Genomic DNA, 111,752 nt, shown 5'->3' with positions numbered 1-111,752 from the left:
TCAACATGTTCGACGCCCAGGCCTGGTGGGTGCGCGACGCGATCATGGGCCGGATCGCGATCCCGTCCGACAAGGCGGTGCTGATGAAGGACGTCGTCGACCGCGTGGCGGGCGAGGATGCCGGCAAGGATGCGCATGACGCGATCCATTATCAGGGCGACTACGTCAAGGAACTGATCTCCGAGACCGACTACCCGAGCTTCGACGTCGACGGCGCCTGCGAGGCCTTCTTCGAGTGGAAGGACCACAAGAAGAAGGACATCATGGGCTTCCGCAACAACGCCTATCGCTCGGTCATCACCGGCACGATGGCGCCCCTGCACCACACGCCGTGGAAGGATGCGCTCGACGACTCGCTCGAATCCTACCTGCAGACCGGGACCGCCCGGGCGGCGGCGGAATAGGTTCGCCTCCTACTTCCCGGGAGCCCGAACCTGCGCGGCGGCCACTCCCCGTGGCCGCCGCGTTCACGTCCGGACCGGACCGAGCCCGAGCCGTGTCGGGATCGAGATCCGGACCGACAGACCGCCGAGAGCAGCGGAATCGCCGAGCGTGATCGTGCCGCCATAGGCCTGCACGAGATCGGTCGCGATGGCGAGGCCGAGGCCGGTTCCCGGCGCGGAGGTGTCGAGCCGCCCGCCGGAGCGCAGCGCCTCGCGGCGCGCATGGTCGGGAATGCCGGGGCCGTCGTCCTCGACCGCAATCCAGGTCTCGGAACCGGAATTGCCGCAGGCGAGCCGCACCGTCCTGCGCGACCACTGGAAGGCGTTTTCGAGGACGTTGCCGAGAACCTCCTCGAGATCCTGCATGTCCATCCGGATGCGGAGATCGGGATCCGCCTCGGTCCGGAAATCCTTCGAGCGGGTGGCGGGCATCGAGCGGAAGAGCCGCGCCATGCGGTCCACCGAACCGGAGAGGTTCGCAAGCGCCTGCGTCGTGGCACCGCTGTTCGCCGCACGGATCCGGGCGAGGGAGCGCAGGAGCTGGGCATCGACCCGGTCGAGCGCCTCCTTGGCGGGCGCGATGTCGGTGCCATCCCGCTCCAGCGAATCGAGCGCGTTGCGCAGGATCGCCGACGGTGTCTTCAGAGCATGGGCGAGGTCGGCCGCCTGGCGCCTGCCGCGCTCGACGATGTCGCGGTTGCGTTCGAGCAGCGTGTTGATGTCGGCGACCAGCGGGGCGACCTCGCTCGGGTAGTCGCCGGGATCGAGCGCCTCCTCGCGGTCCCAGCGGTGCGCGACATCCTCGCGCAGCTTGGTCAGCGGACGCACGATCGCCGAGGTCTGCAGGATCGCGCCGGCGATCCCGAGCACGCCGATCAGGGCCAGCGTCGACAGCAGGCCCTGGCGGAACCGCTGGCGTTCGAGTTCGAGCGCGGCAAGGGATTCCGCGACCATCACGGTCCAGGACGTGCCGTCATCCAGTTCGACGAGGCTGTAGGCGCCGCGCACCGTGCCCTCCGGGCCGGCGCCGGTCCAGAACTTTGGCTCGGGCGCGGGGTCGCGCGGCTCCGGCAGGAGGGAATCGAACAGCGAGCGCGACGCGACCGTGTCGGTCTCGGCGCCGGAAATCTGCCAGTAGCGGCCCGAATAGGGCCGCAGATAGGCCGGGTCGGTCAGGAAGTCCTCGACCAGGTCGACGTCGCCCTCAGTGTTGCCGAGCGCCGAGACGAGCTGCAGTTGCCGGTCGAGGAGGGTGTCGTCGAACCGCCGCTGGGTTGCGACATCGAAGATGTAGTAGAGCGCGACCCCGCCCACCGCGAGGGCAATGGCGGCCCAGATCAGGCCGCCGACGATCGCGCGGTGCCTGAGGGACCGCATCAGCCGTTGTCGATCATGTAGCCGCTGCCGCGGACCGTCTGGATGAAGTCGGGGCCGAGTTTCTTCCTCAGGCGCGTGATGAAGACCGCGATCGTGTTGGAATCGCGGTCATTGTCATATTCGTAGATATGCTCCGCCAACTCGCTGCGCGACACGAGCCGCCCGGCATTGTGCGCGAGATAGGACAGGACCGCGGCCTCCTGCGACGTCAGCTCGACCGGAAAACCGCCCAGGGTCACGCGGTTGTTGCGGGTGTCGAACTCGACATTGCCCTTGCGGAAGACCGGGTTGACCGTGCCCGACCGCCGCCGCAGCATCGCGCGGACCCGGGCCGAGAGCTCGGGCATGTGGAACGGCTTCGACATGTAGTCGTCGGCGCCCGCGTCGAGGCCGTCGACGCGGTCGGTCCAGCCGTCCCGCGCCGTCAGGATCAGCACCGGTGTCGCCACGCCCTGGCCGCGCCATTCCTTCAGGACCGAGATCCCGTCCCTCTTCGGCAGGCCGATATCGAGGATGATCAGGTCGTAGGGCTCGGTGCCGCCCATGAAGGCCGCTTCCTCGCCGTCATGAACGACATCGACGGCCCGGCCCTCGGCAATCAACGCGCGCTTGATCTGCTCGCACAGAACGGTTTCGTCCTCGGCAATCAGTATCCGCATGTCTGGTCACGGTCCCGGCTGGTGAGTGCTTCGCGGATGATAGACTATTTCGGTCCGTTGCCGCCACCGTTGCCGCCGCCGTTTCCACCACCGTTGCCGCCGCCGCCACCGCCGCCCTTGCTCTTGCCGGACTTGCTCTTGCTGCTGCCCTTGGCCTTGCCGGGTTTCTGCGCCGAGGCGGTCATGCCGTTGTTCGTCTTGCGGGCGGCTTCGCGCACCGCCTTCGCGCGCGCCGAGAACCGCGACAGGACAGCCCCGGTCGAGGCGTCGACGACCACCGAGGCGAGCTTTCCGTTCGGCTGCATCACGAGGACGTTGTAGCAGATGCCGTCCGCGTCAAAGGCGCGCACATCGACGGGATCGCCGGATACGCTGCGCGAGATCGAGGAGTATATCTTCTGGAGGCTGAGGCTGCGGCCGGCGTTGACGCTCTGGCGCAATTCCTTCTGGCTCAGTTCGCGCACGCTGGCCGCCTGCGCCGGGACGGGCGCCAGGGCATGAGCAACAAGACATGCGAGAACAACGCGCCTGATCATCAGAAATTCTTAGCAAAACCAAGATTAACCGAAGATGAATGCCGCGTTGTCATTCGGTTCAAGCAGTCTGTGGTTGTTTCGGGGTGACGATCAATCCGTCGCTGATTCCCGGGCAATGGCCGCGCGGTCGGTGAGCGGACCCAACAACCAGAATTTGCCGGAGCGCCAGATGCCCTCGCCTGCCAACACCTTCCTGAAAGTCGCCTGCTTCGCCATTGCTTCGCTCGGGGCGGCGGCCTTCGTCGCGACGGTCGCTGCACCCGATGTCGCCTATGCCAAGAACGGCAACGGCAAGGGCGGCGAAGGCGGCAAGGGCGGCGGCAAGGGTGGCTCGAAAGGTGCAGGCAAGAGCAAGGGCGGCAATGGCGCCAAGGGTGCGACCAAGAGCGCCCAGAAGACCTTCACAAGCGAGGAGTTCGTGGGCAAGCCCAAGGTCAAGCCCATGCCCTTCGGCAAGGCCAAGATCGCCGCTGCCGAATACGATTACGAGGGCGAATACGAGGGTGCCGCGCGGCTGCATCCGAGGCTGAAGGGCAAGTGGAACGCCTCGAATGCCAGCCAGTCGGCGCTCGACGCCCATATCCGCAACCAGAACTTCAACGGCACGATCGGCGCGCTGTCGCAGTACCAGCTCGCGGCCAAGGCGGCCGCTGGCGAGGAACTGACGGAAACCGAGCAAGCGGCGCTCGACACCTTCGTGGATTTCGACGCGATCGAGGTCTCCGACCAGGATCTGGCCGATTTCCTCAATGACGGCGCACTCGTCAGCGACCCGGTCTATTCGGTCGAGGACGGCATCGTGAGCTGTGCCGCGAACTGCGATGGCGTCGACCTTGCGGCAGCCCAGACGGCCGCCGACACAGAAGCAATGAACATCCAGGAGGCAGAGGAGCAGATGGCCCTCGACGGTTTCCTGTCCGATTCCGAAGCCCGTATCGTCAATGAGTCGAACAAGCCGCTGACGCCGGAAGGTACCGAGGATCTGCTCGACGAGCTGGCCTCGGACCTCGGCGTCAGCCGCGCGATGCCGGTGGCGGAGTTCGAAGAAGTCGAGGAGATGCCGGTCGAGGAGCCGGAGATCATCGTGGAAGAGCCGGCGCCTCTCGTCCAGTGAGGCGGCCGGGTACCGGCGTTTTGTGACAACAATAACAAGAAAACCAAAGAGGTAGAGCAGCTAAGGAGGAATAATACAACGAGACGGATGGTGAGACATGACCCTTTATAGGATTATCGATCGCTTCGCTCTTGTTCTGGCTTTGTTGTCGTTCTGCTTGTTTTTTGTGATGCAGGAACTCGAGACCGCGATTTCCATGTTGGCGCTCTGGCCATTGACCCGGGCTGCCGTGCTTGTAGTCGACGTTTTCTTCACGTTCTTTACAGAGCGACCGCTCATCAAGGTGGTCGGGGACTCCGAAAATCGTTTGAGGGACTGACCGCGCAGGGATGACCGCGGAGGTTTGAAGCGGACCCGCCGCCGGATAGGCCGGCCGATGAGGTCGCGTGAGATGTACAACGCCCGCGGATCCCGTCAGGCACGGCTCCGGCCCGCTAACCGAAGCGGTTCGCGTCCCGCCGGAGTGGCTCAGGGGTCCGCCTGCGGTTCTGAACAATCCGAAATATACGCTGCGGTGACCGCCTTTGCATCACGTGCGGCCCGATCGAGCGGCACGCCGTTCGCGAGGGCGGCGGCGAGGGCCGACGCGAAGGTGCAGCCGGTTCCCCGGCGCGTCCGGCCCTGGCGCGGGGCGTGGAAGGCACTTATGCCGGCCGCCGAGAACAGCCAGTCGCAGGCGTCCTCTCCGTCATCGTGCCCCCCCTTCAGGAGAACCGCACCGGCGCCGAGCGCGAGCAGCGCCTTGGCCTGCCGTGTGCGCTCCTTGTCGTCGCGCGCGGGTGGGCGTCCGGTCAGCAGCGCTGCTTCGGGCAGGTTCGGGGTGACGACCGTGGCAAGCGGGAGGAGCGATGCGATCAGCGCCTCCCGCCCCGGTTTGTCGAGAAGGGCGGCGCCGGAGGAGGCGGCGAGGACGGGGTCGAGGACGACCGGGATGCCGCGGGGCAGGGCCGCCACGACGGCGGCGACGGTGTCCGCGCCGCCGAGCATGCCGATCTTCACCGCATCGACAGGCCCCGCGTCGAAGGCCGCCGTGATCTGTGCCGAGAGGAGCGCGGGCGCCACGATCTGACAGGCCGTGACTTTCCGGTCGGTCTGCGCGGTCACCGCCGTCAGCGCGACCCGTGCGGTGCAGCCGAGCGTGGACAGCACGGCGAGGTCGCGCGCCGCCCCGGCGCCGCAGCCGGAATCGAATCCGGCGATGACGAGCACGGTCTTCATGCGCTGCGGCCCCCGGTCACCGCGTGGCCTCGATCCAGTGGCGTGTCCGCGCCTCGGGGTCCGGCGCGCGGAGGATGTCGGTCACGACCGCCGCGCTGTCGGCGCCGGCGGCGAAGACGCCGGGCAGGCGTTCGGGCGTGAGGCCGCCGATGGCGACGAGCGGCAGCGCGCCGATCCGGCGCTTCCACTCTCGCACCCGGTCGAGCCCCTGCGGCGCCCAGGGCATCTTCTTGAGGAGCGTCTGGTAGACGGGACCGAGGGCCACATAGGCGGGATCGCAGGACAGCGCGCGCTCAAGCTCGGCCTCGTCATGGGTCGAGATCCCGAGCCGGAGCCCGGCGCGGCGGATCGCGGGGAGGTCGGCGGTGTCGAGATCCTCCTGCCCGAGATGGACGAAGCCGGCGCCGAGGTCGATCGCCTCCGGCCAGTGATCGTTGATCACCAGTTCCGTGCCGTGGCTTTGGCAGAGGGCGATGGCCCGCGCGATCTGGGCAGCGCGGTCGGGTATGTCCTTGAGGCGTAGTTGCACCAGCCGGACGCCGAGCGGGACGAGCCGCGTCAGCGTCTCGGCGTCCGGAACGATCAGGTAGAAGCGGTCCATCACGCGAGCTCCGCCATGCCGAAGACCGGGGTCGAGGGCCGCGCCATGTCGCGCGGCGGCATCAGGCCCGCGAGATGCGCGGCGCGGCCCGCCTCGACGGCGAGCGCGAAGGCGCGGGCCATCGCGACCGGATCGGCGGCCTTGGCGACGGCGGTGTTGAGGAGCACCGCGTCATAGCCCATCTCCATCGCCTCGGCCGCCTGGCTCGGCGCGCCGAGCCCGGCGTCGATCACCAGCGGCACGCCCGGAAACGCCGCCCGCATCGCCCGGAGCCCCTCGCGGTTGCGCAGGCCCTGGCCGGAGCCGATCGGCGCGCCCCAGGGCATCAGCACCTCGCAGCCCGCCGCGAGCAGGCGTTCGCCGGCGATCAAGTCCTCGGTCGTGTAGGGAAAGACCGCGAAACCGTCGGCGGCGAGGATCCGCGCCGCCTCGACGAGGCCGAAGACATCGGGTTGCAAGGTGTCGGCATGGCCGATCACCTCGAGCTTGATCCAGTTGGTGCCGAAAAGCTCGCGCGCCATGTGGGCGGTGGTCACCGCCTCCTTCACGCTGTGGCAGCCGGCGGTGTTGGGCAGGATCCGGCAGCCCGAGGCGCGGATCAGGTCACGGAAGGCGCCGCCGCCCGGTCCCTCGCGGCGGAGCGAGACGGTGATGACCTCGGCCCCGGCGGCGGATATGGCCTCGGCGAGGACCGCGGGCGAGGGGTATTGCGCCGTGCCGAGCATCAGGCGCGAGGAAAGCGCGGTGCCGTAGACCATCTCAGCCTCCCTGCATCGGCGACAACACTTCGACCTTCACACCGTCGGTGAGCGTGGTCGCGGCGCGGCAGGGGACCGGCACGAAGACGCCGTCGAGCGCGGTGGCGACGGCGCGAGGCGGGTAGCCCTGCTCCTCGACGAGCTCGGCCAGCGTCGTCGCGCGGACCTCGACGGGCTCGCCGTTCAGTTCAAGACGCATGGCGGGTCTCCTGGTAAAGCGTGGCGGCCAGGTCCTCGGCCAGCGCGGGGGCGAGGAGGAAGCCGTGGCGGTAAAGGCCGTTGAGGTGGATCCGGCCGTTGCGCTCGACGATCCGGGGGATGTTGTCGGGATAGGCCGGGCGCAGGCCGGCGCCGGTCTCGATCACGCGGGCCTCGGCGAAGGCGGGATGGAGCGCGTAGGCGGCCGACAAGAGCTCCATCGTGGCGCGCGCGGAGATCGGGCCGGGATCGTCGCTCTCGACCATCGTGGCGCCGATGAGGAAGCGGCCGCCCGCGCGCGGGACGACGTAGCAGGGAAAGCGCGGATGGAGGAGCCGGACGGTGCGGGTGAGCGTCACCTCGGGCGCCTCCACGAGAAGCATCTCGCCCCGGACCGCGCGCAGTTCGGGCAGGGCGTCGCGCGCCGCGAGGCCGCGGCAGTCGATCACCTGACCCCGCGGTTCCGCATCAGTGCCGAGGCGCAGCGCGACGCCCATCGCGGCGAGCCGCGCCCTGAGCGCGGCCAGAGCCGCGCGCGGGTCCATATGCGCCTCGTCGGCATAGTGGAACCCTTCGGCGAAACGCCCGGCGAGGTCGGGCTCGAGGCTGCCGGGATCGGCGGGCGCGTGGCCCCTTGTGGCGCGGGCGAAGCGGTGGAGTTCGGCCCGGTCGCGCGGCGGGGCGACGACGAGCGTGCCGCGCCGGACGACGCCCGGCACGCGCGCCGCCCACCAATCGACCGCGCGGCGACCGTTTTCGACGACGCAAAGGGGCGCGCTCTCGCCCTCGCAGAAGGGCGCGAGCATGCCGCCGGCATACCAGGAGGCGCCCTGCGGATCGGGCGCGGGGTCGATCACCTCGACCCGCGCGCCGCGTTCGGCCAGCATCGTCGCGGCGCAAAGCCCCGCGACGCCGGCCCCGAGGACCGAGAACATCATTCCGCGACGTCCAGGTACAGTTCGCCGCCCTCGCGGAACTTCTCGGCCATCCGCGCCATGCCGGCGGCCTTCTCGGCCTCGGCGCGGATGTCGTGGCTGATCCGCATCGAGCAGAACTTCGGCCCGCACATGGAGCAGAAATGCGCGACCTTGTGGGCCTCCTTCGGCATCGTCTCGTCATGGAAGGCGCGGGCGGTGTCGGGGTCGAGCGAGAGGTTGAACTGGTCCTCCCAGCGGAACTCGAACCGGGCGCGGGAAAGCGCGTCGTCGCGCGCCTGCGCGCCGGGATGGCCCTTGGCGAGGTCGGCGGCATGGGCGGCGAGCTTGTAGGTGATCACCCCGGTCTTGACGTCGTCGCGGTCGGGCAGGCCGAGATGCTCCTTCGGAGTGACGTAGCACAGCATCGCGGTGCCGAACCAGCCGATCATCGCGGCGCCGATGGCGCTGGTGATGTGGTCGTAGCCCGGCGCGATGTCGGTCGTGAGCGGCCCGAGCGTGTAGAACGGCGCCTCGTGGCAATGGTGAAGCTGCTTGTCCATGTTGGCCTTGATCTTGTGCATTGGCACGTGGCCCGGCCCCTCGATCATCACCTGGCAGTCATTGGCCCAGGCGATCTTCGTCAGCTCCCCGAGCGTTTCCAGTTCGGCGAACTGTGCCGCGTCGTTGGCATCCGCGATCGAGCCGGGGCGCAGGCCGTCGCCAAGGCTGAAGCTGACGTCATAGGCCCGCGCGATGTCGCAGATCTCGTCGAAATGCTCGTAAAGGAAGCTCTCGCGATGATGGTGCAGGCACCACTTGGCCATGATCGAGCCGCCGCGGCTGACGATGCCGGTCACCCGGCTCGCGGTCATCGGGATCATGTGGAGCCGCACCCCGGCATGGATCGTGAAATAGTCGACGCCCTGCTCGGCCTGTTCGATCAGCGTGTCGCGGAACACCTCCCAGTTCAGGTCCTCGGCGATGCCGCCGACCTTCTCCAGCGCCTGGTAGAGCGGCACCGTGCCGATCGGCACCGGCGCGTTGCGCAGGATCCAGTCGCGGATGTTGTGGATGTTGCGGCCCGTCGAGAGGTCCATGACCGTGTCGGCGCCCCAGCGGATCGCCCAGACCATCTTGTCGACCTCCTCCTCCATCGAGGAGGTGACGGCGGAGTTGCCGATATTGGCGTTGATCTTCACGAGGAAGTTGCGGCCGATGATCATCGGCTCGAGCTCGGGGTGGTTGACGTTCGCGGGGATGATCGCGCGGCCGGCGGCGATCTCGCGGCGGACGAAGTCGGGGGTCACGAGGTCGGGGATCGACGCGCCGAAATCCATCCCGTCGCGGGCGGCGTGCCAGGCCTCCATGCGGCCGAGGTTCTCGCGGATTGCGACGAACTCCATCTCGGGGGTGATCACGCCGGCGCGGGCGCTCGCCATCTGCGTGACCGCGCGGCCGTCCTTGCCGCGCAGCGGCTGGCGGCGGGAGGGGAAGGCCGGCACCAGCCGCGCGCCCTCGGCAAAGCCGTTGTCGACGGCGGTGACTTCGCGGCCCGCGTAGGCTTCGAGGTCGTCGCGGGGTGCGAGCCAGTTGCGGACGACGGGCAGGCCCGTCGCGATGTCGGTCGCGGTGGCGGGATCGGTGTAGGGGCCGGAGCTGTCGTAGACCGTCAGCGACGCCTCGCCGCCGCCGACCGCGATCCGCCGCATCGGCACGCGGATGTCATGGATCTGGCCGGGGACATGGATCTTGCAGGAAGCGGGCAGGGCGCCGGTGGTGATCCGGGGCGGAGTGGTGGGCGTGGTCATGGCGTCTCCTCAAGTGCACTCGATGAGACCCAAGCAACACATGAGGCAGAAAGGGACCGCTTCGGCCCGGTTGGCGGGCCACACGGCCCAAAGAGGCCGGATGGCACCCTTCGGTCTTCCTACGCCAGCATCAACTGGGTCAGGTTCAAAGGGTCGCGTCACCGCATGGTCGCCCATGCTGTCAGCCTCTCAGTCCCCTAGGCGGGACTCCCCTGACGTATCGGCACGTTATGCGCGTCGCCGAGCGGGCGTCAAGCGCCGTCGTGCGGGCTCGCGCGCCCGGTTCCGCTCCGTCGTCGGATGACGATGGTGCGGGGCTTGGCGGCGCGGATCGAGAGGAGCAGGGCAAGGGTCAGTGGCAGGAGGAACATGACCCGCGCGCCGTACCGGTGCGCCGGCTCGGACAGGCCGCCGCAGACCGCGGCGTTCACGACGATGCCGAAGAGAACCAGAACCGTCATCGTGCGAAGTTCCGCCGGCCTGCGGCGGTCGAGGCACATGCCGGCAAGGGCGAGCGCGGACAGTAGGTAGACCGTGCCGTGGAGCCACGCGAGGGGCGCGAGCCATTGGCGATCCGGGCCGGACAGGCGGCCCGCGCCCAGACCCGCGGATGGCCCGCTTGGGTCGGGCATGGCCAGAAGCGCCTCGGTGGGGATGGTCATGTCGATGCGGAAATAGCCGATCTGGGTCGCCACGTTGCGCAGCAGCGCCAAGACGAGGCCTGCGGGGGCGCTCCGCGCGACATCCGCGAGGAACCGCAACTGTTCGTGCGATATCGCCTGCTGCGTCTCGACCGGTAGGCGGCGCAGGGAGCCGAGTTCCCGGCTCTGGGCGAAGATGATGTTCGGGGCATCGAACCGCTTCGGGTCCGCGCCCGCCTGCAGCGCGTCGAAGAGCGCGCAGGTCGCTAGGTCCGGGTCCGGGCAGTGCGCGGCGAGATAGCGGCGTCCGGGGCCGTCGTCGATGAGCCGCGCGGTAACGAAGGGCAGGTAGTGGGCGGTCTTCTTCTCGAACCGCTCGACCGCGTAGCCGAAGACCAGCCGCTCGGCAACGCCGGTCCCGACGAGGAGCCCGATGAGGCCGAGGGCGGTCCACCACCGGCGGCCCGCCGTCGCGGGCGAAAGCAGGAGTCCGACGGGCAGGATCACCGCGGCCATCAGGAGGTGCGACGGATGGACGAGGATGGCCGCGAGCGCGTGCGCGGTCGCGGCCAGTCGGTCGATCCGGTCCATCCGTGGCCAGAAAGCGCAAAGTGCCGCGAGCATCAGGATCAGGACCGGCGCGAAGATGTCCGGCATCAGGAACGCGACATAGAACGGCGCCGATCCGAGGCAGGCCGCGGCGAGCGCGACCGCGGTCAGGTTCGGGGGATGCGGCGCGACAGCGTCCACCGGGCGGAGCTGCCGGACGACGACCCGGACCGCGAGCCAGAGCAGGCCGAGGTTGAGCAGGATCATCCCGCCGGAGCCGGCCGCCCGGATCATGCCCGCGAGCAAGAGGGCGTAGATCGCCGAGCGGCTGGCGTTGACGACGCGGTCCTGTGCGGGGGCCGAGCCGGGCTCCGCTCCGGCGCCTGCCGGTGTGGCCGTTGCCGGGGCGTCCGCGGGCAGGCCGAGCGACGAAAGGATGCTCTCGCCCTGTTCGAGAAAGCCGATGGTGTCGTAGTAGAAAAGCGGCGGCCCGTTGGCGAGCCAGACCGAAAGGCAGAGCGCGGCGGCAAGGAGACTCCAGAGCGCGCGGCGCGTCGTCTCCGACGCCGGAGCGGTCCTGTCCTTGCTCCTTCGGACCATGTGCCTGCGGTTCCCGGCGGTCATCGGTGCGGCCTTGCGGGTTGCCTCGAACGGGTAGCACCGACTGCCGTCAGATGCGTATGCCATTATCGGGGAAAGGTTTTGCGGCGGGCAAGTGGTCTCGGGGGGCGCACAGCGGTTTCCGGACGCGACATGGCAAACGGGAAAGACGCCTGTTCCGGAAACGTGCCCATGCGTGTACCATCGGCGCACAATCCGTCGCGATTCTTAAGGGGTCGCGACCTCCGGCCAGACTGGGACGGGCGCGAATGCAGGATCGGTTGACCACTGCCCCGAAGCGCCCGGCGATCCCGGATCGGATCGCGTGTTTGGGCCATGTCGTGTCAGTTGGTGCGGAGAGGGCGTGTGGTTGCCCCGGCGAAGGAAAGGGGCGGCGATGCGGCTTCTTGTGACCGGCAGCGAGGGTCTCGTGGGGCGCTGGTTTTCGGACGCGCTTCGAGCGGGCGGGCATGATGTCGTCGATTACGACATCCTGCTCGGAGACGACATTCGCGACCTCGGTGCCCTCGACCACGCGATGCGCGGCTGCGAGGGGGTTGTCCATCTGGCGGCGATATCCCGCGTCATGTGGGGCGAAACCCATCCGCGTCTTTGCCACGAAGTCAACGTCGGCGGGACAGCTTCCCTCCTGGCGGCCGTGGCCCGGCAGCGCCAGGCGCCCTGGCTCCTCTTCGCCAGCTCGCGCGAGGTTTACGGCGATCCCTTGTTCTTGCCGGTGATGGAAGGCGCGGCGATCCGCCCGGTCAATCACTACGGCCGCAGCAAGGTCGAGGGCGAGCTTCTCGTCGAGGCCGCCCGAGCCACCGGGCTGCACTGCGCGATCCTCCGGCTCTCCAACGTCTACGGTGGCTTGAACGACCATCCGGACCGTGCCGTGCCATCGTTCCTGTGGCGCGCGCTCGCGGGCGAGGAGCTGCAGGTTTCGGGCTCCGACATGGTGCTCGACTTCGTCCATGTCGAGGATTGCGTGAAGGGGCTGATGACCGCGGCACGGATGCTCTCGGATGGCGCCGCATCGCTGCCGACCGTGCATCTGGCGAGCGGGGTGCCGACGACGCTGCTCGACCTCGCCGAGACCGCGGTCGACACCGCAGGCTCCGCATCGACCGTGAAAGTGGCGGACAGGCGGAGCTACGACGTGCGCGGTTTCGTCGGCGATCCCTCCCGCGCCCTGGAAGTTCTGGGCTGGCGCGCCGGGATCACGCTCGACGCTGGCCTGCGGCGGTTCCGGGACGACATGATCGCGCTCGGCCGGCCGCTCGCGGCGGTGCCGGTGCCGGTCGACGTGCCGCCCGGTGTGGCCGGTGAACGCCGGAATGTTTTGAGTGGTGCATTGGATTGAGGGTCGGCGCGAATTGAGTTCAGGACATTACGGAATGGCGCCGGCAGCGGGTCGCCGCGATCCGCGTGACGCCTGTCGGCCGGATCGGCGCCGATAGGCCGATGGCGACCCGGATCCTCGATATCGGAATTGCCGAGGCGGGCGGGGAATGGACCGGTCTCGACGGCTACGACCGGGCGCTCTTCCTGATCCGGCTCGGTGCCCGGCCGCTTGGCATGGTGACGGTGCCGGTTCGCGACGGGGCGGTCGCGCGCGGCACTGTTCACCGCGCGATCGGCCCGGCGATCCGCCGCGAGCTGGCCGTGGAACTGGCGCGCCGCTCCCATTTTTCGCCGCCACAAGGGTCGGTCCGCTCGGCGACCATCGCGATCTGCACGCGGGATCGGCCGGACGATCTGAGCCGCGCGCTCGCCGCTCTGACGTCATTCGCGGATCTCGGCCAGGAGATCCTCGTCGTCGACAACTGCCCGTCCACGGAGGCGACCCGCCAGCTGGTCGCCGGCTTCCCGTCGGTCCGCTATGTGCTCGAACCGGTCAAGGGCCTCGACAACGCCCGCAACCGGGCACTGACGGAGGCGCGCGGCGAGGTCGTTGCCTTCATCGACGACGATGCCGTGGCCGAGGCGGGCTGGCTCGATGCGCTGCTCAGAGGCTTCGAGGACCCGCGCGTCGCCTGCGTGACCGGCCTGACGATGCCGCTGGAACTGGAGACCGAGGCGCAGGAGGTGTTCGAAGCCCTCGCCGGGTTTTCACGGCGGGGCTTCGCTCGCAGGACGTTCTCCTCGCCGCCGACCCATCCGCTCGCGACCGGAGGCATCGGCGCGGGTGCCAACATGGCGATCCGCCGCGACCTTCTGCACTCGATCGGCCCGTTCGACCCGGCGCTGGATGCTGGAACGCCGACGAAGTCGGGGGGCGACCACGAATACATGACCCGCATCCTGCGCGCCGGCCACCACATCGTCTACGAGCCGGGCGCGGTCAACTGGCACCGCCATCGCCGGAGCTGGGAGGAGCTCGTCGCGACCATGCAGGGCTACGGCGTCGGGGTCTATGCCGGATGGACCCGCGCGTTCCTCGTCGACCACGACTGGGGCGTGTTCCGCCGCGCGCTGGGCTGGTTCCGCCACGAACAGCTGCCGGCACTGGTCCGCGCGACCTTTGCCCCCTCGAAGGACCGGCCGCGCGACCTTCTCTGGGCGGAACTGCGGGGCTGCTGGCAAGGCCCCTTCGCCTATCTCCGGGCGCGGCGGCAGGCAGCGGGCGGAGCGACACTTGACTGAGCCGTGGCCGGAGATCAGCGTCGTCATCCCGACCCATGCGCGCCGCGGCCAGCTTCTGCGCACGCTCGAGGCGCTGGAGCGCCAGAGCCTGGAACCGTCGCGGTTCGAGGTCATCGTCGCGCTCGACGCGGCCGCCGACGGGACCGCCGCCGCGCTCGCGGAGCGCGGCTGGCGGTTCGATCTGCGCCAGGCCGAATCCGCGCGGCGCGCGGCGGGCGCCGCCCGCAATGCCGGCGCGGCGATCGCGCGGGCCGGGCGTCTGGTCTTTCTCGACGACGACATCATCGTCGGCGCCGGTTTCCTCGCGGCGCATCTTCGGGTGGCGGGCGATGACCCGGCCGTTGTCGTGGTCGGGCAGTCGGCCCCGGCCATCGCCGGGGACGGGCTCTTCGCCGAGGCGCTGCGGCGGTGGTGGACCGACCGGTTCCATGCGCTGTCGGCGCCGGATCACCGGTTCGCCTATTCCGACGTCATGAGCGGCAACCTCTCGATTGACCGTGCCCTGTTCGAGCGCCTTGGCGGCTTCGATACGACCCTCGATTGCCGGGAGGACTACGAGCTCGGCTACCGGCTGGTCGCGGCGGGAGCGAGGATTCGATACGCGGCCGACGCGCACGGCCTGCATCACGACACGAGCGATCTGCGGCGGAGTTTCGACCGGGCCCGCGCGGAAGGGCGGGCCGATGTTGCCATCGCGCGCAAGCATCCCGAGCTGTTTCCCTTCCTGCTCGCCGCCGAGATGACGGCGCCGGGCGTCCGGGCATGGCTTTTGCGCCAGTCGGTGTTCCGGCTGGCCGGGCCGGCGCGGCTCGCGGCGGCGGGGCTGGGCGCGCTCCTGCCGGTCTTCGAGGCGGCCGGGCTTCGCCGCACCTGGCACCGGGGCAGCCGCATGGTGCGGACCCATGCCTATCATCGCAGCGTGGCCGAGGCTCTTGGCGGGCAGCGCGAGCTTGATGCGCTCGCCGGGCGCGCGGCCGAGGCGGCGCGGGCGCAGGTGCCGCCGGTCCTCGGGATCGAGCTCTCCGGGGGCATCGAGGCCGTGCGGCGGCAGTTCGTGGAGAGCGGCCCCCTCGCGTTCGAGCTGCGGCTCGGGGGCAAGCCCGTTGCGCGGGTCGGCGCGCAACCCGGCCTCGTGGTGCCGGGTCTGCGGCAGTTCGATGCCGCTCTGGACGCGCGCATCCGCGACTGGGCGCCCGGTGTCATGGCGGCGGAGCGGATGCCGCCCCTGCCGGATGAGCCGCTGGAGGCGCAGGGGGATCCGGCCGAGCGTGACGCGGATGCCGGGACGGCGCTGGCGGAGCTTGACCTCGCCGACTGGCGCTTCACGCCCCGAGGCGGCGGGGCCGGTTATCCCCTGCGCGTGCTGGTGCGCCGCGGTGCCCGGCCCCTCGGCTGGATTTCCCTCGATGAGCCGCCGCCGGCGGGGGCGCTCATGGTCGCGCTGCGGGACGGCGTGGTGCGCGATGCGGCGATCTGCGAGCGGTTTTTGGCGGATGCGGTGACCGCCACGGCGCCGGGGTCCGATCCCGTGCCGCTTACGGTGGTGGTCTGCACGCGCGACCGGACTGAGCGGCTGCAACGGTGCCTCGCCGCGATCGCGGGGCTGGACCATCCGGATTTCGAGGTCATAGTCGTCGACAACGCGCCGGCCACGGAGGCCACGGCGCGGCTCGTCGCGGCGCTGCCCGATGTCCGCTACGTCCGCGAGGGCCGGCCGGGCCTCGACTGGGCGCGCAACCGCGGACTTGCCGAGGCGCGGACCGACATCGTAGCCTTCACCGACGATGATACGGAGGTGGACCGGCATTGGCTTTCGGGCATTTCGGCCGCATACGCCGACCCGGAGGTCGCGGCGGTGACGGGGCTGGTCCTGCCGATGTCGCTCGGGACGGCGGCGGAGCGTTATTTCGAGAATGTCTATGGTGGCATGGGCAAGGGATTTGACCCGGTGACCTGGCGCTGGACGGACCTCAGCCCGCGCGCGATGCTCTGGGCCAACCGCTTTGGCGTCGGCGCCAACATGGCGTTCCGCCGCTCGGCGCTGAACGGGATCGGCGGCTTCGACCCGGCGCTGGATGTCGGCACGGCGACCCGCGGCGGCGGCGATCTCGAGATGTTCCACCGGGTCGTGCGCCGTGGTGGCGCGCTCGCCTACACGCCCTCGGCTGTCGTCTGGCACGAGCACCGGAGCGGCATGGGCGCGCTGCGCGACCAGATGCGCGACAACGGGTCGGGCTTCGCGGCCTATCTTCTCGCCGTGGGCCGGAGCCGCGCGGTCGGCCGGGCGACGCTTCTGGCCTTCGCCGTGCGCGACTGGATCTGGGGCTGGCTCCTCCGCCGTCTGATCTGGCCGCAAGGGAGCTGCCGGCGCCTCACGCTGGCCGAGCTGTCGGGCCTCTTCCGGGCTCCGGGACGATACCGGCGGGCGCGGATCACGGCGCGCCGGCAGGGGGCGACGGACGACCCGGCCGCGCCGCTCGCGGAGGGGCGCGAGGCATGAGGGTTCCGGACCGCAGGTCGATACGGCACATGCTCGACGTGATCGGCGTGCTGGTCGCGCGGGACCAGAAGGCGCGCTACCAGAGCACGGCGATGGGCGTTTTCTGGGCGGTCGTGAGCCCCGCGCTGTTCCTCATGACCTTCTATGTCCTCTTCAAGGTCATGCTGCCCCTGAACATACCCAACTACGCCTCGCACCTCTTCATCGCGCTCATCCTCTGGACCTGGTTCCAGACCACGACGATGGAGGCGGTGGGGACCATCGTCGGCAATCCCGGCCTGGTGAACCAACCGCGCTTTCCCGTCGCCGCGTTGCCGCTGGCCGCCACGGTGTCGAACTTCGTGACGCTGCTTCTCACGCTTCCGCTGCTGGTCGTGATCCTGTGGGTCGAGGGCGCGAACCTCGGGCCGGCGCTCGTCGCGCTGCCGCTCCTGACGCTTTGCCAGTTCGTGTTCGTCCTCAGCATGGCCTATTTCGTCTCGGCGCTGAACGTGGTCTTCCGCGACCTGCAGTACATCGTGCCGATCCTCTTGCAGTTCGGGTATTTCACCACGCCGATCTTCTATTCCTCCGACGCGTTGCCCGAGCGCGCGCGGCAGATCCTCTCGCTCAACCCGATGCTTCAGATCATCGAGGCCCACCGCAGCGTCCTGATCTACGGCGAATGGCCGGACTGGCGCGCGATCGGCATCCTGCTCGTGGCCTCGCTCGTCCTGCTGGCGCTGACCTACCGCTTCTTCCGCGGCGCCAGCCTGCGATTCCTGGAGGAGATCTGACCCCGTGACCGCGCTGCGCGCCGAAGGACTGCAAAAGAGCTTCCGCCATCAGGGTGCGGAAGCGCCGCGTACCTTCCGGCGCTGGGTCGAGGGTGGCTGGCGGACGCGACCGCGCGGCGAGATGATCCGCGCGCTCGACGATGTGAGCCTGGAGGTGGCGCCGGGCGAGATGCTTGGCGTCATCGGCCGCAACGGCGCAGGCAAGTCGACGCTCCTGCGGCTGCTCGGCGGGGTGATGCAGCCGGACCGGGGGCGGGTGATCGCCGCCGCGCCGGTCAATGGCCTCTTGGCGCTCAACACCGGCATGCATCCGGAGCTGACCGGGCGCGAGAATATCGTGATCAACGGCGTGCTCTCGGGCCTTCTCAAGGAGGAGGTCCGCGCGCGGTCCGACAGCATCATCGCTTTCGCGGAGATGCAGGACCATATCGACGACCCCGTCCGCACCTACAGCAGCGGGATGAAGGTGCGGCTCGGCTTCTCGGTCGCGGTGCATGTCGAGCCGAAGATCCTCCTGATCGACGAGGTGCTCGCGGTCGGCGACCTCGAGTTCCAGAAGAAGTGCCTGAGGCGCATCGCCGAATTCAAGGAAAACGGCTGTGCGATCGTTCTCATCAGCCATGACCTTGGACAGGTCCGGCGGGTCTGCGACCGGGTTCTGTGGCTCGACCGCGGGGCGGTCCGGGCGATCGGCGCGCCCGACAGCGTCGTCTCCGCCTATGAGGGCGAAAGCAGTGGCGTGGCCAACATGGACGGCTGGGGCGAGGTTGCGGGCGTCACCTTGCGCGACCCTGCCGGGGTGGGGATCGAGACGCTCGCGCCGGGTGCCGGCCTAACGATCGGGGTCGCGCTGCGTGCGCTGCGGCCGATTTCCCGGCCGCAAGTCGGCATCACGATCGCCGATGCCTCGGGGCATGTTTGCTTCGAGGCCGACAGCCTAACCGATGGCGTCGATATGCCCGATCTCACCGGCAACGCAGACCTGTCGATCGAGATCGCGCGCCTCGATCTCACGCCGGGGCACTACACGGTCAACGTCGGCCTGCGGCCCGGCGGCAGCGACCCGTCGCAATCGAGCCACTGGAGCGCCTGTCCGCTCACCATCGCGGGCGACGCCCGTCCGAACGGCATGCTCAACCCGCCGCGGCGCTGGCAGGTCGCAGGCGGGTGACGCGCGGGCACAGGGTCAGGGCTCGGAGAGGAAGGCGAAGGGCCGCTCGCCGTTCTGGATCAGATCGCGAAGGTCGGTGCGCGGCCCGGCCCTGTCCCGAACCAGCGAGACGATCTTCTGGCGGTGCACCATGCGCAACTCGCGGGAGCGGAACCACAAGGGGTTGAGCAGGTAGGATTCCACCAGCAGCCGGGCGATGGTCCGGTAATCCCGGTTGCGCGCGAAGGCGGTCAGCAGCCATCCGTTCAGGAGCGTGCGGGCGTCGGCGAAGCAGCGACGGGGCGTGTCGGGAAACTCCGCCCGGATATCGTCCATCACCGCGCGGACGGCGTTGAGCTGCCGGCGCGGCTCGCGCTGGGACATGCCCTGCTCGACAAGCCGGTAGCCGACGAGGAAGCGCGGCACGAGAATTGGCGCCTGCCGGGCGGCGAGGCGCAGGACCAGCTTCCAGTCCTCGGCGCCCTGGACGCCGCGCACGCGCAAGGACGGGTCGAAGCTGCCGGCCTCGACAACCGCGGCGCGTCGAAACAGCGAGGCGCTGCCGCAGCCGACCGAGTTCAGCGTCAGGAGCCCCTCGAAGTCGTGGCGCGGCTCGTGGCGCCACGGCGGGGCCGGGATCAGGCGGTTCGCGGTGTCGACGCGAAGCAGGTAGGCATAAGCGAAGGGTGCCTCGGGATGATCGTCCAGCGCCACCTTCAGGCTCGCGAGGAAGTCCGGGTGCCAGAGGTCATCGGCGTCGAGAAAGGCGACGTATCTGCCCTTCGCCTCGTCCAGCCCGCGATTGCGCGCCGCCGCGAGGCCGCGGTTCTCCTGCGTCACCATGCGGAAGCGGGCGTCGGAGGCGAGAATGGGGGCCATGATCGCCTCAAGGTCGTCGGTCGAGCCGTCATTGACAACGATCACCTCGTAGTCGCAGCCGCGCTGGGCGCGGACGGAGCGGATCGTGTCCCGGATGGACCAGCCGGAGTTGTGCGCGGGAATGACAACGCTGATCAAGTCGCCGTTCATGCTCGATCGTCCATCTGGTCCTTGCCGGTGCCTTCGGGAAGGAATCGCGTAAGCTTTTCTAAGCGACTTCCGGCGGCCGATCCAATCCATTTCAGATCGGCCTTCGACCGGGGCGCGGCTGTCCGCTCAGGTCTGCTGCGGCGGCAGGTCGGCGCCCGCGAACCGCAGGTGGCCCTCTTTCACCCAGACCCGGCAGCCCTCGGCCCCGGCGACGGCGGAGAGCCCGGCCCCGATCGGCAGGCGCAGCCACGACCACGGTGTGAAGCCTTCGCCGCCTTCCAGGAATCCACCGTCCAGGCACAGGATCTCCAGGCCGCCGGCGGGTGCCATCTCGACCGCCGCGCCGGGTGCCCATTGCTCGATCCGGACGCATTCGCGGGCGTCTTCGTGCAGAATGGCGCTGCGCACGCCCGGCCTGCCGGGAGGCGCCTGCAGATCCAGCGCGCGCGTGTCGACCGTGACCTTCCGCCGGTCGTCGGGCGCGAACTGCCAGAGCTTGACGAATATGGTGCAGCCCGGCGCGGAGCCGGGCGTGTGGCGCGACGTCGGCGGGTTGCGGACGTAGCTGCCCGCCGGGAAGTCGCCTTGCTCGTCCTGGAATACGCCGTCGAGGACGAGGAATTCCTCGCCGCCGTCATGGGTGTGCGGCGAAAACCGGCTGCCCGGAGCGAAGCGGACAATCGTGGTCGCTCGCGCGACCTCGTCGCCGATCCGGTCGAGCATCTTGCGCTCGACGCCGGGCATCGGCGAGGGGGTCCAGTCCATCCGATTGGCATGGACCGCGACGCGGAGGCCGAAATCTGCGTTGAGTTCCATCGGGCTTCTCCCTGTGTGCCCGCACGGGGCAGGGCGCGCGCGATTGGCCGCCCGTCGCGGTGGCGCCGGCAGCCGCTTCTGTCTGCGCCGCGGTCAGGTGTCGCGCATCACGTTGACCGAGCATTCCGCATGGCGCACGACGCGCGCCGCGGTCGGGCCGATCAGGTAGTCCTTCAGCGAGGGACGGTGCGCGCCGAGCACGATCATCGTCGCGCCGATATCCTTCGCGACCTTGAGGATCTCCTCATAGGCGGTGCCGTGCCGGGCGATGGTGCTGACCTTCATGCCGCTCGGCGTGTGGTCCGCGACGATCTGGTTCAGCCTGTCGAGCGCCTCCTTGACGATCGCCTTGAGGTCGTAGTTCTCCGATCCGCCCATCTCGCCGCGGATCGCGTAGCGAAAGTCGAGCCCCGACAGGATGTCCGGCACGACGGTCATGACCACCAACTCGGCCTTGCGGACCTTGGCCTGGACGACGCCCTCCGCGATCGTCTTGAGGCCGGTCTTCTGGTCCGCCATGTCGATCGGAACAAGGATCTTTTCGCCCATCTTCTGCTCTCCTTCCCTGTTTCACGGGGCTTCGCGGCGCACATAGAGCCAGAAAAGCCATACGAACATCAACACGAGCGCCACGTTCAGCACCGAGACGTCGGCCGAGGGATTCATCGCCGCCGGCGGCGTCGGCAGCGTCGGCGCGAAAGCCGCCGCGAGCGGCAGCACCGGGTCGATCAGCTCGCCCCCGGTGATGCCGGCCGCCAGGGCCTGCACCGTGCTTGTCGGCACCGGCTTCAGCGCGGGGGCGGCCGTCGCACCCGGACCCTGGTCGCCGATCGTAGCGATCGCCGGAACCGGCGCCGGTCCGGCCAGAACCGCCTGGCTCGACAGCGTCTCGACGGCCGTGAACTGTCGGCCGTAGGAACCGCCGGGAATGCGGGTCTGGCGCAGGAACGGGTATTTCACCAGGTTGGCGCCCTGCGTCCAGCCGTCGACGGGCAGGAGCTTCAACTCCGCACTTGAAAACGCAGCCGCGATCATGTCGCTGCCGACGGGCGCGGGGAGCACGGCGACCTTGCCCTTCGCGTCGAGAAGCGTCAGAAGATCGCCCGCACTTGTCGCGTCGGTCACGGTCAGCGCCGCCGTCAGGCCGAGCGCGTCGGTGAGGATCGTGGCGATCCGGTAGGACGCCGAGCCTTCAGGGCCGACGATGAGCTCGGTGGCCTCGGAGAGCGCGCCGACGCCCGCATCTCCGGTCGGGCTGACGAGGTGGACCGCGTTCGCTCCGACCGCCGCGAGGCCCTCGAAGGCCTCGGTCCGCACCGGCGTCGGGCCGGAGAGGTCGAAGAAGCTCTCCGCGCCGACCAGCGCGAGCCGGGCGTTGCCGTTCGCGACCTCCGCCAGCGGATCGTGGCTCGGGTCGATCGTGACCTCGCGGCCGACATAGGCCCGCCGGGCGGAGCGCAGCGCGGTGCTGGCAAGATCGCTTTCGGCGAGGAGCGGCGAGGCGGCGATCATCAGCGGGTCTTCCGCCTCGACCGCGCCCGCCGCGATCAGCCCGAGTCGGGCCAGCGCGTCGCGCGCCACGGCCTCGGGCGAGCGGCCCTCGAGATCGACGCGGCGGTTGAGCGCCTGCATCTCCTCGTTGGTGAACCTGCCGCCGAGCGCATCGAGCGCGCCGCCGAGGGCAGGGTGCCTTGCCAGCGATTCCAGGCGGACGATCGGCGCGAGCTCGTAGACCGGGAAGAACTGGAGATCGTCCTGCAGAAGCGTCAGCCCGTAATCGGCAATCTGGCCGTCGGTCGTGTAGACCTCGATCACGTCGACCTTGCCGTCGAGAAGCTGGTCGTAGAGCGTGCCCCGGTCGGAGAGCGGCACTTCGACGATCTCGCCGAATTCGAAGCCGTAGCGCTGCGTCATCGGGGTGAGGCCGTCGAGCGGCCGCGCGGTGAAGTCGTCCTCGATCCCGATCGTTACCTCGGAACTGCGCCGGACGAGCTGCGACATGTCGGTCAGGCGCATGTCCTCGGCCCGCTCGGGCAGCATCGCGAGCCCGTAGTTGTTTGCCACGCCGATCCGCTCGCGCCAGGAGATGCCGAGCGGCTCGAAGATCTGCTTCACCCGCTCGGTCGCGGCATCGCCGTCGGCCAGCGGGCTCTGGCCGAGCATCACGAGGCCGGTGCCGTTGTATTCGGGATAGGCGTCGATGTCGCCGCGCTTCAGGGCTTCGAGGATCGCCGGGGTGTTCTCGTACTCCACGACCCCTTCGACGGGAATGCCCTGTTCCGCGATCACGGCCGCCATCATGTGGGCGAGGATCTTGCTCTCGCCGAAGTTCTTGGCGCCGATGCGGATCTTGCCGTCTTCCTCGGTGCAGCCGGCGAGGGCGAGCACGGTGGCCAGAATGGCGATGATTGCGCGAATGGACATGGGACCCTCCTTTCCGCGCCCGGTCACGACGCGCTGTCCTGCGCCGCCTCGGCGGCGCCGGCCGGCCCGCGGCCCTCGATCTCGCCGCGCGCCTCGATGACTTCGGGTTCCTCGATCTCCTTGCGGATCTCGCGCAGGAAGCCGACGATCTGCAACAGCACGATGATCGCGAAGGGGATCGCCCCGGTGATGGCCATCGCCTTGGCGACGGTCACGGATTCGGTCACGAGGGTCGAGAAGGTGAGAACCGCGATCAGGATGCCCCAGATCATCTTCTGGATCACCGGCGGGTTGAGATCGCCGTTCGTCGTCATCATCGACAGCACGAAGGTGCCCGAGTCCGCCGAGGTCACGAGGAAGATGAAGAGGAGCGCCGCCGCGAGGCCGGCGAGGATCGTCGCGCCGGGGAAGTAGCCGAGGAAGGCGAAGAGTGCGGCGAAGACGTCCTCGAAGATGATCTCCTTCAGACCGCCGCCGCCATACATCTCGATGTAGAAGCCCGCGCCGCCGAAGGCCGCGAACCAGAGCATCGAGAAGACGGTCGGCACCAGCACGACGCCGAAGATGAATTCGCGGATCGTGCGCCCGCGCGAGATGCGGGCGACGAAGATGCCGATGAACGGCCCCCAGGCCAGCCACCAGATGAGATAGGTGAGCGTCCAGCCCGAGGTCCAGCCAGTCAGCCCCTCGAACGGGTAGAGCGTGAAGGACTTGGTGACGATCGCGCTGAAATAGCGCCCGATCGAGTCGACGAAGGTCTCCATGATGAACTGCGTCGGGCCGGCGAAGATGACCATCAGCATGATCGCCACGGTCAGCACCATGTTGATGTTGGAGAGGATCTTGATCCCCTTGTCGACGCCGGTCGTGGCCGACAGCATGTAGGCGACGAAGAGCGCGACGAGGATGATCATCGACATCGTGTTGTTCTGCTCGGTGCCGAAGGCGTAGTACATGCCCGAGCGCACCGCGAGCGCGCCCATCGCCAGCGAGCCTGCGAGGCCGAACACGACCGAGATCACGCCGAGAATGTCCGCGGCCTTGCCGACCGTCTCGCCAGCCGGTCCCTTGAAGACGTGCTTGATCGGGGTCGAGATCATCGAGGGTTCGTTGCGGCGGAAGGTGAAGTAGGCGATCACCAGCGCGCAGCAGCCGTAGATCGACCAGGCATGCAGGCCCCAGTGAAGGTTGGTGATGACCAGCGCCTCGCGCGCGGCCGCGGGGGTCTCGCCCTCCATCCCCGGCGGGGAGACGAAGTGGTACATCGGTTCCGCCGCGCCCCAGACCAGAAGCCCCGAGCCCATGCCGCCGGCAAACAGCATCGCGATCCAGGAGGCGGTGTCGAATTCCGGCTCCTCGTCGTCCTTGCCGAGCCGGATATGCCCGTAGGGCCCGAACGCCATGTAGCCGCCAAGCAGGAGGAACCCCGAACACATGGCGAGCCACATCCAGCCCGCACCGTTCAGGAGATAGCCTGTGAAGGCCTGCGCCGAGCCGGTCATGCTCGAGGGGCTGATCACGCCCCAGACCCCGATGGCGAGGCAGAGCGTCATGGCGACAATGAATACTGTGTTGAAAGACGCGCCTTTGAACGAGGACATCAAGTCACTCCCCTTGCTGGAGTTCGGTTCCGTGGGGCCGTGTCAATCTTCAAGTGGAAGGCGAAAAAATATTTCGGTCAACCTTGACAATCTGATTGTTTTTATTTGGCGATTCGGTGCCGCGGCGCCCTTTTGCGCCATGAAACCTTGCGAACCCGGTCGCCTCGCGTCTGTCCGGGGCGATCCGCCGTCCCAAGCGGCTCCGTCCGGGCGGCCGTCGTTTCCGGACGGCGGCGACGGTGCATACGGGATCCGGGGGCGGCATCCCCGAGAAATCTGTTGCGCCGGATCGCTCGAGGCGTCTGGATGGCAGGTAGGCACCCTCTGGACGGGCGCCGCAACCGACGCGGATACGGCAGATCCCAGATGGCCTTTACCCTGAGACAGCTTCAGTTCTTTGTCGCCGCGGCCGAGCACGGAAGCGTATCGGGCGCCGCCAAGGCACTCGCGATCTCCCAGTCCTCGGTCACGGAAGCGATCAAGGCGCTGGAGGCGGATCTCGGCATCGTGTTGTTCGAACGCCGGGCGCGCGGCATTGCGATCACCAATGCGGGGCACCAGTTCCTGCGGCACGCGCGCAAGATCCGGGATGACGTCTCGGACGCCCGCCGCGCCTTCCAGATTGAAACTTCAGAAAGAAGCGGCGAACTCAGGCTCGGCGTCACCTCGCTCGTCGCGGGATACGGGCTGGCGGAGACATTGTCGCGGTTCCGGCGGACCTTTCCCTCCGTGCGGATCTCGGCCATCGAGGATTCCGGCGAATATCTCGAACACCTCCTGATCGGCGGCGAAATCGACGTGGCCTTTCTCCTGGTCTCGAACCTGCACAATCGCAGCGCCTTCCAGGTCGAGAGCATCGCCGCCTCAGCCATGCGGCTCTGGTTGCCGCTCGGTCATCCGCTTGCAGCCAAAGAGGCGATCGAACTCGACGAGGTGGCGCGCGAACCGCTGATCATGCTTTCGCTCGAAGAGATCGAGGAAAGCACCAACCGGCTCATGGCCTCGCTCGGAACCCGGCCGGAGGTGGCCTTCCGGACCCGGTCGGTCGAGGCCGTGCGCAGCCTCGTCGCGACCGGAGTCGGGCTCGCGATCCTGCCGGACCTGATCTACCGGCCCTGGTCGCTCGAAGGCGACCGCATCGAGATCCGCGATGTGTCGGGCGACCTGCCCACCGTCCAGGTCGGCATGGCCTGGCGCCGCGGCGCGCCGCTCTCGCCCATAACGCGCGATTTCGTGCGTCTCGCTCAGACCTCGTTCTGACATGCGGCGGAGTTATCGGAAAATCCGATAATAACAATTTGTATTTTGCGTTTGCGAATTTTCGAAAGCGGCGCAGAGTTTTGGCTGTGGAAGAGCTGAAATGCGCCCCTTCGGCGTGGTCAGGGGGAGTTGATCCAGAGCATTGCGTCGCGTTTCGGACCAAGCGTTGCCCTTTCCGGCGGCTTGGGTGCCGGCCATCCGGGTGCCGGCACAGGTCCCCGGGAAGGTCCATCCGAACGCCACCGAACTTCTTCCGCGCCCGACGCGCCTTCGGTCTTCCGCATCGAAGGAGACGAGATCCAGAACCAGGCCGGACACTGCGATGCGCCTGGGTTTTGAAAACAGCTCGGGCCGATGTGAGCCACGGGCAAGCAGGGAGACGGACAATGAAGAAAGTGCTGATTTCGACGACAATCCTCGCATTTGCGGGGGCCGGCCTCGCGCAGGCGCAGATGACCGAGGTCGGACCGGGCGAGGGGCAGCTCGATATCGTCGCCTGGCCCGGCTATATCGAGCGCGGCGAGACCGACGCCGCCTTCGACTGGGTGACCAAGTTCGAGGAGGCCTCCGGCTGCAAGGTCAACGTGAAGACCGCCAACACCTCGGACGAGATGGTGGCGCTGATGAACGAGGGCGGCTTCGACCTCGTCACCGCGTCGGGCGACGCCTCTTTGAGGCTGATCGCCGGCAAGCGGGTGCAGCCGATCAACGTCGACCTCATCCCCTCCTGGTCCACCGTGGACGACCGGCTGAAGGACGCAGCCTGGCACACGGTGAATGGCGAGCATTTCGGCACGCCCTACATGTGGGGTCCGAACGTTCTCATGTACAACACGGAGGCATTCGGGGACAGCCCGCCGACCTCGTGGAACGTGGTGTTCGAAGAGGTGACACTCGCCGACGGGAAGTCGAACAAGGGGCGGGTGCAGGCCTATGACGGGCCGATCCACATTGCCGATGCGGCGAACTACCTGATGTTTCACAAGCCCGAACTCGGCATCACCTCGCCCTACGAGCTGAACCAAGAGCAATACGACGCCGCACTCAACCTGTTACGCGGCCAGCGGGAGCTGGTGAACCGCTACTGGCACGACGCCTTCATCCAGATGGACGACTTCAAGAACGAGGGCGTGGTGGCCTCGGGCTCGTGGCCCTTCCAGGTTAATATCATGCAGGGCGAAGGGCAGCCCATCGCATCCGTGGTTCCCGAAGAGGGGGCGACCGGCTGGGCCGACACAACAATGATGCATGTCGATGCGCCGCACCCCAACTGCGCCTACCTGTGGATGGAGCATTCGTTGGCGTCCAACCTGCAATCCGATCTTTCGGTCTGGTTCGGCGCGAACCCGTCCGTGCCGGCGGCCTGCACCGACGGGCGCGGCATGCAGACGGCGGAGGGATGCACCAAGAACGGCCTCGACGATTTCGAGAAGATCAAGTTCTGGACCACGCCGGTGTCGAGCTGCGCGAGCCAGGGCGAGTGCGTGCCCTACTACCGCTGGGTTTCCGACTACATCGGGGTGATCGGCGGCCGCTGATCCTGCACGTGATCCAACGAAATCCGCCCGGCGGCACTTGAGCCGCCGGGTCAGAGAACCGGTCTGTCCATGTCCTATGCCGTAGAATTCGACGAAGTCTCGCGCAGTTTCGGCGCGGTGCGCGCGGTCGACAACGTGTCCATCGCGATCGAGGAGGGCACCTTCTTCGCCATGCTCGGACCCTCCGGCTCGGGCAAGACGACCTGCCTGCGGCTCATCTCCGGGTTCGAGCGGCCGAATGCGGGACATGTGAGGATCTTCGGAGAGAATTCGGAGAACCTGCCGCCCAATCGCCGCCCGGTGAACACCGTGTTCCAGGACTACGCGCTCTTTCCGCACCTGAACGTCAGGGACAACGTTGCCTACGGGCTGATGGTGCAGGGCGTCGACAAGCGCAGCCGTCACGGCCGGGCGGACGAGATGCTGTCGCTCGTGAAGCTCGGCGATTACGGCGACCGCAAGCCTGCCCAGCTTTCCGGCGGGCAGCGGCAGCGCGTGGCGCTCGCCCGCGCGCTCGTCAACAAGCCCCGCGTCCTTCTGCTCGACGAACCGCTCGGCGCGCTCGATCTGAAGCTCCGCGAGGCGATGCAGGACGAGCTCAAGGCGCTGCAGAAGCAGCTCGGCATCACCTTCGTCTTCGTGACCCACGACCAGGGCGAGGCGCTGTCGATGGCCGATCGCGTCGCGGTCTTCAACGACGGGCGGATCGTGCAGGCCGGCAGCCCGGAAGACATCTACCAGCGCCCGCGCACGCGCTTCGTCGCCGATTTCGTCGGCTCGGCCAACGTGCTGTCGCCCGCACTCAGCCAGTCGGCGGGCAGCGCGAAGGCGTGGCACAGCCTGCGACCGGAGTCGATGGAGCTTGCGAAGGCGGAAAGCGGACGCCTGGCCGGTACGGTCGCGTCGATACGCTACATCGGACCCGTCAAGCGCGTGACCGTGGACCTTGGCGGTGACCAGCTCACGGTGGCGGTTCCGGCGGAGCGGACGGTGCCGGAACCGGGGACGCGGGTCGGGCTCAACTGGAGCGACGCCTCGATCCACCGGATGGAGGACGAGTGATGGTGGCAAGCCATCAGGGCCTCGCCCAGCGGGTCTCGGACGCCTTCTGGCGCCAGCCTCGCCTGCTTCTGCTCGTCCTCTTGCTGCCGCCGCTCCTGTGGCTCGGCATCGTCTACGTGGGATCGCTCGTCGCTCTTCTGGTCCAGAGCTTCTTTTCGATCGACGAGTTCACGGGCCTCATCAATTACGAGGTCACGCTCAAGACCTATGCGGAACTGCTGCAGCCCGCCAATTTCGACATCATCCTGCGCACGACCCTGATGGCTGCCTCGGTGACCGTCGCCGCCGCGATCGTGGCCTTTCCGATCGCGTACTATGCCGCGCGCTACGCCAGGGGCCCGATGAAGGCGCTGTTCTACCTCGGCGTGATGCTGCCGCTCTGGTCGAGTTACCTCGTGAAGGTCTACGCTTGGAAACTGATCCTTGCCAAGGAAGGCATCCTGAACTGGATGGTGGAAGGGATCGGCGCGAGCGCGGTCCTGAACGCGGTGCTGTCGATGCCGGTGATCGGCGGCGGATCTCTGTCGGTCAGCTACATCGGCACGTTTCTCGTCTTTCTCTACGTCTGGCTTCCCTACATGGTCCTGCCGGTGCAGGCGGCACTCGAACGCGTGCCGCAGAACCTGCTGGAGGCGTCTGGCGATCTCGGGGCCAGCCCGGGCCAGACGCTGCGCCATGTGATCCTGCCGCTGGCCTTGCCGGGGATCATCGCCGGCTCGATCTTCACCTTCTCGCTGACGCTCGGCGACTACATCATTCCCCAGATCATCGGTTCCTCGCGGCTCTTCATCGGGCAGGCGGTCTATGCCCATCAGGGCACTGCCGGGAACATCCCCCTCGCGGCCGCCTTCGCCGTGGTGCCGATCGTGATCATGGGCTTCTACCTCTGGATGGCCAAGCGGAAGGGAGCGTTCGATGCACTCTGAGCGTGCCCCGCTGGCACTGAAGATCGCGGCCTTCGCCGGGCTCGCGTTCCTGCACCTGCCGATCATCCTGATCTTCGTCTACGCCTTCACGACCGAGGACCGATCGTACCAGTGGCCGCCCCCGGGGCTGACGCTGAAATGGTTCGGCGTCACCTGGAACCGCCCGGATGTCTGGGCGTCGCTCGGGTTGTCGCTGAAGGTCGCCTCGGTTTCAACGGTGATCGCGATCGTCCTCGGCACGCTTTGCGCGGCGGCCGTCAGCCGGGCGAAGTTCTTCGGGCGCGAGTCGATCTCGCTCCTAGTGATCTTGCCGATCGCCCTGCCAGGCATCATCACCGGCATCTCGCTGCGCTCGGCCTTCAACCTCGGCGACATCCCGTTCTCGACGCTGACGATCGTGCTCGGCCACGCCACGTTCTGCATCGTCGTGGTCTACAACAACGCGGTCGCGCGCTTCCGCCGGCTGTCGGGGTCGCTCGTCGAGGCGTCGGCCGACCTCGGCGCGAACAGCTTCCAGACCTTCCGGCACGTGATCCTGCCCAACATCTCGACCGCGCTTCTCGCCGGCGGAATGCTCGCCTTCGCGCTGTCCTTCGACGAGGTGATCGTGACCACCTTCACCGCCGGCCAGCAGCAGACCCTGCCGATCTGGATGCTCGAAGAGCTCGTCCGGCCGCGCCAGCGCCCGGTGACCAACGTGGTCGCGATGGTCGTGGTGCTGGTGACCTTCCTGCCCATCCTGGGCGCCTATTACCTGACCCGCGGCGGCACCGAGACCGCCGGGGGCGGCAAGTGACTTCCGCATAGCGAGGAAATGACATGGATACCAAGCTCCTGATCAACGGCGCGTTCACCGAGGGAACCGAGACCAAAGAAGCGATTCTCAACCCGCGCACCGGCGAGACGATCCTCGACCTGCCGGAAGCCTCGGCCGAACAGGTCGAGGCAGCCGTCGCTGCCGCTTCAGAGGCCTTCGACGGCTGGGCGCGCAGCTCGCCGTCGGCCCGCGCCGCGGCGCTTCTGCAGATTGCCGACCGGATCGAGGCCGAGGGCGAGGCCTTCGGCCGGCTCGAGGCGCTGAACTGCGGCAAGCCGATCAATGCCGCGATCGGCGACGAGATTCCGGCGATCGTCGACGTCTACCGTTTTTTCGCGGGCGCGGCGCGCAACATGCACGGCCCGGCGGCGGGCGAATACATGGAAGGCTTCACCTCGATGGTCCGCCGCGATCCGGTCGGCGTCATCGCTTCGGTCGCGCCCTGGAACTATCCGCTGATGATGATGGCCTGGAAACTCGCCCCCGCGATCGCCGGCGGCAACACGGTCGTCTTCAAGCCCTCCGAGCAGACGCCCCTGACCGCGCTCAAGCTGGCGCGGATCCTGGCCGAGGAGCTGCCGCCGGGCGTCGTGAACATCGTGACCGGGCGCGGCGAGACGGTGGGGAACGCGCTCGTCTCGCATCCGAAGGTCGACATGATCTCCCTGACCGGCGACGTCGCGACGGGCAAGAAGATGCTTCAGGCGGCGTCGAAATCGGTCAAGCGCACCCATCTGGAGCTTGGCGGCAAGGCGCCGGTCATCGTGTTCGATGATGCCGACCTGACCGAGGTCGTCGAAGGGCTGCGGGCCTTCGGCTACTACAACGCCGGTCAGGACTGCACGGCGGCCTGCCGCATCTACGCCTCAGAGAAGACCTACGAGAAGCTCGTCGCCGATCTGACAACGGCGGTGCAAGGGATCGCCTTCGCCCAAAGTGACGACACGGTGAACGAGATCGGGCCCCTGATCTCCGCCCGCCAGCGCGACCGCGTCGCGAGTTTCGTCGAACGCGCGCGCGAATTGCCGCATGTGGAGATCACGACCGGCGGAAAGGCTCATGGCGACAATGGCTTCTACTACACGCCCACCGTCGTCGCCGGGGCGCGCCAGGAGGACGAGATCGTCCAGCGCGAGGTTTTCGGCCCGGTGGTGTCGGTCACGCCGTTCAAGGATGTCGAGCAGGCGGTCGGCTGGGCCAACGACAGCGACTACGGCCTCGCCTCCTCGGTCTGGACCAAGGATATCGGGCGGGCGATGTCCACGGCGGCGCGGCTCCGCTACGGCTGCACCTGGATCAACACGCATTTCATGCTGGTCAACGAGATGCCGCACGGCGGCTTGAAGAGCTCCGGTTACGGCAAGGACATGTCGATGTACGCGCTCGAGGATTATACGGCCGTGCGGCATGTGATGATCAAGCACTAGCGGAACTTGCTGGTATCGCCCGGTCGTCGCCAACGGCCGGGCCGTCCGGAGCGCGCGTAGAAAACAGGCATTGGCGGCCGGGGCGCACAGGAAATCATCGCGCAGGCGCGAACCGGCCGGCCGGAGCGACGGGGGTATTTCCCACCCGCCGGGAACGTCGCTACATCGGCCCATGAGCGAGCGGCTTAAGATCGTCGTGGTGGAGAGGGATCCTGACCGGGCCCGGATGATCGTCGACGGTCTTCTCGACCTCGGCGATCACCGCATCCACATCATTGCCGAAGAGACCGCGCTGGCGCGCAAGGTCGCCGAGCAGCGACCCGATATCGTCCTGATCGACCTCGCCGACCCGTCCCGCGATGCGCTCGAGGAGCTGGCGCTGGCGACCGGGCCGCTGGAGCGGCCGGTGGCGATGTTCGTCGACCGCAGCGACCATCAGCTCACCCGCGCCGCGATCGAGGCGGGCATGTCGGCCTATGTCGTTGGCGGGTTGCAGAAGGACAGGCTGCGGCCGATCCTCGATGCCGCCGTCGCGCGGTTCCACATGGTTCAGCGCATGCGCACCGAACTGGCTGCGACCCGCCGCGCGCTGGAGGAGCGCAAGACGATCGACCGCGCCAAGGGCATCGTGATGAAGGCGCGCGGGATCGACGAGGCAGCGGCCTACGCGCTCCTGCGCAAGGCGGCGATGGACCAGGGCCGCAAGCTCGCCGAGGTCGCGGCCGCCATCGTCACCGCGTCGGAGCTCCTGTCATGAGCGGCGCGGCGCGGCTGCGGGCGGGGTTCCTGCCCTTGGTCGATGCGGCGCCGCTGATCGTCGCGGCGGAACTCGGCTTTGCCGACGAGGAGGGCGTCGCGCTCGACCTGCGCAGGGCGCCGTCCTGGTCGGTGGCGCGCGACTGGCTGACGATGGGAGAGATCGAGGCCGCGCATCTTCTGGCGCCGGTCCCGGTCGCGGCGACGCTCGGGCTTGGCGGCCAGACCTGCGCGCTGGCGGCCGTGATGGTGATGTCGGTGAACGGCACCGTGACCGGCGTGTCGCGGTCTTTGGCCGGTCGGTTGCGCGCTGCCGGCCATGACTTCGGCTTCACCGATGCCGCGGCGGCGGGGCGGGCGCTGATCGGCTGCGCTGGGGCGGGGCTGCGGATCGGCGTGCCGTTCCCGTTCTCGATGCATGCCGAACTGGTGGGCCGCTGGCTCGGCGCGCTCGACTCGCAAGCCCTGTCGCGGATCGCCATCCAGACGGTGCCGCCGCCGCTCATGTCCGAGGCGCTCGCCGCCGGGGACATCGACGCCTTCTGTGTCGGCGAGCCCTGGGGGTCGATCGCGGTGGAGAGCGGCGCGGGCGAACTGCTGCTGCCCGGCGCGGCGATCTGGGCCTTCGCGCCGGAGAAGGTGCTGGCGGTGCGCGAGACATGGGGCGAAGAGGTGCCCGACATGCTCGATGGCTTGATCCGCGCGGTCTGGCGCGCCGGGCGCTGGCTCGCAGAGCCCGACAACCACACCGCGGCGAGCGAACTCCTGGCGCGCGCCCGGTATCTCGATGTCGCGCCCGAGATCATCGACCGCGCGCTCGGCGGCAGGTTCGTTGTGTCTGCTCGCGGCGAGACGCGCCACTGCCCCGGCTTCGTCGAGTTCCATCGGGGCGGCGCCAGTTTCCCCTGGCGGTCGCAGGCGGCCTGGATCGGGCAATGGCTGGCGCGGCGGATAGGCATGCCCGAAGCCGCGGCGATGGCGGCGGCGCGGGCGGTGTTCCGCAGCGACCTATACCGCCGGGCGATGGCCGGAACCGGCGCCGCGCTGCCGACTGCCTCGGCCAAGGTCGAGGGCGCGATCGCGGTCGATCTCGCGGTGGCGTCCGAAGCCGGGCGGCTGATTCTGCGGCCCGACCGGTTCTTCGACGGCTCGGTTTTTGATCCCGGCGACTGCGAGTGATGAATTTTCGGGCAGTTCGCTCTCGAATTGCCGCGCCGCAGCAAATCTTGATGCATCTGCAGCATCATTCCTTGCAAAGCCCCGCGCCCACCGCCTTACTGGTGCCATAGCCGGGCAATGGCGTCCGGCGCCGGACCTCTCCCAAAGACCGGGTGATTGAGCAAAGCCGCTCGACCCTCTGCCGCAGGCAGAGTGAGTCAGCGGCTTTTTTGGTGTCCTGCTTCCGCCGTCCCGCGGAGTCGAACGAAGGAAGATGAGATGAAGGCTTTCCCCGCGATCCTGATGGCGACGACGATGCTCGTCGCGCCGGCATTCGCCGAACCGCTAGCGCTCGAAAAGGACGAGCTGACCCTCGGCTTCATCAAGCTCACCGACATGGCGCCGCTCGCGGTCGCCTACGAGCAGGGCTATTTCCTCGACGAGGGCCTCTTCGTCACGCTCGAGGCCCAGGCCAACTGGAAGGTGCTCCTGGACGGCGTGATCGACGGCACGCTCGACGGGGCGCACATGCTCGCTGGCCAGCCGCTCGCGGCGACGATCGGCTACGGCACCGAGGCGCATATCGTCACGCCCTTCTCGATGGACCTGAACGGCAACGGGATCACGGTCTCGAACGCGGTCTGGGAAGCGATGCGGCCGCATGTCCCTTCCGGCGTCGACGGCAAGCCGCAGCACCCGATCTCGGCCGAGGCGCTGGCGCCGGTCGTCGACGCATTCACATCGGAGGGCAAGCCCTTCAACATGGGCATGGTCTTCCCGGTCTCGACCCACAATTACGAGCTGCGCTACTGGCTCGCGGCAGGTGGCCTCAATCCCGGCTACTACGCGCCGGGCGACGTGTCCGGGCAGATCGGCGCCGACGTGTTCCTTTCGGTCACGCCGCCGCCGCAGATGCCCGCGACGCTGGAGGCCGGCACGATCAACGGCTACGCGGTGGGCGAGCCGTGGAACCAGCAGGCCGTGATCAAGGGGATCGGCGTGCCGGTCGTCACGGATTACGAGATCTGGCGGAACAACCCCGAGAAGGTCTTCGGCCTGACCGAAAAGTTCGTCGAGGCGAACCCCAACACCACGCTCGCCCTCACCAAGGCGCTGATCCGCGCGGCGATCTGGCTCGATGAGAACGACAACGCCAACCGCGCGGCGGCTGTCGAGATCCTGTCGAAGCCGGAATATGTCGGCGCCGATGCCGACGTCATCGACAACTCGATGACCGGAACCTTCGAATACGAGCCCGGCGATGTCCGCGAGGTGCCCGATTTCAACGTTTTCTTCCGCTACAACGCGACCTATCCCTTCTACTCTGACGCGGTCTGGTACCTGACCCAGATGCGCCGCTGGGGCCAGATCGCCGAGGCCAGGCCCGACAGCTGGTACGACGAGGTCGCGCGCTCGGTCTACAAGCCCGAGATCTACCTCAAGGCCGCTCGGATGCTGGTCGAGGAGGGGCTCGCCGACGCGGCCGATTTCCCCTGGGACAGCGACGGCTACCGCCCCGCCACCCCCGCCAGCGACGTGATCGACGGCTTCGGCTTCGACGGCCGCAAGCCCAACGCCTACATCGACAGCCTGCCGATCGGGCTGAAGGGCGGACAGACGGTCGTGGGCACCGAGATCCAGGGCTGACCCGACATCCTTTCCGGGGGCGCCATGCCTCTGGGATTCGAGACAACGAGGACCGAGACATGACCATCGCCGATCCCGATTTCGCCAGAAACGCCAACCGAGAGGCACGCCGCGCCCGGCTCTTCACCCGGATCAACAAGGCGGACGCCTGGTTCCGTGTGCTGGGGCTCGCCTGGATCACCCCGATCCTCAGGGCCGCGGCCGGCGACAATCCCCACGCCCAAGTCAGGGAGGTCTGGAAACTGCTCGGCGTGCCCGTGCTCGCCATCGCCGGTTTCCTGGCGCTCTGGGCGGTGCTCGCGCCCAAGGTCGAGACCTCGCTCGGCGCGATCCCGGGACCGGCCGAGGTCTGGTCGGAGGCAGTGAACCTCCACGCCGATGCCGTGGACAAGGCCGCCAAGGAGGCCAAGTTCACCGAACTGCTTGCAGAGCGCAACGCGAAGCTCGTCGCGGCGGGCCGCGCGGAGGAGGTCAAGCAGATGGCCTATACCGGCGCGCCCTCCTACTACGACCAGATCGGCACCTCGATCCGGACCGTGTTCTTCGGCTTCCTCCTCGCCTCGCTCGTGGCGATCCCCCTGGGCATCCTCGCGGGCCTCTCGCCCGCCGCGAACGCCGCGATCAACCCGATCGTGCAGATCTTCAAGCCGGTCTCGCCGCTCGCCTGGCTGCCGATCGTGACCATGGTCATCTCGGCGCTCATGGCGACGAATGACGGGTTCTTCGCCAAGTCGTTCCTCGTCTCGGCGATCACGGTCACGCTCTGCTCGCTCTGGCCGACGCTGATCAACACCGCGCTCGGTGTGGCCTCGATCGACAAGGACCTCGTCAATGTCTCGAAGGTGCTGAAGATGGGCACCTGGGCCAAGATCACCAAGCTCGTGCTGCCCTCGGCGCTGCCGTTGATCTTCACCGGGCTCCGGCTCTCGCTCGGCGTCGGCTGGATGGTGCTGATCGCGGCCGAGATGCTGGCGCAGAACCCCGGGCTGGGCAAGTTCGTCTGGGACGAGTTTCAGAACGGCTCCTCCGCCTCGCTCGCCCGGATCATGGTCGCGGTCTTCACCATCGGCATCATCGGCTTCCTGCTCGACCGGGTGATGTTCGCGGTCCAGTCGCTCTTTACCTTCTCGGCCAACCGGTGACCGCCATGAGCATCCTCAGTTTCCAGAACGTGTCGAAGGGTTTCGGCGAGGGTACCGGCCGCCGGGAGGTCCTGAAGGGCATCACGCTCGATGTCGCGGAGGGCGAGTTCATCGCGATCCTCGGCTTCTCGGGCAGCGGCAAGTCGACGCTGATGAACCTGGTGGCCGGGCTCGAACGCCCCGATGCCGGCAGCGTCCGCTTCCGCGGCAAGCCCGTCACCGGGCCGGGGCCGGAGCGCGGCCTCGTCTTCCAGAGCTACAGCCTGATGCCATGGCTTACGGTGCGCGGCAATGTCCTGCTCGCGGTCGACGCGGTCTTTCCCGGCCTGACGCGCGCCGAGCGCCTCGCCCGCGCTGACCGCTACATCGCGATGGTCGGGCTCGGCCATGCCGCGGCGCGCCGCCCGGCGGAGCTGTCGGGCGGCATGCGCCAGCGCGTCGCGGTGGCCCGCGCACTCGCGATGGACCCCGAGGTTCTGCTGCTCGACGAGCCGCTCTCGGCGCTCGACGCGCTGACGCGGGCGAATCTCGCCGACGAGATCCTCGGCATCTGGGAGGCGGACCGCAAGACCTGCCTGCTCATCACCAACGATGTCGACGAGGCGATCCTGCTCGCCGACCGGATCGTGCCGCTCAACCCGGACGGCACGCTCGGGACCCCCTTCGCGGTGACGCTGCCGCGCCCGCGTGACCGCGCCGCGATGAACCACGACGATGCCTTCAAGGCGCTCCGCGCGCAGGTGACCGGCCACCTGATGGAGGCGGGCATCGAGGCGAAGGTCGAGGGAAGCCGCATCCTTCCCGAGGTGGTTCCGCTCCACGCCTTTCCGGCGGCGGTGCGGGCGGTGCAGGGCAAGCCCGCCGACGAGCGCTATCTCGAGTTCAGCGCGCTGCACAAGGTCTACCCGACGCCGAAGGGGCCGCTTACCGTCGTCGAGGATTTCAACCTCAAGGTCGAGAAGGGCGAGTTCATCAGCCTGATCGGCCATTCCGGCTGCGGGAAGTCGACGGTGCTGACGATGGCCGCCGGTCTCAACGCGGTGTCGAAGGGCGGCATCATCCTCGACGGCACCGAGGTGATCGGCGCCGACCCCGAGCGCGCCGTGGTGTTCCAGTCGCCGAACCTGTTTCCCTGGCTCACCGCGCGCGAGAACGTCGCGATCGGTGTCGACAAGGTCTATCCGAAAGCCACGCAGGCCGAGCGGCAGGAGGTCGTCGAATACTACCTCGAACGCGTCGGCCTCGCGGATGCGATGGACCGGCCGGCGCAGTCGATGTCGAACGGCATGCGCCAGCGGGTCGGTATCGCCCGTGCCTTCGCGCTCTCGCCGAAGCTTCTTTTGCTCGACGAGCCATTCGGGATGCTCGACAGCCTCACCCGCTGGGAGTTGCAGGAAGTGCTGATGGAGGTCTGGGACCGCACCAAGGTCACGGCGATCTGCGTCACGCATGACGTCGACGAGGCGATCCTCCTGGCCGACCGCGTGGTGATGATGACGAACGGCCCGCAGGCGACGATCGGCCGGATCACCGAGGTCAAGCTGCCGCGCCCGCGCAGCCGCAAGGCGCTCATCGAACATCCCGATTACTACGCCTACCGGCAGGACGTGCTGGATTTTCTTCAGGAATACGAGCATGGCGCGCGGCCCGCGCCCAAGCGCCCGGCGGCAAGCGCCATCGCAGCGGAGTGAGCGAATGACCCAGAAACTCGTCGTCATCGGCGCCGGAATGGCCTCGGGCCGCATGCTGGAACATCTTTTCGAGGCGGGCGCGGACCATGAGGTCACGCTCTTCAACGCCGAGCCGCGCGGCAACTACAACCGCATCATGCTCTCGCCGGTCCTGTCGGGCGACAAGGACTATGCCGGGATCGTCACCCATGACGACGGCTGGTACGCCGCCCGGGGCATCACCTGCCGCTTCGGCGAGCATGTCGTGAAGATCGACCGGCGGCGAAAGGTCGTCACCGGCGAGAAGGGCGAGGCCGCCTATGACAAGCTGGTGATCGCGACCGGCTCGGCGCCGTTCATCATCCCGGTCGCGGGCAGGGACCTGCCCGGCGTCGTCAGCTACCGCGACCTCGACGACACCAACGCGATGATCGGCGCGGCGGCGAAGGGTGGCCATGCGGTGGTGATCGGCGGCGGGCTTCTGGGGCTCGAGGCCGCGGCCGGGCTGCAGAGCCGCGGCATGGAGGTGACGGTGATCCACCTCATGGGTCACCTGATGGAGCGCCAGCTCGACCCCGCCGCCGGTTATCTTCTGCAGCGCGAACTGGAGCGGCGCGGGATCACGGTGCATTGCAAGGGCGCCACCAAGGCGATCCTCGGCCACGACCGGGCCGAGGCGGTGTTGCTGGAGGACGGCACGGTCTATCCCGCCGATCTGGTGGTGATGGCGGTGGGCATCCGGCCCGAAACCCGGCTTGCCGTCGATGCCGGGCTGGAGGTCGCGCGCGGCATCGTGGTCGACGACCGGATGGTGACCTCGGACCCCGACATCCTCGCCGTGGGCGAATGCGTCGAGCATGACGGCCAGCTCTTCGGCCTCGTTGCCCCGCTTTACGATCAGGCGAAGGTCGCGGCGCTGAGCCTTCGGGACGAACCCGCCGCCTTCCGCCCGGTCCAGACCGCGACGAAGCTCAAGGTCACCGGCTGCGACCTCTTCAGCGCCGGCGACTTCGCCGAGGGCGAGGGCCGTGAGGACATCGTCTTCCGCGACCCGGCACGCGGGCTCTACAAGCGGCTGGTGATCGAGGACGACCGGCTTGTCGGCGCGGTGATGTACGGCGACACTGCCGACGGCAACTGGTTCTTCGGGCTGATCAAGGACGGCACCGGCATCGAGGCGATGCGCGAGACGCTGATCTTCGGCCCGGCCTATCAGGGAGGGGCCGCGGCGGACCCTATGGCGGCCGTTGCAGCCTTACCGGCTGACGCAGAGATCTGCGGCTGCAACGGCGTCTGCAAGGGCCAGATCGTCGAGGCGATCGCGGGGGGTGCCACGACGCTCGACGCGGTGCGCGCGGAAACCAAGGCCTCGGGCTCCTGCGGCACCTGCACCGGGCTCGTCGAGCAGGTGCTTGCGGTGACGCTTGGCGAGGAGTTCGTGATGCCCACGGCGAAGCCGGTCTGCGGCTGCACCGAACTCACGCACGAGGACGTCCGCCGCATGATCAAGGCGCGCGAGCTGAAATCCATGCCCGCGGTGATGCAGGAGCTGGGCTGGAAGACCTCCTGCGGCTGCCATGTCTGCCGCCCGGCGCTCAACTTCTACCTGCTCGCAGACTGGCCGCGGGAGTACCGGGACGATCCCCAAAGCCGCTTCGTCAACGAGCGCAAGCACGCCAATATCCAGAAGGACGGCACCTTCTCGGTCGTGCCGCGCATGTGGGGCGGGCTGACCAGTCCGCGCGAGCTGCGCGCCATCGCCGATGCGGCCGAGAAGTACAACGTGCCGACGGTGAAGGTCACCGGCGGCCAGCGCATCGACCTTCTGGGCGTGAAGGGCGAGGACCTGCCGGCGATCTGGGCCGACCTGAACCGGGCGGGCCTCGTCTCGGGCCACGCCTATTCTAAGGGGCTGAGGACGGTGAAGACCTGCGTCGGCTCCGACCACTGCCGCTTTGGCACACAGGATTCGACCGGTCTCGGGGTGAAGCTCGAACAGGCGCTCTGGGGCTCGTGGACGCCGCACAAGGTCAAGCTCGCGGTCTCGGGCTGCCCGCGCAACTGCGCCGAGGCGACCTGCAAGGATATCGGCATCGTTTGCGTCGACTCGGGCTATCAGGTCGGCGTTGGGGGTGCGGCGGGGATGGACGTGAAGGAGACCGAGCGGCTCGCCGACGTGAGGACCGAGGAGGAGGCGATCGCGCTCACAATCGCCTTCGTCCAGCTCTATCGCGAGAACGCCAAGTATCTCGACCGGCCCTACAAGTGGATCGCCAAGGTCGGGCTCGACTGGGTGAAGGCACGCGTCGTCGACGATCCCGAGAGCCGCGCCGCCCTGATCGAGCGGTTCCGGATCAGCCAGTCCGTCTACCAGAAGGACCCCTGGGCGGACCATGTCCAATCCGAACAGGCGCGCTACGCGCCGCTTGCCAATCTCACGCTGGAGGCCGCGGAATGAACACCTGGATCGACATCGGCGCGCTTGACGACATTCCCGCGCGCGGCGCCCGCGTGGTCAAGACTGCGATGGGCTGCGTCGCGGTCTTCCGCACCGCCGCCGACGAGGTCTTCGCGCTCTCGGACCGCTGCCCGCACAGGGGCGGGCCGCTCTCCGAGGGAATCGTGCATGGCAAGAGCGTCACCTGCCCGCTGCACAGCTGGGTCTTCAGCCTCGAGACCGGGCAGGCGCAGGGCGCCGATGCGGGCGAGGTTCCGACCTACCCGGCCCGAGTCGAGGGCGGGCGGATCCTCCTCGATGCGACCCGGCTCGCGCGACGGAGCGCGGCATGACCGACGCGCCCGGCATCCGCACCACCTGCGCCTATTGCGGCGTCGGCTGCGGCGTGATCGTCGCGCCCGACGGCGCGGGCGGTTTCGCGGTGCGGGGCGATCCCGACCATCCGGCCAACCGCGGCCGGCTCTGCTCCAAGGGCGCGGCGCTGGCCGAGACGCTCGGGCTTGAGGGGCGGCTTCTGGCGCCGCGGATCGGCGGTCGCGATGCGGTATGGGACGCGGCGCTCGATCTCGTGGCAGGCCGGTTCGGGGAGACGATCGCCGAGCACGGGCCGGACGCCGTCGCCTTCTACGTCTCGGGCCAGCTGCTGACCGAGGATTACTACGTCGCCAACAAGCTGATGAAGGGCTTCATCGGCTCTGCCAATATCGACTCGAATTCGCGGCTCTGCATGGCCTCGACCGTCGCCGGCCACCGCCGCGCCTTCGGTACAGACACGGTGCCCGGCACCTACGAGGATCTTGAGGAGGCCGATCTCGTCGTCCTTGTCGGATCGAACCTCGCCTGGTGCCACCCGGTCCTCTACCAGCGCCTCGTGGCGGCAAAGGCGGCGCGGCCGGCGCTGCGCGTCGTCACCATCGATCCGCGCCGCACCGCGACCTGCGAGCTGGCCGACCTGCACCTCGCCATCGCGCCGGGTGCGGATGTGGCGCTCTTCAACCGGCTACTGGCCGCCATCGCCGACCGCGGCGCGGTCGACGAAGCCTATGCCGTGCATCTGGAGGGGATGGACGGTGCCATCGCCGCCGCCCGCGCCGAGACCGGGGGCACGGGGCTTCCCGAGCGTGACATCGCGGCGTTCCTCGACCTCTGGATCGGCACCGAGAAGGTCGTGACCGTGTTTAGCCAGGGCGTGAACCAGTCCTCGAACGGCACCGACAAGGTCAGCGCGATCCTCAACTGCCACCTCGCAACCGGCCGCATCGGCCGGCCCGGCATGGGGCCGTTCAGCGTGACGGGCCAGCCCAACGCGATGGGCGGACGCGAGGTCGGCGGGCTTTCCAACATGCTCGCCTGCCATCTGGAGATCGAGAACCCCGACCACCGCCACCTCCTCCGCACCTTCTGGCAAGCGCCCGCGATGCCGGAAAAGCCGGGGCTGAAGGCGGTCGAGATGTTCCGGGCGGTGGCCCACGGCCGGATCAAGGCGCTCTGGATCATCGGCACCAACCCGGCGGCGACCCTGCCCGATGCCGATGCCGTGCGCGACGCCATCGCCGGATGCGACTTCGTTGTCGTCAGCGACCTTTTCGCGACCACCGACACCGCCCGGCTTGCCGATGTGCTGCTGCCGGCCGCGGGCTGGGGCGAGAAGGACGGCACCGTGACGAATTCCGACCGCACGATCAGTCGCCAGCGCCGCTTCCTGCCCGCGCCCGGTCTGGCCCGACCCGATTGGGCGATCCTTTCCGAGGTCGGCCGCCGCATGGGCTGGCCGGATGCCTTCGACTTTGCCTCGCCGGTCGAGATCCTCCGCGAGCATGCCGCTTTGTCCGGCCACGCGGCGGCACGAGGACGCGACTTCGACATCTCGGATCTCGCCGCGCTCGACGAGGCCGCATATGATGCGCTGGCGCCCCTGCGCTGGCCGGTGAGCGCCAGGAGGACAGGCGGTCGCTTCTTCGCCGACGGGGGGTTCTTCACGCCGAACGGCAAGGCGTGGATGGTGCCCGTCGTGTCGCGCGGCCCTGCGACCGCCACTGACGACCGCTATCCATTCCGGCTCAATACCGGGCGGATTCGCGACCAGTGGCACACGATGACCCGATCCGGCCGTGCCCCCCGGCTGGGCCGCCACCTCGGCGAGCCTTTCCTCGAGATCCATCCCCTGGACGCCGTCCGGCTCGGGATCCGGCCCGCGCATCTCGTCGAGGTCGAGAGCCGCGAGGGCAGGGCGATCCTGCGCGCGCTCGTGACCGACCGCGTTCGCCCCGGCGAGGTCTTCGCGCCGATGCACTGGACTGCCGAGCACGCCCCTGCAGGCCGCGTCGGCGCGCTTGTCGCGCCCGTCACCGATCCGATCTCGGGACAGCCGGAGAGCAAGGCCGGCGCCGTCGTCCTGCGCCCCTACCGCGTCGCATGGTACGGTTTCGCGGTCGCGGCGACCGATGCGCTGCCCGCTACGGACTATGCCGCGCGGGCACGGGTCGCGGGCGGCTGGCGCATGGAGCTTGCCGGCGCCGAGTTGCCCGAGGACTGGGAGGCTTTCAGCCGCGCCGCCTTCCGTCTGCCGTCAGCCGAGGCCATGACCGTCGTTGACCGCGCCCGCGGTATCGCGCGGGTGGCCCTGATTGCGGAGGGAAGGGTACGCGCCGCGCTGTTCGCGGGACCGGAACCCGTGGCGGTCTCGCGCGAGCATCTGGCGAGCCAGCTTGGAGATACCGGTCGCGAGATCCTTGCCGGTCAGGCAGCCGCCGACCGGCCCGACCCCGGCGCGACGCTCTGTTCCTGCCTGGACATCGGCGTGAACACGATCGTAGCGGCCGTCCTCACCCAGGATCTCCTGACGGTCGAGGCCGTGGGGGCGGCCATCGGCGCAGGAACCAATTGCGGATCCTGCCGGCCCGAGATCGCATCGCTCCTGAGACGCTGCGCAACCAGGGTGGCAGCGGAATGACCGGCCACCCGCATTCACGCCTGCCTTGGCGGCTCGTGTGCGACGGGTTGGCTGGTGCCGTCAGTGATCGTCGTGGGCGTGGTCGCGGTCGATGACGTATTTCTTGTCGCAATAGCCGCACTCTACGAAACCGGCCTCATGCGGGATCGACAGCCAGACGCGCGGATGGCCGAGCGCGCCCTCGCCGCCGTCGCAGGCCACTTTCCAGGAGGACACGACCTCGGTCTCAGGGGCGGGGATGGGCATTATCTGGGCTCCGTCACGAAAGTTTGCGGCATGATAGCGATTGTGGGGGGATGGACAAGCGCGCGCCGTCTGTCAATCCACCCGCTTCAGCATCGACCCGAGCACCCGGCCGCCGAGGATATGCATGTGGTAGTGCGGCACTTCCTGCACGCCATGCGTTCCGGCATTCGAGATCGTCCGGTAGCCCTGCCCACCCTCGCCGGGGCGGATGCCGAGCGTTTCGCAGACCGCGGCGGCGGTGCGCATGAAGTCGGCGATCTCCTCGGCCGAGGCCTCGGCGGCGAAGTGGTCGAAGGTGACGTATCTGCCCTTCGGGATCACCAGCACATGGACCGGCGCCTGCGGGCCGATGTCGTGGAACGCGAGCGTATGCTCTGTCTCAAGCACGGTCTTGTTGGGGATCTCGCCACGCAGGATGCGGGCGAAAACATTGGTGTCGTCGTAAACGTAGGCCATGGCTTCCTCAATCGGCGAACATGTGCTCGGTTGCCGCGATCTCGCGCGCGGCACCTTCCGAAATATCGAGAAACGCCGCCAAAGGCACGGTGTTTTCCTCGACCGACCGGCCCTCGAGTATCCGGTGGAACCGGGAAAATCCGGCATCGCGGATGCGGTCGCTCTCGTAGCGCAGGTCGTGGCGGATCGTCGGCAGGAGCCGGCTGAGCGCCTCCGAGCCGGTGTGCTCGCCCGCAAGGCCGACCCGGCGGGCGTGGCCGACGAGATAGTCATCCGAATAGCGGCAGTCGACTTCGAGGATCCGCACGGTGGCCCGGTCGGAGCAGAAATCCTGCATCAGCTCGAAGCTCGACGGATCGAGGCAGATGATGAGCCGGTCGGTCCGGTGGTACCCGTAAAGCATCCGCATCAGCGCCCGGTGGTGGCGGGCGCGCTTTTCCAGCGTTGTCTCGATGCCGCCGAGATCGGGCAGCGACGTCCCTTCCTCGTTGAACAGGTATTCGATCACCGGCACCTGTGCGACCTGCCCGGCGCGCCGGGCGAGCCGCTTGGCGACATGCCATTTCTTGCACACCACGATCATCAGTTCGCGCTCGCTGCCGATGCTCGCCTCGGTTTCCCAGAACCTCCGGGCGAAACGCCGCCCCGAGCGGCCACGCCCTGCGAGGAAGGCGTAGAGCCGCTCCCCTTCGTTCGAGATCCGGAACTGCACGCCCCGCGCGGCATAGAGGTCGCCGAGCCGCACCTTAAGTTCATGCGCATCGGGGCTGATCTTGCGGGCGAAGAGGAAGTCCTGACCGAGGAGAAGGTCGTAGTGGTCGTTGTAGAGCGTCACCGGCATCCCGTAGTCGGTGAACAGCTTGAAGGTGAGCGTGCGCGAGCGGATCTCGCGCTCTGGCACGAGGTGGCGCACCAGCGTCTGGAAGAAGGTCTCGTCGGGGATCCAGGTCGTGCGGAAGAACCGCATCACGTCGCGCCGTTGTTGCACGAAGTCGAACACCGCCTCGATGGTGTTGCGCCTGAGGCACCACCACTGGCTGCCAATCATCATCTGCAGGTCAGCGGGAGGCGCCCGCCTGAGACCGAGCCGCCGTTGCAGGTTCAGCGAGGCATAGAACAGCCGCTTGTGGCTGCGTTCGTTGAACGGGTGGCGATAGACGAGACGTTCTTCCCTGATCCCGGTCTTGATCCAGTCGGAGCCGAAGAAATCGAAGCTCTCGACATAGTCGACATCCTCCGCATCGAGGAAGGCATGTACATATTCGGCCGACTTGATCGCTATGCAGTCGCCCGACAGGAGGAGAAAATGCGTTGCGTCGGGAAACGCGTCGAGCGCCGCGCGGGTCGCGTTCAGCGTGCCCTGCACGAGGCTCCAGGCGCCCCAGCCGCACCGGACCCTGCGCCGCGCGAATGTGACATTGGGATTGCCGGCCAGTTCGGCGCGGATCCGCGCGTAGTCGGCCGGATTGGCGCGCGCGTCGAAGTGGATCGCCATGCAGTCGCCGGTCGCGGTAAGCCGCCGGGCCTGCGCGATGATCCCCTCGGGGTCCTTATGGCACAGCAGGATGAAGGCGATTCTTGCCATTGGTGAAACCTGGAAGCCGCTGCTTGGCTGTTTACCGGGCTAATTACCCTCAACGGCCGTTGAAAAGACAGTGTTTCTTTGCTCTTTATGCAGCAATTCGAGCGCGGGTTACGAGGCGGCCCGATTTTGGAGGCGATTTCATGGGTTTTCCCGGCACCTGGATGACTGAGAGCGAGAGCGTGGTCTATCGCGTGGTGCCGAAATGCGCCTGCTCCACGATCGGCCAGATCATGTTCTACTCCGATCACGGGCGTTTCTTCGACGGCGACATCCACGACTCGACCTCGGGCATGCACAAATGGGCGCAGGAGCCGAGCCAGCCCTTGATCGAGGCCAATGTGAAGGCCCATCGCAGCTACACCTTCACCTGCGTGCGCAATCCCTACACGCGGATCCTGTCGTCCTTCTTCGACAAGATCTGCGGCATCCAGAGGAACGGCAAGCGTTACCGCGGCAATCTCGTACCGCTCCTCACCCAGAAGTATGGCATCGAGGTCGGCAGTCCCGACACCGGCTTCGATTTCGACCAGGTCAAGTCGTTCCGCCGCTTCCTCCTGTTCGCGCGCGACACGATCCGCTGGAAGCGGCCGATGGACCCCGACATCCACTGGTCCGCGATGTCGGGCCATGTCGCGACGCTGATCGCCAACGGCGGGCGCTATAATTCGATCATCTTCACCGAGACCTTCAACGACGGCATGCAAAAGGTGCTCGACGCCATCGAGACCCCGGTTCCGGTCGACCTCGCCGCGATCCCGCGCTTCAACGAGAGCGAGGGCCACGGCCCGAAGCGCGCCCATCCGGTCGAAGCCTATTTCGACGACCTCTCGATGCATCTCGTCTACGAGATCTACAAGCGCGACTTCGAGCTCTTCCGCTACGATTTCGAGAACCCGGCGAACAAGATGCCGAAGGGCGAGGTCGACCTCGACGAGGTCCATGCCAAGCTCAGCGAGTAGAATGGCGGGCTATTCCGGCACGCCGCTCGCAAAGAAGCTCGGACTTCGCCCCGGCATGGCGATGGCGGTCCTGAACCCGCCCTGGCCCTATGCCCAAACGCTTGGCCTCGCAATCCGGCCGCAGGAGCCGGAACCCGATGCCGCCCTGCCACATGGGCTCGACTTCCTGCATCTTTTCACAACCTCCTGCGCCGAACTCGACCGTCGCCTTTCCGAGGCGCGCCGGACGATCGCCCCGGACGGCATGATATGGGTGAGCTGGCCCAAGAAAGCCTCGAAACGCCCCTCCGAGATCACCGAGGATACGGTGCGCGAGGTCGCGCTGCCCCTCGGCCTCGTCGATGTGAAGGTCTGCGCCGTGGACGAGGTCTGGTCCGGGCTGAAGCTCGTCATACGTCGCGGCCTGCGGTGACGGCGGCGGGCACCCGGCCGGGGAACATCTGACGACCGTTGGCCGCGGGTGGCGCTCGCGCGCGGATCATGCGAATAGTCGGTCACGCGCAGGACGGGGGGCGACATGACATTCGGCAAGGGCTGCCATCTGCATCTGATCGACGGCTCGGCCTTCATCTTCCGCGCCTATCACGCGCTGCCGCCCCTGACGCGCAAGTCCGACGGGCTGCCGATCGGCGCGGTGGCGGGATTTTGCAACATGCTCTGGTCGCTTCTCACCCAGAACAGCGGTAAGGACGGCCCGACCCACATCGCCTGCGTCTTCGACTATTCCTCCAAGACCTTCCGCGACGACATCTACGATAAGTACAAGGCCAACCGGCCGGACCTGCCCGAGGACCTGCGCCCGCAGTTCCCGCTTACGCGCGAGGCGACGCGGGCCTTCAACGTTGCCTGCCTCGAGCTTGAGAACTACGAGGCCGACGACATCATCGCGACCCTCGCCCGGCAGGCGACCGAGGCGGGTGGCGAGGTGACGATCATCTCGTCGGACAAGGACCTGATGCAGCTCGTCGGCGGCGGCGTCGAGATGTTCGACGCGATGAAGAACCGCCGGATCGGCGTCGAGGAGGTCGAGGAGAAGTTCGGCGTCAAGCCCGACCGCGTGGTCGACGTGCAAGCGCTGGCCGGGGATTCGGTCGACAACGTACCCGGCGCACCGGGGATCGGGGTGAAGACCGCCGCACTTCTCATCAACGAATACGGCGATCTGGAGACGCTTCTGGCGCGCGCCGAAGAGATCAAGCAGCCGAAGCGACGCCAGGCGCTGATCGACAATGCCGAACTCATCCGCATCTCCAAGCGGCTGGTGACGCTCGACGTGCATACGCCGGTCGAATGGGGGCTCGACGAGCTCGAGGTGAAGGCGCCCGAGGCGGAGCCGCTGATGGACTTCCTCGCGCAGATGGAGTTTCGCACCCTGACGAAGCGGGTCGCCGAGGCGCTGAAGGTCGAAGCCCCGGCGATCCCCGAGACGCCGGCGGTGCCAGTCACGCACGAAGCCGCCGAGGCGCCGCCGCAGGCGGTCGCCGAGGCGGTTCCCTTCGATACCGGCAAATATGAATGCGTCCGCGACGCCAAGGCGCTCGTGCGCTGGATCGCGGCGATCCGCGACCGCGGTTATGTCGCCGTCGATACCGAAACCACCAGCCTCGACGAGATGCGGGCGGAGCTTGTCGGCATCTCGCTCTCGGTCGTGCCGGGCGAGGCCTGCTACATCCCGCTCGGCCACCGGCAGGGCGGCGGCGATCTCTTCGGCTCGAACGAGCTGGCCGAGGGGCAGATGGCGCTCGACGAGGCGCTCGGGCTTCTGAAACCGGTGCTGGAGGATGATGCGATCCTCAAGATCGGCCAGAACATGAAATACGACTGGAAGATCTTCGCCCGTCACGGGGTGCGGGTGGCCCCGATCGACGACACGATGCTCATGTCCTACGCGATGCATTCGGGGCTGCACAACCACGGCATGGACGGGCTTTCCGAGCGCTATCTCGGCCATGCGCCGATCGAGATCAAGTCGCTCCTCGGCAGCGGCAAGTCGGCGATCACCTTCGACCGGGTGCCGATCGACGAGGCGGTGAAATACGCCGCCGAGGATGCCGATGTCACGCTTCGGCTCTGGCAGGCGTTCAAGCCCAACCTGCACCGGGCACGGGTGACGACGGTCTACGAGACGCTGGAGCGCCCGCTGGTGCCGGTGCTGGCCGAGATGGAGATGGCGGGCATCCGCGTCGATGCGGCGACGCTCAATCGCATGTCGAACGCCTTCGCCCAGAAGATGGCCGGGCTCGAGGCCGAGATCCAGGAACTCGCGGGCGAGCCCTTCAACGTCGGCAGCCCCAAGCAGCTTGGCGAGATCCTCTTCGACAAGATGGCGCTTCCGGGCGGGCAGAAGGGCAAGACCGGGGCCTATGCGACGGGTGCCGATGTCCTCGAGGACCTCGCCGCCGAGGGTCACGACCTGCCGGGCCGCGTACTCGACTGGCGCCAGCTGTCGAAGCTCAAGTCGACCTATACCGACGCGCTTCAGGGCCATGTGAACCCCGAGACGGGCCGCGTCCACACCTCTTACGTCATCGCCGGCGCCAATACCGGGCGGCTCGCTTCGACCGATCCGAACCTGCAGAACATCCCCGTCCGGACCGAGGAGGGCCGCCGCATCCGCGAGGCCTTCGTTGCCGGACCGGGGATGCGGCTCGTCTCGCTCGACTACAGCCAGATCGAGCTCAGGATCCTCGCCCATGTCGCCGATATTCCCGAGCTGAAGACCGCGTTCCGCGAGGGCGTGGACATCCATGCGATGACAGCCTCCGAGATGTTCGGCGTGCCGGTCGAGGGCATGGACCCGATGGTGCGGCGCCGGGCCAAGGCGATCAATTTCGGCGTGATCTACGGGATTTCCGGCTTCGGCCTCGCCCGCAACCTGCGGATCCCGCGCGCCGAGGCGCAGGGCTTCATCGACCGCTATTTCGAGCGGTTCCCGGGGATCAAGACCTACATGGACGCGACCGTGGCCTTCGCGAAGGAGCACGGGTATGTCCAGACCCTTTTCGGCCGCAAGATCCACACGCCCGAAATCAACGCCAAGGGCCCGACGGCGGGCTTTGCCCGGCGCGCCGCGATCAACGCGCCGATCCAGGGCGCTGCGGCCGACGTGATCCGCCGCGCGATGATCCGCATGCCGGGGGCGATCGCGGGCCTGCCCGCGACGATGCTGCTGCAGGTCCATGACGAACTGCTCTTCGAGGTCGAGGAGGGCGCGGTGGACAAGCTCGTCAAGACCGCGCGCGGGGTCATGGAGGGGGCGGCGCATCCCGCCGCCCATCTCGACGTGCCGCTCGTGGTCGATGCCGGGCAGGGCGCGAACTGGGCCGAGGCGCACTGAGCGGCGCTTTCGGCGCGTGCCGCGCCGCCTTGCCAGTCGAAAGGCTCAATCGGCCAGGCTTGGGTCGCCGCTTGCCCAGGCGACGCCTTCGCCGCGGTTCATCGTTCGGATCAGCGCCATGTCGGCTTCGTCGATGGAGAAGCCCGCGAGGTCGATGTTCTGCCGCATCCGCTCGGGGTTGAGGCTCTTCGGCAGCACGGCATACCCGTTCTGCACGCCCCAGCGCAGCAGGACCTGCGCCTCGGTCACGCCGTACTTCGCCGCCATCCCGGCAAAGGCATGGCCGTCATCCTTCATCGCGTCGCTCTTGTTGCTGTCCTGCCCGGGTTCGGAGCGCCATGTCGACAGCGGGACGAGGCTGCTGTAGGCGATCGGCGCGATGCCGTTCGCCTTCATGTAGGCGAGCAGATCGGGCTTTTGCGACCAGGGGTGCAACTCGATCTGGTTGGCTTCGGGCATCGGCAGCCCGGCGGCCTTGATCTCTTCCAGATGCGCCTGGTTGAAGTTGCTCACGCCGATGCTGCGGGCCTTGCCGGTCCGCTTCAGCTCCAGAAGTGCCCGCCACTGCCCGATCCGTTCCGAGCCACCAAAAGGTACATGGATCAGGTAGAGGTCGACATGGTCGAGCCCGAGCCGCGCGAGGCTCGCTTCGGCTTCAGCCAGGGTTTGCGCCTCGGTCTTGGGCGCGTCGCCCCAGGCCGGGTTGCCGGGCCAGAGCTTCGTCGTCACGAAGATGTCGTCGCGCGACAGGCCGGTCGCCTCCAGACCGGCGCGCAGACCGGCGCCGACGCCCTCTTCGTTCCGGTAGCCGGCGGCGGTGTCGATATGGCGGTAGCCGGCGATGATGGCGTTGCGAACGGCCGCGGCCGCGTCCTCGTTCGAGATCAGGTAGGTGCCGAAACCAACGGCGGGGATATCGGTGCCGGCGTTCAGGGGAAAGGTTTTGTGCAGGGCGCTCATGTCTGTCTCCGTCGGCTGTTTGCTGGCCGTGACTCTAGTGGCATGGGGGTGTCCGTGCCTGCCACATCCTCCGTTTGACCTGCCTGTTCCTCCGAAGTTCCGGGGAAATCGGTGCATGTCGCGATGGAGTCTGGTAATGCAAGGACGGAGGGTGCGTGCATGAACTTCGACCATCTGATCGCCTTGAGCGAGCGATACGCAGCCAAATACAGTGGGAAATCGGAAGGTCTGCCCGGCCTATTCATACTCCGCAAGGAAACCGTCAGCAGTTTCGAGGCGGTGATCTACCAGCCGGTGATTTGCCTGATTCTTCAGGGCGCCAAGGAAACGTTCGTCGGGGATCAGGGCGCACGGTTGCAGGCGGGCGATGCCTTGCTGGTGAGCCACGACGTGCCGGTCGTCTCGAGGATCACCAAGGCCAGTGCGACCGAACCCTATCTCGCGCTGATCCTGTCGCTCGATCTCGCGCTGGTGCGCAGCCTTTACGAACGGGTTGGCGAGGCGCTGCCGCCGGCAGACAGGGCAAGGTCGCTGTCGGCCGCGCCGGCCGATCCGGCATGGATCGACCCCCTGGGCCGCTACCTCGCGATGATGGACCGGCCGCTCGATGCCCGGGTGCTGGGGCCGGCGGTCCTGCGAGAGGTCCACTACCGGCTGCTCATGTCGCCGATCGGGGGAATGCTGCGCAACCTCCTGTCCATCGACAGCCATGCCAGCCGCATCGCCCGGGCGATCCTGCGGATCAGGGCCGACTTCCGCGCCCCGCTCGCGGTTTCCGAGCTGGCAAGAACGGCGGGCATGAGCCCGTCCTCGTTTCACGACCACTTCAAGTCGGTGACCGGCACGACGCCGCTGCAATACCAGAAGGACCTGCGCCTGATCGAGGCGCGTGGCCTGCTCGCCGATGGGCGGCAACCGGTATCGGCGGTAGCTTTCGCCGTCGGCTACGAAAGCCCGACCCATTTCAGCCGCGACTACAGCCGCAAGTTCGGTCGGCCCCCGAGCCGCGACACCCCGAACGCCGGTCCGCGCCCCGGCGGTCCGATTGGCTTGGGTGTTGGCGCCCCGATGCTGTAGACTCCGGGCCTGATGTCCAGGTCGGGGGGCTTAGACATGCTGGAGGTCGGAGCGAGGGTCACGAATCCACGGTCGGGGACCGAGTTCGAACTGCTCGACATGAGCGACACCCATTTCGTCCTGCGCTACACGATGGCGGAACCATCGCGCGCGCCGGATTTCGCGGAGCATTTCCACGTTGGCTGGCACGAGGAGTTCAAGCTTCTGTCCGGCGAGGGCACCTACCGGCTGGACGGCAAGGCCGGGACCGTGAAGGCGGGAGAGACCGCGGTCCTGCCGGAGCGGATCCGCCACGTCCATCCGATGAACACCGGCTCTGGACCGATGGTGATGGAGCAGCACGCCACGGTGACCGATCCCGCGCCGGGCGCGATCCGCGAAACGCTCGGTTTCTTCTTCTCGATCTTCGAATGGGATGCCGCGGGCAAGATCGCGCTCGACCGGCTCGGTCTGCCGCGCCATCCGATGAAGTTCGCGCTGGCGGGGCGGGTGCTCGGGCGCGCTGGCGGCTATGATGCCCGGCTGCCGAAGGGGGCGGCGGATGTCGCGGCCGCCACGGTGGGCCGGCTGGCCGAGATGCTCGGCTACGAGGTGATCGACCCGAAGTGGCGCTAGTCCCGCGCGCAGTCCGTGCGGGAGACTTCTTGCTGGAGGAAGGCCGCGAGGCTCTTGTCGCGTTCGGGGCGGAAGGGGCCGGCAGGCTCGGCCGATGCGATCCGGTCGATGCGAAACATGCGGAAATCCTTGCGCAACTCGCACCAGGCGATGAGCGTCCAGACCTTGCCCCAGAACCAGAGACCGAGCGGCCGCACCCTGCGCTGCGTCGTCGCGCCACCGGCGTCGCGGTAGTCGAGCGTGAGCGTCAGCCGGGCATCGGTCGCGGCATCGAGCCGGTCGACCATCGTGCGGTCGGCGTCAGACAGCGCCCCCGCGTCATGGGCATGGACCGCGACCCCGGCGGGGCGGTCCCTGAGATCGGGCGGCAGCACCGCCTCGATCTTGGCCAGCGCCTCCTCGGCGGCGAGCGCCATCGCCGCGCCGCCGAAGCTCCGGACCATGCGGGCGCCGGCGACCAGTGCGCTGATCTCAGCCTTCGAAAACATCAGCGGCGGCAGGTCGTAGCCTGCACGCATCAGGTAACCGATCCCGGCCTCGCCGTCGATCGGCACGCCGGAGCCGACGAGGTCGGCGATGTCGCGGTAGATCGTGCGCTCGCTGACCTCGAGCCGTTCGGCGAGCATCTTCGCGGTGAGGAGCCGACCGCCCCTGAGATACTGGACGATCTGGAAGAGGCGGTCGGCCCTTCGCATCAGCCCGCCTTCGGTTCGAAGAGCCCGATCGAGTTGCCGTCGGGATCGGTCGCGTAGACGAAGCGGCCGGCCGGGATCGCGATCGGATCGCCGAGCACGGTGCCACCGGCCTTGCGGCAGCGGTCGGCGGCGTCCTCGAGCTTGTCCGAAACCGAGATATGCACGGTCGGGCCGCTGCCCGCGCTCGCCGGCTTGCCGGGATAGAGGTGGCCGCCGATCGTCTCCATGTTGCCGCCGAGGATCGCCATCGGGTTCGGGCCGCTTTCGTCGATTGTCATCTGCCAGTCGAAGGTCGCGTTGTAGAACGCCACCGCCCTCTTCATATCGGAAACCGGGATTTCGCTCCAGACGACAACGGGTTGAGACTGCATGGGGAACTCCTTTCATGCGGGGTTGACGCGGGCGTTGTCGCACAGCCCTCCTGACAGCCTTCTGTCAGGAGCTTTGCGGGTCGCGAATTCGTGACCTCGCGTCACGGCCGCACTGACGGGGTTTTCCCGGAGGACGACGCCAGAGATGATGCAGCGACCTGCAAGAGGAGGCGGCGATGGGCGACGTGGTGCGCGTGACCCTGGGCGAGGACGGCGTGGCCGAGGTCTGCCTGAACCGGCCCGAGCGGAAGAACGCCTGGACGATGGAGATGTTCGACGCGCTCGCCGGGGCGGCCGACGGGCTGTCGCGCGAGAAGGGCCTGCGCGCGGTGATCCTGCGCGGAGCGGGCGGGTGTTTCTCCTCGGGGCTCGACCTCTCGGTGCTGCAGGGTTTCGCGGCCGATATCGAGGGGTTGAAGCGCGAGATCCTAACGCCGCCCGAGGGCGAAGCCGCGAACCGGTTCCAGAAGCCCTGCACCGCCTGGGCGGCGCTGCCGGTGCCTGTGATCGCGGCGGTCGAGGGCGTGGCCTATGGCGCCGGGCTGCAACTCGCCCTTGCCGCCGATTTCCGGATCGCGGCGCCGGATGCGCGGCTATCGGTGATGGAGGCGAAATGGGGGCTCATCCCCGACATGGGGATCAGCCAGTTCCTGCCGCGGCTGATGCGCGCCGATCAGGCCAAGGACCTGATCATGTCGGCCCGCGTCGTCGGCGCCGAAGAGGCGCTGGCGCTCGGGCTCGTGACGCGGCTCGCGGCCGATCCGGTCGCGGCGGCGCGGGAGATGGCGGCGGAGCTTGCGCTGCGCTCGCCCGATGCGCTCACCGCCGCGAAGCGGCTGGTCGAGGCGGGCTGGGTCTTGCCGCTGGGCGAGGGGCTGGCGCTCGAGGCGCGGTTGCAGGCGGACATCCTCGGCGGCGCGAACCAGATCGAGGCGGTGATGGCGGCCATGGCGGGGCGGGCGCCACGCTACCGCTGAAATGGCGGAAGTCTCGGATTTGGCTTGCATTCGCTGCGGCGCCCGCCGATCCTGAAGCCGAGCCGCCATGCTCAGGGCGGCGCGGCGAGCAGGACCAACCCATGTACCGCATTCGACTTTTCGCGATCCGTCATTCCGGCGTCTTCGAGTGGATCTACCAGCGTGTCGAGGGGGTGATGGTGGCACTCGACCCGGTCTTCGCCAAGATCGGCTACAACCGGGTGGAGCGGCCGATCGCGCTGCTGGAGCAGGGGGTGAAGTCGGTTCTCTTCGACTGCAAGATGTGCGGCCAGTGTGCCTTGTCCTCCACCGGCATGTCCTGCCCGATGAACTGCCCCAAGGAGCTGCGGAACGGTCCCTGCGGCGGTGTGCGGCCGGGCAACTACTGCGAGGTGAAGCCCTGGATGAAATGCGTCTGGGCGGCGGCCTGGGACGGCTCGACCCGGATGAAGGGCGGCCAGAAGATCCGCGAGGTGCTGCCGCCGGTCGACCGCAGCCTCAAGGGCTCCTCGTCCTGGCTGAGGGTCAGCCGCGAGAAGGCGGCGAAGCTGCGCGAGGCGCGCGAGGCGGCGCGCACCGCGGTCGCCGAGGCCTTCCCCGAAGCGCGCGCGATCGAACCCGCCGTGGCGCCCCTGGCCGAGGAGCCGGCGAGCGCGGTCAACCGGGAGGTGCTGAAGAAATGAGCACGGGCGACTATTCCGACGAGGTGCCGGTCTATGCCCCGCCGCCCGAGGGCCATGTCTCGCATTCGCGGCTGGAGCGGGTGCTGAGGGCGGGCCGTTTTGCGGTGACGGCGGAGTTGAACCCTCCCGACAGCGCCGATCCGTCGGACGTGTTCGAGGCCGCGCAGCCCCTTGGCGAGGTGGCGGACGCGATCAATGCGACGGACGCGTCGGGCGCGAACTGCCACATGTCGTCGATCGGGATATCGGCGCTTCTGACGCGGGCGGGGTATTCGACCGTCTACCAGATCTCCTGCCGCGACCGGAACCGGATCGCGATCCAAGGCGACGTGCTCGGCGCGGCGGCGATGGGGGTGTCGAACGTCCTGTGCCTCACCGGAGACGGGGTGGGGGTGGGTGACCAGCCGGGCGCGAAGCCGGTCTTCGACTTCGATTCGCTGACGCTGCTCAGGACCATCCGGACGATGCGCGACCAGGGCATGTTTCTCTCGGGCCGCAAGATCACCCGGCCGCCGCAGATGTTTTTAGGCGCCGCCGAAAACCCCTGCATCCCGCCGCATGACTGGCGGCCCGAGCGGCTCGCAAAGAAGGTCGAGGCAGGGGCGGAGTTCATCCAGACCAACTACATCTATGACATTCCGCTCTTCGAGAAGTTCATGGCGCGGGTGCGCGACATGGGGCTCGACAAGAAGGTCTACATCCTCGCGGGTGTCGGGCCCTTGGCCTCGGCCAAGGCGGCGCGGTGGATGCGCTCGAACGTGCCGGGGATCCATGTGCCCGATGCGCTCATCGAGCGGATGGAGAAGGCCGAGAAGCCGGGAGCGGAGGGCAAGAAGATCTGCATCGAGCTCATCCAGCAGATCCGCGAGATCAAGGGCGTCGCGGGGGTGCATGTGATGGCCTACCGGCGCGAGCACCAGGTCTCGGAGATCATTCTCGAATCCGGGGTTCTGGCGGGCCGGCAGCCGCGGCGCAGGTCGGAGCGGCGCTAGGGGGCGCTGCCCCGTCGCCGCTGGCGCGGCGACTCCCCCGGGGTGTTTCCGGCAAGATAAAAGCGCATCAGCGCAGCCAGCCGAGTCCCTCCGCGGTGGCGGCGGCGGGCGCGTATTCGGCGCTGACCCAGCCGGCGTAGCCCTCCGCGTCGAGGCGGGCGAAGAAGGCGGGATAGTCGATCTCGCCGCCTTGCGGTTCGTGGCGGCCGGGGAAGCCCGCGACCTGGACATGGGCCGCGCGGTGGCCGTGGGCGGCCCAGGCTCCCGGCACGTCGCCGGTGATGCGGTGGGCGTGATAGGCGTCGAACTGGAGCGCGAGGTTCGGCGCGGCGACCGCGTCGAGGACGCGGGCTGCCGTGTCGTAGTCGTGAAGGAAGTAGCCCGGTTTGTCGTGGCGGTTGATCGGCTCGATCGTCAGGCTCTGGCCGGGGGCGCGGGCGGCGGCCCAGCGGAGGTTTTCCGTGAAGGTCGCCTCGGCCTCGGGACCGTCCGCCACGCCGGCCATGATGTGGATATGGCGCGGTTTCAGCACATGAGCGAAGCGTAAAGCGCGGTCGAAGTCGCGGCGGAAGCGGTCCTCGAGGCCCGGGACCGCGGCGAAGCCCTGCGGCCCGCCGGTGGCGTTGGGCGGCGGGTAGTTCATCAGGACGAAGGTGAGGCTGTTCCAGACCAGCTGGTCGCGCATCTCCTGCGCGGCGCAGTCATAGGGGAAGAGCACCTCGACCGCATCGAACCCGGCCTCCTTCGCCGCCTTGAAGCGGTCCATGAGGGGGAGTTCGGGAAAGAGCCACGAGAGGTTGGCGCAGAATTTCGGCACTCAGGCGAGCTCCGCCGAGGGGATCGCCGGGAAGAACGTGCCGCCGGACCAGAGGCCGAACCAGCTTTGCCCCTCGTGCTCCTCGTGGGCGCCGAGCTCGATCAGCCGGTAGAAGGTCTTGCGGTCGATCAGCGCCTCGAGATTGGCGCGGACGAGGATGTAGGGCGAGGGCTCGCCGGTCTCGGGGTCGCGGGCGACGCGGATCGGGTGGTCGGGGCCAGCGGTCACCTCGTCCTCGACATTGGTAAGGAAGGTGATCGCCTGGTCGCGGCCGGCCCCGGCCGCATTGGCGTCCACCGCGACGAAGGGGGCGTCGACGACGCGGATGCCGACCTTCTCCACCGGGGTCACGAGGAAATAGTCGTCGCCGTCCTTGCGGATGATCGAGGAGAAGAGCTTCACCAGCCCGTGCCGGCCGATCGGCGTGCCGAGGTAGAACCAGGTGCCGTCGCGGCGGATCTCCATGTCGAGATCGCCGCAGAAGGGCGGGTTCCAGAGATGGACGGGGGGCGGCCCCTTCTTGCCGGCGGCCTTGGCCGCGGCCGCGAGGTTTTCCGCCGAGGGTTTCACGATCAATTGTTCGGGGTCTGTTTTTGCCATTGGTGCCGGGTTGGAATTCTGCCTTTATGCTCACAACTATAACGAAGGAGGAGGGCTTGTCATGGCCGATACCACCGAGCTTCTCGCCGGGATCGAGGCCTTGGGCGAAAAGATCGCCGAGGCGCGGCAGGCGGTGGGGCGGCGCTTCATCGGGCAGGAACGGGTGGTCGAGCTGTCGCTCGCGGCCCTGCTGTGCGGCGGGCACGGGCTTCTGGTCGGATTGCCCGGCATGGGCAAGACCATGCTCGTCGACACGCTCGGCACGGTGATGGGGCTGAAATCGGGGCGGGTACAGTTCACGCCGGACCTGATGCCGGCCGACATCCTCGGCTCGGAGGTGCTGGAGACGGCCGCCGACGGCACGCGCTCGTTCCGCTTCATCGAAGGGCCGGTCTTCTGCCAGCTCCTGATGGCCGACGAGATCAACCGCGCCTCGCCCCGCACCCAGTCGGCGCTCTTGCAGGCGATGCAGGAGCGCGAGGTGACGATCGCCGGCCAGCACCGCCGGCTTCCCGCGCCGTTCCATGTGCTCGCCACCCAGAATCCGATCGAGCAGGAGGGGACCTATCCCTTGCCCGAGGCGCAGCTCGACCGGTTCCTCGTGCAGATCGACGTCGACTATCCCGACCGCGGCACCGAGCGCGACATCCTCCTGGCGACGACTGGGGTGGAGAGTGCCGAGTCGCCGCAGGTCTTCACCGCCGCCGATCTCGTCGCGGCGCAGACCACCGTCAGGCGGATGCCGGTCGGCGAGAAGGTGGTGGAGCTGATCCTCGACCTGGTGCGGGCCTGCCGGCCGGGCGAGGCCGAGGCCGGCCGGGCGGTCACCGACAGCGTGAGCTGGGGGCCTGGGCCGCGTGCGGCGCAGGCGCTAATGCTGACGGTCCGGGCACGGGCGCTGCTGCAGGGGCGGCTCGCGCCCTCGGCCGAGGACGTGCTGGCGCTGGCGCGGCCGGTCCTCAGCCACCGGATGGCGCTCTCGTTCGCGGCGCGGGCGCGGGGCGAGAGCCTTGCCGAGATCATCGAGAGCGTGGCGCGTGACGTGACGCGGGCCGAGGCGGCATGACCGAGGCCGCGCCCCATTCCGCCCGTCCGGCGGGCCTGAGGCGCAGGGCGGAGGCGCTCGCCTCGGCGCTGCCGCCCCTGATGGCGGATGCCCGCCACCTGGCGGCGACGGTGCAGCTGGGCGAGCACGGGCGGCGGCTTTCCGGCATGGGCGACGAGTTCTGGCAGTACCGCCCCGCCCATGCCGGCGACGAGGCGCGGCTGATCGACTGGCGCCGCTCGGGCAAGGCCGATGCGCAATTCGTGCGCGAGAAGGAATGGCAGGCGGCGCAGTCGGTGCATCTCTGGGTCGACGATGCCCGCTCGATGGAATTCACCGGCGATCCGAAGCGGCAGGCCAAGGCCGACCGGGCGCGACTTCTGGCGCTGGCTCTCGCGGTGCTCCTGATCCGCGCGGGCGAGCGCGTCGGGCTCGCCGATCCGATCGCGCCGCCGCGCTCGGGCGAGGTGCAGCTTCTGCGCCTTGCGCAAGCCTTCACACGGGCCGCCGGAGAGGCCGATTTCGGCGCGCCCGAGGCGCGGGCGATCCTCGCCGGCTCGCGCGCGGTCTTCCTCTCGGATTTCATGGGAGAGCCCGAGGCGGTCGAGAAGGCGCTGGCGCTCGCCGCCGACAAGGGGGTGACGGGCGTTCTGATGCAGGTGCTCGACCCGGTCGAGGAGGCGTTCCCCTTCGACGGTCGCACGATCTTTGAAAGCATGGGCGGCACGCTGACCCATGAGACCCGCAAGGCCGGCGACCTGCGCGCGCGCTACCAGGAGCGGCTCGCCGAGCGCAAGGCGCGGCTTGCCGGCTACGCGCAGAAGGCGGGCTGGCTCTACACCACCCATCACACCGGCGAACCCGCGCAAGGGGCGCTGCTCTGGATCTACGCGGCGCTCAGGAAGGATCACTGATGCTGATCCTCGGTCCCGTCGGCTTCACGATTCCCTGGCTCCTCTGGGGGCTCGTGCTCTTGCCGGTGCTCTGGCTTCTCCTGCGCGCGATCCCTCCGGCGCCGATCCGGCGGCGGTTTCCGGGTGTCGCGCTGCTGCTGGGGCTGAAGGATGAGGAGCAGGAAGCCGATCGCACGCCGTGGTGGCTGCTTCTCCTGCGGATGCTCGCGGCGGCGCTCGTCATCGCGGGTTTTGCCGGACCGGTGCTCAATCCGCAGGAAAAGGTCGCCGGGGGCGGGCCGCTTCTCGTCGTCGTCGATGGCGGCTGGGCCGATGCGCGCGACTGGACGCGGCGCGCGGGCCGGATTGCGGCGGCGCTCTCGGAAGCCGGGCGCGCCGGGCGGCCGGTGGCGCTCGTCTCCCTCGCCGATCCGCCGGCGGGCGGCCCGGTCTTCGCCGCCGCCGACGCGGTCGCCGCGAGCCTGCCGGCGCTGGAGCCGAAGCCGTGGGAGCCGGAGGCCGGGGCGCTGGCCGATCTGGCTGCAGCACTGCCGGAGGGCGGCTTCGATACGCTCTGGCTGTCGGACGGGCTCGCGCGGGAGGGGCGGGCGGGGCTTGCCGCGGCACTCGCGGCGAAGGGCAAGGTCACGGCGGTCGAGAGCGCGCGGGACGTGATGGCGCTCTCCGGCGCGGGCTATGCCGAGGGCAAGGTCTCGGTCACCGCGCTCAGGGCGCGCCATGCCGGCCCGGCCGCAGCCGAGATCGTCGCGCGCGGGCTCGACCCCGCCGGGATCGAGCGCGAGCTGGCGCGGGCAGAAGCCACGTTCGCCGACGGCGACGGCATGGCCGAGGCGGCGTTCGACCTGCCGCCGGAACTGAGAAACCGCATCACCCGCTTCGAAGTCTCGGGCGAGGCGACGGCGGGCGCGGTGGCGCTGACCGACGACGCGCTGAAGCGGCGCAAGGTCGGGCTCGTGGTCGGCGGCGCGGGGCGCGAGGGTCTGGAGCTGCTCTCGCCCGACCATTACCTGCGCCAGGCGCTGGTGCCGACCGCCGATCTCGTTGAGGGGACCGTCGGCGACGTGCTGCTTGCCAGCCCCGACGTGATCATCCTCGCCGATGTCGCCAAGGTGGCCGAGAGCGACGCGCTGTCGGAATGGATCGAGGAGGGCGGGCTGCTCGTCCGCTTCGCCGGGCCGCGCCTTGCCAATTCCGACGTCGGCCGGGACGCGCTCGACCCGCTGCTGCCGGTGCGGCTCCGGCTTGGCGGCCGGGCGGTCGGCGGAACGATGAGCTGGGGCGAGCCGAAGGCGCTCGCGGCCTTCGCGGATGGGTCGCCCTTCGCCGGGCTGGTGCCGCCCGCCGATGTCGCGGTGAGCGCGCAGGTCCTCGCCCAGCCGGGGCCGGACCTCGCGGCGGCCACGGTGGCGACGCTTGCCGATGGCACGCCGCTCGTCACCCGCCGGACGATCGGCGAGGGGCAGGTGGTGCTCTTCCATGTCGCGGCCAACGCCGAATGGTCGAGCCTGCCCTTGTCGGGGCTCTTCGTGCAGATGCTCGAACGGCTCGCGGTGTCGAGCCGGCCGGCGCGGCCGGAAGAGGCGGATCTCGCGGGCACGACCTGGGTCGCGGAGAAGGTGCTCGACGCCTATGGCGCGCTGGGCGAGGCCGAGGACCTGCCGGGCATCCCCGGCGAGGCGCTGGCCGAGCCGCGGATCGGGCCGGAGCTGCAGCCGGGGCTCTATGCCTCGGGCGACAGGCGGCTCGCGGTGAACGCGGTCGCGCCCGACCGGGTGCTGGCGGCGGCGGAATGGTCCAACGATGTCACCGTCGAGGGGCTGGCTGTCGCGCGCGAAACGCTCCTGAAGGGCTGGTTCCTCGGGGCAGCACTCCTCCTCCTGCTGCTGGACATGATCGCGGCGCTCGCGCTCTCGGGGCGGCTCCGGGGACCGCGGTCGGGTATCGCCGCGCTCCTGCTCGCGATCCTCGCCGCCGGGCTGCCGGGCGAGACCCGCGCCCAGAACGCGGCCGAGGAACAGCTCGTCCGCGCCGCCGGCAATGTCGTCCTCGCCCATGTCCTGACCGGCGACGCCGAGACCGACCGGGTCGCCGAGGCGGGGCTTTGGGGTCTGTCGGAGATCCTCTTCGCCCGCACCTCGGTCGAGCCGGTGGAGCCGCGCGGCGTCGATGTCGAAGGCGACGATCTGGCGGTCTACACCTTTCTCTACTGGCCTGTCACCGCCGACCAGAAGGCGCCGTCGCCCGCGGCCTATGCCCGGCTCAACCGCTATCTGAGGTCCGGCGGCATGATCCTCTTCGACACCCGCGACGGCGATGTCGCGGGCTTCGGCGCGGCGACGCCCGAGGGGCGGCGGCTGCAGGCGCTGGCGGCGCCCCTCGACATCCCGCCGCTGGAACCCTTGCCGAGCGACCATGTGCTGACCCGCAGCTTCTACCTCCTGCAGGATTTCCCTGGCCGCCATGCCGGCCGCGCGGTCTGGGTCGAGGCGGCGCCGCCGGATGCCGAGCGCGCCGAGGGGATGCCGTTCCGCAACCTCAACGACGGCGTGACCCCGGTGGTGATCGGCGGCAACGACTGGGCCTCGGCCTGGGCGGTCGATGACAGCGGCCGGCCGATGTTCCGGGTGGGGCGCGGCCTCGGCGGCGAGCGCCAGCGCGAGATCGCGTATCGCTTCGGCGTCAACCTGATCATGTATGTGCTGACCGGCAACTACAAATCCGACCAGGTTCATGTGCCGACGCTGTTGGAAAGGCTGGGGCAATGACCGGGCATGTCGTCTTCGATCCGTTCCTGCCCTGGCCGCTGATCTGGGCCGCCTGCGGTCTGGCGCTGGCCTTCGTGGCAATAGCACTCTGGCGCGGTTTGTCTGGCTGGTGGCTGCGCGGCCTCGCCGCCGCGGCACTTTTGGCGGCAATCGCCGGGCCCTCGCTGCAGACCGAGGAACGGCGCAGCCTCAGCGACATCGTCATTCTCGTCGTTGACGAGAGCGCGAGCCAGAAGATCGCCGACCGCGCCAAGCAGACCGAAGCGGCGGTGGCGCGGGTCGAGGCCGAAATCGCGGCCTTGCCGAACACCGAACTGCGCAAGGTTGTTCTGGGCGACGGCGCCGAGGATGCCGGCACGCTCGCGATGACCGCGCTCGCCCAGGCCCTGGCCGAGGAGCCGCGGGCGCGCGTTGCGGGTGCGATCCTCGTCACCGACGGTCAGGTGCATGATCTGGAGCTTGCGCCCGACATGCCCGCGCCGATGAACGTGCTCCTGACCGGGCACGAAAGCGACTGGGACCGCCGCTTGATGATCAAGACCGCCCCGGTCTTCGGGATTATCGGCGAGCCGGTGCAGCTCACGATCCGCGTCGAGGAGCAGGGTCGGATGCCGGCGGGGCTTGGCGGGCGGCCGGTCATGCTCTCGGTTGCGATCGACGGCGCGCCGCCGGAGACCTATCCGGTGCCGGTGGGAGAGGATATCGACCTGCCGCTGGTGCTCGATCACGGCGGGCAGAACGTGGTGCAACTATGGGTTGAAATCGCCGAAGGCGAACTCACCGATCGCAACAACATGGCCGTGGTGCAGATCAACGGGGTGCGCGACCGGCTCAGGGTGCTTCTGGTCTCGGGCGAGCCCTATGCGGGCGAGCGGACCTGGCGCAACCTACTGAAATCCGACAGCGCGGTGGATCTGGTGCATTTCACCATCCTGCGCCCGCCCGACAAGCAGGACGGCGTGCCGGTCTCGGAGTTGTCGCTGATCGCCTTCCCGACGCGCGAGCTTTTTGTCGAGAAGATCACCGAGTTCGACCTGATCATCTTCGACCGCTACCGGCTGAGGGGCATCCTGCCCTCGGCCTATCTCGACAATATCCGCGACTACGTGCTTGCCGGCGGAGCAGTGCTGGTCGCGGCCGGTCCGGATTTCGCCTCGGCCGAGAGCCTCTATCACTCGGGCCTTGGCGACATCCTGCCCGCAAGGCCGACGGCGCGGGTGATCGAGGGCGGCTTCACGCCGCGCGTCTCCGATCTCGGTCAGCGCCATCCGGTGGCTGAGGGGCTCGAGGCTTTCGCGCCTGAGGGCGGGGCGGCCGGGACGGTCGGGGCGCCCAGTTGGGGGCGCTGGATGCGCTATCTCGAGCTTGCCGATCCTGCCGGGCAGGTGGTGATGGAGGCGCCCGGCGGCCGGCCGCTCCTGGTGCTCAACCGGGTCGCCGAGGGGCGGGTGGCGCTTCTCGGCTCCGATCAGGCCTGGCTCTGGGGGCGCGGGTTCGAGGGCGGCGGGCCGCAGCTCGAGCTGCTGCGCCGACTGGCGCATTGGATGATGAAGGAGCCCGAACTCGAGGAGGAGGCGCTGGTCGCCACCGCGGAAGGCCAAAAACTGACAATCACCCGGCGTACCTTGAGCGAAGGCGCGCGCGAAGTCACCGTGACCGCGCCGGACGGCACCGAGACAGTGTTGCAACTGACCGAAGCGGCACCGGGGCGCTACGAGGCCGAATTCGCGGCGCCCGAGATCGGGCTCTATCGCTTGACTGACGGCGAGTTGAACCGGGTGGTGGCCCTCGGTCCGGCGGCGCCGCGCGAGTTCGAGGAGACGATCGCCTCCGAGGCGCCGCTCGGTCCGGTGGCGGAGGCGAGCCAGGGCGGGTTCCTGCGGATCGAGGACGGGCTTCCGGATGTCCGCACGGTGCGCGCGGGGCGTCCGGCGATCGGGCGCGGCTGGGTCGGCATTACCCCGCGCGATGCCTACCGGACCACCGATATCCGCATCGCGCCGCTGCTTCCGGCCTGGGCGTTCCTCCTGATCGCGCTGGGTCTCAGCGTGCTCGCCTGGCTTCGCGAGGGCCAACGCTGACGCGCCCGAAAGGGCGCGTCAGGGCGTTTTCATGAGAGTGGGGTTTCGATCGCCGCGATGGCAACGCGGTCAGACCGGCATGTTGTCCCACAGGCTGTCCGGATCGTCGTTCGAGACCACGACCCGCAGCCGGCTCTGCCGGAAATTGGCCGGCGCTCCGAGACGGTCGCGCAGCAGGCGCTTCAGCTCTTCGGCACGCTCAGGCTTGGCCAGAATATCGTCCACGATCAAATCTATCTCGTCGCGGCGCTTCGCCTGGCTCATGACATCCTCCCGATTATTGGTTTTGGTTGCGCTGTGGTGCGCAAGGTGACGGCACGAGCGGAGGGTAACACAACCCAAACGATTCTTGATACGCTAAAGTCCGGTCAACTTGACGCAGCGTAAGCGTGGCCCGGAAATGCGGCGGAAATTGGCCGGATCGTTTCTCGAAGCAATTTAATCGGCAAGATCGAGCCTGACTGGTGTCGCGACCCAGCCGTCGAGGGTGCAGCGCGGGCGAATCAGCACGTGGTCGAGGCCATCGGGGACCGCCACGCCGGAGAGGCTCCGGGTGAAGGGCTGCTCCTCGACATGGGGATGTGTGAGCTCGCGGTAGCCGAGCCGGCCGCCGTCGGGCGCGAGCACCTCCCAGCCGCTGGCATAATGGTCCCAGCCGGAATCGGGATGGGTCAGCGTGACGGTGAAGGTAAGGGTGCCGCCGTGGCGTTCCGCACGCGCGCCGGTGACTTGCGGTGGGTCGGCGCAGGCCGGACCGGCTGCCAGGGCGAGGAGGACGAGACACGGGCGGAACATGGCGGCAGAGTGCCACGGCGGGACCGGAGCCGGGATCACATTGATGTGCGGGTGCCCGGTTTCTGCCCGAAAGGAGAGCTGCGCGACAAGGATTCGATTGCGTTTCACGAAAACTGGTTATAATTTCTTACCAGTTTTGAGGTGTGCCATGGATCTACCCGTCGCCGACCGTTCCGTCCTTGCCCGCAAGGCAGAGATCGTCGCGCGGCTTCGCGCGGCGATGGCGGACGGGGCGGTGATCGACGACCCTGCCGAGACCCGCGCCTATGAATGCGATGCGCTTGCCGCCTATCGCTGCGCGCCGCTCGCCGTCGTGTTGCCAGGCTCGACCGCCGAGGTCGCGGCGGTGCTCAAGGTCTGTCACGAGGAGCGGGTGCCGGTGGTGCCGAGGGGGGCGGGAACCTCGCTCGCTGGCGGCGCGCTGCCGACGACGGACAGCGTGATCCTCGGGGTGGCGCGGATGAACCGGGTGCTCGACGTGGATTACGACGACCGCTTCATCCGGGTCGAGGCGGGGCGCACGAACCTTTCGGTCACCGGCGCCGTGGAGGAGGAGGGCTTCTTCTATGCGCCCGATCCCTCCTCGCAGCTCGCCTGTGCAATCGCCGGCAATATCGCGATGAACTCGGGCGGGGCGCATTGCCTGAAATACGGGGTGACGACGAACAACCTGATGGGCGTCACGCTGGTGACGATGGAGGGCGACGTGGTCGAGATCGGCGGCGCGCATCTCGATGCCGGAGGCTATGACCTTCTCGGGGTGGTCTGCGGCTCGGAGGGGCAGCTCGGCGTCGTCACCGAGGCGGTGTTGCGGATCCTGCCAAAGCCCGAGGGGGCGCGGCCGGTGCTGATCGCCTTCGGCTCGAACGAGGTCGCGGGCGCCTGTGTCGCCGACATCATCAAGGCGGGCGTGCTGCCGGTCGCGATCGAGTTCATGGACCGGCCCTGCATCCGCGCCTGCGAGGCCTTCGCCCATGCCGGCTATCCGGATTGCGAGGCGCTCCTGATCGTCGAGGTGGAGGGCGCGGAGGCCGAGATCGACGAGCAACTCGGCCTGATCCGCCAGATCGCGGCGCGGCACGATCCGGTCGAGTTCCGCGAGAGCCGGTCGGCGGAGGAGGCGCAGAAGATCTGGCTCGGCCGCAAGTCGGCCTTCGGCGCCGTAGGGCAGATCAACGACTACATGTGCCTCGACGGGACGATCCCGGTCTCGGCCCTGCCAAAGGTGCTGAAGCGGATCGGCGAGATGAGCCGCGACTTCGGGCTCGATGTGGCGAACGTCTTCCATGCCGGCGACGGCAACATGCATCCGCTGATCCTCTATGATGCCAACAAGCCGGGGGACCTGGAGACCTGCGAGGCGCTCGGGGCGGAGATCCTGAAGCTCTGCGTCGAGGTCGGCGGCTGCCTGACCGGCGAACACGGCGTCGGGATCGAGAAGCGGGACCTGATGGAGGTGCAGTATTCGGCGGCGGACATGGAGGCGCAGATGCGGGTCAAGGACGTGTTCGATCCGCGCTGGCTGCTCAATCCCGCCAAGGTGTTCCCGCTGCACCTAAGCGCCGGGCGGCGGGCGGGGTGAGGCGGCGGCGCCGGGGGTTTTCCACCCCCGGACCCCCGGAGGATATTTTCGAGAAGGTGAAGGCAGCAGCGTGAGGGTTTCATCCGAAGAGGAGCTGGCAGAGGCGGTTCGGGGTGCGTGCGCGCCGCTCACCGTGCGGGGTGGCGGCACGCGGCCCGTCGGCTCGACGGGCGCGGGCGCGGCGCTCGACGTCTCGGGTCTGGCCGGGATCACGCTTTACGAGCCGGGGGCGCTGACGGTCGTCGCGAAGGCGGGCACGCCCTTGGCCGCGCTCGAGGCGGCGCTTGCGGCCGAAGGGCAGCGGCTGGCCTTCGAGCCGGCGGACTGGCGCGGGCTTCTCGGGACCGCCGGGGAACCGACGTTGGGCGGCATGGTGGCCGCGAATGTCTCGGGGCCGCGGCGGGTGCAGGCGGGGGCTTGCCGCGATGCGCTTTTGGGGGTGCGGTTCGTCGACGGGACCGGCGCGGTGGTGAAGAACGGCGGGCGGGTGATGAAGAACGTCACCGGCTATGACCTCGTGAAGCTGATGGCGGGGAGCTGGGGCACTCTCGGCGTGTTGACCGAGGCGGCGTTCAAGGTGCTGCCGGCGCCGGAGGCGGCGGCGACGGTCGTCATCGGGGTCGAGGGTGCGGACGCGGCCGTGCGGGTTCTCTCTGCGGCGCTCGGCACGCCCTTTGACGTGACCGGCGCGGCGTACCTGCCGGGCGAGGGCGCGCTGGTGAGGATCGAGGGCTTTGCCGCCTCGGTCGCCTACCGCGCGGAGCGGCTTGCCGCGGCGCTCGGGGCGCATGGGCCGGTCGCGGTCGAGGCGGACGCCGAGCGGGTCGCGGCGCTCTGGTGCCGGGTCAGGGAGGTGGCGCCGTTCCACGGCAAGGCGGGCGACGTCTGGCGGATCTCGGTCCGGCCCTCGGACGCGCCGGGCCTTGTCGCGCGGATCGGCGGTGCGTGGATGCTCGACTGGGGGGGCGGGCTCGTCTGGGCGCTGGTGCCGGAGGGGAGCGACCTGCGCGCGGCGCTCGGCCCGATCCGGGGCCATGCGACGCTGATCCGCGCCGCGGCGGCGACCCGCGCGCGGATCGCGACCTTCGCGCCGGAGCCGGCGGCACTCGCCGCGATCTCGGCGGGGCTGCGCGCCCGGTTCGACCCGCGCGGCATTCTCAATCCGGGGCTGATGGGCTGACCGATGCAGACGCATTTCACCGAAGAGCAGCTGAAGGATCCCGGGCTCAAGCGCGCCAACGAGATCCTGCGTGCTTGCGTTCATTGCGGCTTTTGTACTGCGACTTGCCCCACCTACCAGGTCCTCGGCGACGAGCTCGATTCCCCGCGCGGGCGGATCTACCTGATCAAGGAGATGCTGGAGACCGGGCGGCCGGCGGACGAGAAGACCGTCAAGCACATCGACCGTTGCCTGTCGTGCCTTGCCTGCATGACGACCTGTCCCTCGGGCGTGCATTACATGCATCTGATCGACCATGCCCGCGCGCATGTCGAGGCGACCTATCGCCGGCCCTGGCGCGACCGGGCGCTGCGCTGGCTTCTGGCGCGGGTGATCCCGCATCCGGGCCGGTTCCGGCTGGCGCTGGCGGGTGCCCGGCTGGCGCGGCCCGTCGCCGCCTCGTTGCCCGATGCGCGGCTGAGGGCGATGGTGGCGATGGCGCCGGAGCGCGTGCCGCCGGCGAGCCGCAACGACGCGCCGCAGGTCTTCCCGGCGACAGGGGAACGGCGGATGCGGGTCGCGCTGATGACGGGCTGCGCGCAGAAGGCGCTCAACACCGATATCAACGACGCGACGATCCGGCTTCTGAGGCGGCTCGGTTGCGAGGTGGTGGTGGCGAAGGGCGCGGGCTGTTGCGGGGCGCTGACCCATCACATGGGCAAGACCGGCGAGAGCCACGCCTCGGCCGCGGCGAATGTTCGCGCCTGGATGGCGGAGAAGCGCGCGGGCGGGCTCGACGCGGTGGTGATCAACACGTCGGGCTGCGGCACGACGGTGAAGGATTACGGGCACATGTTCCGCACCGACCCGCTCGCGGAGGAGGCGGCGGAGATCGCGGGTCTTGCTTGCGATGTGAGCGAGATTCTGGAGCGGATCGGGTTCGCCGGCACGGCGCCCGAGCCCTTGAGAGTCGCCTATCACGCGGCCTGCTCGCTGCAGCATGGCCAGCAGGTGCGGGGGGCGCCCAAGGCGCTCCTCAAGGCGGCGGGGTTCGAGGTCGTCGAGCCGGCCGACGCGCATCTCTGCTGCGGCTCGGCGGGGACCTACAACCTGCTCCAGCCGGAGATTTCGGCGGAACTCAAGCGGCGCAAGGTCGCGACGCTGGAGGCCCGGGCGCCGGACGTGATCGCGGCCGGCAATATCGGCTGCATGATGCAGATCGGTGCCGGGACTGGCGTGCCGGTCGTCCATACGGTGGAGCTTCTGGACTGGGCGAGCGGCGGGCCCCGGCCGCGGGCGCTGGCACGGTAGGGCCGGAGCGGCGCGCCCGGGGAGCGGATCTTCGCCGAAACCCCATGAAATCGGGCGCCGCGGTCCCGCGGGCGCGGCGCCCGGTTGCCCTCGGTCACAAATTTGCCTCAACGGGTGGGTAAATGCGGGATGACGGAGGGGAGACGACATGCGGACCTGGATTGCGGCGCTGTTGGTGGCCGGTTGGCCCCTCGCGGCTCCGGCGGAGGAGGCGGCGGCGCTCCATGCCCTGACCTCGGCGGATGAGACCCGCGGCTGGGAAGCCGTCGGCCGGCTCAATATCGCCGATACCTCGTTTTGCACCGGCGCGCTGATCGCGCCCTCGCTGGTGCTGACGGCCGCGCATTGCCTGGTCGATCAGCGCACGGGCGCGGACATCGATCCCGGCGAGCTGACCTTTCTTGCCGGCTGGCGCAACGGCCGGGCGGCGGCCTATCGCGGCGTGAAGCGAGCGATGGCGCATCCCGACTACGTCTACGAGGGGGAAAACCCGATGGACCGGGTCGCCTATGACCTCGCCCTCCTGGAGCTTGACCAGCCGATCCGGCTGCCCTCGATCCGGCCCTTCGACGTGGGCGCCGATCCGATGCGCGGCGACACGGTGAGCATCGTCTCCTACGCCTTCGACCGGTCCGAGGCGCCGTCGATGCAGGACGCCTGTCTCGTGCTCGGGCGCCAGCCGGGTGTTCTCGTGCTGACCTGCGCGGTCGATTTCGGCTCCTCGGGCGCGCCGATCTTCGCGGTCAAGGATGGTGCCGCGCAGATCGTCTCGGTGGTTTCGGCCAAGGCCGAGATGAACGACAAGCGGGTGGCGCTCGCCACGCAGATGACGCAGCCTTTGACCGAACTGCAGGCGGCCTTCGCCGCGGGGGAAAGCCCGTTCCAGAGGGTCACGCCCGGTCCTGGTGCATCGCCCACGGGCAAGACCGGCTCGGCCGGCGCGAAATTCGTCAAGCCGTGAGGCCGGCGGTGCGGATAATCGGCCTCGTTTCCATTGCCGTCTTGGCGCTCGCGGGGGCGGCGGCGGCCGAGGCACCGCCGCTCAAGCGGCTGACGCTCCGCCAGGATGTGCTCGGCTTCGAGGCCGTGGGCCGGGTCGAGATCGGCGCACAGGGCTATTGCACCGGTGCCCTGATCGCGCCCGACCTCGTCCTGACGGCGGCGCATTGCCTTCGCGGCGGCAGCTCGGGCACGGCGCCGGACATCGCCGGGATGCGTTTTCGCGCCGGGTTGCGCGATGGCGTCGCCGTTGCCGAGAGCGGCGTCGCGCGTGCTGTGGCGCATCCGCGCTACGATCCGACGAATCCGAAAGACCTCGACAGCGTTCGCCACGATGTCGCGCTGCTCGAGCTTGCCGAACCGATCCCGGCGGCCACCGCCGCGCCCTTCGCGATCGCGCGTCTCGGCAATCAGGTTCGCCAGATCGACGTCGTGTCCTTCGCGACGGGACGCGATGCGGCGCTGTCGTGGCAGGACGGTTGCCGGGTCGTCGGCCGCGACGTGGGGCTCATCGCCTTCGACTGCGATGTCCATTTCGGCTCGTCCGGCGCGCCGGTCTTCGATCGCACGGCCGGCCGGCCGAGGATCGTCGCGATCATCGCGGCGGGCACGCGCGAGGACGGCAAGGTGGTCTCGGTCGGCATGGAACTCGAGGAGCCGGTCGCGGAACTGCGCAGGGCGTTGCGGACCGGAAAGGGCGTGATCGTCGCCGGTGGTTCGCGCGGGATCGAGCCGCGCCGGATCCTCCCCGGCGCGAAGGCGGAAACCGGGGCGCGGTTCGTGCGTCCCTGACCCTTGAAAACCGCAAAAAGCCTTCACATGTGATGTTTGCCGGGGTGCCGCTTGAGGGCTCCGGAGTGGCAACCGCCCGTCCCGAGGAGGGAGGGCCAGAAACATCGCTCGATGGAGGATGACAATGCGAACCTATGATTTTACCCCGCTTTACCGCGCGACCGTCGGATTCGACCGGGTCGCCGACCTGATGGACCGGGTCCTTTCGGCCGACGTGGCCCAGCCGACCTATCCGCCCTACAACATCGAAAAGACCGACGAGAATGCCTACCGCATCTCCATCGCCGTCGCCGGGTTCTCGGGCGATGAGTTGAATGTCGAGGTCAAGGACGGCGCGCTGATCGTCTCGGCCCGCAAGGCCGCCGAGGACGAGGCCAAGACCTACCTGCACCGCGGCATCGCGACCCGCGCGTTCGAGCGCCGCTTCGCGCTGGCCGAGCACGTCAAGGTGACGAACGCGGTGCATGTCGACGGCATGCTGCATGTCGACCTCGTCCGCGCAGTGCCCGAGGCGCTGAAACCGCGCCGGATCGAGATCGCCCGGGGCGATACGGTCGAGGCGAAAGCCGTCGAGAAGAGCGGGGCCTGAGGTCCCGACGCGAAGGATGGACAGAGGCGCGCCCTGAAGGGCGCGCCTTTCGTTTGCGCGCGGCTGAGCATAGTCTTTCCCGCATCGCAGAAGGAGAGGCGCACATGTCCAATCCAGACCGTCCCGCGTGCATTGCCCACTGGCAGGAGATCGAGGGCGCCGACCGGCCCTATTACCGCGGCGAAGACGAACGGATGAGCATCGGCGCCCCGTTCGGCCGGCACTTCGGGCTGACCCGCCTCGGGATCCACCACGAACGGTTGCTGCCCGGCCGCCGGACATCATACCCGCACGCCGAGAGCGCCGAGGAAGAGTTCGTCTACGTCATCGACGGCGCACCCGATGTCTGGCTCGATGGCCATCTGCACCGCCTGTCGCCCGGTGACGCGGTCGGGTTCCCGGCCGGGACCGGGCAGTCGCACACCTTCATCAACAACACCGATACAGAGGTACGCCTGCTGGTCGTCGGCGAGGCCTCGAAGCCCGAGAACCGCATCGTCTACCCGCTGAACCCGCAAGAGCGTGACGGGCGCGACGACTGGTGGGACGCCGCTCCGGGCCGGCCGCTGGGGGACCATGACGGGCTGAGCGACAGGGTCCGCGACTGGCGCGCCGGGCGGCGGGCGACGCAGGATTGACCGTGTCGCCGCATCCCGCCGAGGGGTGCCTCGCAGGTGTCAGTGGAGCGGCGGGCCGACGATCTCGATCCGGTGGTCCGCGCAGATGCGGGTGAGTTCGGCCTTCATCGCCTCGGTCGGCACGGCGGGATCGGGCAGGCCTGGCCGGTCGGCAGGGCGGCTTGCCGCGCGGATCATGCGCTCGAAATCCTTACCGCTGGTGATGGCGAGGAAATGCGCGCCCTCGGCGCTTTCGACGCGGAAGCTGTGCGGCTTGCCCTTCGGCGCCATCACGGTGCCGCCGGCATCGAGGAAGACATCCGTGCCGTCGATCTGGATCCGGAGCCGTCCCTTCAGCACCACGAAGACCTCGTCCTCGCTGTGGTGGATGTGGAGCGGCGGGCTGTCGCCATGGGGCGCCCATTGCTCGACGACCGACAGGCGGTCCGCGCCAGCCTCGCACGAGACGGGGATCGCGAGGAGGTTGTTCATGAACCAGAAGAGTTCGGTCCCGGAATCCGGGGTGGAGAGCGCATTCATCGTGGGGTCCTTCGCGTCGATGCCGGAAGCGGCGGCAGTTGCAATCTAGCGCGGATTGCTTCATCCATGAAATCGCAAGTCTCTATGCAGCCGATCCATGGGATGGATTTGAACGCACTCGATCTCAATCTGATCCGGGTCTTCGACGCACTCTGGCAGGAGCGCGGCGTGACCCGCGCCGGCGACCGGATCGGCCTGTCCCAGCCCGCTGTCAGCGCGGCGTTGAACCGCCTGCGCCACGCGCTCGGCGACCAGCTCTTCGTGCGCCGCGGCAACGAGATGGTGCCGACCCCGCGCGCCGAGGAGCTGGCGCCGCGCGCGCGGGCGGCGCTCGCGGAGATCGGCAGGATGCTGGCGCCCGGACCGGCCTTCGATCCGGCGGGGCTGGAGCGGACCTTCACCTTCCTCGGGTCGGATTTCTTCTCGATGCTCCTAATGCCGCGCCTGGCCGAAAGGCTGGGGGAGGAGGCGCCGGGCGTACGGCTCAGGCTGCTCGACAGCGCCCATGGCGACGTGCCGAGACTGTTGCGCGATGACGGCGTCGACATGGCGCTGGAGCAGCCGATCGAGGTGCCCGAGGGCGTGTCGCGCGAGGTCATGTTCCGCGCGCCCTTCGTGATAGTGACGGCGCGGGGCAATCCCGCCGTGGCCGGGCTCGCCGAGGGCGCGCGGATGCCGATGAAGGTCTTCTGCGGGCTCGAACATGCGATCCGGTCGGTCGACGGCAGCATGCGGGGGCGGGTCGATGCGGCGCTGGAGGAACAGGGCCGGCACCGCCGGGTCACGCTGGCGCTGCCGCATTTCCAGGCGGTGGCGCTCGCGGTCGCGCAGGGGCGCCACCTCGCGGCCCTGCCGGTGCAGTTCGCGCGCGCCGTGCGGGACAGCGTGCCGCTCCGGATCTTCGCGCCGCCGTTCGAGATTCCGGTGCCGGAGATCAGCCTCTACTGGCATGCGCGACACGATCGCGATCCGGCGCATCGCTGGATGCGGGCGCGGACGCTCGGCCTCGTCGCCGAGCTTGGCTTCCGCGATCTTTGAGGTGGGCCGGCGGAGCGCCCTTGCGGGCGCGAGATATCTGTCGCGCCCGTTGCCTGCGCAACGGGCGCTCCGCTGCCTCCGGCGGGGGTATTTGGCGCAATGAAGAAGCCTCAGCGCGCGAGGCTTTGCGCCAGCCGCATGAGCTGCACCGCCTCGGCGCGGTAGCCGTAGGGATCGTCCCCCCTGGCGCCGTTGGCGAGCGCGATGGCGTCGTCCCAGCCCCATTGCCCGAGGTATTTCGGGTCGGAGAGGAGCTGGCCCATGCCGGCGATGGCAGCGGCGAAACGCACATCCGCGTCGGCCTCGGCGGGCGTGGCGGGGATCGGCGTCTCGATCAGCCGCGAGGTCGCCGCGCCCGGCGCCTTGTAGCGCAGCTTGAGAAAGCCAAGCTCGGCGGCGTCGCCGGGCAGCTGCGGCTCGGCGTAGCGCAGAGGATCGGTCCGGCGCGCCGGGCTGCCGACCGGCGTGATCTCGTAGAGCGCGGTCACCTGGTGGCCCGCGCCGATTTCGCCCGCGTCGACCCTGTCGTTGTTGAAGTCCTCGCGCGCCAGGGTGCGGGTCTCGTAGCCGATCAGCCGGTATTCGGCGACGGCGGCGGGGTTGAACTCGATCTGGACCTTCACGTCGTCGGCGATCGGGAAGAGGGCGCCGGAGAGCTGGTCGACGAGCACCTTCTGCGCCTCGGCGAGCGTGTCGATATAGGCCGCCGTGCCGTTGCCGTTCTGGGCCAGCGCCTGCATCGTCGCGTCGTCGAGATTGCCGCGGCCGAAGCCGAGGACCGAAAGGTAGGTGCCGCTCTCGCGTTTTTGCGCGATGAAGTCCTTCAGCGCCTCGGGATCGTGGATGCCGACGTTGAAATCGCCGTCGGTGGCCAGAAGGATGCGCCCGATCCGGCCCTCCCCGGCCATGCTCTCGGCGGTCCGGTAGGCCAGGCGCAGGCCCTCCGCCCCGGCGGTCGAGCCGCCCGCACCGAGCCGGTCGAGGGCCGCGAGGATCGCGGCGCGGTCGGCGGCGTCGGTGGGTTCCAGCACGAGGCCGGCGGAGCCGGCATAGGTGACGATCGCGATCCGGTCCTCGGGGCGCAGCTCGCCGAGCATCAGCGCGAGCGACTGCTTCAGGAGCGGCAGTTTCTTCGGATCGTCCATCGAACCCGACGTGTCGATCAGGAACACGAGGTCGAGAGGCGGCCGGTCGTCGGTCGCGGGAAGCTCGCCCTGCAGGCCGATGCGGAGAAGCCGGGTCTCGGCGTTCCACGGCGTCTCGAAGAGGGTCACCGCGGCGCGAAACGGGGCGTCGCCCTCGTCCGGCGCCGGGTAGGCATAGGGGAAGTAGTTCACCATCTCCTCGACCCGCACGGCCTCGGCGGGCGGCAGATAACCATTGGTGAGCGAGGAGCGGAGCACCGCATAGGAGGCCGTGTCGGTGTCGATGGAGAAGGTCGATACCGGCTCCTCGGCCGTGACCTTCAGCGGATTGGGGTCGGCTTCGGGATAGGCCTCGGTGAGCGGCGCCGGTGCCAGCACCGTCTCGGCCTCTGGCAGGACGTAGCCCGCGACATCGCCAGAAGTGGCGGACCGGAACGCTTCCTCGGTCATGATGCCGGTCTGCGCGGTGATCGCCTCGGCCGCTTCTTTCCGCGGCGCGGGCGGCGCGGCCGCTATGGGCATGTCGGCGAGAGCGTCGGCTTCCGGGGCGGCTTTCGGCGTTGGGGCCGCGGCGATCGCCGGCGCGGTGGATTCGAGCGGGGAGGCGGTGCCCGCGTCCCGTCCGACCTCGGGGAAGGATTGCCGCGCGCGGGCCTCGCCGGTCTGGGCTTCGCCGGTCGCCGTGGCGACAGGGGACGGCGCCGAAACGCTCCGCCGCAGTTCGGGGTAGACCGTGATCGCCACACCGATGGCGACGACGGAGGCGGTGGCGGCCAGCGCCGGTCTCGTGGTCAGTCTCGACATCATCTCGCGTACTCCTTTCAGAACACCCGCCCGTGCAGGGCGGTCCTGATTGGGACGCGGCGCTTGCGCGCTTCCTTGGTGGCGGTCGAAATTTTCCATCGCCCGCCGCAGGGCTTCGGCCTTCGCCGCCCCGTCGGGGGCGGGGTGCGACTTCAACGCGGCGCGCAGGCGGTCGAGATCGTCGGTCATAGCATGCCCTCCGCCCGCGCCATCTCGCGCAGGCGTTTCTTCACTTCGCTCATCCGCCAGGCGACCGTGCCTTCGGAGAGCCCGAGCACCTCGGCGGCCTCCTTCTGGCTCAGTTCCTCCCCGAGCGTGAGGGCGACGGTGTCGCGCAGTTCCGGTGTAAGCCGCGCCATTGTCGCGGCGAGCCAGTCCCCAGCCTGGGCCGCCTCGGCGATCCCGGCGCGGCGGTTGATCTCCCAGTCGCCCCAGCCGTCGGCGGCCCGCGCATGGGCGGCCATTCGGCGGCGGCGGTCATGCGCGGCATTCACCGTGACCCGGTAGAGCCAGGTCGTGAACCGCGCCTCGCGCCGGTAGCTCCCGAGCTTCGCCGGGAGCGCGAGGCAAATGTCCTGCGCGAGATCCTCGGCCTCGGCCCGGCTGCCGGTCAGGCGGAAGGACAGGCCGTGAAGCCGGTCGTAATGCCGCGCGAGAAGCGCCGCGAAGGCGTCGCGGTCTCCTCCTGCGGCGGCTTCGGCCAGGTCCTCGTCCGGGGTTTGCATGCGCATGACGGAACTATGACGCGGGCGAGGCGTCAATCCTTGGCGGTGGTGGAGAGTATTTTCGCCGAACCGGCGGGGGCAGCCCACTGGGCGCAGGGAGAGCGCGGGTGCCGCGGCTCTGCCAAGGGGCGCAGCGGGCGCGGTCGACATGCGCCCGCCGCTCGGGTGTCTCATCCTGCCGGGAAGCGCGGGCCTCCCAGCCGGGTGGCCTCAGCGCAGAAGCCGGCCGTAGAAGTCGTAGGCGCCGGCCACCGTGGTGAGCTCGGTCGTGCCTTGGGAGTCGCCGGCGAACGCGGTGACGGCACGGTAGGTCATCGGGCCGAACGAGCCGTCGATGCCGCCGTTGTAATAGCCCCACTCGGACAGACGCGCCTGGATGCGCCGGCGGTCCGAGAGCGGATAGCTGTTGAAGGCGCGCGCGGCCGGGGTCGAATAGACGTCCGAGGAGCCGTAGCTCGGCTGTTCGTAGCGCGCGGGCTGCTGGTAGGACGGCTGCGGGTAATAGCTGGACTGCGGCTGCCGGTAGCTGGTCTGCGGCTGCCGATAGCTGGTCTGCGGCTGGTAATAGCCGGTCTGCGAACGGGCCGGCTGCTGAGCCTTGGCGCGCGAGTTCATCAACAGATAGCCCACCGCCGCCGCCGCGGCGGCGCCCTTGAGCATGTCCTGCTCGCGCTGGCCCCAGGCGCTTGCGGGTGCGGCGGCCGTGGAAGCGATCAGGAGCGCGGCAATGGCGGAGGTGCGGAACTTGTGCAGCATCGAGATTCCCTCGTTGAGATCGAATATGTGGCAGCAATGGAGCCGGCGCGCATGATAGGCAACATCGGGCTTCGGTTATTCGATAACCATCGGCAATTCGGTGCCGAACGCGCCCGTCACGCCTCCGCCCTCCGGGTCGAGGCGGCGCGCCACGCGACGACCCCGATCGCGATCAGCGCAAGCCCGAACGCCGCCGCCGTGATCCGTGCCGCCGCGAGACCGCCAAGGGGGCTCAGCCCGGCGCCGAAGGCGAGCGCGGTGACGATCAGCGCCAGGGCGGGCACGCGCGGCATGATCCCGGCGCGGAGCCAGGCAGCACCAAGGGCCGCGTAGCCAAGGACCGTGAGCAGGCCGGCCAGCGGAAAGGCCACGGCCACGGCGCCCATCGCGTCGCCGGCGCCGTGATCGGCGATGACCTCGGGATAGTGAAGCGCGAGATAGGGCGCGATCAGCACCTCGTAGTAGTCGAGGCCGAAGATCATCATCATGCCGATATAGAGCGTCACATAGCCGGCGAGGCCGAGCGCCCCGCTGCGCAGAGCCGTCGCGGCATAAAGCGCGGTCGTGCCGAGCAGGCCGAGCACGAGCGAGAGCGCGAAAAGCGCGTGGATCGCGATCCAGCCCGGGCTGGCGATGGTCTCGGGTGTCATGTGGTGCGGATGCGAAACATAGGAATAGCCGAGCGCCGCACCGGCGACGATCATGCCGGCGGCACCGGCGCGAATGAGCGTTTCACGGGTCATGGTTCTCTCCTGTTCCGGAATGGTCAGATCGTTGCCGTGCGGCGCAGCCGCCGCAGCAAAGCGAGCGCGCCGAACAGCGCGACAAGCGCGGGAAGCCCGACAAGCGCCATCTGCGAGACGGCCGCGAAAGCATTCATGCGCAGACGGATCGCCTGCCGGACCGGCGCTTCGCCGAGATCGACGGCGACCGCCTCCCAATCGGGCAGGCCGAAGCTCGTCCAGACGCCGTTCGAATAGCCGTAGGGTTCCTGCGGCAGGCCGAGGAACGGGCGGTTGAGCGCGCCGTCCCCGTCGCGGTCGTGATGGGCGATGATCGCGTAACGGCCGGGCGGCAGGTCGTCCGCCCGCCACTCGGCGCGACCGGCGCGGATCGGGACCGAGGCTATCTGGGCGACCGGGATCTCGCCGCGATAGCCGGCCTCGCCGTCCATCACGACGATGCGTGCGAGGCCGGTGTCGTCGCCGAAGCCGGTGATGGTGAGGTCGATGTCGGCGGCCGCGGCGGCGCCGGTGCCGAGTGCCGCGATCAGGGCGCAGAGCGCAAGCTTCTGTTTCACTTGATGTCCTTTCGTCCGAGTGGATGCCGGTTGCGATGGAGGCAGCTCTGGCGTCCTCGCCCGGCCCGTTCCAGCCGGCTTTCGTGATCCGGCACGGTTGTTTCGCCAATCCCGCCGGTGGTACGCTTCGCGAAGCGTGAACCGTACCGACCCCTCTCCCCGATCCGCAGCGCAACGGATCCTCGACAGCGTCTCCCTGCGCTACCTGATCGCGATTCTCTCGACGGCGGCCTTCATGGTCTGGCAGGCCGGGGACGCGGTGCGCGCGGGGGAAGACCTGCGCGGGCTCATGCTGTTCTGGACTGCCTCGGTCACGCTCGGCTGGCTGCAGATGATCCTGATCGCGCGCGGGGTGCGCGCGTCCTTCGGGGCCGGAAACTGGCCGGGCTGGGCGCTGCTTCTGGCCTCGGCCTTTCTCGGGGCGGTGCCGCTGACGTTCCAGGTTCGCTGGCTGATGGAAACGATCGTCGCGCCCGAAGCCGGATTGCCGGCGCCCTGGGCCACCTATCTCAACGTGGTGGTCATCAACACCGTCTTCTCGGTGATCCAGTACGTCCTGATCGAGCGCTGGCCGGTCGTCGGCACCGCGCAGCCGAGCGCGGCGCCAGACCCCAGCCCCACGATGCCGACGCTGCCGACCGTCGGCATGCTGAGGCGGCGGCCCGACGGGCTGACGGGTGTGATCCGGTACCTGCAGATGGAGGATCACTACCTCCGGGTGCACACGGACGCGGGCGACGGCCTCGTGCTGCACCGCATGAGCGACGCGGTCGAGGACCTCGCCGGGTGCGAAGGCTTGCAGGTCCACCGGTCCTGGTGGGTGTCGCGCGCCGCGGTCGCAGACACGCTCCTGGAAAACCGCAAGCGCTCGCTCGTCGCGACCGATGGGACCGTGATCCCGGTCGGGCGGTCGTTCGAGAAGACACTCCGTGCGGCGGGCTGGTTCTGACCGCTCAGCGTATCATTCGGGCAGACCGGCGACGGCCAGCCCGTCCCTGAGCCGCGCCGCGTCGCGCGGGCGCTGGAACGGATAGGCTTCGAGCAGGGTCGTGATGCGCAGACCCGGATCGCTCAGGCGGAGCCGTTCGACGACCTGCCGCGCGTCCTTGACCCGGCCGGACCGGGCGAGCGCCGCGGCGAGGATGCAATGCGCGACCTGGTAGCTCGGCCGCAGCCGGATCGAGCTTTGCGCCCAATGCACGGCCTCCTCGTCCCGCCCGGCGAAGAAATGGGTGCAGGCCATCGCCCCGTGGGTCGTCGCGGCATGGGGGTCGTGCGGGCTGAGGCGGATCGCGCGGGAAAGGTCCGCGATTGCCTCCTCCGGCCGGCCCGCCCAGGCATTGATCCAGCCGCTGAACCCCCAGGCCATCGCGAGATTGGGATTGAGCTCCAGCCCGCGCGCGATCAGCGACCCGCCGCCACCGATGTCGCCGCAAACGAATGCAAGGCCGAGCCCCGCCGTCGCGAGCGCGACGGCATCCCCGCCGCCCGTCGCGATCGCCCGCGCCGCAAGGTCGCGGACCGCGCGCTTCTCAGCGGCGGGATCGGTGACCCAGCCGCAGGCCTTGCGCTGCGAATGGCAGCGCACCGCCATTCCGTAGGCGGCGGCGAAATCCGGGTCGCGCTTGACCGCCTCGCCGAACATCGCGATGGCCGTCGCGTTGCCGTCCCGCGTCCACAGGTGCACCGAGGAGAGCCCGCGCAGGTAATAGTCGTAGGCATCGAGCCGGGCGGTCGGCTTCTGTGTCGCCCGGTCGATCTCGGCCTCCTCGATCCGGGGCGCGATCTCGCCGACGACGCGGGCGGTGATCCGGCCCTGCAGGTCGAAGATGTCGCTCATGACCCCGTCGAAGCCGTCGGCCCAGAGCTGCAGGCCGGTCCCGGCGTCGACGAGCCGGGCGGTGATCCGCACCTGATCGGCCGCCCGGCGCAGGCTGCCTTCTAGGACGTAGCGCACCCCCTGCTCGCGGGCGATCTGCTTCACGTCGATGGCGCGGCCGCGATAGGTGAAGCTGGAACTGCGGGCGATCACGAACAGCCAGCGGATGCGCGACAGCGCCGTGATGATCTCCTCGACGATTCCGTCGGCGAAATAATCCTGATCGGGATCGCCCGAGAGATTGGCGAACGGCAGCACCGCGATCGACGGGCGGTCGGGCAGCGGCGGGTAGGGCGCCGCGGCACCCGGTGCCCGGCCGGCACCGGTGCGGATCTCGGCCTCAAGCGCCACGGTGTCGCTGTCCGGCTCGGTCTGCATCTCCTCGGCCAGCCGGTCGCGAAGTTCGGCAAAGAGCCGCAGCGCCGCCGCGCGTTCGCCCTGCGCGGCGTGGAGCCGCATCAGCGCGCGCACGGCTTCCTCGCGCAGGGGATCGAGGCCGAGCAGCCGCATCGCTGTGGATCGCGTCGCCTCTTCGTCGCCCTTGGCTTCGGCCGCGGCCATGAGACGAGCCGCAATCGACTCGGCCGTGGCCCGGAACTCCAGCCGTCCCTGCCGAAGCCAGTCGTCGAAAGCCGGATCGCGCACCGCGATCCCGTCGAGAAGATCCCCGCGATAGAGGGCGAGGCCCTCGGTCCAGCCGGTTTCGTCCTCCGTTACTGCGAGACGCCGGAAGGCGACGGCGTCGACCTCTAGCCGCGCCAGATCGAGCCGCACCGACTGCCGGTCGCTGTCGATGAGCCCTGGTGCGAGCGCGTCAAGCGCCCGCCGCAGCCCCGCCAGAGCGTGTTTAAGACTGTCGCGTGCCTGCGGCGCCGCGCGGTCGCTCCACAGGAGTGCTGCGATCTGGTCGTGCCCGAGGCGTCCATCGGGGGCCAGCGCGAGCGCCGCGAGCAGGGCGCGCGGCTTGGCACCGGCCGGGGCGCAGTCGCCGCCCGCCGTGTCGGTGAGGGCGAAACCTCCAAGAATCGAGAGGGTTGCCGCGGCCACGGTGCGATTTCCCCTTCTACAGTGCCGAATTCCCGATCGTTTCCCGCCGCGTTCCCGTCCGGCTCCCGCATCCGGGCGCATGCTGGGTTTAACAGATGGCACAGGCCCTCACGATAACAGGAGACGACGCGATGCTCAGCAAAAACACATCCCCCCGCGAAACCGATCAGATGACGCAAATTCCGGTCCTGCCGTGGGAAATCGTCGCGAACGGTGCGAAGAGCCACGGGGCCGAACGGATGCCCGGGGCGCAACGGTCGGTCTATCGCCTGATCTGCGCGCTCGGAGCGTTCCGGGACTGGCTCGGTTCCGGGAACGCGTCGAGACCGGCCTTCCGCAGCCCGTCGCGCAAGTGGTCCTCGTCGGCCGGATCGGAATAGACGAACAGCAACCGCCAGTAATCCCTGTCGCCGGCCGGCGCGAGCGCGGCAAGCTGTTGCCGCACCGGTTCGACCTCCGGGCTGCCGAGCTGTCCGAGGCTTGCGAGGATGACCAGCGCGATGAACGGCTGGCGCCGGAGCGCGAAGGCCTTCCGGGAAAACTCCAGCGCCCTGCCGTAGTCGCGAAGGTGGTAATGCGCGAGGCCGATGCGGCTCAGGAACAGATAGGTCAGGGGATCGCGCGGGCTGAGGCGGAGCGCGGTCTCGAGCGGATCGAGCGCCTCGGCGAAGCGGCCGTTGGCGATGCGTGTCCAGCCAAGCGCGTTCTGAGCCAGAGCCAGGTTCGGATTGAGGTCGGCCGCGCGTTCCGCCGCGGCCAGCGCCTCGACCGGGCGTTCATCCATCAGGCAGGCGAGGCTCATCGCGTAGTGCGAATAGCCATCCCCCTCTTCCAGCGAAACGGCCTTCTCCGCCGCCGCCATCAGCTCGGCGCGGTCGCGGGCGATGTCGTCGCTGAAGCCGAAGAGGCTCCGGGCATAGAGCGCCCGCGCGAGGACCATGTAGGCGCGCGCGAGGCCGGGGTCGAGCTCGATAGCGCGGCGCTGCCAGTGGAGCGCCTGCGCGAAATCCTCTGCATCCTGCTGCCGGTTGTGAAACCACATGCCCTTCATGTGGCAGTCATAGGCGGCCAGCTGCCCGGCGGAGCGGTCGAGCGCACGGCGGGATTCGCCAACCAGAAGCTCCGGCTCGATGGCGCCGACGATCCGGCGCGTCAACTCGTCCTGAATGACGAAGATGTCGGTCAGGTCGCGGTCATAGTGGTCGCCCCAGAGCTGGATTCCGGTGTCCGCCTCGATCAGTGCGGCCGAGAGCCGGATGCGGCTCCCGGCGCGCCGCAGGCTGCCGGTGGCGACGTAGCGAACACCGAGTTTCTGGCCGATCTCTGCGATCGGCATTTCGCTGTTGCGGAAGGCGAAGCTCGAGTTGCGGTTGATCACGAAGAACCAGCGGTACCGCGAGAGCGCGTTGATGAGGTCCTCCACGACGCCGTCAGCGAAGTAGGCTTGGTCCTGGTCGTTTTGGAGGGTGTGAAAGGGAAGCACCGCGATGGACGGGCGGTCGGGCAGCGGCAGGCCGGCCGGGGCGACGCTGGCGGCGATCCGACTCTCGCGGATCGCGGTGCCAAGGGCTTCGGTCTCGGAGGAGGGCTCGATCTGCAGGTCGGCTGCGAGCCGTTCGCGCAATTCCTCGAGGCACCGGAGCGCGGCTGCCCGCTCGCCAGCCTCGGCGTGCAGGCGCATGAGCGCGCGCACCGCGTCCTCGCGCAGCGGATCGAGACCGAGGAGCCGCGTGGCGGCCTCGCGGACCGCCGCGTCATCCGCTTCGGCCTCCGCATCGGCGAGGAGCAAGGCCGCCGTCGACTCCGCGAGCGTAGCGTAGGTGGCCCGCTCCTGCCTGAGCCAGTCGTCGAAGGCCGGGTCGCGCACGCTGACACCGTGGAGAAGCTCACCGCCGTAGAGTTCCAGCGCCCGTGATTTCGCCTGCGGGTCCGCGGCGCCGGCGAGGGCCTTGAACTCGCCCGCATCGACGGCGATCCGATTCAGATCGAGCCGCACCGACTGGCGGTCGACCTCCAGCGCGTCCAGCCCGGCGGCGGCGAGGCGGCGGCGGAGGTCGGCAAGCGCGTGCTTGAGGCTGTCGCGCGCCTGCGGCGCGGCGCGGTCGCTCCACAGGAGCGCGGCGATCTGGTCATGGCCGAGCCGCCCGTCCGGCGCGAGCGCCAGCACGGCGAGCAGTCCGACGGGCTTTGCGCCGGGGATCTCGCAGGTCGTGCCCCGTGCGTCCCGCAGGCTGAAACCGCCCAGTAGTGTCAGACGTGCCTCGGCCAAGGGTACATCTCCGATATCGTCCGCGAGGCCGACCAACAGGCCTCTGAGGACACGATAACAGCAGATGAGCCGCCGCTCACACAAAACGAAACCGGCCGCAGGATCTGCATCCCGCGGCCGGTCCCGGTCGTTGCTGTCGCCTCAGACGGAGAGGCAGATGTATTTCATCTCGAGGTAGTCCTCGACGCCGTGATGGCTACCCTCGCGGCCGAGGCCGGATTGCTTGACGCCGCCGAACGGTGCCACCTCGGTGGAGATGAGGCCGGTGTTCACGCCCACCATGCCATATTCCAGCGCCTCCTGGACCCGCGTGATGCGGCCGATGTCGCGGGCGTAGAAGTAGCTCGCAAGCCCGAAGATCGTGTTGTTGGCATGCGCGATCACCTCTTCCTCGGTCTCGAACCGGAACAGGGGCGCGAGCGGGCCGAAGGTCTCCTCGGTCGAGACCTTCATGTCCGGAGTGATGCCGGTGACGACCGTCGGCTCGAAGAACGTGCCACCGAGCGCGTGGCGCTGGCCGCCAGTCACGACCTGCCCGCCACCGGCGAGCGCGTCGGCGATATGCTCCTCGACCTTCTCGACCGCCGCCTCGTTGATCAGGGGGCCGGTGGTGACGCCGTCCTTCAACCCGTCGCCGACGTTGAGCTTCTTTACCGCCGCCGCGAGCTTTTCGGCGAAGGCGTCATAGACGCCGGCCTGCACATAGATGCGGTTGGCGCAGACGCAGGTCTGGCCGTTGTTGCGGAACTTCGAGATCATCGCGCCCTCGACCGCCTTGTCGAGATCGGCGTCGTCGAACACGATGAAGGGCGCGTTGCCGCCAAGCTCCATCGAGCACTTCATCACCTGGTCGGCGGCCTGGCGCAGGAGGATCCGGCCGACCTCGGTCGAGCCGGTGAAGGTGAGCTTGCGCACGATCGGGTTCTCGCAGAACTCCTTGCCGATGTCCGACGACCGCTTCGAGGTGATGACCGAGAAAAGCCCCGCCGGAACCCCGGCGCGTTCCGCGAGCACCGCCATGGCGAGCGCCGACAAGGGCGTCTCGGCCGCCGGCCGCGCGACGAAGCCGCAGCCCACCGCGAGCGCCGGGGCCACTTTCCGGGCGATCATCGCGTTCGGGAAGTTCCACGGCGTGATCGAGGCCGCGACCCCGATCGGCTGCTTGATCACCGTGATGCGCTTGTCGGGCTGGTGGCCGGGGATCGTCTCGCCATAGACCCGCTTGGCTTCCTCGGCGAACCACTCGACGAAGGAAGCGCCATAGAGGATCTCGCCCTTGGCCTCGGCCAGCGGCTTGCCCATCTCGGCGGTCAGGATCGCGCCGAGATCGTCGGCATTGGCGACCATCAGGTCGTGCCACTTGCGCAGAACGCCGGCGCGCTCCTTGCCGGTGCGGGCGGCCCAGGCCTTGCGCGCCGCCTCGGCGGCGGCGATCGCCCGGGCGGTCTCCTTGCGGGAAAGATCGGGCACGGTGCAGATCACGTCGCCGCGTGCCGGGTTGGTGATTTCGAACGTTGCGCCGTCGTCGGCGTCGATCCATTCTCCGGCGACATAGGCCTGCGTGGCCAGAAGCGACGGGTCTTTCAAGAGCGACCGGAGGTCGGTGACGGAATCGAGCATGGAATCCCCCTGTATTGGCAATTTGATCAAATGCACGAGACCGGCACGAAAGTCCAGCGTCCTGCCGGGTAGCGGTGGTTGCACATGAGATATGACGACGCTTACGCGAATGCAAAGTTTATCCCCGGCGGCGCCGATTACCCGCCGCGCTGGGCAAAAGGCGCGGCGACGTTCCGCGCGGCACTCGGGCAGCGAGCGCGGCTCGGGCTGCGCTACGGCCCCGCCGAAGCCGGCTGGTTCGATCTTTTCTTGCCTGATGCGGAGCCTCTGGGGCTGATGGTTTTCGTTCATGGCGGCTATTGGCTGGCCTTCGGGCCGCGCGACTTCTCGCATCTCGCCTCCGGCGCGCTGGCGCGCGGCTGGGCCTGCGCGATGCCCGCCTACACGCTCGCGCCCAAGGCACGGATTTCGGAAATGACCGCCGAGATCGCGGCCGCGCTGCCAATGATGGCTGGTGCGGTGGCGGGCCCCGTGGTCCTCACCGGCCACTCGGCGGGCGGGCATCTCGCGGCGCGCATGGCTTCCGCCGATGCCGCGCTGCCGGTGGTCGAGCGACTCACCCGGATCGTGCCGATCTCGCCGCTCGCCGATCTGCGGCCGCTGATCGAGACCGCGATGAACGCCGATCTGCGGCTCGATCAAGCCGAAGCCCGGGACGAGAGCCCGGCGCTTCACCCGCGCCGCCCCGGGACCAGCGTGCATGTCTGGGTCGGTGGCGACGAGCGCCCGGCCTTCCTCGATCAGGCGCGCAGGCTCGGCAATGCCTGGGCCTGCCCGGTGACGATCGAGCCGAAGCGCCACCATTTCGACGTCATCGAGGGGCTCAAGCCCCCCGACAGCCCGCTGATGGCGGCGCTTCTCGGTTAGGGGGCGAACTTCTGCCGCCAGCTCGGCAGGAGGTCGCCCGGACGCGCTTCCGCCGCATGGACACCCCGGGCGATGGCGCGGGCGAGGCAGCATGCGGCGGCATGGCCAAGCGCGAAGAGGTCGGCGACCGGATCGGCGAGCGGCCGCGCCCCGGTTGCCGCCGCGAAGACCAGATCGCCGTCAAGGAGCGTATGCGCGGGCACGATCGCCCGCGCCATGCCGTCATGCGCCGCCACCGCCACCCGATGCGCCTGGGCCCGGTCGAGCACGGCATCGGTGGCGACGATGGCGATCGTGGTGGCCTCACCGGGGCGCTTCGCGGGCACCGGCTCGGCACCGGGCGCGAACACGCCGGGCAGGCCGAGCCCGCCATATTCCGCGCCCATCTCCCAGGGCGCCGCCCAGAACTGCGGCCCGCCCCCCACCGTCACCGCGCCGAGCGCGTTGACCGCGACCAGCGCGCCCACCGTGACGCCATTGTCGAGCACCGCCGAGGCCGAGCCGAGCCCGCCCTTCAGCCCGTGCACGGTGGCCCCGGTCCCAGCGCCAGCCGTGCCGAGCGCGAACTCCGCCCCGGCTGCGTCCAGCGCCGCCCGGCCGAGCCGCCGGTAGGGATCCTCGGCCCAGTCCTTGTCGCCGCCATTCAGAAGGTCGAAGAGGATCGCCCCCGGCACGATCGGCACCCGCGCCTCGCCCACGGCAAAGCCACGACCTGCCATACGGAGCCCGTCCGCGACGCCCGAACAGGCATCGAGCCCGAAGGCCGAGCCGCCCGACAGGACCAGTGCGTCGACCTCGCTCACCAGCCGGTCGGGCGCAAGCAGGTCGGTCTCGCGCGTGCCGGGGGCGCCCCCCATCACATGCACCGCCGCGACGAAGGGCCGCGCGCCCAAAAGCACGGTCGCGCCCGAGCGAAGCCCGTGGTCCTCGGCATTGCCGACCACAAGCCCTGCGACATCGGTGATCAGGTTGCGCGCACCCGGCCGCATCAGATCCGCTCCTTGACCGCCGCCGTCGCCGGATCGCCGGTATTGGGCGTGTTCCGCGGCTCGATCAGCAGCACCTGCGCCTCGCGCTCCGCCCGTGGCCGGTGGCGCACTCCCTTCGGCACGACGAACAGCTCACCCGGACCCAGCCGATGGGTCTCCTCCTCGACATCGAGGAGCACCTCGCCCGCGAGAACCAGGAACAGGTCGTCGGTGTCGGGATGTTCATGGAACGGAAACTCGCCCTGGAACTTCACCACCATGATGTCGTTGCCATTGTAGTCCGCCACGACCTTCGGCTGCCAATGCGCATCGAACTGCGCGAGCTTCTCCGCGAGATTGACAACCTTCATGCCCCCATCCCTTCTTCTTTTCCGAAATATCCCGGGGGTCCGGGGGCAGCGCCCCCGGCTCCGCGCTCAGATGCAGCGCCCGCCATCCACCTCGAGCGCCACACCGGTGATCATCGCCGCCTCGTCCGAACAGAGAAAGCACGCCGCATTGCCCATGTCCTCGGGTGTCGAGAACCGCCCGATCGGGATCGTGGAAAGGAACTTCGCCCGCATCTCCGGCGTGTCCTCGCCAAGAAAGCTCTTCAGAAGCGGCGTCTCGCCGGCGACCGGGCAGATCGCGTTGACCCGTACGCCGGTCGGTGCCAGCTCGACCGCCATCGTCTTCGTCGCGGTGATCATCCAGCCCTTCGAGGCGTTGTACCAGTTGAGCCGCGGCCGGGGCGAAAGCCCGGCGGTCGAGGCGACGTTGAGGATTGCGCCCGCACCGCGTGCCTTCATCGCCGGGACCAGCGCGCGGGCGGTCAGGTAGACCGCCTTGCAGTTCACCGCGAAGACCCGGTCGAAATCGGCTTCGCTCACTTCTTCGAGCGGACTCGGCAGATGCGTCACCCCGGCGTTGTTGACGAGGATGTCGACCGCGCCGAAGGCTTGCGCCGCGGTCGCGGCCATCTCCGCCACGCTCTCGGCCGAGGCGACGTCGACGCGCCGGGCGATGCCGCCGATCTCGGCCGCGATAGCCTCGGCGGCCGTCGAGTTGATGTCGGCCACCATCACTCGCGCGCCCTCGGCCGCGAACTTTCGCGCGATTCCCGCGCCGAAGCCCGATCCCGCGCCGGTCACGATCGCCGTCTTGCCTTCGAGTCGCATCGCCGCCCTCCCGCCATCCAGCCTGCCGATTGCGGGCGTGAACTCAACCGCCATCTTGAGGCATCGCCGCCTCAAGGCGGTCGCGCAGAGCAGGAAAGGCCGCCTCGAGATCGGCTAGGGCGAGCGGCTGGCCCTGGGGGTCGACCGCCACGATCCCGTCCTTCGTGCAGATCACGATCGCGACCGGCCGCTTGGCGCCGGCGGCCCCCAGAGCGCCGGGCAGGCGCCATCCGTGTGCGCCCGTCTCGCAGAGCGCGGCAACGACGATGCCGCCAAGGCGGCGTGGCGGATCGAGGCGGAGCGTCATCGCGGCACCACGAATACGTCCCAGCCGAAGCGGAGCACCGGCCCGAGAAGGGCGATCGGGGTCAGGTACAATGCCACCTCCGCCTGCCCGGCGAGGCTTGGCCCGGTGAAGTCGGGACGCAGGTCGAGCGCGACCCGGGGCGGCCGCGGGGCATGGATAAGCAGCGCCAGCCAGCCATAAAGCTGCCCGGTCTCGGCCGGATCTGCGAGGCCGAACACGCCCGTGACCGCGACCCGGTCGAGATGGACCCGCCGCAGCACCCCGCCGAGCAGACGGGGCGCGGCGCGGACCATCCGCAGCGCGCGGCCACGCCCGCCGGCGTCGGGCTTCCGGCGCCTCTTGCGTCCCGGCGCTGCCGCCGAGGGGCGGCCGGGTGCGGGTCGGGGCTTGCGCCCTCCGGTGCTGTCGAAGACCGGCAGGGCCGGCGTCAGCCCGGCGACGAGCCGTGCTTCGGCCCTGAACCGCAGCGCGGCGCCCGCCTCGGCCCGGAGCCTGAGATGGACGGGCAGGGCGATCACCGCGAGAAGGGCGAGACCCGAAAGCAGTAGCAAGCCCCAGAGAAGGGCAGTCATCGCCCCTCAGCCCCCGGCTTTCGCCGCCCCGGCCGCGCCCGCGGCCTTTTCGATCGCTTTCGACGCGGCCTCGCCGAGCATCTGGGCGATTGTCGACATTGCGCCGTGGACGCCTTCGACCCGCGCGCCCTCCTTGTCGATGATGATCGCGCCCAGGGGCTTGATTCCGCCACCGCCGCCGGTACCACCGCCCTGGCCCTTCTTCATATCCGCGCCGCCTCCTGCACCGAAGGCGAAGCCGTAGCTGACGATCGGGATGATCGTCGCGCCGTCCTTCTCGATCGGGTCGCCGAGTACGTTCTTGGCGCTGAGAAGCCTTTCCAATTCTTCCACGGTTCCCTTGAGCAGGCGTTCGACATCTTCCATTGCTGTATCCTCCTGAAAGCCCGAGCCGCCCGCAGGATAGGCAAGGAAACGTGCCGAAGTCTGATCGTGGTCAATGACGCCGTCAGCCGTGGCGCGCAGCGACGGTTTTCAGGACCGAGAAGCCGTAGAGCGCCTCGAATCCCTTCTCGCGGCCGTGGCCGGAGCGGCCGACGCCGCCGAACGGCAGTTCGACCCCGCCGCCCGCGCCGTAGTTGTTGATGAAGACCTGGCCCGCGCGGACCCGCTTCGCCATCCGCATCTGGCGGGCGCCGTTGTCGCTCCAGACCGAGGCGACGAGTCCGTAATCGGTGCCGTTGGCGATGGCGACGGCCTCGTCCTCGTCGTCGAAGGGGATCACGACCTGCGCCGGCCCGAAGATCTCGTCGCGGGCGAGGATATGGTCGGGGCGGACATCGGCAAGAAGCATCGGCGCGACGTAATGGCCGCCTCGCGGCGCGCTCGCCGCGATCTCGCCGCGCGCCGCGACGGTGAGGTCGTCGGAAGCGGCGAGATAGCTTTCGACGATCTTCTTCTGGCGCGCGGAGATCAGCGGGCCGAGCTCGAGATCGTCGAGCGCGCGCCCGACGCGAAGCGCGCGGTAGCGCTCGGCCATGCGCTGGACGACCTCCGCGTAACGCGGCCGCTCGACGAGGATTCGCGAGGAGGCAGAACAGGTCTGGCCGGCATTCTGGATGCCGGCATTGACGAGGAAGGGCAGGGCGGCGTCGAGATCGGCGTCGGCGAAGACGATCTGGGGCGACTTGCCGCCGAGCTCCAGAGTCACGGGGACGACGTTCCCGGCTGCCGCCGTCTGGACGAGGCGCCCGACCGGGACGGAGCCGGTGAAGCTCAGATGCCGGACGCCGGGATGGGCGGACAGCGCGGCACCCGCCTCCTCGCCGAGGCCGGGAACGACGTTCAGCGCACCGGCGGGCAGGCCGGCCTCGGTGGCGATGCGGGCGAAGGCAAGGGCGGTGAGCGAGGCCTCCTCGGCGGGTTTCAGGACGCAGGCATTGCCCATCGCGAGGGCCGCGCCGACCGAGCGGCCGATGATCTGCATCGGGTAGTTCCAGGGCACGATATGGCCTGTGGCGCCATGCGGCTCGCGGAGGGTGTAGACGGTGTAGCCGTCGAGATAGGGGATCGTGTCGCCCATCACCTTGTCGGCCGCGCCGCCGTAGAACTCCATGTAGCGCGCGAGGGCTGCCACATCGGCGCGGGCCTGCTTCAGCGGCTTGCCGACATCGGTGGATTCGAGGATCGCGAGGTCCTCGGCGCGCGTCTCGACGATGCGGCCGATCTTCATGAGGACGCGGCCGCGCTCGGCCGCCGTCATCCGGCCCCAGTCGCCGGTCCTTGCAGCCTCGGCAGCGGCGACTGCTTCGTCGATCTCCGCCGCCCCGCCCTTCGCCAGGGCCCCGATCTCGGACCCCGTCGAGGGGTCCTCGATCGGCAGCGTCTCCGACGCTGGGCGCCAGGCCCCACCGGCGAGCCATTCGGTCGGGTCGAACCAGAGCCGGTCAATCGTCATGGGCCTCCTCCTTCCAATTGGCCGGGATCACCGGTGTCGCCGCGACGAGTTGCCGCGTATAGGGGTGGGACGGGCGGGTGAAGACGGTCTCGGTCTCGCCCTCCTCGACGATCCGGCCGGACCGCATGACGAGGACCCGGTCGGTGACGGCGCGCACGACCGAGAGGTCGTGGCTGACGAAAAGGTAGGCGAGCCCGTGGCTGTCCTGCAAGCGCGCGAGGAGGTCGAGCACCTGGGCGCGGACCCGGACGTCGAGTGCCGAGACTGCCTCGTCGAGCACGATAAGGTCGGGGCGGATGATCAGCGCGCGGGCAATGGCGACGCGTTGGCGCTGGCCGCCGGAAAACTCGTGGATGTATTTCGTCATGTCGCCGGCCTCGAGCCCGACCTCCTCAAGTGCCGCCGCGACGCGATCGCTTGCGTCCGTCGGGGTGCCGGTCAGGTGGAACGGCTCGGCGACGAGGCGGCCGACGCGGTGGCGGGGATTGAAGCTGCCGTACGGGTCCTGGAACACCACCTGCATCCGGGCGCGGAGCGCGCGCGGCATCGTCCGTCCCGCCGTCACCTCGGCCCCGCCGAGTCGCACCCGGCCCGACTGGATCGGGTCGAGCCCGAGGATCACGCGGGTCAGCGTGGACTTGCCGCAGCCGGATTCGCCGACGAGTCCAAGGCTTTCGCCCCTGCGGATCGTGAGGCTCACGCCGTCCACCGCGCGCAGGCGCGGATGCGGGGCGAAGGCAGTGGGGCGGGGGAGAGCATATTCGCGCACGGCTTCCTCGACCTCGAGGAGCGTCTCGGGCCGGGTCCGGGCCGTGCGCGCGGGCCGGTGCCCGGAAGCCGCGAAGAGCTTGCGCGTATAGTCGTGCGCGCGGGTGCGGAACACCGTCCCGGTCGCGCCGTCTTCCACGATGCGGCCTTGTTGCATCACAGCGACATGGGTTGCCATGCCCGCCACGACTGCGAGGTCGTGGGTGATGAGCATGAGCGCCATGCCTTCCTCAGCCGTCAGCCGCTTCAGGAGGTCGAGGATCTGCGCCTGGGTGGTGACGTCGAGCGCAGTCGTCGGCTCGTCGGCGATTAGGAGCTTCGGCCGGAGCGCGATGGCCATGGCGATGGCGACGCGCTGGCGCTGGCCGCCCGACAGTTCGTGCGGGTAGAGCGAGAGCGGGAACCGCTCCTCGGGCAGGCCGACGCGGGCGAGCCGGTCGCGGGCGGCGGCGCGGGCCTCGGCGCGGCGGGCCGCGCGGTGGATCAGGAGCGTCTCGGCCACCTGGTCGCCGATCGTCTTCATCGGGTTGAGCGCCGTCATCGGTTCCTGGAAGATCATGCCGATCTCGTTGCCCCGAAGCGCGGTGAGCCGTCGTTCGGGCAGGGAGAGCAGGTTTTCACCGGCGAAGCGCACCTCTCCCGCGGCAACCGTGCCGCTCGGCAGGAGGCCCATCACGCCAAGCGCGGTCATCGACTTGCCGGAGCCAGATTCGCCGACGAGGCCGAAGGTCTCGCCCGGCGCGATGTCGAAGGAGACCTCGGCGAGGATCGGCGTCGCGTCGATGGACAGGGACAGGCCCCGGACTGAGAGCAACGTCATCGGATCCGCCTCAGCCTTGGGTCGAGATGATCGCGCAGGCCGTCGCCGAGGAGGTTGAGACCAAGGACGGTGAGGACGATGGCGAGGCCGGGGAAGATCGCGACATGGGGCGCGAGCGTCACCATGGTCTGAGCCTCGGCGAGCATCCGGCCCCACGAGGCGGTCGGCGGCTGCGCACCGAGGCCGACATAGGAAAGCCCCGCCTCGGCGAGGATGCCGAGCGAGAACTGAATCGTGCCCTGCACGATCAGGAGGTTCGCGAGATTGGGCAGGATGTGCTCGACCGAGATCCGCGCGGGGCCTTTCCCCGCGACCTCGGCGGCGCGGATGAAGTCGAGCGTCCAGAGGGACAGCGCCGCCCCGCGCGTGACGCGGGCGAAGACGGGCACGTTGAAGATGCCGATGGCGAGGATCGCGTTCAGGGCCGAGGGGCCGAAGACCGCGGTGATCAGGATCGCGATCACGAGCGAGGGAAAGGCGAAGACGAGGTCGTTGAGGCGCATCACCGCCTCGTCGATCAGGCTGCCCCGGTTGGCGGCGGCGATAAGTCCGAGCGGCACGCCCGCGCCCATGCCGATACCGACTGCGACGAGAGCCACGGCGATCGAGGTCTGCGCCCCCGCCATCAGCATCGCGCCGATGTCGCGGCCGAAATGGTCGGTACCGAGCCAGTGGGCGGGGGAGGGCGGTTGAAGCCGCTCGGCGATGGCCATGGCGGTGATGTCGTAGGGCGTCCAGACCAGCGAGACGACGGCCGCGAGAAGTGCGGCCAGCGACAGGGCCAGGCCGAGGAGGAGCGGCAGCCTCATGCCCGTTTCCTCAGGCGCGGATCGATCGCGGCATAGGCGAGGTCGACGAGGAAGGTCACGAGGATCACCGCGAAGACGAGGATCATCACCACGCTTTCGACGACGATCAGGTCGCGTTGCGTGATCGCTTGGAAGATCAGCCGCCCGAGACCGGGCAGGTAGAAGACATTTTCGATGATGATTGCCCCGGCGATCAGGAACGAGAACTGCATGCCGAGGATTGTCAGGACCGGGATCATCGCGTTGCGAAGGGCATGGCGCAGGATCGTCTGGCCGCGCGTGAGCCCCTTGGCGCGGGCGGTGCGGATGTAGTCCTGGTCGAGCGTCTCGATCAGCGCCGAGCGAAGCACGCGGGCGAGGATCGCGGCCTGCGGCAGGGCGAGCGCGATCGCGGGCAGCGTCAGCGCCCTGAGGCCCGCGCCGACGCTCTGCCAGCCCGGAAAGCCGCCGGCCGGGAAGATCTGCCAATGGAGCGCGAAGACGAGGACGAGAAGCATCGCGAACCAGAAGTTTGGCAGCGCGATGCCGATCTGCGTCGCCCCCATCACGGCGGCATCCGCCGCCCGCCCGCGCCGCGCGGCGGCGAGAAGCCCGGCCGGGAAGGCGATCAGCGTGGCGAGCGCGAGCGCATAGGCCGCGAGCGGCAGCGAGACCGCGAGGCGCTGGGCGACGAGATCGGCCACCGACACCTTGTAGGTGTAGGAAAGGCCGAAATCGCCCCGCGCCATGCCGGTGATCCAGCCAAGATAGCGGATAGGTGGCGCGGCGTTCAGCCCGAGCCTCTCGCGGAGCGCCGCCACCGTGTCCTCGCTCGCGTTGAGGCCGAGCATGTAGGCGGCGGGATCGCCGGGCACGACCTCGATCACGGTGAAGATGACGAGGCTCGCAACCAGAAGGCTCAGGCCGAGCGAGATCAGGCGTCCGAGGAGATAGCGCAGCATGTCCCGCCCCTTTCCGTCGCCGAGGCTAGGGGGTGGCGCCGATCCGGTCCAGAGCCGGATTACGCTGGCGCGACCAGACGGTCGGGCGCGAGCTTCGCCTCGGCTTCCGCCTGCAGGCGCCGGTAGGCTTCGATCACCACCGAGCGGATCCAGCTCCCGGCGGCGTCATTGGCGAGCCGCGCGCTCCAGAAGAAACGGACCGGCACCGGGTCGAGCGCGACCGGCGGGCGCAGCGCGCGGAGGCCGTACGCCTCCATGTCCCAGGCGAGCAGCATCGCGGGGAAGGTCGCGAGGAAATCCGACTGGGCGAGGATCGAGGCGACCCCGGCCGAGTCGCCGATGAGCGCGGTGACCCGGCGCCCGCCGGCCGGGCCCCCGGCGGTCTCGGCGAAGGGGTTCTGGGCGGCGCGGGTGACATTGACCATCAGGTGCGGATAGCGGCGCCAGGCGTCGAGCCCCCAGTTCCGGACGGCCGGATGATCCTGCCGCGCGAAGGTCACCCAAGAGAAGGGCTCCACCACCTGTTCGTTCAGGCCGTCGGGCAGGCGCGGCGTGCCGCCGAGATGGGCAAGGTCGATGAGCCCCTCGCTGAGGGCGGCGTAGACGTCGTGATGCGGCGGCAGCCACTCGATTCGGACATGCGGCGACTCGCGCGCCACCCGTGCCGACACCTCGGCGATCAGCCGGGTGAGCGTCGGGATCGCGATGCGGAACACCCTGTCGCTGGTCGCGGGATCGAAGAGGTCGCGGGGCGCGATCACCCGCCGGATGCCGCGCAGGATCGGTCGGACATCCTCGATCAGCACCTCGGCATAGGGGCTCGGATGCATGCGGCCGCCGACCTTCACCAGCAGCGGATCGCCGAGCTGCTGGCGCAGGCGCGCGAGCGCATGGCTGATCGCGGACTGGGTCTTGCCGAGCCTGTCGGCCGCGACGGTGACGCTGCGGGTCTCCATCAGGACCTCGAACACGACCAGGAGGTTCAGGTCCACGTGGTTGAGATTAATTTCATTCATGATGCATGAAATCGTTTCGTTGGATTATTTAGGGCTACTGGCGCAGGATCTCGCGTGAAAACCGATCATTCGACGCGCATCGTCAGTTTCATTCATAATGGAGGGACGCGCACATGGCACTCAAAATCATCGGTGCGGGGTTCGGCCGCACGGGCACCTATTCCCTGAAGCTCGCGCTCGAACAGCTCGGCTTCGATCCCTGCCATCACATGGCCGAGGTGATCGGCAATCCGGCGCAGGTCGCGCTCTGGACCGAGGTGGTGAACGGGCGGCCGGATTTCGGCGCGATCTTTTCGGGGTTCGGCGCCGCGGTCGATTTCCCCGCCGCCGCCTACTGGCGCGAGATCCACCAGGCTTTTCCGGAGGCGAAGGTCGTCCTCTCGGCGCGCGATCCCGAACGCTGGTACGAGAGCTTCTCACAGACGATCCTGCCGGTCTTGACCGACCGGGCTTCCTGGCCCGATCACGCCAAGCCCTGGTTCGAGATGGTCGAGGCGGTGGTGATCGGCAAGGCCTTGGCCGGACGGACCGACCGCGACGGCATCCTCGCGGCCTATCGCGAGAACGTGGAGGCGGTGCGCCGGCTTGAGAAGGAGGGCCGCGGCTTGAGTTTCGCCGCGTCCGAGGGCTGGTCGCCGCTTTGCGCCTACCTCGGCTCCGAGGTTCCGGGCGAGCCCTATCCGCGCACCAACGCAAGGGAGGAGTTCTTCAGCGCCTTGAAGGCGGGCCTCGAAGCCGAGGCATGAGGCGCCATAGCGAAGGAACGGCAACGAGCGGGCTGGTCCCGCGACTTCTGGAAAGGGAGGATCGAGAATGTCCAGTGAAAGCGATGTCCGCGCCGCTTCGGAACGGTTCTACGCGGCATTGAACGCGATGGCCAATGGCGACAACGGCCCGATGGCCGATGTCTGGTCGGCGAGCGAGGGGGCGACCGCGCAGCATCCGATCGGTGGCCGCAATCTCGGCCGGGCTGATGTCGTGGCCTCCTTCGGCGCGGTCGCGAAGGCGGCCACGGGGGGTGAGGTCGCGCTGCTCGACCAGAAGATCGAGCTTGGCGGCGACATGGCGGTCGAGACCGGGGTGGAGAAGGGCAGGGTGACACTTGCCGGGCACGCGGCGGAGATCGAGCACCGGGTGACGAATGTCTACCGCCGCGAGGGCGGGGTATGGAAGATCGTTCACCACCACACCGATCTCTCGCCGGCACTCCTCGACGTGCTGGATAAGTTGAAGGCCGGAGGGTGAGCTAGCGGCGGCCGGCCGGGGGCGCTGCCCGTCGTCCATTGGCTCTCGAAGCAATGGCGCACCAATGGACGACCCCCGGGATACTTCTGCAATGTAGAAGGAGGAGCGGTCGCCCGGGGGACGCAATGTCGTTTTTCGGCTAGCCGGGGGCGGGACGGTTGCGCTAGAAGGCGAGCGAGCCGTGGCGATGGCGTCGCCACAGGGGCATCTGCCCCGCCGCTTGCGGAGCGATCCGCCGCAGTCCTGTACGCCGGGACCTTTCGGGGTTCCTGTGCCTGAGGTCCGGACCCCATCAAGTGAGGTCTGTAGAAATGACGGAACGTCCCCAGCAATACCGCTTCCACCAGGGCGAGAAGACCCTGCCCTTCGCCGCGTCGGAATACGACGCGCGCCTCGGCGGGCTCCGCGCGATCATGGATGCGCAAGGCGTCGATGCGGTCGTGCTCACCTCGATGCACAACATCGCCTATTATTCCGGGTTCCTTTACTGCTCTTTCGGGCGGCCCTACGCGCTCGTCGTCACCGCGACCGAGGATGTGACGATCTCGGCCGGGATCGACGCGGCGCAGCCCTGGCGGCGCTCTCACGGTGACAACATCACCTATACCGACTGGCAGCGCGACAACTACTGGCGCGCGATCGTGTCGGTGACGGGGCCGGGCAAGGCCATCGGCTACGAGGGCGATCACCTGACGCTCCTGCAGTCCGACAAGCTGAAGGCGTTCCTCGCGCCCGCGAAACTCGTCGATATCGCGCCGGCGACTATGAAGCAGCGGATGCACAAGTCCGCCGCCGAGATCGCGCTGATCAAGCATGGCGCCAATGTCGCCGATGTCGGCGGCTTCGCGATCCGCGAGGCGGTGAAGGCCGGCGCGCGCGAGATCGACGTGGCGATGGCCGGGCGCGACGCGATGGAGCTGGAGATCGCCAAGCGGTTTCCGGAGGCCGAATACCGCGACACCTGGGTCTGGTTCCAGTCGGGGATGAACACCGACGGCGCGCATAACCCGGTCACCGCGCGCGAGCTTCAGGTCGGCGACATCCTCTCGCTCAACACCTTCCCGATGATCTCGGGCTATTACACCGCGCTCGAGCGCACGATGTTCGTGCGCGAGGTGGACCCGGCCAGCCTAAAGATCTGGGAGGCCAACGTCGCCGCCCACGAATACGGGATGAGCCTTCTGAAGCCCGGCGTCTCCTGCGCCGAGGTCACCGCGAAGATCAACGACTTCTTCGAGGAGCGCCAGCTGCTGCAGTACCGCACCTTCGGTTACGGCCATTCCTTCGGCGTACTCTCGCACTACTACGGCCGCGAGGCGGGGCTGGAACTGCGCGAGGACATCGATACGGTGCTCGAACCCGGCATGGTGATCTCGATGGAGCCGATGCTCACGATCGGCGAGGGCCAGCCCGGTGCCGGCGGCTACCGCGAGCACGACATCCTCGTCATCACCGAGGATGGCAACGAGGATATCACCAAGTATCCCTACGGGCCGGAGTTCAACGTCGTCGGCTGAGCCGCTTGACGGCGTGACGCGACGGGTTAGAGTGGAAGGTGGCGGCCGGCGACGGTGCGCCACCTTTTCCTTTCATCGCAACGCTCTGGCGCACCGCACCGATGGTGCGATGGCGGCCTGCGTCGACTACAGGAGGTATTCTTGCCCGATCTGATTGCCCGTGCCGAGGCTTTCGCCCGGCAGGCCCACGCGGGCCAGACCCGCAAGGGCGCCGCGTCCGAGCCCTATGTCATTCATCTCGAGGAGGTCGCGGGCTTCGTGCGGCGTCACGGCGGCGACGAGATCGCGCTCGCCGCGGCCTGGCTGCACGATACCGTCGAGGATTGCGACGGCGTGACAGCGCGCGACATCGCGCGGGTCTTCGGTGCGGCGGTGGCTGCGGTCGTCGCCGAGCTGACCGATGACAAGGCGCTGGCGAAGGCTGAGCGCAAGCGGCTGCAGATCGTCCATGCCGCATCGAAGTCGCCGCGCGCGGCGCTGGTGAAGCTCGGCGACAAGACTTCGAACGTCCGCTCCGTCGCGGCCTCGCGGCCCGTGGGCTGGAGCCTGGACCGCTGCTGCGCCTATGTCGACTGGGCCGAAGCCGTCGTGGCGGCGCTGCCGGAGGCGCCGGAGGCCGCGCAGGTCGAGTTCCTCGCGGCCGTCGCGGCGGCACGCCGGACCTTCGGTTCGTGAACAAGGGCAGCGCGCCCGGTGCCGGAGCGGTGGCGCCGAACGGACACGGGTCGCTGGCCGGCGGATCAACGGGCTTTTGCAAAAGCCGTTTTCGATGTTAGGGTTAGGCCAAGAAACGCGATATTGGATACCTGATGCGAGATTTCATTCCGACCCGCCGCTCGTTCCTGGCGCTTGCGGGGAGCACCATTCTGTCGGCCTGTGCCAGTAGCTCGGACGAGGTCTTTTCGGAGACCTCGGGCGACGGCAGCCGGAACTACGGCTTCACCCCGGTCGAAGGCTACGAGGCGCTGCCGGACAACGGTTACCTGCTGCCGCCGGTGCCGCCGCGCTACCTCGACTGGCCGAACCGCCGGCAGCTCGTCTACTACGAGGGCCGCGAGGCGCCGGGAACGATCGAGATCGATCCCCACGCCAAGTTCCTCTACTACATCCTGAGCGACGGCACCGCCTGGCGCTACCCGATCGCGGTCGGCCGGGCCGGCCTCAGCATGAAGGGAACGACGGTCGTCCGCCAGAAGAAGGAATGGCCGGGCTGGCAGCCGACGGCGAACATGCTCCGCACCCAGCCCGAGGTCTATGGCGCGTTCCGTAATGGAGTGCCGGGGGGGCTTGCCAGCCCGCTCGGCGCGCGGGCGCTCTACCTTTACCGTGGCAAGCGCGACACCCATTTCCGGATCCACGGAACCAACGACCTCGGCTCGATCGGCAATTCCGGGTCGGCCGGCTGCATCCGGCTCTTCAACCAGGACATCATCGACCTCTACAACCGGGTGTCGGTCCCGACCACGGTGAACGTGCGGACCTACGAGGACTCGCTCCGGCTCGTCGGCCCCGGCTACAGCCCGCGCGGGCGCGAGCTGCCGCCGACGATCGTCTCGCCCGAGACGATCTACGGTGCGACCGCGGTTCTGCCGGTCGGGATCGACATCGGATCCTGACCGGCCGCAAGCGGTCAGGACAGGATGACGTATTCCTTGCGGAGCGTTTCCAGCACTTCCCAGGTGCCGGTGAAGCCCGGGCGCAGGATGAAGCTGTCGCCGGCCTCGAGGTGGTGCTCGGTCCCGTCATCGGCGGTGATCACAGAACGTCCCTCGAGGATATGGACATATTCCCACTCCTCATAGGCGATGCGCCACTTGCCCGGCGTCGCCTGCCAGATGCCGCAATAGAGCCCGTCGCGGTCCTCGACGTTCCAGGTGGTGAATTGCGGGTCGCCCGAGATCAGCTTGTCGGCGGGCGGGGCGTCGTATTCGGGTTCGGCGGCCGAGGCGGTGAGGCGGAGGAAATTGGGCATCGGAGCATCCTGTCGCTGTTGGAAACCTGTGGATTTCTCTCCCGGTTCCGCCTGCCTTTGTCAAACGGCTTCTGTCGCGCGCGCCCGTCACGGTGAGCAGGCGGGCACCCCGCTCACTCGGTCCAGCGCACCGCCGTGAGGTCGTTGGCCTGGGTGGGCGAGTTTTCCCACAGGCCCTCGATCCTCGCGTCCGCGACGCCGGTCTTGGCGAGCTGGAAGAGATAGCCGTTGACATGGTCCCTGGCGATCATCTCCTGCGCTGCCTTCAGGATCGCCGAGCGGTCGCTGGTATCGGTCGTGAGCGTGAGCCGGTCCATCAGCGCGACGAAGTCCGGCCTCGCGTACTGGAAGTAGTAATCGGGCCGTGCGTAGATGTTGATGTCGGCGGGCTCGGTATGGCTGACGATGGTGAGGTCGAAATCCTTGCCCTTGAAGACCTGTTCAAGCCACTGCGCCCATTCGACATTGGTGATCTCGGTCTGGATCCCCACCGCGGCGAGCTGGGCCGCGACGATCTCGCCGCCACGGCGCGCGTAGGTCGGCGGCGGCAGGGCGAGGCGGAGCCTGAGGTCCGCGACACCTGCCTCGGCGAGAAGCGTCTTCGACTTCTCCGGGTCGTAGGCCGAAATCGATGTCAGGTCGACATAGTCGGGATTGTGCGGCGCGAAATGCGTCCCGATCGGCGTGCCATAGCCGAACATCGCACCGTCGATGATCTCCTGCCGGTTGATCGCATGGGCGATCGCCTCGCGCACGCGCACGTCGTCCAAGGGCGGCTGCCTGTTGTTCATGGCAAGGATCGTCTCGCCCTCGGTGGAGCCGACGATGACCTTGAAGCGCGGATCGGCGGCGAGCTGGGCGAGCGTCTCCGGCGCGGGGAAGTTCGGGAAGGCGTCGACATCGCCCGCCATCATCGCGGCGAAGGCCGCCGTCGGGTCGGAGATGAAGCGGAAGGTGGCCTTCGTAATCGCCACGGGTTCACCCCAGTAGTCGGGGTTGCGCTCGATCTCCACCCGGTCGCCCTGGGTCCAGCCCGCGAAACGGAAGGGGCCGGTGCCGACCGGATGTGTCGCCGCATCGGCGATCGTTTCCGGCGCGACGATCACCGCGTCGCCCCAGGCCATGTTGAAGGGGAAGTTGCCGTCCGGCGCGGTCAGCGTGACCTTCACGGTCTGCGGGTCCGTGACTTCGACGCTTTCGATCCCGGCGAAGAGCGCCTTTTGCGCATTGGCGCTGTCCTCGGCCCGGGCGCGGTCGAGCGAGAACTTCACGTCCTCGCCGTCCATCGCCGTGTCGTCGTGGAAGGTCACGCCGGTCCGCAGATGGAATGTGTAGACCTTGCCGTCCTCGGCCACGTCCCAGCTTTCGGCCAGGGCGGGCCGCACCGATCCGTCCGGGCCGAAGCGGGTGAGCCCCTCGAAGACATTGGCATAGACCACCTCGTCGATCGCCGCCGCGGCGCCTGCCGTCGGGTCGAGCCCGGGCGGCTCCAGCACCATGCCGATCGTGATCGAGTCCTCTGCCGCGAGTGCGGCGCCACCCATCAGCGCGAGCGCGGCGGCGCTCCTCATCAGCCGGTCGAGCATCTTCTCTCCTCCCGTGTGATCCGCATGGCGCGGCCGGTTCTTTGGCAGTATCTTTGGCCGGTTTCCCATTCCGATCAAGCGCGGGGCGGGCGATCGAAGAGAAAGCTGGAAACGATGCTGCGGTGCAGCTAAAAAGAACCAGCGACAGGAAGGGAGGATGGACGGATGAGCGCCACGACCGAGATACGGCGGCCGGTTCCGCCCGATATCCGCGCCCGCAAGGGCGGCACGCCGCTGGTCGTTCTGACCGCCTACACGACGCCGGTGGCGCGGCTCGTCGATCCGCATTGCGACATCGTTCTCGTTGGCGACAGCGTCGGCATGGTGCTCCACGGCCTGCCCTCGACGCTTCATGTGACGATGGAGATGATGGTGCTCCACGGCCAGGCGGTGGCGCGCGGGCTGTCGCGCGCGATGATGGTCATCGACATGCCGTTCGGGTCCTACGAGGAGAGCCCCGATCAGGCGTTCCGCAATGCCGCGCGGCTCATGTCCGAGACCGGCGCGGCGGCGGTGAAGCTTGAGGGCGGCGAGCACATGGCCGGGACCATCGCGTTCCTGACCCGGCGCGGCATCCCGGTCATGGGTCATGTCGGGCTGACGCCGCAGGCGGTGAACACGCTCGGCGGCTACCGGGTGCAGGGCCGGGGCGAGGACGCCGACCGCATCCGCCGCGACGCGGCCGCCGTGGTCGAGGCCGGGGCCTTCGCGGTCGTGCTGGAAAAAGTGCCGGACGCGCTCGCGCGCGAGATCACCGGGGCGGTCGCGGTGCCGACGATCGGCATCGGCGCCTCGGCCGATTGCGACGGCCAGGTGCTGGTGGTCGACGACATGCTCGGCCTCTTCACCGCGTTCCGGCCGAAGTTCGTCAAGCGCTATGCCGAGCTCGGGCAGGAGGCCGACCGCGCCATCGCCGCCTATTCGGCCGAGGTGCGGGCGCGGACCTTCCCGGCGCCCGAACACGTCTTCGGCGAGGAGCCCGTGCGCAAATGAGAACCCTGCGTGACGTCAAGGGCCTGCGCAGCGTGGTCGCGGGCTGGAAGCGGGCGGGTCAGAGCGTCGGCGTGGTGCCAACGATGGGGGCGCTGCATGAGGGGCATCTGAGCCTCGTCGCCGCAGCGAAGGCGGGCGCCGACCGGGTGATCGCGACCGTCTTCGTCAACCCGATGCAGTTCAACAATGCCGAGGACCTGGCCAAGTATCCCCGCACCGAGGACCGCGACGCGGCGATGCTGATGGAGGCGGGCGTCGACCTCCTGTTCGCGCCCGCGCCCGAAGTGGTTTATCCCGATGGCTTCGCCACCACGGTCGGCGTGTCGGGCCTCAGCACCGATCTGGAGGGCACCTTCCGGCCCGGCCATTTCGACGGCGTGGCGACGGTGGTGACCAAGCTCCTGATGATGACCGGGGCCGACCGGGCCTATTTCGGCGAGAAGGACTGGCAGCAGCTGCAGATCGTGCGCCGCCTCGTGCGCGACCTCAACATCCCCGCCACGATCACCGGCTGCGCGACCCGGCGCGAGGCGGACGGGCTCGCGATGTCGTCGCGCAACCTGCGTCTTTCTGCCGAGGAACGCGCGGTCGCGCCGGCGCTCCATAATGCGATGGCGGCGGCGGCGGCGGCGATCCGGGGCGGCGCGCCGGTTCCGGCCGCGCTCGCGACCGCGCGGGACGCGGTCGTGGCGGCCGGTTTCGCCGAGGTCGAGTATCTCGAGCTGCGCGAGGCCGAGGGGCTCGCGCAGCTCGACCGTCTCGACCGGCCGGCGCGGCTTCTGGCGGCGGCCTGGCTCGGGCCGGTGCGGCTCATCGACAATATCGCCGTCGCGCCCTGAGACGGGTTTCCGGGGCTGACGCCCCCAACCCGGCGGGGGCGCGGCCCCGTCGTCCATTGGTTCTCGAACCAACGGCGCACCAATGGACGACCCCCGGGGTATTTACGCAATGAAGAAGCCGGTGGCGGATTCAGGCGGCGAGGAGCTCGGCGAGGACCAGCGCCATGACCCGGGCGCTGTCCTCCATGTCGGCGATGCCGACCCATTCGTCGGGCTGGTGCGCGAGGTCGAGGACGCCCGGCCCGTAGGCGATGCAGTTCTTCAGCCGGCCGATCCGGTCGATGTGCTTCTGGTCATAGGTGCCGGGAGAGACGACGAAAGCCGCCTCTCGGCCCAGGACCTTCTCGATCGCGGCGGCGGTGGTGCGGACAATCGGCGCGTCGCGGTCGGTCATCGTCGGGCGCACGTCGAAGAGGTCGCGGATCTCGTAGTCGAAGGAGGGCCGCGCCGTCTTGATCCGCTCGAGCATCCCGGTGACCTCGCGCTTCACCTCCGAAAGATCCTCCTCGATCAGGTAGCGCCGGTCGATGGTGATGCGGCAGCGGTCGGGGACGCAGGGCGCGGGCAGGCCGGTGTAATCGTCGTCAGGTTCCGCCGCGCCGCCGTGGATCGCGTTGATGTTGAGCGTCGACTGTTTCGCGCCCTCGGGGACCACCGGCATTTCGGTGCGCCTGGTGGCGAGGAGCGGAAAGAGCGTCGCCTCCATCTCGGCGAGGACCGCGCCCATGTGGCGCACCGCGCAGTCGCCGAGGAAGGGCATCGAGCCGTGGGCGATGCGGCCCTTCGTCTCGATCTCGGCCCACCAGACGCCCCTGTGGCCGAGGCAGATCCGGTCCTTGTGCAGGGGCTCTGGGATGATGACGTGCTGGACGCGTTCGGGGTCGAAGCGGCCCTGTTCGGCAAGGTAGGCGACGCCGCCGAAGCCGCCCGATTCCTCGTCCGCCGTGGCGCTGATCTCGATCGCGCCGGCGAAATCGGGGCAGGCGGCGAGGAAGGCCTCGGCGGCGATCACGCTGGCGGCGAGGCCGCCCTTCATGTCGCAGGCGCCGCGGCCGTAGATGCGGCCGTCCTCGATCTCGGCCCCGAACGGGTCGCGGCTCCAGCCGTGGCCGACCTCGACGACGTCGTGGTGCGAGTTGAAATGCACGCAGTCGCCGGGGCGCGTGCCCTCGGTCCGCGCGACGAGGTTCCAGCGCGGATGGACGTCGCTGTCGCCGAGCGCGCCCTCGGCGCGGATCAGTTCGACCGTGAAGCCCGCGGCTTCGAGACGCGCGGCGAGGTAGTCGCAGATCGCGCGGTAGTTCCGCCCCGGCGGGTTGAGCGTCGGGATGCGGATCAGGTCCTGCGTGAGGGCGATCAGCGCCTCGCGGCGGGCCGCGATCTCGGCGGCGATGCGGGTCTCGAGGGCGGCGGTCATGGCGCGAAGGCTAAACGCGCGCACGCCTCGGTCGCAACGGTAAAAGCGTTGGCGGCGATTGCGGGATGACGGGGGGCAAGCTTTTTGCGATAAGATTTCGACAACCGGGGGATGACAACCGCTTGGCGCATCCCCATCATTGTAAAAGATATTAACATCGGGGAGCGTCCATGTCAGATTTCGATGCCCAGATCCGCGAGAGCCAGAAGCAGGTTTCCGAGGCGCAGGCCAAGATTTCCGAGCTCACGAGCCGGATCGAGACCGCGCGGTCGAAGCTGAAGGCGGGGGACGATGTCTCCATCGACATCGAGAACGCGACGCTCGACGACGTCCACAAGCATGCCGAGGTGATGAACGCCAACATCGCCGAGCTGATCATGGGGCTCGACGACGTGACAGCTGGATTCTCGCGGGATTTCGACGAGATGCGCTCGAAGACCGGTTGGGAAAGCTTCGTTGGCATCTTCGCCAAGGGCAAGTCCGAGGCGATGCGGCAGGAGCGGCTGCGCGGGGCCTCGATCGACGACAAGCTGCAGGATCTCATCGGCAAGTCCGACGTGATCGTAAAATTGCTGGAGGGTCAGCTCAATGTGCTGAACCAGCACAAGGACAAGGTCGAGGCGAACCTGACCGAGACGCTCGGCGATCGCGAGGTGACAGTGGGCGAGCTCGAGGCGCTGCGCGCCGATATCCAGAAGCTCGATCCCGAGATCATCAAGATCGAGAACGCGATCAGCGTCGAGCAGGACGCGGCGGCGCGGACCAAGCTCGAAAGCCAGCTCGCCGAGCTCAACAAGCGTTACAACGCGATGGTGCAGGACGAGCAGGTGAAGCTCGCGAAATCCCAGACGCTCGAGCGCTACATCGAGAAGGGCAAGACCTGGGTCGACAGCCTGCAGAACCAGGCAGCGACGCAGATGGTGCTGATCAACAAGCTGCAGACCGACACCAAGCAGCGGGTGGTGCTCTACGACGCGCTGACGAAGTCGCTGAAGACCGCCCAGCAGCAGGACGTGGCGCACAAGATCAACGAGATCGGGGTGAAGACCGACCAGGAGGCGCAGGCGGCGATGGCCGGGATCGGCGTCGCGACCAACACCCGGATGGCCGAAATGCTGGAGAAGCACGAGGACCAGATGGTCTTTGCCCGCAAGGTGCTGGAACAGAAGGCCAAGGCCGACGAGCGCTTCGCCCGGCGCTTCGCGGCGATTGTCGAGAAGCATGACAAGAACCTTTATGGTGGCTAAGTGCCCGAGCTTGACCTGACCACCGACCACAAGGCGCTCGACGACGATCTCGCCGCGCGGCGCTACTTCGCGAAGTTCGAGCGCATCACCCGGCTTCTTGGCGGCGTCGCCGAGGCGATGGAGAAGGAGCGGGGCTTCTCGGCGATGGATGGCGACGTGCTCGACGCGTACGTCCGCGCGATCGCCGCGACCTTCAAGGCCCTGAGCCTCAAGTATCTCGTCTCGGGCCGGCTCGAGGGGATCGGGCAGAAGCACCTGACCATCGACCTCCATGAAAGCGGCTTTCCGATCTACCAGGAGCTGGTGACGATGGCGAACGATGCGGCGCAAGCGGCGCGGCATCTGGAGGGCATGGCCGATGCGGGCCGCCTCAAGGACGAGATGGTGCGCCAGATCGTCGGCGAGCGGGTGGTGCCGACGCGGTTGCAATATGCGCTGTCGCAGCGGCTCTATTACGAGGTGCTGCAGCGCGGCGGGCTCTACTTCGCGCAGATGCATCCCAAGGCGGAATGGATCGCCGATGTCACCGGCGGGCGGCGCGGGTATCTCGTGCATTGGGGCACCTATGACAGCCAGCTCAATGTGCCGGTCGTCTACCTGATGGAGGTGGTGGATTCCGGGCGGAAGGCGCTGCCGCTTGATGAACGGCGCTGGCCCGCCGTGCAGGCGCATCTGATGGCGCAGTCGGTGGGGGGGCTGAAGCTCCTGACCATCGCCAAGGGGTTCGACACCGATTTCGACGACCTGCATCCGAAGCGGCTGCGGCGGCTTCATCTCGGGCCGATGTATTCGAGCGCGTTCACGCTCCAGACCGGGCCGATTCGCGAGGTGCTGGAGGAGGCGAAGTCACCCAAAGGCGAGGACTGGGCGCTCGCCTGGACCGTCGAGGAGCTGGAAAGCGAGCGGGTCGAGGTCGAGAAGGGCTGGTTCTCGGAGGTCGAGCGGGAGGTGTTCCGGCTCGATCCCTTCGCCGGACGCGGGGTCGATACCGGGGCGACGCGGGTGACGCGGTCGCTGATCCTGCCGCAAAGGCCCTTCCAGGTCTTGGCCGAGAAGGATCCTGCGGGGTTCCGCGACGTTCGGAAGTTCGTGGTCGGCAAGGAGGGCAGGGTGCTCGTCTACGGATGAGCCGCGAAGCGGGGGCGCCGCCCCCGCACCCCCGGGGGTATTTGGGCAATGAAGAAGGACAAGGGGTTTCGATGAGCGCGCCGCGGAACGAGATGGAGCTGAAGGAAGAGGAGATCCGGGCGCATTACAATGCGGCGACCGAGATGCTGATGGGCGTCGATCACGCGCCGCGCATCGCGACGCCGAAACTGACCGTGACGGGTCCCGAGAAATCGCCCGACGTGGCGGCGATGCAGCGGCGTTTCCGGTCCACCACGCCCGGTCTTGTGACCCGTTCGATGGTACGGACCGAAGGCGTTCGGTTGATCGACCGGATGGCCGGGACGGATGACGACGATCCGCTGACTTCGCCTTTGCAGGCGGCGACGGCGCATGCTTTGCGGCGGGCGCTTTCGATTGCCTTGGCGATGGGCGACTTGTTTTCTGGGCAGACGGGTCTGGTTGAACTGAAGAAGGCCAACCTGGAAAACCGCCTGCCCGCGGCACGGGCCACCGAGTTCACCGAATTGCTGGCGGCCGAGGCACTGGTGGTGCTTTCGGTTTTCGCCAACGCGGTGGCTTTCTTGCTGGCCGAACATGCGACCGAGGCCTCGGTGGAGATCGGACCGGTGGAGGAGGTGCTGACGGACAATGCCCAGCTGGCGCTGCATGGCGCGCTTTGGGAGCTCGATCAGGACATCGCGGTCTTCGCCAAGGACGAGCCGCTGCTGATCGCGACCGTGCTCGCCTATGCCGAGCAGCTGATGCAGAAAGTCAAGCTGCGCGCGGCCTCGGCCCCCCGGCTGGAGGCCTTCTCCGGGGCGAATTACCGCGTCGAGGCGGATGATTTCCCGATCTCGGGTTTTGAACCGGCGCGCAAGGCGAAGGGTTCGACGCTGGTGATGACCTTCAAGAAGCCGCATGAGGTCGTCGGCAACCATATCGCCAAGTACCAGGCGATGCGGCTCGCCAAGATGCTGATGGCCTATGATTTCGAGCAGAAGCTCAACCCCTTTGCCGAGATGGGCGGCTTCATCTTCACCTTCATGGGCGACGGCAAGCCGGGGACGGGGAAGACGACTCTGATCCAGATGATGGCGGGGCTCTTGAACGACTACTGCAAGGTCGCGGGCTATCCCTTCCGCTACCAGAACCTGTCGATCGACAACGTGGATTCCTATCAGGGCAAGTCCGGGCAGAACGCCAAGGCCTTCATCAACAACGTGATGGACCCCGCGGTGATCGGCTTCGGCACCGTTGACGACATCGACCAGGTCGCGGGCAAGCGCGGCGACCGGCAGTCGAGCGCGGGCCAGCAGGAGATCACGGCGGTCCTGATGGAGGCCTTCGCCGGCGCGAACACGGTGGTGCGCGGCAACTGCACCTTCGGCATGTTCTCGAACTACCCCGAGAATGTCGACGACGCGCTGCGCCAGCGGGCCGGGGCGCGGTTCCTCGTCGACGGGCCGCAGACGCGGGAGGACTACATCGACATCCTCGCGCTGCTTCTCGGCAAGAACCACGCGATCCCGCTCGGCGACCACGAGCTTTACGCCGCGCAGGAGATCAAGCGGGCGGTCGCGGCCTCGTTCGAGGGCCATTCGCTGCCGCATGAGGAAGGGCTTAAGGCGGTCTGGGCCGAGGTCGAGGGGCGGATCGGCAAGCTCGACACGATCGCCAAGCTCGGGGCCTATCTCAAGGCGATCCAGGACGCGGACGAGCGCTTCACGGGGCGCGCGATCAAGAACATCACCGACGCGGTGAAGGTCCGGGCGATGGATTTCGAACTGCCGGATGTGTGGATGGAGGCGCCGGATCTGTTCCTCTTCAAGAGCTACGACGAGAAGAAGGCGATGATTTCGGAGCTCAGGAAACCGATCACGGTCGAGATGGTGGTGCAGGAGATCAACCGCTACGCGGATTCGGAATTCCGCTATGCCGACAAGTCGGACGAGGTGGCCATCGAGGGGGCCGTTCGGGACATGCGGCGGATGGAAGAGGCCAAGCGGCGGTATCTGGAGGAAAAATGACCGTACCCATCGCGCTTTTACTTTTGGTTGCCTATCTGTTCTATCTAGTGTGGACCGCCGGATTGTCGGGCCTGATCGGTCTTTGCGTTGCATTGTACATGTCGTCGCCAAGCGTCCGGGAAACGTTGGGCGTGGCGCGGACCTATGCAGTGGGCATGGCCTTGACGGTTGCGCTCTCGTTTGTCGTGTTTTGGATCGTCACGCCGACCGATCCGCCTTTCAGCAGCTGGCTCGGTCTATTCGCGGGGTGCGGTACCTTCTACTGGCTCGCGCAGCGGCTTCGGAAAAAGGACGAAAACACTGCTTCAGAACTCGCGGCGGTCGCCGAGCCTTCCGTTGAAGAAAGCCAATGATCAGACTGTCGAAATTGGGGCGCACGCGTACGGAATGGCGCTCGAGCGGTCGTGCAGCGATGTGTTTCTGGCCGCGAAGTTTCACCGATTCTTGCCAAGGCTCGGTGGGCGGGAGACGGGCCGAATCCGGCCAATTCGAGGCCTGCCAACCCCCACGCCACTACAACGCGTTAAGCCGTGTTGCGCCTCCCCTCCCCCTCGTGGGGAGGGGAGGGGGGTGGGGGGCTGTCACATGACCAGCATCGCTCCCCATACCCGTGCCAATGCCCGCAGGCTCCGCAACGAGCCTACCCCACAGGAACGCAGGCTCTGGCGGAAGCTCAGGGAACTCGACCGCATGTTCGGCACCCATTTTCGCCGGCAGGCGCCGGTCGGCCCCTATATCGCCGACTTCGCCGAGTTCGGGCGGCGCCTTGTCATCGAGGTCGATGGCGGCGGGCATGGCGGGCCGCGGGATCAGGAGCGGGACGCGTGGTTTGCGGGCGAGGGTTTCACGGTGCTCCGGTTCTGGAACGCCGAGGTTGACGGCGATATCGAGGGGGTGATGCAGGTCGTGCTGGATGCGCTGGAGGCGTGCCCCCCACCCCCATCCCCTCCCCACGAGGGGGAGGGGAGCCGCGATACGGCGGGCGCTGTGTCGGATCGAAAGCGGGGGGGGGCCGTGACCTGTCGCAACATCTCTGTTTCCCTGTCCGACACTCTCACGGCGGCAGGTCCCGGCGCCTCCCCTCCCCCTCGTGGGGAGGGGATGGGGGTGGGGGGACGCTCCGGCAGGAAAGTGAAGGGTTCGCCATGAAACGCCTCATCGAAAAAGGCCTGATGTTCGGCAACCTGATCCCGGTCGAGAGCCCCGCGCTCATCGAGCGTTACAACCGCGCGCTGAAGGCGCTGACGGGGAAGGAGACGAAGCTCGCCGATTTCCATGTCGACATCTCGGGCTATTCGCCCGAGGTGGGCGATGAACTGGGCGATCACCTCTACCTCAACGCCAATGGCTGCAACCGGCAGTTCATCCTCCTGACCACCGACCAGAAGACCGCGCCGCTTCTGAACGCCAAGTTCTCCACCTCGCGCGGCATTCTCGCCCGCTTCATCGCGGAGAACGAGGCGCAGCTCTTTACGCTCACCGCGCGCGACGCGGTGGCGGGGGAACTCGAAAACACCGTCTACGACCTCGAAAGCCCGGCCCGGCTCTTCGACATCCGCCGCATCACGGTCACCGCCGACACGACCGGCAACCATGTGGCCGAGGGGCAGAAGCTTGCCGGCCTCATCGACCGCTTCCGCAGCGAGGAGGACGGCTGGTGGGATGACGTGCTGATCGCCGAGATGATCGGGCTCGCGGACAAGACCGGCGACGTGACGCGCAATCCGGTCGCGCTCAAGTCCACCACATTCGACCAGGGTAATTTCTGGACCGCGCATTTCGGCGGCCTCTACATCTTCCGTGACGTGGAACATCCGGCGGCGATCGCGGTCGGGCGGAAGGAGGCTTTGGGGGCGCTGCCGATCAAATACGTCTTCGACCTCGAGGACCGCAACCAGATCGCCAAGTTCCTCGAGATCAACGACCTCGTGGAGCCGATCGTCAATGCCCGCGGCGCCGATGCCGCGGCGATCCTGCGCCAGAAGATGGATTTCATCGTCGTCGCCGCCGCCGCGAGCCTCAGGCTCGAGATCGGCCACGGGGCGCGGCGCGACCTGAGGCAGGCCGCGTCGGCCATCGGCGCGCGGCTGCCCGAGGAGTTCCACGGGCTCGCGGCGCTTCTCAGATGGGTCGAGACGGGCGGGCCCTGGCCGCGCATTACCTCGGCGCATCCGGCCTATTTCTACACGCTCCGCGCCAAGGCCCATGCCGATCGCGACCTCGTCAACATGCTGCTTTCCGAACTGTCACCCCTCGACGTGCGCCAGCTCTTCATCTGCCACAAGGAGCTTTTCTACGATCTCTACCGCTCCTGGCCCGAGGCGAAGAAGGCCTATGTC

Annotated in this window: 105 protein-coding genes and 1 riboswitch (2 of these 106 only partly in view); of the genes, 57 read left to right on the top strand and 48 right to left on the bottom strand. The window is 68.6% G+C overall.

Annotation, left to right across the window (positions count from 1 at the left end):
* Positions 1-404: the final stretch of an NAD(P)-binding domain-containing protein gene (locus OEZ60_RS05905; protein ID WP_263334140.1), read on the top strand. Its footprint begins 964 nt before the window's first position; the window shows 404 of its 1,368 coding nt (coding positions 965-1,368); the start codon falls outside the window, past its left edge; the stop codon is at positions 402-404.
* A 63-nt stretch (positions 405-467) separates the two neighbouring features.
* Here OEZ60_RS05905 and OEZ60_RS05900 read toward each other — a convergent pair whose 3' ends face one another.
* Genes OEZ60_RS05900 through OEZ60_RS05890 form a run of 3 tightly spaced genes read right to left on the bottom strand, consistent with a single transcriptional unit; the run spans position 468 to position 3,015 of the window.
* Complete coding sequence (locus tag OEZ60_RS05900) at positions 468-1,820, bottom strand: sensor histidine kinase (protein WP_263334138.1); 1,353 nt, start codon at positions 1,818-1,820, stop codon at positions 468-470.
* Positions 1,820-2,479: a response regulator gene (locus OEZ60_RS05895; protein ID WP_263334137.1), complete on the bottom strand. Its 660-nt coding sequence runs from the start codon at positions 2,477-2,479 to the stop codon at positions 1,820-1,822. The genes OEZ60_RS05900 and OEZ60_RS05895 overlap by 1 nt, the downstream gene beginning before the upstream one ends.
* A gap of 44 nt (positions 2,480-2,523) precedes the next feature.
* Entirely contained in the window at positions 2,524-3,015 is a 492-nt protein-coding gene (locus tag OEZ60_RS05890; protein WP_263334135.1) for a PepSY domain-containing protein, read from the bottom strand.
* 130 nt (positions 3,016-3,145) lie between these two features.
* On the opposite strand from OEZ60_RS05890, the gene OEZ60_RS05885 reads away from it, so the two are divergent.
* Positions 3,146-4,129 (top strand): hypothetical protein, encoded by a 984-nt coding sequence (locus tag OEZ60_RS05885; protein WP_263334133.1) that lies wholly within the window; start codon positions 3,146-3,148, stop codon positions 4,127-4,129.
* 97 nt (positions 4,130-4,226) lie between these two features.
* Complete coding sequence (locus OEZ60_RS05880) at positions 4,227-4,448, top strand: hypothetical protein (protein WP_263334132.1); 222 nt, start codon at positions 4,227-4,229, stop codon at positions 4,446-4,448.
* A gap of 149 nt (positions 4,449-4,597) precedes the next feature.
* Here OEZ60_RS05880 and OEZ60_RS05875 read toward each other — a convergent pair whose 3' ends face one another.
* The 7 genes from OEZ60_RS05875 to OEZ60_RS05845 all read right to left on the bottom strand — a co-directional run bounded on the left by OEZ60_RS05875 (position 4,598) and on the right by OEZ60_RS05845 (position 11,506).
* Positions 4,598-5,347: a hydroxymethylpyrimidine/phosphomethylpyrimidine kinase gene (locus OEZ60_RS05875; protein WP_263334130.1), complete on the bottom strand. Its 750-nt coding sequence runs from the start codon at positions 5,345-5,347 to the stop codon at positions 4,598-4,600.
* A gap of 16 nt (positions 5,348-5,363) precedes the next feature.
* Positions 5,364-5,948 (bottom strand): thiamine phosphate synthase, encoded by a 585-nt coding sequence (locus tag OEZ60_RS05870; protein WP_263334128.1) that lies wholly within the window; start codon positions 5,946-5,948, stop codon positions 5,364-5,366.
* On the bottom strand, positions 5,948-6,706 hold the full coding sequence (locus OEZ60_RS05865; RefSeq protein WP_263334126.1) for a thiazole synthase: 759 nt from the start codon (positions 6,704-6,706) through the stop codon (positions 5,948-5,950). The genes OEZ60_RS05870 and OEZ60_RS05865 overlap by 1 nt, the downstream gene beginning before the upstream one ends.
* Before the next feature lies 1 nt (position 6,707).
* The gene (thiS, locus tag OEZ60_RS05860; RefSeq protein ID WP_263334125.1) at positions 6,708-6,905 is read right to left on the bottom strand and encodes a sulfur carrier protein ThiS; all 198 of its coding nucleotides are present in this window, start codon (positions 6,903-6,905) and stop codon (positions 6,708-6,710) included.
* Positions 6,895-7,839 carry an FAD-dependent oxidoreductase gene (locus OEZ60_RS05855; RefSeq protein WP_263334216.1) on the bottom strand — a complete coding sequence of 315 codons (945 nt, stop codon included), beginning with the start codon at positions 7,837-7,839 and terminating at the stop codon, positions 6,895-6,897. The genes thiS and OEZ60_RS05855 overlap by 11 nt, the downstream gene beginning before the upstream one ends.
* A complete protein-coding gene (thiC, locus tag OEZ60_RS05850; RefSeq protein WP_263334123.1) occupies positions 7,839-9,629 on the bottom strand; it encodes a phosphomethylpyrimidine synthase ThiC in 1,791 nt (596 codons plus the stop codon). Before thiC ends, OEZ60_RS05855 begins: the two co-directional genes overlap by 1 nt.
* Before the next feature lie 99 nt (positions 9,630-9,728).
* Positions 9,729-9,853: riboswitch (TPP riboswitch) on the bottom strand.
* A 27-nt stretch (positions 9,854-9,880) separates the two neighbouring features.
* Complete coding sequence (locus tag OEZ60_RS05845; RefSeq protein WP_263334121.1) at positions 9,881-11,506, bottom strand: hypothetical protein; 1,626 nt, start codon at positions 11,504-11,506, stop codon at positions 9,881-9,883.
* A 310-nt stretch (positions 11,507-11,816) separates the two neighbouring features.
* Here OEZ60_RS05845 and OEZ60_RS05840 point away from each other — a divergent pair, with 310 nt between their 5' ends.
* The 5 genes from OEZ60_RS05840 to OEZ60_RS05820 all read left to right on the top strand — a co-directional run bounded on the left by OEZ60_RS05840 (position 11,817) and on the right by OEZ60_RS05820 (position 18,512).
* Positions 11,817-12,782, top strand: coding sequence for an NAD-dependent epimerase/dehydratase family protein (locus OEZ60_RS05840; protein ID WP_263334119.1), 966 nt, complete (start codon positions 11,817-11,819; stop codon positions 12,780-12,782).
* A gap of 101 nt (positions 12,783-12,883) precedes the next feature.
* Complete coding sequence (locus OEZ60_RS05835; RefSeq protein WP_263334117.1) at positions 12,884-14,065, top strand: glycosyltransferase family 2 protein; 1,182 nt, start codon at positions 12,884-12,886, stop codon at positions 14,063-14,065.
* Entirely contained in the window at positions 14,058-16,565 is a 2,508-nt protein-coding gene (locus OEZ60_RS05830; protein ID WP_263334116.1) for a glycosyltransferase, read from the top strand. The genes OEZ60_RS05835 and OEZ60_RS05830 overlap by 8 nt, the downstream gene beginning before the upstream one ends.
* Positions 16,562-17,341, top strand: coding sequence for an ABC transporter permease (locus OEZ60_RS05825; protein WP_263334114.1), 780 nt, complete (start codon positions 16,562-16,564; stop codon positions 17,339-17,341). The genes OEZ60_RS05830 and OEZ60_RS05825 overlap by 4 nt, the downstream gene beginning before the upstream one ends.
* Positions 17,342-17,345: 4 nt before the next feature.
* A complete protein-coding gene (locus OEZ60_RS05820) occupies positions 17,346-18,512 on the top strand; it encodes an ABC transporter ATP-binding protein (RefSeq protein WP_263334113.1) in 1,167 nt (388 codons plus the stop codon).
* Between the two features lie 15 nt (positions 18,513-18,527).
* Here OEZ60_RS05820 and OEZ60_RS05815 read toward each other — a convergent pair whose 3' ends face one another.
* The 5 genes from OEZ60_RS05815 to OEZ60_RS05795 form a co-directional block, all read right to left on the bottom strand.
* Positions 18,528-19,520, bottom strand: a complete 993-nt coding sequence (locus OEZ60_RS05815) for a glycosyltransferase family 2 protein (RefSeq protein ID WP_263334111.1) — start codon at positions 19,518-19,520, stop codon at positions 18,528-18,530.
* Positions 19,521-19,646: 126 nt separating this feature from the next.
* The gene (locus OEZ60_RS05810; protein ID WP_263334109.1) at positions 19,647-20,336 is read right to left on the bottom strand and encodes a cupin domain-containing protein; all 690 of its coding nucleotides are present in this window, start codon (positions 20,334-20,336) and stop codon (positions 19,647-19,649) included.
* Between the two features lie 93 nt (positions 20,337-20,429).
* Positions 20,430-20,885 (bottom strand): universal stress protein, encoded by a 456-nt coding sequence (locus OEZ60_RS05805; protein WP_263334108.1) that lies wholly within the window; start codon positions 20,883-20,885, stop codon positions 20,430-20,432.
* 21 nt (positions 20,886-20,906) lie between these two features.
* Complete coding sequence (locus tag OEZ60_RS05800) at positions 20,907-22,760, bottom strand: glycine betaine ABC transporter substrate-binding protein (RefSeq protein ID WP_263334106.1); 1,854 nt, start codon at positions 22,758-22,760, stop codon at positions 20,907-20,909.
* A gap of 23 nt (positions 22,761-22,783) precedes the next feature.
* Positions 22,784-24,361 (bottom strand): BCCT family transporter, encoded by a 1,578-nt coding sequence (locus tag OEZ60_RS05795; RefSeq protein ID WP_263334104.1) that lies wholly within the window; start codon positions 24,359-24,361, stop codon positions 22,784-22,786.
* A gap of 366 nt (positions 24,362-24,727) precedes the next feature.
* Between OEZ60_RS05795 and OEZ60_RS05790 the strand changes: the two genes are divergently transcribed.
* From OEZ60_RS05790 to OEZ60_RS05725, 14 genes are all read left to right on the top strand, one after another.
* On the top strand, positions 24,728-25,621 hold the full coding sequence (locus OEZ60_RS05790) for a LysR family transcriptional regulator (RefSeq protein WP_263334103.1): 894 nt from the start codon (positions 24,728-24,730) through the stop codon (positions 25,619-25,621).
* A 386-nt stretch (positions 25,622-26,007) separates the two neighbouring features.
* The gene (locus tag OEZ60_RS05785; RefSeq protein ID WP_263334101.1) at positions 26,008-27,159 is read left to right on the top strand and encodes an ABC transporter substrate-binding protein; all 1,152 of its coding nucleotides are present in this window, start codon (positions 26,008-26,010) and stop codon (positions 27,157-27,159) included.
* Positions 27,160-27,228: 69 nt separating this feature from the next.
* Entirely contained in the window at positions 27,229-28,221 is a 993-nt protein-coding gene (locus tag OEZ60_RS05780; protein ID WP_263334099.1) for an ABC transporter ATP-binding protein, read from the top strand.
* Complete coding sequence (locus OEZ60_RS05775; RefSeq protein WP_263334098.1) at positions 28,221-29,147, top strand: ABC transporter permease; 927 nt, start codon at positions 28,221-28,223, stop codon at positions 29,145-29,147. The genes OEZ60_RS05780 and OEZ60_RS05775 overlap by 1 nt, the downstream gene beginning before the upstream one ends.
* The gene (locus tag OEZ60_RS05770) at positions 29,137-29,943 is read left to right on the top strand and encodes an ABC transporter permease (protein ID WP_263334096.1); all 807 of its coding nucleotides are present in this window, start codon (positions 29,137-29,139) and stop codon (positions 29,941-29,943) included. The genes OEZ60_RS05775 and OEZ60_RS05770 overlap by 11 nt, the downstream gene beginning before the upstream one ends.
* 23 nt (positions 29,944-29,966) lie before the next feature.
* Complete coding sequence (locus OEZ60_RS05765; RefSeq protein WP_263334094.1) at positions 29,967-31,391, top strand: gamma-aminobutyraldehyde dehydrogenase; 1,425 nt, start codon at positions 29,967-29,969, stop codon at positions 31,389-31,391.
* 172 nt (positions 31,392-31,563) lie between these two features.
* Entirely contained in the window at positions 31,564-32,148 is a 585-nt protein-coding gene (locus OEZ60_RS05760; protein WP_263334093.1) for an ANTAR domain-containing response regulator, read from the top strand.
* Positions 32,145-33,326, top strand: coding sequence for a CmpA/NrtA family ABC transporter substrate-binding protein (locus OEZ60_RS05755; RefSeq protein WP_263334091.1), 1,182 nt, complete (start codon positions 32,145-32,147; stop codon positions 33,324-33,326). The genes OEZ60_RS05760 and OEZ60_RS05755 overlap by 4 nt, the downstream gene beginning before the upstream one ends.
* A 258-nt stretch (positions 33,327-33,584) precedes the next feature.
* A complete protein-coding gene (locus tag OEZ60_RS05750) occupies positions 33,585-34,952 on the top strand; it encodes a CmpA/NrtA family ABC transporter substrate-binding protein (RefSeq protein ID WP_263334089.1) in 1,368 nt (455 codons plus the stop codon).
* Between the two features lie 59 nt (positions 34,953-35,011).
* Positions 35,012-36,094: an ABC transporter permease gene (locus tag OEZ60_RS05745; RefSeq protein ID WP_263334088.1), complete on the top strand. Its 1,083-nt coding sequence runs from the start codon at positions 35,012-35,014 to the stop codon at positions 36,092-36,094.
* Between the two features lie 5 nt (positions 36,095-36,099).
* Positions 36,100-37,785: an ABC transporter ATP-binding protein gene (locus tag OEZ60_RS05740; protein WP_263334086.1), complete on the top strand. Its 1,686-nt coding sequence runs from the start codon at positions 36,100-36,102 to the stop codon at positions 37,783-37,785.
* Between the two features lie 4 nt (positions 37,786-37,789).
* Complete coding sequence (gene nirB / locus OEZ60_RS05735) at positions 37,790-40,222, top strand: nitrite reductase large subunit NirB (RefSeq protein WP_263334084.1); 2,433 nt, start codon at positions 37,790-37,792, stop codon at positions 40,220-40,222.
* Positions 40,219-40,554 (top strand): nitrite reductase small subunit NirD, encoded by a 336-nt coding sequence (gene nirD / locus OEZ60_RS05730; RefSeq protein WP_263334083.1) that lies wholly within the window; start codon positions 40,219-40,221, stop codon positions 40,552-40,554. Before nirB ends, nirD begins: the two co-directional genes overlap by 4 nt.
* Positions 40,551-43,175 (top strand): nitrate reductase, encoded by a 2,625-nt coding sequence (locus tag OEZ60_RS05725; RefSeq protein ID WP_263334081.1) that lies wholly within the window; start codon positions 40,551-40,553, stop codon positions 43,173-43,175. The genes nirD and OEZ60_RS05725 overlap by 4 nt, the downstream gene beginning before the upstream one ends.
* Before the next feature lie 60 nt (positions 43,176-43,235).
* On the opposite strand, the gene OEZ60_RS05720 is transcribed toward OEZ60_RS05725, so the two are convergent.
* The 3 genes from OEZ60_RS05720 to OEZ60_RS05710 all read right to left on the bottom strand — a co-directional run bounded on the left by OEZ60_RS05720 (position 43,236) and on the right by OEZ60_RS05710 (position 45,462).
* A complete protein-coding gene (locus OEZ60_RS05720) occupies positions 43,236-43,421 on the bottom strand; it encodes a zinc-finger domain-containing protein (RefSeq protein WP_263334079.1) in 186 nt (61 codons plus the stop codon).
* A 72-nt stretch (positions 43,422-43,493) separates the two neighbouring features.
* Positions 43,494-43,877, bottom strand: coding sequence for an HIT domain-containing protein (locus tag OEZ60_RS05715; RefSeq protein WP_263334077.1), 384 nt, complete (start codon positions 43,875-43,877; stop codon positions 43,494-43,496).
* Positions 43,878-43,884: 7 nt separating this feature from the next.
* Positions 43,885-45,462 carry a beta-1,6-N-acetylglucosaminyltransferase gene (locus OEZ60_RS05710; protein ID WP_263334076.1) on the bottom strand — a complete coding sequence of 526 codons (1,578 nt, stop codon included), beginning with the start codon at positions 45,460-45,462 and terminating at the stop codon, positions 43,885-43,887.
* 140 nt (positions 45,463-45,602) lie between these two features.
* Here OEZ60_RS05710 and OEZ60_RS05705 point away from each other — a divergent pair, with 140 nt between their 5' ends.
* From OEZ60_RS05705 to polA, 3 genes are all read left to right on the top strand, one after another.
* A complete protein-coding gene (locus OEZ60_RS05705) occupies positions 45,603-46,421 on the top strand; it encodes a sulfotransferase family protein (protein WP_263334074.1) in 819 nt (272 codons plus the stop codon).
* A 1-nt stretch (position 46,422) separates the two neighbouring features.
* Positions 46,423-46,833: a DUF3052 domain-containing protein gene (locus OEZ60_RS05700; RefSeq protein WP_263334072.1), complete on the top strand. Its 411-nt coding sequence runs from the start codon at positions 46,423-46,425 to the stop codon at positions 46,831-46,833.
* Between the two features lie 105 nt (positions 46,834-46,938).
* Positions 46,939-49,758, top strand: coding sequence for a DNA polymerase I (gene polA, locus OEZ60_RS05695; RefSeq protein ID WP_263334070.1), 2,820 nt, complete (start codon positions 46,939-46,941; stop codon positions 49,756-49,758).
* Between the two features lie 45 nt (positions 49,759-49,803).
* Here the strand turns inward: polA and OEZ60_RS05690 are convergent, their stop codons facing one another.
* Complete coding sequence (locus OEZ60_RS05690) at positions 49,804-50,718, bottom strand: aldo/keto reductase (protein WP_263334069.1); 915 nt, start codon at positions 50,716-50,718, stop codon at positions 49,804-49,806.
* Between the two features lie 111 nt (positions 50,719-50,829).
* Here OEZ60_RS05690 and OEZ60_RS05685 point away from each other — a divergent pair, with 111 nt between their 5' ends.
* Positions 50,830-51,795 carry an AraC family transcriptional regulator gene (locus OEZ60_RS05685; protein ID WP_263334067.1) on the top strand — a complete coding sequence of 322 codons (966 nt, stop codon included), beginning with the start codon at positions 50,830-50,832 and terminating at the stop codon, positions 51,793-51,795.
* A gap of 36 nt (positions 51,796-51,831) precedes the next feature.
* The gene (locus OEZ60_RS05680; protein ID WP_263334065.1) at positions 51,832-52,410 is read left to right on the top strand and encodes a cupin domain-containing protein; all 579 of its coding nucleotides are present in this window, start codon (positions 51,832-51,834) and stop codon (positions 52,408-52,410) included.
* On the opposite strand, the gene OEZ60_RS05675 is transcribed toward OEZ60_RS05680, so the two are convergent.
* Positions 52,407-53,105 (bottom strand): helix-turn-helix transcriptional regulator, encoded by a 699-nt coding sequence (locus tag OEZ60_RS05675; RefSeq protein WP_263334064.1) that lies wholly within the window; start codon positions 53,103-53,105, stop codon positions 52,407-52,409. The genes OEZ60_RS05680 and OEZ60_RS05675 overlap by 4 nt on opposite strands.
* Complete coding sequence (locus OEZ60_RS05670; protein WP_263334062.1) at positions 53,105-53,476, bottom strand: VOC family protein; 372 nt, start codon at positions 53,474-53,476, stop codon at positions 53,105-53,107. The genes OEZ60_RS05675 and OEZ60_RS05670 overlap by 1 nt, the downstream gene beginning before the upstream one ends.
* 176 nt (positions 53,477-53,652) lie before the next feature.
* On the opposite strand from OEZ60_RS05670, the gene OEZ60_RS05665 reads away from it, so the two are divergent.
* The 3 genes from OEZ60_RS05665 to OEZ60_RS05655 all read left to right on the top strand — a co-directional run bounded on the left by OEZ60_RS05665 (position 53,653) and on the right by OEZ60_RS05655 (position 56,128).
* A complete protein-coding gene (locus OEZ60_RS05665) occupies positions 53,653-54,453 on the top strand; it encodes a crotonase/enoyl-CoA hydratase family protein (protein WP_263334061.1) in 801 nt (266 codons plus the stop codon).
* Between the two features lie 101 nt (positions 54,454-54,554).
* Positions 54,555-55,136: a methylenetetrahydrofolate reductase C-terminal domain-containing protein gene (locus OEZ60_RS05660; protein ID WP_263334059.1), complete on the top strand. Its 582-nt coding sequence runs from the start codon at positions 54,555-54,557 to the stop codon at positions 55,134-55,136.
* Entirely contained in the window at positions 55,133-56,128 is a 996-nt protein-coding gene (locus tag OEZ60_RS05655) for a methylenetetrahydrofolate reductase (protein ID WP_263334057.1), read from the top strand. The genes OEZ60_RS05660 and OEZ60_RS05655 overlap by 4 nt, the downstream gene beginning before the upstream one ends.
* 67 nt (positions 56,129-56,195) lie before the next feature.
* Here the strand turns inward: OEZ60_RS05655 and OEZ60_RS05650 are convergent, their stop codons facing one another.
* On the bottom strand, positions 56,196-56,945 hold the full coding sequence (locus tag OEZ60_RS05650) for a hydroxypyruvate isomerase family protein (protein WP_263334055.1): 750 nt from the start codon (positions 56,943-56,945) through the stop codon (positions 56,196-56,198).
* Positions 56,946-57,545 carry a DUF1285 domain-containing protein gene (locus OEZ60_RS05645; protein WP_263334053.1) on the bottom strand — a complete coding sequence of 200 codons (600 nt, stop codon included), beginning with the start codon at positions 57,543-57,545 and terminating at the stop codon, positions 56,946-56,948.
* A gap of 61 nt (positions 57,546-57,606) precedes the next feature.
* Here OEZ60_RS05645 and OEZ60_RS05640 point away from each other — a divergent pair, with 61 nt between their 5' ends.
* Genes OEZ60_RS05640 through OEZ60_RS05625 form a run of 4 tightly spaced genes read left to right on the top strand, consistent with a single transcriptional unit; the run spans position 57,607 to position 64,350 of the window.
* On the top strand, positions 57,607-58,611 hold the full coding sequence (locus OEZ60_RS05640; RefSeq protein WP_263334051.1) for an AAA family ATPase: 1,005 nt from the start codon (positions 57,607-57,609) through the stop codon (positions 58,609-58,611).
* A complete protein-coding gene (locus OEZ60_RS05635) occupies positions 58,608-59,504 on the top strand; it encodes a DUF58 domain-containing protein (protein WP_263334049.1) in 897 nt (298 codons plus the stop codon). Before OEZ60_RS05640 ends, OEZ60_RS05635 begins: the two co-directional genes overlap by 4 nt.
* Positions 59,504-62,269, top strand: a complete 2,766-nt coding sequence (locus OEZ60_RS05630) for a DUF4159 domain-containing protein (RefSeq protein WP_263334048.1) — start codon at positions 59,504-59,506, stop codon at positions 62,267-62,269. Before OEZ60_RS05635 ends, OEZ60_RS05630 begins: the two co-directional genes overlap by 1 nt.
* Positions 62,266-64,350, top strand: a complete 2,085-nt coding sequence (locus OEZ60_RS05625) for a hypothetical protein (RefSeq protein ID WP_263334046.1) — start codon at positions 62,266-62,268, stop codon at positions 64,348-64,350. The genes OEZ60_RS05630 and OEZ60_RS05625 overlap by 4 nt, the downstream gene beginning before the upstream one ends.
* Before the next feature lie 69 nt (positions 64,351-64,419).
* Here the strand turns inward: OEZ60_RS05625 and OEZ60_RS05620 are convergent, their stop codons facing one another.
* Both OEZ60_RS05620 and OEZ60_RS05615 read right to left on the bottom strand, forming a co-directional pair.
* Positions 64,420-64,614 carry a hypothetical protein gene (locus tag OEZ60_RS05620; protein ID WP_263334044.1) on the bottom strand — a complete coding sequence of 65 codons (195 nt, stop codon included), beginning with the start codon at positions 64,612-64,614 and terminating at the stop codon, positions 64,420-64,422.
* A 174-nt stretch (positions 64,615-64,788) separates the two neighbouring features.
* The gene (locus tag OEZ60_RS05615; protein ID WP_263334042.1) at positions 64,789-65,145 is read right to left on the bottom strand and encodes a hypothetical protein; all 357 of its coding nucleotides are present in this window, start codon (positions 65,143-65,145) and stop codon (positions 64,789-64,791) included.
* A gap of 148 nt (positions 65,146-65,293) precedes the next feature.
* On the opposite strand from OEZ60_RS05615, the gene OEZ60_RS05610 reads away from it, so the two are divergent.
* From OEZ60_RS05610 to OEZ60_RS05580, 7 genes are all read left to right on the top strand, one after another.
* On the top strand, positions 65,294-66,727 hold the full coding sequence (locus OEZ60_RS05610; RefSeq protein WP_263334040.1) for an FAD-linked oxidase C-terminal domain-containing protein: 1,434 nt from the start codon (positions 65,294-65,296) through the stop codon (positions 66,725-66,727).
* 70 nt (positions 66,728-66,797) lie between these two features.
* Positions 66,798-67,907: an FAD-binding protein gene (locus tag OEZ60_RS05605; RefSeq protein WP_263334038.1), complete on the top strand. Its 1,110-nt coding sequence runs from the start codon at positions 66,798-66,800 to the stop codon at positions 67,905-67,907.
* 3 nt (positions 67,908-67,910) lie between these two features.
* Positions 67,911-69,197, top strand: coding sequence for a glycolate oxidase subunit GlcF (gene glcF, locus OEZ60_RS05600; protein WP_263334036.1), 1,287 nt, complete (start codon positions 67,911-67,913; stop codon positions 69,195-69,197).
* A gap of 148 nt (positions 69,198-69,345) precedes the next feature.
* Positions 69,346-70,158: a trypsin-like serine protease gene (locus tag OEZ60_RS05595; RefSeq protein WP_263334034.1), complete on the top strand. Its 813-nt coding sequence runs from the start codon at positions 69,346-69,348 to the stop codon at positions 70,156-70,158.
* Between the two features lie 41 nt (positions 70,159-70,199).
* Positions 70,200-70,988 (top strand): trypsin-like serine peptidase, encoded by a 789-nt coding sequence (locus OEZ60_RS05590; RefSeq protein ID WP_263334033.1) that lies wholly within the window; start codon positions 70,200-70,202, stop codon positions 70,986-70,988.
* Between the two features lie 124 nt (positions 70,989-71,112).
* Positions 71,113-71,577 carry an Hsp20 family protein gene (locus OEZ60_RS05585; RefSeq protein WP_263334030.1) on the top strand — a complete coding sequence of 155 codons (465 nt, stop codon included), beginning with the start codon at positions 71,113-71,115 and terminating at the stop codon, positions 71,575-71,577.
* Positions 71,578-71,681: 104 nt separating this feature from the next.
* Entirely contained in the window at positions 71,682-72,215 is a 534-nt protein-coding gene (locus OEZ60_RS05580; protein WP_263334028.1) for a cupin domain-containing protein, read from the top strand.
* 39 nt (positions 72,216-72,254) lie between these two features.
* Here the strand turns inward: OEZ60_RS05580 and OEZ60_RS05575 are convergent, their stop codons facing one another.
* A complete protein-coding gene (locus tag OEZ60_RS05575; protein WP_263334026.1) occupies positions 72,255-72,734 on the bottom strand; it encodes a cupin domain-containing protein in 480 nt (159 codons plus the stop codon).
* 102 nt (positions 72,735-72,836) lie between these two features.
* On the opposite strand from OEZ60_RS05575, the gene OEZ60_RS05570 reads away from it, so the two are divergent.
* The gene (locus OEZ60_RS05570; RefSeq protein ID WP_263334025.1) at positions 72,837-73,772 is read left to right on the top strand and encodes a LysR family transcriptional regulator; all 936 of its coding nucleotides are present in this window, start codon (positions 72,837-72,839) and stop codon (positions 73,770-73,772) included.
* Positions 73,773-73,882: 110 nt separating this feature from the next.
* Here the strand turns inward: OEZ60_RS05570 and OEZ60_RS05565 are convergent, their stop codons facing one another.
* The 5 genes from OEZ60_RS05565 to OEZ60_RS05545 form a co-directional block, all read right to left on the bottom strand.
* Positions 73,883-75,820 (bottom strand): vWA domain-containing protein, encoded by a 1,938-nt coding sequence (locus OEZ60_RS05565; RefSeq protein WP_411709786.1) that lies wholly within the window; start codon positions 75,818-75,820, stop codon positions 73,883-73,885.
* Between the two features lie 86 nt (positions 75,821-75,906).
* Positions 75,907-76,446 (bottom strand): RNA polymerase sigma factor, encoded by a 540-nt coding sequence (locus OEZ60_RS05560; RefSeq protein ID WP_263334214.1) that lies wholly within the window; start codon positions 76,444-76,446, stop codon positions 75,907-75,909.
* 210 nt (positions 76,447-76,656) lie between these two features.
* The gene (locus OEZ60_RS05555) at positions 76,657-77,202 is read right to left on the bottom strand and encodes a peptidoglycan-binding domain-containing protein (RefSeq protein WP_263334022.1); all 546 of its coding nucleotides are present in this window, start codon (positions 77,200-77,202) and stop codon (positions 76,657-76,659) included.
* 116 nt (positions 77,203-77,318) lie between these two features.
* Positions 77,319-77,945: a hypothetical protein gene (locus OEZ60_RS05550; protein ID WP_263334020.1), complete on the bottom strand. Its 627-nt coding sequence runs from the start codon at positions 77,943-77,945 to the stop codon at positions 77,319-77,321.
* 23 nt (positions 77,946-77,968) lie between these two features.
* The gene (locus tag OEZ60_RS05545; protein WP_263334018.1) at positions 77,969-78,502 is read right to left on the bottom strand and encodes a DUF2141 domain-containing protein; all 534 of its coding nucleotides are present in this window, start codon (positions 78,500-78,502) and stop codon (positions 77,969-77,971) included.
* Between the two features lie 136 nt (positions 78,503-78,638).
* On the opposite strand from OEZ60_RS05545, the gene OEZ60_RS05540 reads away from it, so the two are divergent.
* Positions 78,639-79,451, top strand: coding sequence for a LytTR family DNA-binding domain-containing protein (locus tag OEZ60_RS05540; RefSeq protein ID WP_263334016.1), 813 nt, complete (start codon positions 78,639-78,641; stop codon positions 79,449-79,451).
* Positions 79,452-79,463: 12 nt separating this feature from the next.
* Here OEZ60_RS05540 and OEZ60_RS05535 read toward each other — a convergent pair whose 3' ends face one another.
* The 3 genes from OEZ60_RS05535 to OEZ60_RS05525 all read right to left on the bottom strand — a co-directional run bounded on the left by OEZ60_RS05535 (position 79,464) and on the right by OEZ60_RS05525 (position 85,317).
* On the bottom strand, positions 79,464-81,428 hold the full coding sequence (locus OEZ60_RS05535) for a BTAD domain-containing putative transcriptional regulator (RefSeq protein WP_263334015.1): 1,965 nt from the start codon (positions 81,426-81,428) through the stop codon (positions 79,464-79,466).
* A gap of 262 nt (positions 81,429-81,690) precedes the next feature.
* Positions 81,691-83,697: a BTAD domain-containing putative transcriptional regulator gene (locus tag OEZ60_RS05530; protein WP_263334013.1), complete on the bottom strand. Its 2,007-nt coding sequence runs from the start codon at positions 83,695-83,697 to the stop codon at positions 81,691-81,693.
* 141 nt (positions 83,698-83,838) lie between these two features.
* Positions 83,839-85,317 (bottom strand): NAD-dependent succinate-semialdehyde dehydrogenase, encoded by a 1,479-nt coding sequence (locus OEZ60_RS05525; protein ID WP_263334011.1) that lies wholly within the window; start codon positions 85,315-85,317, stop codon positions 83,839-83,841.
* A gap of 84 nt (positions 85,318-85,401) precedes the next feature.
* On the opposite strand from OEZ60_RS05525, the gene OEZ60_RS05520 reads away from it, so the two are divergent.
* On the top strand, positions 85,402-86,184 hold the full coding sequence (locus tag OEZ60_RS05520) for an alpha/beta hydrolase (protein ID WP_263334010.1): 783 nt from the start codon (positions 85,402-85,404) through the stop codon (positions 86,182-86,184).
* On the opposite strand, the gene OEZ60_RS05515 is transcribed toward OEZ60_RS05520, so the two are convergent.
* The 11 genes from OEZ60_RS05515 to OEZ60_RS05465 all read right to left on the bottom strand — a co-directional run bounded on the left by OEZ60_RS05515 (position 86,181) and on the right by OEZ60_RS05465 (position 95,436).
* A complete protein-coding gene (locus tag OEZ60_RS05515; protein ID WP_263334008.1) occupies positions 86,181-87,173 on the bottom strand; it encodes a P1 family peptidase in 993 nt (330 codons plus the stop codon). The two genes, OEZ60_RS05520 and OEZ60_RS05515, sit on opposite strands and share 4 nt — an antisense overlap.
* Positions 87,173-87,523 (bottom strand): cupin domain-containing protein, encoded by a 351-nt coding sequence (locus tag OEZ60_RS05510; protein WP_263334006.1) that lies wholly within the window; start codon positions 87,521-87,523, stop codon positions 87,173-87,175. The genes OEZ60_RS05515 and OEZ60_RS05510 overlap by 1 nt, the downstream gene beginning before the upstream one ends.
* Before the next feature lie 66 nt (positions 87,524-87,589).
* The gene (locus OEZ60_RS05505; protein ID WP_263334212.1) at positions 87,590-88,330 is read right to left on the bottom strand and encodes a glucose 1-dehydrogenase; all 741 of its coding nucleotides are present in this window, start codon (positions 88,328-88,330) and stop codon (positions 87,590-87,592) included.
* A 43-nt stretch (positions 88,331-88,373) separates the two neighbouring features.
* Entirely contained in the window at positions 88,374-88,637 is a 264-nt protein-coding gene (locus OEZ60_RS05500) for a hypothetical protein (protein WP_263334004.1), read from the bottom strand.
* The gene (locus tag OEZ60_RS05495) at positions 88,634-89,209 is read right to left on the bottom strand and encodes a DUF2953 domain-containing protein (protein WP_263334003.1); all 576 of its coding nucleotides are present in this window, start codon (positions 89,207-89,209) and stop codon (positions 88,634-88,636) included. Before OEZ60_RS05495 ends, OEZ60_RS05500 begins: the two co-directional genes overlap by 4 nt.
* A 6-nt stretch (positions 89,210-89,215) precedes the next feature.
* Positions 89,216-89,575, bottom strand: a complete 360-nt coding sequence (locus tag OEZ60_RS05490; RefSeq protein ID WP_263334001.1) for a GerW family sporulation protein — start codon at positions 89,573-89,575, stop codon at positions 89,216-89,218.
* 82 nt (positions 89,576-89,657) lie between these two features.
* The gene (locus OEZ60_RS05485) at positions 89,658-91,106 is read right to left on the bottom strand and encodes an aldehyde dehydrogenase family protein (protein WP_263333999.1); all 1,449 of its coding nucleotides are present in this window, start codon (positions 91,104-91,106) and stop codon (positions 89,658-89,660) included.
* The gene (locus tag OEZ60_RS05480) at positions 91,096-92,694 is read right to left on the bottom strand and encodes an ABC transporter ATP-binding protein (RefSeq protein ID WP_263333998.1); all 1,599 of its coding nucleotides are present in this window, start codon (positions 92,692-92,694) and stop codon (positions 91,096-91,098) included. Before OEZ60_RS05480 ends, OEZ60_RS05485 begins: the two co-directional genes overlap by 11 nt.
* Positions 92,691-93,503 carry an ABC transporter permease gene (locus tag OEZ60_RS05475; protein ID WP_263333996.1) on the bottom strand — a complete coding sequence of 271 codons (813 nt, stop codon included), beginning with the start codon at positions 93,501-93,503 and terminating at the stop codon, positions 92,691-92,693. Before OEZ60_RS05475 ends, OEZ60_RS05480 begins: the two co-directional genes overlap by 4 nt.
* Positions 93,500-94,444, bottom strand: coding sequence for an ABC transporter permease (locus tag OEZ60_RS05470; protein ID WP_263333994.1), 945 nt, complete (start codon positions 94,442-94,444; stop codon positions 93,500-93,502). Before OEZ60_RS05470 ends, OEZ60_RS05475 begins: the two co-directional genes overlap by 4 nt.
* Before the next feature lie 59 nt (positions 94,445-94,503).
* Positions 94,504-95,436 carry a LysR family transcriptional regulator gene (locus OEZ60_RS05465; protein WP_263333992.1) on the bottom strand — a complete coding sequence of 311 codons (933 nt, stop codon included), beginning with the start codon at positions 95,434-95,436 and terminating at the stop codon, positions 94,504-94,506.
* A gap of 137 nt (positions 95,437-95,573) precedes the next feature.
* On the opposite strand from OEZ60_RS05465, the gene OEZ60_RS05460 reads away from it, so the two are divergent.
* From OEZ60_RS05460 to OEZ60_RS05440, 5 genes are all read left to right on the top strand, one after another.
* Positions 95,574-96,206: a sulfotransferase family protein gene (locus OEZ60_RS05460; protein ID WP_263333991.1), complete on the top strand. Its 633-nt coding sequence runs from the start codon at positions 95,574-95,576 to the stop codon at positions 96,204-96,206.
* A gap of 67 nt (positions 96,207-96,273) precedes the next feature.
* The gene (locus OEZ60_RS05455; protein ID WP_263333989.1) at positions 96,274-96,705 is read left to right on the top strand and encodes a YybH family protein; all 432 of its coding nucleotides are present in this window, start codon (positions 96,274-96,276) and stop codon (positions 96,703-96,705) included.
* A 311-nt stretch (positions 96,706-97,016) separates the two neighbouring features.
* A complete protein-coding gene (locus OEZ60_RS05450) occupies positions 97,017-98,222 on the top strand; it encodes an aminopeptidase P family protein (protein ID WP_263333987.1) in 1,206 nt (401 codons plus the stop codon).
* A 141-nt stretch (positions 98,223-98,363) separates the two neighbouring features.
* Entirely contained in the window at positions 98,364-98,897 is a 534-nt protein-coding gene (locus OEZ60_RS05445; protein ID WP_263333985.1) for an HD domain-containing protein, read from the top strand.
* Positions 98,898-99,031: 134 nt separating this feature from the next.
* Positions 99,032-99,838, top strand: coding sequence for a L,D-transpeptidase (locus tag OEZ60_RS05440; RefSeq protein ID WP_263333984.1), 807 nt, complete (start codon positions 99,032-99,034; stop codon positions 99,836-99,838).
* Between the two features lie 14 nt (positions 99,839-99,852).
* On the opposite strand, the gene OEZ60_RS05435 is transcribed toward OEZ60_RS05440, so the two are convergent.
* The gene (locus OEZ60_RS05435; protein ID WP_263333981.1) at positions 99,853-100,194 is read right to left on the bottom strand and encodes a cupin domain-containing protein; all 342 of its coding nucleotides are present in this window, start codon (positions 100,192-100,194) and stop codon (positions 99,853-99,855) included.
* A 113-nt stretch (positions 100,195-100,307) separates the two neighbouring features.
* Complete coding sequence (locus OEZ60_RS05430; protein ID WP_263333979.1) at positions 100,308-101,780, bottom strand: ABC transporter substrate-binding protein; 1,473 nt, start codon at positions 101,778-101,780, stop codon at positions 100,308-100,310.
* Between the two features lie 165 nt (positions 101,781-101,945).
* Between OEZ60_RS05430 and panB the strand changes: the two genes are divergently transcribed.
* Together panB and panC are read left to right on the top strand one after the other, a co-directional pair.
* A complete protein-coding gene (panB, locus tag OEZ60_RS05425) occupies positions 101,946-102,773 on the top strand; it encodes a 3-methyl-2-oxobutanoate hydroxymethyltransferase (RefSeq protein ID WP_263333978.1) in 828 nt (275 codons plus the stop codon).
* A complete protein-coding gene (gene panC / locus OEZ60_RS05420) occupies positions 102,770-103,612 on the top strand; it encodes a pantoate--beta-alanine ligase (RefSeq protein WP_263333976.1) in 843 nt (280 codons plus the stop codon). The genes panB and panC overlap by 4 nt, the downstream gene beginning before the upstream one ends.
* Before the next feature lie 130 nt (positions 103,613-103,742).
* Here the strand turns inward: panC and OEZ60_RS05415 are convergent, their stop codons facing one another.
* Positions 103,743-105,029 carry an acetylornithine deacetylase/succinyl-diaminopimelate desuccinylase family protein gene (locus OEZ60_RS05415; protein WP_263333974.1) on the bottom strand — a complete coding sequence of 429 codons (1,287 nt, stop codon included), beginning with the start codon at positions 105,027-105,029 and terminating at the stop codon, positions 103,743-103,745.
* Between the two features lie 170 nt (positions 105,030-105,199).
* Between OEZ60_RS05415 and OEZ60_RS05410 the strand changes: the two genes are divergently transcribed.
* The 6 genes from OEZ60_RS05410 to OEZ60_RS05385 form a co-directional block, all read left to right on the top strand.
* Positions 105,200-106,276 (top strand): hypothetical protein, encoded by a 1,077-nt coding sequence (locus OEZ60_RS05410; protein WP_263333973.1) that lies wholly within the window; start codon positions 105,200-105,202, stop codon positions 106,274-106,276.
* Complete coding sequence (locus OEZ60_RS05405) at positions 106,277-107,404, top strand: hypothetical protein (RefSeq protein ID WP_263333971.1); 1,128 nt, start codon at positions 106,277-106,279, stop codon at positions 107,402-107,404.
* Positions 107,405-107,475: 71 nt separating this feature from the next.
* Entirely contained in the window at positions 107,476-109,413 is a 1,938-nt protein-coding gene (locus tag OEZ60_RS05400) for an AAA family ATPase (RefSeq protein WP_263333969.1), read from the top strand.
* Entirely contained in the window at positions 109,410-109,766 is a 357-nt protein-coding gene (locus OEZ60_RS05395) for a hypothetical protein (RefSeq protein WP_263333968.1), read from the top strand. Before OEZ60_RS05400 ends, OEZ60_RS05395 begins: the two co-directional genes overlap by 4 nt.
* Before the next feature lie 232 nt (positions 109,767-109,998).
* Entirely contained in the window at positions 109,999-110,562 is a 564-nt protein-coding gene (locus OEZ60_RS05390; RefSeq protein ID WP_263333966.1) for an endonuclease domain-containing protein, read from the top strand.
* A protein-coding gene (locus OEZ60_RS05385) for a DUF6638 family protein (protein WP_263333964.1) crosses the window boundary here: on the top strand, positions 110,559-111,752 show its 5' portion. The gene runs 183 nt beyond the window's last position; the window shows 1,194 of its 1,377 coding nt (coding positions 1-1,194); its start codon is at positions 110,559-110,561; its stop codon lies off the right edge, out of view. The genes OEZ60_RS05390 and OEZ60_RS05385 overlap by 4 nt, the downstream gene beginning before the upstream one ends.

The organism is Albidovulum salinarum, from assembly GCF_025673475.1.
Classification (GTDB): Bacteria; Pseudomonadota; Alphaproteobacteria; order Rhodobacterales; family Rhodobacteraceae; genus Albidovulum; species Albidovulum salinarum.
The sequence above is the reverse complement of the archived record's forward strand: the minus strand, read 5'-3'. Positions and strand labels throughout refer to the sequence as shown.

What these genes read in the sequence shown, in the direction of transcription:
- OEZ60_RS05575 (WP_263334026.1), bottom strand. Translation starts at nt 72,734, where the DNA reads ATGAATGCGCTCTCCACCCCGGATTCCGGGACCGAACTCTTCTGGTTC.
- OEZ60_RS05565 (WP_411709786.1), bottom strand. Translation starts at nt 75,820, where the DNA reads ATGGAAAATTTCGACCGCCACCAAGGAAGCGCGCAAGCGCCGCGTCCC.
- OEZ60_RS05400 (WP_263333969.1), top strand. Translation starts at nt 107,476, where the DNA reads ATGAGCGCGCCGCGGAACGAGATGGAGCTGAAGGAAGAGGAGATCCGG.
- OEZ60_RS05580 (WP_263334028.1), top strand. Translation starts at nt 71,682, where the DNA reads ATGTCCAATCCAGACCGTCCCGCGTGCATTGCCCACTGGCAGGAGATC.
- OEZ60_RS05890 (WP_263334135.1), bottom strand. Translation starts at nt 3,015, where the DNA reads ATGATCAGGCGCGTTGTTCTCGCATGTCTTGTTGCTCATGCCCTGGCG.
- thiS (WP_263334125.1), bottom strand. Translation starts at nt 6,905, where the DNA reads ATGCGTCTTGAACTGAACGGCGAGCCCGTCGAGGTCCGCGCGACGACG.
- OEZ60_RS05595 (WP_263334034.1), top strand. Translation starts at nt 69,346, where the DNA reads ATGCGGACCTGGATTGCGGCGCTGTTGGTGGCCGGTTGGCCCCTCGCG.
- OEZ60_RS05690 (WP_263334069.1), bottom strand. Translation starts at nt 50,718, where the DNA reads ATGAGCGCCCTGCACAAAACCTTTCCCCTGAACGCCGGCACCGATATC.
- OEZ60_RS05795 (WP_263334104.1), bottom strand. Translation starts at nt 24,361, where the DNA reads ATGTCCTCGTTCAAAGGCGCGTCTTTCAACACAGTATTCATTGTCGCC.
- OEZ60_RS05455 (WP_263333989.1), top strand. Translation starts at nt 96,274, where the DNA reads ATGTCCAGTGAAAGCGATGTCCGCGCCGCTTCGGAACGGTTCTACGCG.
- OEZ60_RS05865 (WP_263334126.1), bottom strand. Translation starts at nt 6,706, where the DNA reads ATGGTCTACGGCACCGCGCTTTCCTCGCGCCTGATGCTCGGCACGGCG.
- OEZ60_RS05410 (WP_263333973.1), top strand. Translation starts at nt 105,200, where the DNA reads ATGTCAGATTTCGATGCCCAGATCCGCGAGAGCCAGAAGCAGGTTTCC.
- OEZ60_RS05505 (WP_263334212.1), bottom strand. Translation starts at nt 88,330, where the DNA reads ATGCGACTCGAAGGCAAGACGGCGATCGTGACCGGCGCGGGATCGGGC.
- polA (WP_263334070.1), top strand. Translation starts at nt 46,939, where the DNA reads ATGACATTCGGCAAGGGCTGCCATCTGCATCTGATCGACGGCTCGGCC.
- OEZ60_RS05805 (WP_263334108.1), bottom strand. Translation starts at nt 20,885, where the DNA reads ATGGGCGAAAAGATCCTTGTTCCGATCGACATGGCGGACCAGAAGACC.
- OEZ60_RS05510 (WP_263334006.1), bottom strand. Translation starts at nt 87,523, where the DNA reads ATGAAGGTTGTCAATCTCGCGGAGAAGCTCGCGCAGTTCGATGCGCAT.
- OEZ60_RS05470 (WP_263333994.1), bottom strand. Translation starts at nt 94,444, where the DNA reads ATGCTGCGCTATCTCCTCGGACGCCTGATCTCGCTCGGCCTGAGCCTT.
- OEZ60_RS05630 (WP_263334048.1), top strand. Translation starts at nt 59,504, where the DNA reads ATGCTGATCCTCGGTCCCGTCGGCTTCACGATTCCCTGGCTCCTCTGG.
- OEZ60_RS05745 (WP_263334088.1), top strand. Translation starts at nt 35,012, where the DNA reads ATGACCATCGCCGATCCCGATTTCGCCAGAAACGCCAACCGAGAGGCA.
- OEZ60_RS05790 (WP_263334103.1), top strand. Translation starts at nt 24,728, where the DNA reads ATGGCCTTTACCCTGAGACAGCTTCAGTTCTTTGTCGCCGCGGCCGAG.
- OEZ60_RS05620 (WP_263334044.1), bottom strand. Translation starts at nt 64,614, where the DNA reads ATGAGCCAGGCGAAGCGCCGCGACGAGATAGATTTGATCGTGGACGAT.
- thiC (WP_263334123.1), bottom strand. Translation starts at nt 9,629, where the DNA reads ATGACCACGCCCACCACTCCGCCCCGGATCACCACCGGCGCCCTGCCC.
- OEZ60_RS05770 (WP_263334096.1), top strand. Translation starts at nt 29,137, where the DNA reads ATGCACTCTGAGCGTGCCCCGCTGGCACTGAAGATCGCGGCCTTCGCC.
- OEZ60_RS05415 (WP_263333974.1), bottom strand. Translation starts at nt 105,029, where the DNA reads ATGACCGCCGCCCTCGAGACCCGCATCGCCGCCGAGATCGCGGCCCGC.
- OEZ60_RS05665 (WP_263334061.1), top strand. Translation starts at nt 53,653, where the DNA reads ATGGGCGACGTGGTGCGCGTGACCCTGGGCGAGGACGGCGTGGCCGAG.
- OEZ60_RS05570 (WP_263334025.1), top strand. Translation starts at nt 72,837, where the DNA reads ATGGATTTGAACGCACTCGATCTCAATCTGATCCGGGTCTTCGACGCA.
- OEZ60_RS05395 (WP_263333968.1), top strand. Translation starts at nt 109,410, where the DNA reads ATGACCGTACCCATCGCGCTTTTACTTTTGGTTGCCTATCTGTTCTAT.
- OEZ60_RS05430 (WP_263333979.1), bottom strand. Translation starts at nt 101,780, where the DNA reads ATGCTCGACCGGCTGATGAGGAGCGCCGCCGCGCTCGCGCTGATGGGT.
- OEZ60_RS05880 (WP_263334132.1), top strand. Translation starts at nt 4,227, where the DNA reads ATGACCCTTTATAGGATTATCGATCGCTTCGCTCTTGTTCTGGCTTTG.
- OEZ60_RS05480 (WP_263333998.1), bottom strand. Translation starts at nt 92,694, where the DNA reads ATGACGTTGCTCTCAGTCCGGGGCCTGTCCCTGTCCATCGACGCGACG.
- OEZ60_RS05870 (WP_263334128.1), bottom strand. Translation starts at nt 5,948, where the DNA reads ATGGACCGCTTCTACCTGATCGTTCCGGACGCCGAGACGCTGACGCGG.
- OEZ60_RS05840 (WP_263334119.1), top strand. Translation starts at nt 11,817, where the DNA reads ATGCGGCTTCTTGTGACCGGCAGCGAGGGTCTCGTGGGGCGCTGGTTT.
- OEZ60_RS05390 (WP_263333966.1), top strand. Translation starts at nt 109,999, where the DNA reads ATGACCAGCATCGCTCCCCATACCCGTGCCAATGCCCGCAGGCTCCGC.
- OEZ60_RS05585 (WP_263334030.1), top strand. Translation starts at nt 71,113, where the DNA reads ATGCGAACCTATGATTTTACCCCGCTTTACCGCGCGACCGTCGGATTC.
- OEZ60_RS05760 (WP_263334093.1), top strand. Translation starts at nt 31,564, where the DNA reads ATGAGCGAGCGGCTTAAGATCGTCGTGGTGGAGAGGGATCCTGACCGG.
- OEZ60_RS05785 (WP_263334101.1), top strand. Translation starts at nt 26,008, where the DNA reads ATGAAGAAAGTGCTGATTTCGACGACAATCCTCGCATTTGCGGGGGCC.
- OEZ60_RS05635 (WP_263334049.1), top strand. Translation starts at nt 58,608, where the DNA reads ATGACCGAGGCCGCGCCCCATTCCGCCCGTCCGGCGGGCCTGAGGCGC.
- OEZ60_RS05700 (WP_263334072.1), top strand. Translation starts at nt 46,423, where the DNA reads ATGGCGGGCTATTCCGGCACGCCGCTCGCAAAGAAGCTCGGACTTCGC.
- OEZ60_RS05500 (WP_263334004.1), bottom strand. Translation starts at nt 88,637, where the DNA reads ATGACGCTCCGCCTCGATCCGCCACGCCGCCTTGGCGGCATCGTCGTT.
- OEZ60_RS05825 (WP_263334114.1), top strand. Translation starts at nt 16,562, where the DNA reads ATGAGGGTTCCGGACCGCAGGTCGATACGGCACATGCTCGACGTGATC.
- OEZ60_RS05660 (WP_263334059.1), top strand. Translation starts at nt 54,555, where the DNA reads ATGTACCGCATTCGACTTTTCGCGATCCGTCATTCCGGCGTCTTCGAG.
- OEZ60_RS05845 (WP_263334121.1), bottom strand. Translation starts at nt 11,506, where the DNA reads ATGGCATACGCATCTGACGGCAGTCGGTGCTACCCGTTCGAGGCAACC.
- OEZ60_RS05835 (WP_263334117.1), top strand. Translation starts at nt 12,884, where the DNA reads ATGGCGACCCGGATCCTCGATATCGGAATTGCCGAGGCGGGCGGGGAA.
- OEZ60_RS05750 (WP_263334089.1), top strand. Translation starts at nt 33,585, where the DNA reads ATGAAGGCTTTCCCCGCGATCCTGATGGCGACGACGATGCTCGTCGCG.
- OEZ60_RS05655 (WP_263334057.1), top strand. Translation starts at nt 55,133, where the DNA reads ATGAGCACGGGCGACTATTCCGACGAGGTGCCGGTCTATGCCCCGCCG.
- OEZ60_RS05485 (WP_263333999.1), bottom strand. Translation starts at nt 91,106, where the DNA reads ATGACGATTGACCGGCTCTGGTTCGACCCGACCGAATGGCTCGCCGGT.
- OEZ60_RS05855 (WP_263334216.1), bottom strand. Translation starts at nt 7,839, where the DNA reads ATGTTCTCGGTCCTCGGGGCCGGCGTCGCGGGGCTTTGCGCCGCGACG.
- OEZ60_RS05520 (WP_263334010.1), top strand. Translation starts at nt 85,402, where the DNA reads ATGAGATATGACGACGCTTACGCGAATGCAAAGTTTATCCCCGGCGGC.
- OEZ60_RS05670 (WP_263334062.1), bottom strand. Translation starts at nt 53,476, where the DNA reads ATGCAGTCTCAACCCGTTGTCGTCTGGAGCGAAATCCCGGTTTCCGAT.
- OEZ60_RS05810 (WP_263334109.1), bottom strand. Translation starts at nt 20,336, where the DNA reads ATGGAACTCAACGCAGATTTCGGCCTCCGCGTCGCGGTCCATGCCAAT.
- OEZ60_RS05705 (WP_263334074.1), top strand. Translation starts at nt 45,603, where the DNA reads ATGGGTTTTCCCGGCACCTGGATGACTGAGAGCGAGAGCGTGGTCTAT.
- OEZ60_RS05610 (WP_263334040.1), top strand. Translation starts at nt 65,294, where the DNA reads ATGGATCTACCCGTCGCCGACCGTTCCGTCCTTGCCCGCAAGGCAGAG.
- panB (WP_263333978.1), top strand. Translation starts at nt 101,946, where the DNA reads ATGAGCGCCACGACCGAGATACGGCGGCCGGTTCCGCCCGATATCCGC.
- OEZ60_RS05515 (WP_263334008.1), bottom strand. Translation starts at nt 87,173, where the DNA reads ATGCGGCCGGGTGCGCGCAACCTGATCACCGATGTCGCAGGGCTTGTG.
- OEZ60_RS05450 (WP_263333987.1), top strand. Translation starts at nt 97,017, where the DNA reads ATGACGGAACGTCCCCAGCAATACCGCTTCCACCAGGGCGAGAAGACC.
- OEZ60_RS05550 (WP_263334020.1), bottom strand. Translation starts at nt 77,945, where the DNA reads ATGACCCGTGAAACGCTCATTCGCGCCGGTGCCGCCGGCATGATCGTC.
- OEZ60_RS05645 (WP_263334053.1), bottom strand. Translation starts at nt 57,545, where the DNA reads ATGGCAAAAACAGACCCCGAACAATTGATCGTGAAACCCTCGGCGGAA.
- OEZ60_RS05625 (WP_263334046.1), top strand. Translation starts at nt 62,266, where the DNA reads ATGACCGGGCATGTCGTCTTCGATCCGTTCCTGCCCTGGCCGCTGATC.
- OEZ60_RS05435 (WP_263333981.1), bottom strand. Translation starts at nt 100,194, where the DNA reads ATGCCCAATTTCCTCCGCCTCACCGCCTCGGCCGCCGAACCCGAATAC.
- nirD (WP_263334083.1), top strand. Translation starts at nt 40,219, where the DNA reads ATGAACACCTGGATCGACATCGGCGCGCTTGACGACATTCCCGCGCGC.
- OEZ60_RS05715 (WP_263334077.1), bottom strand. Translation starts at nt 43,877, where the DNA reads ATGGCCTACGTTTACGACGACACCAATGTTTTCGCCCGCATCCTGCGT.
- OEZ60_RS05725 (WP_263334081.1), top strand. Translation starts at nt 40,551, where the DNA reads ATGACCGACGCGCCCGGCATCCGCACCACCTGCGCCTATTGCGGCGTC.
- panC (WP_263333976.1), top strand. Translation starts at nt 102,770, where the DNA reads ATGAGAACCCTGCGTGACGTCAAGGGCCTGCGCAGCGTGGTCGCGGGC.
- OEZ60_RS05615 (WP_263334042.1), bottom strand. Translation starts at nt 65,145, where the DNA reads ATGTTCCGCCCGTGTCTCGTCCTCCTCGCCCTGGCAGCCGGTCCGGCC.
- nirB (WP_263334084.1), top strand. Translation starts at nt 37,790, where the DNA reads ATGACCCAGAAACTCGTCGTCATCGGCGCCGGAATGGCCTCGGGCCGC.
- OEZ60_RS05755 (WP_263334091.1), top strand. Translation starts at nt 32,145, where the DNA reads ATGAGCGGCGCGGCGCGGCTGCGGGCGGGGTTCCTGCCCTTGGTCGAT.
- OEZ60_RS05780 (WP_263334099.1), top strand. Translation starts at nt 27,229, where the DNA reads ATGTCCTATGCCGTAGAATTCGACGAAGTCTCGCGCAGTTTCGGCGCG.
- OEZ60_RS05720 (WP_263334079.1), bottom strand. Translation starts at nt 43,421, where the DNA reads ATGCCCATCCCCGCCCCTGAGACCGAGGTCGTGTCCTCCTGGAAAGTG.
- OEZ60_RS05775 (WP_263334098.1), top strand. Translation starts at nt 28,221, where the DNA reads ATGGTGGCAAGCCATCAGGGCCTCGCCCAGCGGGTCTCGGACGCCTTC.
- OEZ60_RS05640 (WP_263334051.1), top strand. Translation starts at nt 57,607, where the DNA reads ATGGCCGATACCACCGAGCTTCTCGCCGGGATCGAGGCCTTGGGCGAA.
- OEZ60_RS05815 (WP_263334111.1), bottom strand. Translation starts at nt 19,520, where the DNA reads ATGAACGGCGACTTGATCAGCGTTGTCATTCCCGCGCACAACTCCGGC.
- OEZ60_RS05680 (WP_263334065.1), top strand. Translation starts at nt 51,832, where the DNA reads ATGCTGGAGGTCGGAGCGAGGGTCACGAATCCACGGTCGGGGACCGAG.
- OEZ60_RS05525 (WP_263334011.1), bottom strand. Translation starts at nt 85,317, where the DNA reads ATGCTCGATTCCGTCACCGACCTCCGGTCGCTCTTGAAAGACCCGTCG.
- OEZ60_RS05875 (WP_263334130.1), bottom strand. Translation starts at nt 5,347, where the DNA reads ATGAAGACCGTGCTCGTCATCGCCGGATTCGATTCCGGCTGCGGCGCC.
- OEZ60_RS05475 (WP_263333996.1), bottom strand. Translation starts at nt 93,503, where the DNA reads ATGAGGCTGCCGCTCCTCCTCGGCCTGGCCCTGTCGCTGGCCGCACTT.
- OEZ60_RS05895 (WP_263334137.1), bottom strand. Translation starts at nt 2,479, where the DNA reads ATGCGGATACTGATTGCCGAGGACGAAACCGTTCTGTGCGAGCAGATC.
- OEZ60_RS05800 (WP_263334106.1), bottom strand. Translation starts at nt 22,760, where the DNA reads ATGTCCATTCGCGCAATCATCGCCATTCTGGCCACCGTGCTCGCCCTC.
- OEZ60_RS05675 (WP_263334064.1), bottom strand. Translation starts at nt 53,105, where the DNA reads ATGCGAAGGGCCGACCGCCTCTTCCAGATCGTCCAGTATCTCAGGGGC.
- OEZ60_RS05560 (WP_263334214.1), bottom strand. Translation starts at nt 76,446, where the DNA reads ATGCAAACCCCGGACGAGGACCTGGCCGAAGCCGCCGCAGGAGGAGAC.
- OEZ60_RS05740 (WP_263334086.1), top strand. Translation starts at nt 36,100, where the DNA reads ATGAGCATCCTCAGTTTCCAGAACGTGTCGAAGGGTTTCGGCGAGGGT.
- OEZ60_RS05765 (WP_263334094.1), top strand. Translation starts at nt 29,967, where the DNA reads ATGGATACCAAGCTCCTGATCAACGGCGCGTTCACCGAGGGAACCGAG.
- glcF (WP_263334036.1), top strand. Translation starts at nt 67,911, where the DNA reads ATGCAGACGCATTTCACCGAAGAGCAGCTGAAGGATCCCGGGCTCAAG.
- OEZ60_RS05495 (WP_263334003.1), bottom strand. Translation starts at nt 89,209, where the DNA reads ATGACTGCCCTTCTCTGGGGCTTGCTACTGCTTTCGGGTCTCGCCCTT.
- OEZ60_RS05440 (WP_263333984.1), top strand. Translation starts at nt 99,032, where the DNA reads ATGCGAGATTTCATTCCGACCCGCCGCTCGTTCCTGGCGCTTGCGGGG.
- OEZ60_RS05900 (WP_263334138.1), bottom strand. Translation starts at nt 1,820, where the DNA reads ATGCGGTCCCTCAGGCACCGCGCGATCGTCGGCGGCCTGATCTGGGCC.
- OEZ60_RS05490 (WP_263334001.1), bottom strand. Translation starts at nt 89,575, where the DNA reads ATGGAAGATGTCGAACGCCTGCTCAAGGGAACCGTGGAAGAATTGGAA.
- OEZ60_RS05460 (WP_263333991.1), top strand. Translation starts at nt 95,574, where the DNA reads ATGGCACTCAAAATCATCGGTGCGGGGTTCGGCCGCACGGGCACCTAT.
- OEZ60_RS05555 (WP_263334022.1), bottom strand. Translation starts at nt 77,202, where the DNA reads ATGCTGCACAAGTTCCGCACCTCCGCCATTGCCGCGCTCCTGATCGCT.
- OEZ60_RS05710 (WP_263334076.1), bottom strand. Translation starts at nt 45,462, where the DNA reads ATGGCAAGAATCGCCTTCATCCTGCTGTGCCATAAGGACCCCGAGGGG.